Consider the following 107,646-nt stretch of genomic DNA (forward strand, 5'->3'; position numbering starts at 1 on the left):
GGGGTCACCCCCACTCGCACGATCCCACCGGCGCTGCCCTCCCGGTCGTGCGCCAGCCCGCGGATCGACTGGGTCTGCCGCACGATCGAGGTGGCCAGGGCGAATACGTCCCGGCCGGCATCGGTGAGTTCGAAGGGGCGCGTGGCCCGGTCGATCAGCCGCACACCCAGATCGGCCTCGAGCCTGCGGATCTGCTGACTGACGGCCGACTGCGTTAAGAACAGGCGCCGCGCGGCCTTTTCGAAACTCTGTTCCTCGGCCAGCACGACGAAGTACTCGAGGTTCCTCAACTCCATGGAATGTTCCTATCACGTCCGGCCAGCACCTCCGTGCAATGCAGTGTGCCCCGGCTCGTGCAGGACCCCTACGCCCGCAGCAGCTTGCGCTCCTTCTGCACCGCGGGATCGGGCACCGGCGAGGACGCGATGAGCCGGGCCGCGTAGTCCGTGCTGGGAGCGGACACGATGGCCGTGGTCGGCCCCGCCTCTTGAATCGCTCCGCGCTGTAACACGATGACGTCCTGCGCGACCTGTTCGACCACCGCCAGGTCGTGGCTGATGAACAGGCAGGCGAAGCCGTAGTCGTGCTGCAACTCCTGGAATAGCTCGAGCACCGCGGCCTGCACGGAGACGTCCAGGGCCGAAGTCGGCTCATCGGCCACCAGCAGGTCCGGGTCGTTGGTCAGCCCTCGGGCGATCCCCACGCGCTGCCGCTGCCCGCCGGAGAGTTCGTGCGGATAGCGACCCGCCCAGCTCGCCGGCAGGTGCACCCGTTCGAGCAGCACGCCGGCCCGGCGCAGGGCCTCGGCGCGTCCGACGGTCTTCGACCAGATCAGCGGTGCCGCGATCGACTCCCCGATCGAGCGCCGGGGGTCCAGCGAGGACGCGGGATCCTGGAACACCATCGACCGGGTGAAGGCCTGGCCCGGCCCTGCCGTGCCACCGGGCGCACTGCCCGCCCCCGCCGAGGCCCGGTCCCGCTTCGCCGCCCCCGTCGTGATCGTGCCGGCGCCGGGGGTGAGCAGGCCGACGGCCAGTTTGCCGATCGTCGACTTGCCCGAACCGGATTCGCCCACCAGGCCCACGGTGCGTCCGGGCGCCACGGTCAGCGAGATCTGGTCCAGGGCCTTGGCACCGGCCCGCTTGAGCGCCCGGCTGTAGTAGTAGTCGACCTCGGAGAAGGTCAGGGCGGCGGCCGGCGCGGCCGCAGTCTCAGGCGCGGCCTCGGCGGCCGCATCCACACCACTTCCGGCACCGGCGACAGCCCGCGCTTCTTCCGGGGCCCCCACTGTCATTCGCGGCACCGCGGCGAACAGATCGCGCGTATACGCATCCTGCGGGCGGTTGAACACATCGTCCACGCTGCCCGATTCGACGATCCGCCCGCCCTTCATGACGTACATCCGGTCGGCGGAATTCGCCACCACGCCCATATCGTGGGTGATGAGCAGGACGCTCATCTGCAGCTCGTCCTTCAGCCCGTCGAGCAGGTCGAGGATATCGGCCTGCACGGTGACGTCGAGCGCTGTGGTCGGCTCGTCGGCGATGAGCAGCTTGGGGGTCGCGGCGATCGCCATCGCGATCATCACGCGCTGTCGCTGCCCACCGGAGAGCTGGTGCGGGTACTTCTTCAGCGTGCCGGCCGGATCGGGCATATTCACCATCTCCAGCAGTTCCAGCGCCCGCGCCCGCTGGTTCGCCGTCCCCTCCACCCGGTGCTTCATCGACATGTGCATGAGCGTGCCGATCGTGTACACGGGGTTCAGCGAGGTCAGTGGGTCCTGGAAGATCACGCCGATCTCGCGGCGCAGCAGGTTCCGCCTAGCCGCCTCGGGCAGCTTCCCCAGGTCCTGCCCGTCGAACAGGATGGAGCCGGTCGACCAACTGTTGCGCGGGTTGAGCCCGGCGACCTCCATCGCGGTGACCGACTTGCCCGAACCGGATTCGCCCACCAGGGCGACGATCTCACTGGGCGCGATCGAGAACGAGACATCGCTGGTGATGGGGGCGTCGGCCTTGCCGAAGCCCACACTCAGGTCCTTCGTCTGCAGCAGCATCGCTTACCTCCTGGGATCCAGCACGTCGCGCAGGAAATCGCCCACCAACCCGAAACTGAGGATGATGAGGCTGACCGCGACGGCGGGGATGATCAATTGGACGGGGTAGTCGGTCATGAAGCGCTGGGCGCCGGCGACCATGGAGCCCAGCGACGGCTCCGGCGCCTGGACGCCCAGGCCCAGGAAGCTCAGGCCGGATTCCAGCAGGATGGCAGCCGCCATCACCGTGGTGAACTGGACTATGATCGGCGTCAGGCAGTTGGGCAGGACGACGGTGAAGATGCGCCGCCAGGTACCCGCACCGAATACCTGCGCCGCTGCCACGAACTCCAACCCGGCCACGCTCATCACCTGGCCGTGGACCACACGGGCAAACGACGGGATGAACAGGATCCCCATGACCAGCACCAGGGTGGCCTTGTTCGTTCCGTACAGGGTGGTGGCCATGAGCGCGATGATGATCGGCGGGAACGCCAGGATCACATCGACCACGCGCATCAGGAGCAGATCGCCCAGTCTCTGATACCAGCCGGCCAACAGGCCCAGCACGGTGCCCAGCACCATCGCGATGAGGGTGGCCGTGACCGTGATGAGCAGTTCGACGCGCACGCCCTGGAGCAGCCGGGCCCAGGTGTCGCGGCCCAGTTCGTCCGTGCCCAGGAAGTGCCCGTTGCCCGGTCCTGCGAAGCGGTTGACCACATCCTGTTTGAGCGGGTCGGCGACGGGGAACAGCACGGACCCCACGGAGACCACGATGACCAGGATCAGGAAGATCGCGGCGATGGTGCGCGCAGGCGTCAGCGAGCGCCGGATCTTGGCCCGTTTGGAGTTGTCGGTGACGCGGCCGGCCAGGGTGGCCACGGCCTCGGCGCCGGTACCGCCGGATGCGCCCGGGGTGCCGCTTGGACCGCTGCTCTGGCCGCCGGTAGTAGGAGTGTTGTCCGTGGTCATAGCGCGGCCCTCCGGATCCTGGGGTCGAGGAGCCCGTAGACGATTTCGACGACGAGGCTTAAGACGATGAAGCAGATGCACAGCACGACGACGATCGACTGGACGACCGGGTAGTCGCGCGCGGTGACCGAATCGATGAGCAGGGAGCCCACGCCGGGCAGGTTGAATATGCGTTCGACCAGGACAGTCGAGCCGATCAGCGATCCCGCCTCCAGGCCGACGATCGCGGCGACAGAGGTCAGCGAATTGCGCAGCACGTGCTTGTTGAACACGCCGGCGCGGGTCTGGCCCCAGGACCGGGCGGTGCGCACCCAGTCCTGTTCGAGGTTCTCCATCACCTGCGAGCGCGTCATCCGCCCGACCACCGCGGCGATCGGCAGGGACAGGGCCACGACCGGCAGGATCAGCCGGGCGAAGTGTGTACCGGGGGCCGAGGCGATGGAGGTGAAGCCGCCCGAGGGCAGCAGGTGCCAGGTCAGGGCGAACAGCAGGACGAACAGGGCGCCGACGACGTAGACCGGCACGCTGGTGAGCACCGACAGGAAGCCGGAGACGACTGTGTCGATGGCGCCCTTGGAGCGCGCGGCCCAGGCCCCCAGAGCCACGCCCACCACGGTGCCCAGGATGAGTGCGAAGATCGCGATCTCCAGGGTGACCTGCAGGCGCGGGCCGATCAGGTCGACCACCGGTTGGGCGTAGACATAGGATTCGCCGAAGTTCCCGGTGAATACGGAGCCCAGGAAGGCGAAGTACTGGACCCACACCGGGCGGTCCAGGCCCAGGGATTCGCGTACGGCGGCCAGGGCCTCTGGACTGATCTCGGTATTGCCCCCGCCCAGGATCTGTACCGCGGGGTCGCCGGGCACCGCCTGGAGCATGAGGAAGATGAGCGTCATCGTCACCCACACCAGCACGATGCCGGTGACGATGCGTATGCCGATGTACCTGATCATCACTGTCCTCCCTTGATATAGGCCAGCGAGTAGCCGGAGTAGAACGACAGGAAGCCGGGCAGGGTTTTGAAGCCCTTGACCTCATTGGTGTAGGCGTGGGCCTGTCCGCGGGTGTTGACCATGACGAAGGGGGTGTCGGCTTGGACCTGCCCGCGCATCTTGTCGTAGATCCTCTTCTTGGCGGCACCGTCCTTCGCGGCGGCGCCCTCCTTGACCAACTGCTGGAGTTCGGGGTTCTGGTAGTGGGCCGACCGGACATTCGACAGGGGTCCGCCGAAGAACGTGCCCATATAACTGGGATCGGTCACCACGCCCACGTTGCCGTTGATCAACAGGTCGTAGTCACCCTTGTTCGACAGTTCCGTGCGGGTCGCCCAGTCAGGGGAGTTCAGTTTGATCTTGAGCCCCACGGCCTCCAGGTCCGCCTGGATGGACAGTGCCACATCGCGGTGGAAGACGTACTGCGAGTTCGTCAGGAAGTTGATCTCCTTGGACGTGTCGAATCCGGATTCCTTGATCAGCTGCCTGGCCTTGTCCGGGTCGTAGGAGTACAGCTTGTCCCATTTCGGATCGTAGGCCGGATCGGATTTGTCCATCGGCACCCCGTACTGGGATTCGCCGTGTCCGAAGAACGCCGCGGACACCGAGTTGTCGCGGTTGATCGCATAGGCCACCGCCTGGCGCATCTTGGGATCGTCGAAGATGCCGGTCTTGACATTGAACAGCGTGTACATGAACGGCCCGTTCTGCGAATCGAGCGTCATGTTCTTATCGCTCTCGAGCCGGGAGAAGTCCTCCCAGGGCACATAGTCGATGAAGTCGACATCGCCGGAGAGCAGGGCCGAGGTCCGGGCGTTGCCGTCGGGGTAGAACTTCAGGTTGATGGTCTTGAGGTCCACCTGGTCGGCGCCGTAGTAGGCGTCGTTCTTCACCAGCCGCAGGCTCTGTCCCGGACTGTAGGTGTCGACCTTGAAGGGACCGGCGCCGTCCCAGCCGTCCTTCTTGTCCTTAATCGAGTCCTTCGAGTAGATCGCTGCTGCCGGGATCGCCAGGTACTGGGCGAAGGCGTTGTTCGGCGAGTCCAGTACCAGTTTCATCCGCGTATCGGACTCGACCTCCATGGATGTGAGGCCCTTGAGCCCGTCGAACACGTAGCCGGGCGATTTCGGGTCCGACATGTATTCGAAGTTCCGCTTCACATCCGCGGTGGTCAGCGGATCGCCATTCGCGAATGTCAGGCCGGGCCGCAGTTTCACGGTCCAGGTCCTGTTGTCCTTGCTGGTGACGGATTCGGCCAGCCCGGGGATCAGCTTCCCGTCCGGGTCATATGCCATCAGCCCGCGTTGGACCAGGGCGTCGATCGTATAGCCGACGACCGAGGAGTCCACCGCGGGCGGGTTCGATTTCGGTTCGGCGGACAGGCCGATGTCGAGCACGCCCTGGTCCAGGCCGCCCTCGGATTCGCTGCCCGCGGGCCCGCAGGCCGTGACGGTGACCGCGGTCAGCAGACCGACCACGCTCAGCGCCACGGCCCGCAGGCCCGTTCGCATCTTCCTAGTCACGTGTCCCTCCCGTTTTCTCATCTCCGCCGGGCTTCCCCGCCGCCGAGGTCGCGGCGGGCACATACCCGTAGGCGGCCTCGGCTGTGGCCGGGCTGATCCTGCCCTCCCGCAGGTCGCGTTCGACCAGTTCGGCCGGCCGCTTGGCAGGCATCCCGAATCCGCCGCCGCCGGCGGTTTCGATCCCGATCGTCTCGCCCGTGTTCATCGCGAACTCGGTCTGGTCCAGGTACTCCTCGTCACCCACCTCGACGTGCAGGGAACGGCCGGGGCCGCCGCCTTCGAGGCCCCAGGGCTGGGTCCGCTGGCGGGAGATCGACACGTGGCACACGCAGTCGTCGTGGTTGACGGTGACGAGCCGGTGGATGCCCATGCCGCCGGGGTGTTCGCCCACGCCGGCGGAGTCGTCGACCAGTTCGTAGCGGTCGACGGTCAGCGGGTACTCGATCTCCAGGGATTCCACCGGCAGGTTCGAGGTGTTCGTGATGTGGGCCTGTACGCCGTTGAGCCCGGAGGCGCAGTGGCTGGCACCCAGGCCACCGCCGATCGTCTCGAGGTAGACGTAGTACTCACCTGTGCGCGGGTCGATTCCGGAGAACTGGGTCGCCGGCACCGCGCCGTAGCTGGCGGCGGTGACCAGGGTCGGGTCGGCCTTGGACAGGGCGCCGTGGACCAGGTCGACCACCCGCTGGCACAGCTGGGTGCGCCCGTTGACCGCTGCGGGTGCCACACAGCTGAGCACGGAACCGCGCGGGGCGGTGACCGAGATGGCCCGGTACAGGCCCGCATTCGTCGGGATGTCGGAGCCGACCACGGTCTTGACCGCGTAGTACACGGTGGCCAGCAGGGCGGTGGGCACCAGGTTGATCGAGGCGCGGACCTGCGGCGGGGCGTCGAAGACGAACTCGAGTTCCTCGTCCTTGACCGTCAGCTCCAGTGAGATGTCGAGGATGTCCGGGATCTCCTCGCTGTCGAACTTGTCCGCGAAGGTGTAGACGCCGTTCTTGATCTCGCGGATCCCGGCGCGGACCTTGCGCTCGGTGTAGTCCATCAGCGCATGCCCCGCCGCCCGCATGGTCGCGGTCCCGTACTTCTCGAACAGGTCGGCGGTGCGCGCCACACCCAGCCGGTTCGAGGCCAGCTGGGCCCGGAAGTCCGCGATGCGTTCGGCCGGCACCTGCATGTTGATCAGGATCAGGTGCATGACGTCGTCGATGTACGCCCAGTCGCGCACCGCGCGCACCGCCGGGATCCGGATGCCCTCTTGGAAGATCGTCGCGTGGGTCCGATCCGCGTAGTCGGAGTGGTGGGCCAGGTTCGTCGCCCAGCCGACCAGTTCCTCTGCGAAGAAGATCGGGGTGACCAGCACGATGTCCGGGAGGTGGGTGCCGCCGCCGGTGTGCGGGTCGTTGCCCAGGAAGCCATCGCCGGGGCGGATATCGGACACCGGGTAGCGGTCCAGCACGGCCTTGACGATGCCCATGAGGGAACCCAGGTGCATCGGAATGTGTTCGGCCTGTGCCAGGGCATTGCCCTCGGCGTCGAACAGGGCGGTGGTGCAGTCGCGGCGCTCCTTGATGTTCGGCGAGTACGAGGCCTTGACCAGGGCCTCGCCCATCTCCTCGCTCACGGAGGCCAGGGCGGATCCGATCACCTCGACCTTGATCGGGTCGATGTCCGCCGGTTGCGCGGTCGAGTTCGTCGTCATTGTGTTCTTCCTTCGAAGTCTGTGGCTGTGCTGGTGTCTGGGATGTCTGGGGTGGCTGGGCGACCTGCGCCGGGCCCGCAGGAGCGGGCCCGGTTCGCCGGGCCGGCTCAGTCGTCGGCGATGATGAGCATGTCCGAGGGGTCGATGTGGGCGGTCTGCCCCGGCAGCACGAAGGAGGTCGTGTCGTACTGCTCGATCACAACGGGACCCGCGATCGACTCACCGGTCGGAATGCTCGTGCGCTCCAGGACCGGGACCTCGGCCCGCTCGCCGTATTCGGAGATGTAGACCTGTCGGGTCATCGGCTCCCCCGCCGCCCGGGCTGCGGGGCGCTGGGTTACCTCGATCGTGTCCACCGTGCCCACCGCCTGGATCCTGAAGTTGACGATCTCGATGACCGAATCGGCGTTGATGTAGCCGTAGAGCTCCCGATGGCGGGCCTCGAAATCGGCCTGCAGATCGGCCAGCAGCCGCGCGGTGTCCTCCAGATGATCCACTCCGACCGTGATCTCGTAGTTCTGGCCCCGGTAGCGGACGTCCGCGAAGTGCTTGAGGACCACCCGCTCGTCCGGCAGCGCCTCGGCCGTCTGCCAGGTCGCGGCCTCGGTGGCCAGGGTTTCGAAGACCCGCAGGGTCTTCTCGCCGGCGGCCTCGTCCAGGGGGGTGCGCGCAGTGGCGATGAAATCGGACTTGAGGTCCGTCATCAGCATGCCGATCGCGCTCATCGCGCCCGGGGACTGCGGCACCAGGGTCGTCGACATCCGCAGTTCGCGCGCCAGCCGGCCCGAATGCAGGGGGCCGGCACCACCGAAGGCCACCAGCGCATAGTCGGAGGGGTCGTAGCCCTTCTGCACGGAGATCACGCGGATCGCCTTGGCCATGTTCGCCGTGACCACGGAGATGATGCCCTGCGCGGTCTCCTCGGTGCTCAGTCCCAGCTGATCGCCCAGGGACTTCACCGCGGCGAACGACAGCGAGGCGTCGATCGGCATCGCCCCGGCCAGCAGCGCATCGTTGTTCAGGATCCCCAGCACCACGTTCGCATCCGTGACGGTGGGACGCATATTGCCGTTGCCGTAGCAGGCCGGGCCCGGATAGGCTCCCGCGGATTCGGGGCCCACCTTGAGCAGTCCGCCGTCGTCGATCCAGGCGATCGACCCGCCGCCGGCGCCCACCGTGGAGATGTCGAGCATCGGCGCCTGGATCGGCCGGCCGTCCAACTCCATTCCGTTCGACGAGGTGGGCGTGCCGTCGTTGACCAGCGCGATATCGGAGGACGTCCCGCCCACGTCCAGTGTGATGACGTGTTCGAAGCCGGAGTTGCGCGCCACCTCGGCGGCCCCCACCACCCCGGTCGACGGGCCGGACAGCACGGTGCGCACCGGCATCTGCTCAGCCGTCTGGAAGGAGATGACGCCGCCGTTGGACTGCGTGACCTTGGGAGCGTCCGACAGCCCGCGTTCGCCCAGGCGACGGCGCAGCGAACCCAGGTAGCCCTGCATGATCGGGCCGATGTAGGCGTTGACCGAGGTCGTCGAAAGGCGTTCGAACTCGCGGAACTGCGGCAGCACATCCGATGACAGGGTGACGAACTTCCCCGGCAGGGCGCGGGCCAGGATCTCACCCACGGCCCGTTCGTGTGCGCTGTTCTCGAAGCTGTAGAGGAAGCACACGGCGAGGGCGTCCACCTCGTCGAGCGCGGCCCGGTTGTCCTCGACCAGCTGCGCGACTGCGGCCTCGTCCAGCTCCTGCATCACGGTGCCGTCGTATTTCAGCCGCTCGCCGACTTCGAAGATGAGGTCGCGGCCGGTCAGCAGTTCCGGCTTCTGCGCGTAGAGGTCGTAGAGCTTGGGGCGGCGCTGGCGTCCCAATTCCAGCAGATCGCGGAAGCCCTCGGTGACGAAGATGGCGATCTTCGCGCCCTTGCCCTCCAGCAGGGTGTTGGTCGCGACCGTCGTGCCGTGGGCGAAGTATTCGACGGTCTCGCCCGCTGTGGCGTAGCGCTCCAGCGCGGATTCTGCGCCTGTGAGCACCGCGTTGCCGGGATCGGACGGGGTGCTGGGGGTCTTGAGGACCTTGAGTTCACCGGATCCGGTGTCGAACAGGGCGACGTCGGTGAAGGTGCCGCCGGTGTCGATTCCAAGGCGCAGGGCCATATCTGTGCTTCCTCTCAATGGTATGACGTCCCCGCCCGGCTCCCCTCCTCTGAGTTCCACTACTTGACAAAATGTCGATTTTCAGCCGTTTCGGGCCTTTTTTCAACATTTCGGTAAGTAGTGGAACTTTGGGAGAGAGAGGGGGTGGGGCTGGGTGGGTGGTCAGTGGATGATGATGGGTTGGGTGGGTCGGATGGTGATGTCTTCGAAGGTGGCCTGGGGTGGGGCGGCCGCGATGAGGGCCACCGCATCGGCCAGGGTCTCCACCGGGACCATCCGGGCAAAGGGCACCTCGGCCGTATCCGCCCGGTCCTGGACGCTGGGCATAGTGCGGACCATGTCGGTGTCCATATAGCCGGGGAAGATCGAGGTGACCCGCACCCCGGCGCCGCGCTCCTCAGCGCGCAGCGAGTTCGTGTACGCCTTGAGCGCGTGCTTGGACGCCGAGTAGAGGCTGTTGCCGGGGCTGGAGAATTGGCCGGCGCCCGAGTTGATCATGACGACGTCCCCGCGGACCGCCCGCAGTGCCGGAGTCAGTGCCGCGGTGAGTCCGGCGACGGCCACGACGTTGACGCCCAGCACGTGTTCCCAGTCCGCGCGGGTCAGTTCCGCCTGCGGTTTGCGCAGGCTGACCCCGGCGGAGTTGACCAGCATGGCGCAGCCGGGCACGGCCGCCGCGACGGCGGCCTGGTAGGCGGGCTCCGTGACGTCGCCGGCCAGGCAGGTGACGTGCGACCGGGCTTTCCCCGGGGCCGAGGCCGCACCGGGCCGGGTGCCCACGTCCGGCCCTGCGGTACTTCCGTCCGGTTCCGTTGCAGACGGGTCCGCCGCCGACGGGTCCAGCTCGGCGGCGAGCGCCCGCAGTTTGGCCTCATTGCGGCCCAGCAGGACCAGGTCGAAATCCGGGGCCAGGCGGCGGGCGATCGCCGCTCCCACTCCCCCGGAGGCTCCGGAGATCACGGCGACCCTCCGGTCCTGCGCGGGTCCCGCCTGCGCTGTACTTGCCCGGGCGGCACCCGTCTGTGCTGCGCTCATCGCGTACCGTCCCGGCCCGCGGGGGCGCCGGCGAGGTTCCGGGTTCCGGCGGGGTCGAAGACACTGCCCTTTTCGAAGACGGTCTCCAGGAGTTGGTCCGTGAACCCCGGCAGCCGCTCCGCATCCCAGATCCCCGGCTCCACGGTCCGCGCCTCGCCGAGCACGGTCTGGGCCAGGTACTCCCCGATCGCCGCGGCGTGTTTGAAACCGTGTCCGTGACAGGTGCCGGCCACGTACACACCGGTGTCCCGGCCCACCTGTCCGATGGTGAACTGGTCGTCCGGTGAGGTGGTGATCATGCAGACCCGCGATGCCGCCGGCACCGGGTCCAGGGTCGGGAAGGCGCGGCGGGCCACCCTGGCCACATTGCGCCAATCGCGTGTCGGTTCGATATCCCGGTCGAAGTTCGCGGGGTCGATCGGGTGGAGTTCCTTGGAGTTCAGGCTCAGTCCGATCTTCATCCCGTGGCCGTCCACATCACCGTGGCCCCAGATGCTCATATCGTCGAAGCGACGGATGAAGCCAGGTAATTGCGGAGCCCGGTAGGCCTCGGCTGGACGGCGCCGATAGCCGGGGACCTCGCGGGCCCGTGCCGCGGCCGGCTCCTCGTCGATCCGCCACCAGTTCATCGGGCTGAACAGCGCCTCCAGACCGGGGATGTCCACCGCGTTGGCCAGCCAGGGGCCCAGGGCCAGCACGATCTTCTTCGCCCGCACGGTGTTGCCGGTGGACAGGCCCAGTTCGAAGGTACTACCGGCCGTGCGCCGGATCGACTCGACCCGGCCGCCGCCCAGCACGTCCGCACCGAGCTCCCGGGCCCGCCCCAGCGCCGAGGCGATGGAGGCCTCGGCGCCCACCGTCCCACCGCTGGTGTCGAGCACACCGATCTCGTCCGGGTCGATGTTCTCGAAGGCCGGGAAGCGGGAGGCGAGTTCGTCGGCCGAGTAGGTTTCGATCGGGACCTCGTGGTGGGCGGCTGTGGCGATCGCGCCCTTGACGTAATCGGAGTCCGGCCGGCCGATGGTCACCGCACCCACCTGGTTGAGGATCGGGGTGCCGCTGTGGTCTTCGAGTCCGTGCCAGAGTTCGGCGGCGCGGCGGGCCACCGTGCCCAGTTCGATGTGTTCCATGCAGGCGATGCGGAACAGGCGGGTGTGCCCGTGGGACGATCCGAAGGGGTGGACCACGGGGTACTGGTCCAGTCCCACCGCCTTGACTCCGCGTTCGGCCAGTTGCCACAGGGTGTGGGAGCCGAAGGCCCCCAATCCGATGACCGCTACGTCGTACATCTGTGCATCCCCCAAAGGTCGTGTCCTGGTGTCCATCGGCGCTGTCCCTGCTGGGGCCCGGAAGCCGGGCCGTGGAACGCCGATGGACACCAGTGTGGTACACAGCACACTTGGAGTAAAGATGATACGCGCCTACACATTTGTCATGCAGGCATTCAGATTTCTTAAGTTATAGTGCAAGGCCCGCTGACCACGCACACAGAAGCGACTACCGGAAGTTCGGCATCACCGCATCGATGAACACCTGGAACGAGGCCTTCTTCTCCTCGACGGATATGGAGTTACCTGCCCAGAAGCTGTACTCGTCATTGCCTATAACCGCATGTTCGCCGATCCGGGCGGTGGCCTCGGCCGGGATGCCGATCATCGCGGACCAGAGCAAGGCCTCGGGCGCGCATTCAGGACGATCGGCCGCAGCCTCCAGGGGTGCGGACTCCAGGAACCCGTCTGCCGGATCGGCCTTATCTAAGGACCAGGACTGAAGCGGCCGATAGTACCAGCCGACGGCTTCAGCCGGCGCGACCGCACAGGCGGCGGCGACACAGGCGACCCCGGAAGAAGCCAGGCTGGCCCAACCCCGGTCCGGATGCATCCCCAGCATCGCAAGCGCGGATTCACATTGTGTGCGGAGATAACCGCACACAATGTGAATCCGCGCTTGCGATATCGTACGGCTCAGCCCGGGACGGGGAAGAGCTTGCGGCTCAGAGGACGCGATCGGCCCGCATGAAGTCGCGGTCGATCGCCGAGTCCACCCCCAGGCACATATCGGCCACGAGTTCGCCGATCCCGGTGGCGTGTTTGAACCCCTGACCGGATTCCCCTCCGGCCACCAGCACCCTCTCGTCGTCGATCGGGCCCAGGGTGAACTGTTCGTCCGGGGATTCGCACAGCAGGCACACGATCGCACGCGCCGGCACGGGGTCCAGCGTCGGGAAGCCCCGGCGCATCATCTCCTCCAAGTAGTCCAAATCCTCCTGGTGGACTTCCCGATCGATATTGTCGACGTCCACCGTGCGGTCGCGGTACGGATGGCCGTGGGTGCCGACCTTGGCCGGTCCCCCGGCGTCCACCGCTCCCAGGCCCCACAGGCCCTGGTCGTCATCAGTCAGGTCGTACTGGAAAGGTGGCAGTTCGGACACGGTGGGGGCGGGCCCGCCGGCCGAGGTGAACCAGGTCTGCGGAATCCGCAGCGGCGTCAACTGCAGCTGCGGGAAGCGCCCGGCCAGCCAGGAGCCGGTCGCGTAGACAACTTTGCGAGCAGCCACGACACCGGCCGAGGTCTCGACGCGCACCGTGCCGTCGGCGGCGAAGGAGTGTCCGACGACTTCGGTGTTCTCCAACAGGACGGCCCCCAGGTCGCGGGCCGCCGTGGCCGCAGCCTGCACGCAGTTCTCCGGGAACAGTGCTCCGGCGCCGGCATCCCAGATCGCGACCGCGTCATCGGGCACGGATGCGAAGATTGGGAATTCGGCGCGCAGTTCTGCGGCGCTCAGCCGCCGGGGTGCCAGACCGAAGGCGGCGGCGACCGCATCGGTCTGGGCGATCCGGCCCAGGCCCGCCCTGCCCACGGCCAATCCACCGGTGGGCTGGAACAGGAGTTCCGATCCCGCCTCCTGCAGTTCGATCCACAGCCTGCGCGAAAGCTGCGCCAGCGGATAGAGCCCCGTGTGGTTCTGGGTCACGACCCGCAGAATCCGCGATTCCCCGTGGGATGAGCCCAGGGTATTGGGCACGGTGTGCCGTTCGATCCCGACGACACTGGCGCCCCGGGCCTTCAGGCGCCAGGCTATCGAGGTTCCGAAGGCCCCCAGACCGACGACCGCCACATCGACGGTCTCCTGGGGCGGAGTCACAGTGTTCGGCGCTGCAGCGGATGGCATGGGCACACGGCCTTTCGTGGGTTCGACTTCTCAGAATGGGCGTGAGGCGGCGAACTGGCGGTGGCGCAGGCTGTGCCCGCCGATCACCATATCCACCAGCAGCCCCGCGGTGAAGGGCGCGAACATCAGGCCCAGCATATTGTGGCCCGAGGCCATCCAGGTGTTCTCCAGTCCCGGTACGCGGTCGATCACCGGCAGGCCATCGGGCGTCAGCGGACGCGATCCCACCCATTCGTCACGGCGCACCGCCAGGGTGTCCGGGTCCAGATAGGGTGAGACACCCGCGACGATCTGGTCGATCCGCCGCGCGTTGAACCGTTCGGTGTCCCCATCGAATTCCATGGTCCCGGCGATCCGGGTGGCGCCGTCCAGGGGAACCGAGACGACATGGGCGGACTCGAAGATCATCACGTGTTCCGTGGCGGGCTGCGCGTCGACGGTGAAGCTGTAGCCCTTGCCCGCGCGCATCGGCATCCGATAGCCCGAGGCCGCGCCCACTTGGGCGCTGCCGATTCCGGCGGCGATCACCACGGCATCGGCTGCGAAATCCCCGCGCGAGGTGTGTACCCGGCGTACATCGCCCTCGTCCGTGACCGCGGTGACCGTCGTGCCCTCGTGGATCGTCGCCCCGCCGGCCCGCAGCTCGCGTTCCAGCGCGTCGACGTAGTGGTTCGGGTTCGTGAAGTAGCTGCCTGCGTCGAGGAATCCGAAGCCGGTCCCCCGCAGGGCCGGTTCGATCGCCTGCAGGCCGGCGGCGTCGACGACCTCGGACACCTCGTGGGGCAGGGTGCTGGCGGCCATCCGCTCCAGTTCGTGGGCGCGCCCCGCCTGTGCAGCCGCGGCCGTGTCGTAGACGTGCAGATAGCCGGCATCGGACACCTCGACCCCGATGTCGGCGGCCAGATCGAGGAAGGCATGCGTGGCCAGCGTCTCGATGTCTTTCAGCCCCGCCTGATTGCGCGCATATCTGCCGGGCAGGGAATTGCGCGCGATGCGCATGAGGAACGGCGCATAGCCCGGCAGAGTTCCCGGGTCCACGTGCAGGGCGCTGTCCTGGCGGTACAACTGGGTCAGGGCCGAGAGGATGAGCGAGCTCTTGGCCACCGGAGTCGCCTGATCGGGGCAGATCTGCCCGGCGTTGCCGCGTGCGGCACCCGAGCCGACGACCCCGCGTTCCAGCAGGGTCACCTCGGCCCCGGCTCGGTACAGCCGCAGGGCTGTGGTCAGGCCGATCAGGCCAGCACCCACGATCGTCACACGCACCTCAGACCTCCACCTGGACGGCTTCAAGGAACTTCTGCGTCCGCGGGTCCTGCGGATTGTCCAGGACCTCGGCTGGACTGCCCTGTTCAACGATGCAACCCTTGTCGAAGAAGACGACGCGGTCGGCGACCTTCTGCGCGAACTCCAGCTGGTGGGTCACGACCAGCATGGTGTAGCCCTGCCCCGCCAGTTCGCGGATCGTCTTGAGCACCTCGCCCACCAGTTCCGGATCCAGGGCCGACGTCGGCTCGTCGAACAGCAGCACCTCGGGATCCATCGCCAGCGACCGGGCAATGGCCACGCGCTGCTGCTGACCACCGGAGATGTCGCCCGGACAGGAATCGGCCCGGTCGGACAGACCGACCTTCTCCAGGCGCTCCAGGGCCCGCTGCTTCACCTGCGCGCGGGCCTGCCCCTTGACCCGGACGGGCGCCAGCATGATGTTCTCGAGCACCGTCATATTCGGGAACAGTTGGAAGTTCTGAAAGACGAAACCGAAGCGCTGCTTCTGCGCTGCGGCGACCTTGCCCTTGAGTTTGGCGAAGCCGTCCTTATAGGGCTCGATGCCGATGAGTTCGCCGCCCAGGTGGATCCGGCCGCCGTCGATCGCCTCGAGGTTGTTCACACAGCGCAGCAGGGACGATTTGCCGGAACCCGACGGGCCGATGATGCAGATGACCTCGCCCTGTTCGACTGCCAGGCTGACGTCGTCGAGGACGTGGAAGTCACCGTACCACTTGTCCAGGTGGTCGATGGTCAGGAAGCTCATGGGGTCTCCTTGTGCAGATCCTTGTGCGGAAGGGTGCGGGGGCCGCTCATGCGCCACGGCTGTAGCGTCGCTCCAGCAGGCCGGAAAGCCAGCTGAAGATGAGGACCAGCACCAGATACCAAATAGCGGCGACGAACAGCAGTTCCATGGTCAGGAAGTTGTTCGAATAGAGCTCCTTGGTCACCGTCAACAGATCGTTGCCCGCGATGACCACGACCAGGGACGTGTTCTTGAGCATCGAGATGAACTGATTGGCCGTGGGAGGGACGATCAGCCTGATGGCTTGCGGCATGATCACCCAGCGCATCGCCTGGCCACGGGTCATGCCCATGGATTCCGCGGCCTGGGCCTGACCGCGGCCACGCCGTTGATCCCGGAGCGCACGATTTCAGCCATGTACGCGGCCTCGTGCAGCGCCAGGCCCAGCACGGCGGCGGCGAACGGAGTGACGACCTTGTTGACATCGATGGACGCGGGCCCGATCCCCAGATGCGGAATGAAGATGGCGATGTTGTAGAAGATGAGCAGCAGGATCAGCAGGGGCAGAGCGCGGAACAGCGCGACATAGCCCTTGGACAGGTTCTTCCACACCGGGTTGTCCGAGAGCATCCCGACCGCCAGCAGACCACCGCCGATCACACCCAGCACCATGGCCAGCACGGAGTAGATCAGCGTATAGCCCACACCCGTCAGGATCCGGTAGTTGAACAGATACGCCAGGGTCTTCGACCACTGCAGATTGCCGGTGGCGAACAGGTAGACGATGAAGAGGACCAGCACCACGCCGATCGCACCCGTGATGACCTTACGGGGGTTGAACTTGTGGTGGTACTTGATCTTCCAGTCGGCCGCTATTTCCGTCGTCGCGGTGCTCATGGTCACTTCTTCGCCGGTCCGTCGTTGATCCCGGCCTTGTCGATCATGCCCTCATCGAGGCCGTAGGCCTTGAAGATGGTGCCGTACTCACCGTTGTCCATGAGCGACTGCACGGTGGCCTTGAGCGTCTCCTGCAGTTCGGTATCGTCCTTGCGAGTCACGATGCCGTGGTAGTAATCGGAGGAGATCCGGCCCTCGCTGACCTCCAATGCATTGCCACCGCCCACGCTCTTGGCCTCATGGACCGCCGCAGGGTAGTCATTGCCCGTGGCGTCGGCACGACCGTTGACCACGGCCAGGGTGGCGTCATTGCTGGACTCGTAGAGCTTGACGTCGATCGGTTTCTTCCCGTCTGTCTCACACTTCTTACTCTCGCTCTTAGCCGTTTCCACGGACTCTATGCCTGTCTGCAGCGCGAGGCTGTGACCGCACATATCCGACAGGCTCTTCACACCCAGCGGATTACCCTTCTTCACCTCGAGGGCGGTGGCGGAACGGTAGTAGTCCACAAAGGACACTTCCTTGCGGCGATCGGGAAGATCGGCGTACGAGGCCACCGCAAAGTCCACCCGGTTCGCCTTGAGCGCGGGAATGACCCCGTCGAAGGCGACTTCCTGGACCTTCATCTCAATGCCCAGCTTCTTCGTCACCGCGCGGGCCAGTTCGTATTCCGCACCGAGTTCTTTGTCGCCCTCGCGGTAGCGCATCGGCGGGAAGGTGAAGGTCATCTAGACATTCATCGACTCCTTGTACTTCTCCGGCAGTTTGTCGGCCAGGGCGTCGTCCTTTTGAATGTCGTCGACGGCCTTCTGCGCGGCCTCGATGGTGTCGGCACCCTGCGCGGCATCGCCGTCGCCGGCCGTTGCCTCGTCGGCATTGCAGGCCGACAGCGAAGCCACCAGGCCGAGTGCTGCGATCCCCGCCCACAACTTCGTGAAACGGGCGCGCTGCTTGACGGATTTCATGTGTCCTCCAGGGGGCTGGAACCGGGGGCGTGGAATTCGGCGCAACGGTGCTCCGCCGAACTTCTTTCATGTGATCTAGACCATAGCAATAAAGATGTCGTGAATCACAGCTGTCCACCAGGTGGAGGATCGACGAATGGTAAACGAACCGTTCAACTCTGCTTAAGCTAGTCGGATCATCCGGTCAGCGAAGCAATACGGACCATCCCGTCACCCCTCCAGCTCCGCCAACCGGCATTACACACGGTATATACGTATGCACTGTCAGTCAGCACCTGTGATGCCTGGCTGCTCCTCAATAACCCATGGACCCGCCCATCCTGGAGCACTACGCCTTCGGCACCCGCCGCGGCGCGCAGGTCTCCCCCGCCACTCTGGCGTTCATGGACTTGGCACGGGAGATCCTCGAGGGGCTTTAGAGCTCAGGAAGGATCCGTGCGCGGTTCGGCGACGATCCGACTACCACGCGGCAAGGGGAGGTCCTTCATCCGCTCAATAGCCTCGGGTAGCGACAACCGCCCGGCAACGTAGTCGCGGACGACGCTCATCCCGACCTCATCAGGCACTGCGCCGTCCAGATCCCAGCTGGCAAGGATGTCGATCATGGCCTCGCGCCGCTGCTCGACTGGGTCATTGTCAATCTGCATCGCGTGCCCCGCTTCCCCACGTTCATGGACCGCCACTACCAACGTCCATTCCCATTGTCCGCTGAACTTCAGCCGACCGCATGCTCCACTCCAGCCCCCGCGCCAGATCATGCCATCGCAGCCGGCCTATAGGCAGCAAGCACCATTCCAACCAGGTGAAATATCATTTTTCGGTCCACCAACCCCCTGGTGTTCCCCAGTTTATCAGTTAGCACGAATTCCGGAGGCTACGCAGCAACTTACAACCAAATAATTACAATTCAGCCACACCTCTCGACGAGGCTTGACTGAATAAACTCTTCGCGTAACGTTTCCGGAACAACATAACCAAGATAAGGAGTGATTCACATCAGCCGCAGTTACAGTCATTGTGCTCATCTTGGGTACAGGAGGGGTAGTGTCAGCCGTCGCTAATTCGATCTCAGCCATCCCGGGAAGCGGTACAATCAAAGAAGCCAGATGCTATGACAAATATCGAAGCAGAATCCGGAAACAACTCGAACCTTAGGCGAAAGTACATAAGCAAATTCCTACTCATGCAAATCCCATGTGTGCTTGTCGCTCTTTTGGGATGATGGCTGGGATGGAACGGCCCTCTGGGAAATTTCACTCCCCTCATCGTCCTAGGGCTCGCTGAACTTCTTTCAGCCACTAACTGTTGGTTCGCATTCAAAGCGCAGAAGCGCCGGTCCCACCGATGAATCACCATCATCTTTGCGCGTGAACCGTGGGATAGTTGAGGGCATGACTCAGCCTCCGTCAGACTCCACACCCGTGAATCGCTACGAATCGACTACTGTCTGGAACGCAGTCGACGCCTACTTCACAACTCGTCTGACCCCGGAGGACGCCGCCCTCGTGGCTGCGCGAGAATCCGGGTCGGAGACGACTATGCCCAACGCCGAGGTCGCCCCGAACCAAGGCGCTTTCCTCGGTCTGCTCGCCCAGATCGCAGGTGCGCGCCGGGTGTTGGAGTTCGGGACCCTGGCCGGATACTCGACCATCTGGTTCGCCCGAGCGGTCGGTGCAGATGGACAGGTCGTGACCTTGGAACTCGAAGACCAGAATGCCGAAATCGCGCGAGCGAACTTCGTCCGAGCGGGCCTGGAGGATCGCATCGACGTCCGTGTGGGGCCGGCAGCTCAATCCGCACAGCAGCTCATCGCAGACCAGGTCGCGCCCTTCGATCTGGTCTTCATCGACGCCGACAAGCCGAACAATCCCGTCTACCTCGATGCGGCACTGGCTTTGACGAAGCCGGGCGCTGTCATCATCATCGACAATGTCGTTCGCAACGGCGCGGTGACCGACGAGGACAGCGACGACTCGCGAGTGCAAGGAGTGCGGACCGTGACACGCGACATCGCCATCCGCCCCGACCTCGATGCCACTGCGCTCCAAACCGTCGGCGTCAAGGGCTGGGACGGACTCATCATTGCAAGGCGACGCTGATCCTAAGCCGAACGCCCGTCCCCGGTTCACCTTCTACACTTGTTCCGATGTCTAAGAACAAACGCACCAAGAAGTCAGCGAAGTCCGCCAAGCGCAAACCGCAGGGCAATCCGGCCCTGCGCAACCGCAATGTGCAGCCTTCGGCCGCGACCGAACGTTCCCTGCAGCAGCGCTTCACCTCCTGGTACCTGGACCAGCCCGGATCCGAGGACTCGGCCGGGGTGACCGCCCTGCTCGAGGGCCTGTTCCAGGTCGCCCCAGATTTCCGCAACTCCTTCGGCTCCCCCGCCAGCCTGGCCCTGCCCACCGCGGACCTGGTCGTCGAGATGGCCACGAGCGATCTGACCGGCTCGGGCCATCCCGAGGTGGAGATCGCCGTCGCACTGCACAGCTATCTGCAGTTCCTCCAGCTCGCGCGCGAGCCCCTGGTCAACGCCGCCGAGGTCGCCCAGGGCATCGCCGCACTCGACGCGATCATCACCGACGCCGAGGCCACACAGTCCCTGTCCGCCTTCGCACCGGCCACCGCGCAGGCCGGCTCACAGGCCGCCGCCGAGGTTGCCGCGCCGGGCCAGTCCCTCGGAGCCTTCGCCCCGGCCGAAGCCTCGGCCGCAGCAGCAGACGCTGTCGCCCCGACTGCACCCCAGCACACCGCCCCGGCCCTGAGCCGCACGGACGTCCGCGAGCTGCCAGGCGAGTTCGCAGACACCCCGGCCGAAGTTTTGCTGCGCGATCTGAATGCCACCGCGCCGGTGGCCGCCGTCGCGGGACTGCTGGACTGGCTGGGCAAGGGCAAACCGGTGACCTCGACCGGGGCGCTGCGCCGGGCCGATATCGAACCGGTCGCGGCCCTGCTGGGTATTGCGGCGGCCGGTGTCGCCAAGGTTCCGGACGGGGCAGCCGGAGATGGCACAGCCGAGCACCCGTTCCAGGTCAAGACCATGTGGGAGCTCGAACCGCTGGCCGCGTTCTGGGTCGCACTCCAGGAACTCGAGCTGCTGGAGCTGACCTCGACCAAGGCCCTGCCCGGTGCCGGGGTGGCGCAGTGGAACGAGGCCGATCCGGACCGTGCCGCGGCGATCCGCACGGATCTGCTGGCCACCTACGTCGGAACGCTGCTCGAATGCGAGGACGAGAAGCTCAGTGCCGAGGACCGGCGGCTGGCCGAGGACGCCTCGCGCGAGGTCCGCGCCATCCTCGTCCAGGCCCTGCGCGCAGGTGCAGCCCCTGCACAAGCTCAGACACAGCGCGGCGCCCAGCTGCTGGAACGCCTGCACGCGGACGGACTGCTCAGCGGCAATGGGGCGCAGGCCACCGAGATCCCCGCTGGAGTGAAGTTCGCCGCTGCGATCGCGGTCGCCAACCTCGCTGCTTGATATTCCAGAGGCCCGCACGAACCAGAACGTGACCGTTCTGGTTCGTGCGGGCCTCTGTGCATCCGCTAGGCGGAATACACGACTTCCCCTCCGATCACCGTGGACACGACCTTCGTCTCCTCGATGCCGGCCGGATCGATCGTGAACACATCATTATCCAAGGTCGTGAAGTCGGCCAGCATGCCCGGCGCCAACACGCCCACCGCGTCCTCCCGGCCCACCGCATAGGCGGAGCCGTAGGTGTAGGCGCGCACCGCCTCGGCCACGGTGACGCGTTCGGCCGGTCCGAAATCCGCGCCGGCGGAGGTTTTGCGGTTGACCAGGTCGTGAATCGACTTGAGCGGATTCGCATCGGAGACCGGGCTGTCGGTGGAGCCGGGGACCACGATGCCCGCATCCAACAGCGAGCGCATCCGGTAGGTGCCCGCCGCCCGCTGCGCGCCGATCGCTGCGATGATCCCGTCGCCGAACTCGGAGACGAACACGCCCTGGGGCACCGGCACAACGCCGAGTTCGGCGGACCGGGCGACCTGTGCATCAGTGGTGATGGCGAAGTGTTCGATCCGGTGGCGCACGGTGCGCGGGAACTCCCGCTGGGCGTACGCGAAGGAGTCCAGTGCATGGTCGACCGCACGGTCGCCGATCGCGTGGATCGCCACCGACCAGCCGGCCCGGTGGTAGGACAGCACCAGGTCCGGCATCTGGGCGGGGTCAACGACCATCACCCCCGTGTTCTCCGGCTCCCCGCAGTAGCACTCGTGCACGGCGGCCGACCGGCCGATCAGCGAGCCGTCGGAGACCATTTTGACCGGGCCCAGCCGCAGTCGGTCGTCGCCGAAGCCGGTGCGGATCCCCAGGTCCAGGGTCCGCATCCCCTCTGCGTTGATCTCCAGGCCGTGCAGCACCTGGTGGAAGGGCATGAGGGTCTGGCGGGGACGCAGCACATCGGTGGCCACCGCATCCTGGTAGATGTCGAGGATCGGTGCATTGAGGCCCAGCGCGCCGCCGAGCACCACCCCGGGTTCGGTCAGGCTGGTCAGCCCGTAGGCCACGGCCTGATCCGAGGCCCGGCCCAGGTTGGCCAGCGCCTCGGCCTTGCTCACCTGGGCGGATACGAACTGGATCGGGTCCTTCGCCGATTCCTGTAGCAGGCCCTCCGCCAGGCCGGCGGTGTCGCGGAACACGCGGCCGCCGGCGATGTCGGGGAAGCCCAGCCGATCCGGGTAGCCCGCCAGTTCGAATGCCCGGGTGTTGGCCACGAGCATGTGCTTGGAGACGTGTTCGAGGATGACGGGGTGGCCGGCGGACACCCGGTCGATGTCCTCGGCGGTGGGGTGGTCGCCCAGCCGGTTCTGGTCGTAGCCGACCCCGCGCACCCACTGCCCGGCCGGGAGTTCGGCGGCGCGCGCGGCGACGGCGGCGTACACATCGTCCAGGCTCGTCACATTCGGGTAGCGCAGGTCGATGCTGCCCAGGTGTTCGCCGGTGCCCATGGTGTGGTGGTGGGCGTCGTGCAGGCCGGGCACCGTCACGGCCCCGCCCAGGTCGCAGGTGGTCCGGGCGCTGAACCCGGTGAGGTCGGCGGCACTGGCGCCGAGGGCCAGGATCCGGCCGCGGTCCACGGCCAGGGCGCCGGCCCTGGGCGCTGCGGCATCGCCGGTGACGAAATCGCCGGTGAAGATGGCGTCGATTCTCATTTCCGTTTCTCCTTACCCGGCACTACGCCGGCTTGGGTTTGGGTCGGCGGGTGACCAGTGCGTAGAGCACCAGCGCCAGCAGGGTGACGACGATACCGCCGGCGAAGATCGACCGGGTGCCCCCGGCCTGGGCCAGGCTGCCCAGCAGCAGCGGCCCGAAGCCGGTGCCCAGGTCCATCACCAGGAAGTACGTGGACACGGCCACGCCCATCCTGGCCGGGGTGGAGCGGTTGACCACGATCGTCTGGATCGCGGGCATGAGCGTTCCGAAGCCCACGCCCAGGAAGCCCCCGGCGACCAGCACTGCGGCGGGTCCCTGTCCCACCGCCAACAGCAGCAGGCCGCCCATCGCCAGGACCAGCATGGGGTAGACGACCAGGTCGTCGCCCCTGCGGTCCTGCACCCGGCCCAGCACCAGGCGGGCGGCCAGGGTCGTGGCGGCGTAAACGACGAAGAACCAGCCGGCCAGCCCCGGCAGCCCCAGTTCCGTGGTGTGGGTGTCGAGGAAGGCCAGGACGGAGGCGAAGGCGATGCCGCCGATGAACATGACCCCGGAGATCGCCACTGCGCCCGGTTCGATCACGCTGCGCAGCGAAAGCCGCCATTTATCGGCCACCTCCTCGCGCGATGGGGTGCGTTCGGGGACCTTGAGGAAGATGACGAAGACCCCCGCGATGAGCGAGGACGCGGCGGCCGCGGTGAACAACCAGTCGTAGCCGACCGAGTGCACCAGGGCCACCGCCACCGCGGGTCCCGCTGCCGAGGCCAGTGACCCCGCCACGCCGAAGTACCCGGTGCCCTCGGCACGGCGGGCAGCCGGGATGAGTGATTGGGCCGCGACCATGAGCACACTATGGCTGAAGCCGTAGACGGCCCCGTGCAGGAAGCGCAGGGCGATCAGCAACCAGATCCCTCCCACGGCCTGGTGCACCAGGGCCACGCCGATCGAGGCGACCAGGGTGATGAGCAGCGCCCGTTTGCGGCCCACCAGGTCGATGTACTTCCCGGCGAAGATCCGGCCCAGTACGGAACCGGTGATGAAGGCGCTCGATGCGAGCCCCGCCAGCGCCTGGCCGGTGTGGAACCGGGTCAGGGCGTAGCCCGCCATGGAGGTGACCAACAGGTAGAAGACCATGCACAGGAAGAGGTTGACGAAGATGGCGAGGACGAAGTTCCCGGTCCACAGGCGGTGCGGTTTCACAGATATCCGGTTTCAACGGGTGGAGGATGGTTGATTGTGATCTGTTACATATTCATACCATAACTTGAGAAAACATTCACACAACAGATGCGTTAAGAATCCCCCGGTCAGCGGCCATATGTACCGATTCGAACCCGTCCTGAAAATCTGTTGACTCCGTGTTGCGCATCACATAGCGTTATTGCGCAACAGCCCACCGCAGTCTTCCACCGACACCCTCAAGGATGCCCATGGATTCCAAGCGCCCCACGATCCGCGACGTCGCAACCGCGGCCGGAGTCGCGGGCTCCACCGTGTCGCGCTACCTCAACGGCACCCTCGACCTCAAGCTGGAGACCGCCGGTCGGATCGACGCCGCGGTAACCGCCACCGGTTACCAGCGACCGGCGGGCCCGGCGAACCCGGCAGCGCCCACCGCGGACGCCGCACCCACGATGTCGGCCGAGCCCACAGCACCCACCGGCCGTGAGCCGCAGCACTCCTCCCCCGTCCTCGGCCTCATCGTCCCCGAGGCCCTCAACCAGTACTTCGCCCAACTGGTCCACGAACTCTCCCAGGCCGCCCATCGGGCCGGCTGCGAACTCATCGTCAGCATCGCCTTCGACCAGCCGGCACGCCAGGAGGCCCTGGTGGACCTCTTCTCAGGGCTCGACCTGGCAGGGCTGTTCTACATCGGCACCCACCATGCGAACCCTGCGCTCACCCGCGCCCTGGCGGCAGGCCTTCCCGTGGTCGTGCTCGATGACGAGCAGGCAGGGTTGACCCGGGCCGCGCAGACTCCCGCCACCGACCTGGTCGTCCACGACGACTACGCCGGCGCATTCCAAGCCACCAGCCACCTGCTGCGCCTGGGCCACCGCAAGATCGCCTGCGTCATCGGACCGGACTCTCTGAACTCCCAGGCCGAGCGCTTGCGCGGATACTCCGCGGCTCTACTGACCGCCGGCGTCGACCCACACGCACAGCTGATCATCCGGGGTCCCTTCACACAGAACTTCGGGGCCTCGGCCCTGCCGCACATTCTGGCCCACGAACCCACCCCCACCGCGGTTTTCGTCACCAGCGACATCAGCGCGCTGGGCCTGCTCGACGTGGCCCGATCCATGTCGGTCGATGTCCCAGGACAGCTGTCGGTGGTGGGGTTCGACGATGCCCCGCTCTCACGACATCTGCAGCCCGCGCTGAGCTCTGTGCACGTGAGCTTGCGGGAGATGGCCAGGACCGCGCTCGACCTCATGACCGCGCGCCTGGCCGAACCGGCTACCCCGCCGACGCACGTCGTCGTCCCCGTCACCCTGGCCACCCGCGCCTCGAGTGCGGCATTCGCAGAACCCATCACCGACCCGAAGGGGCAACCGTGAGCATCAGAGTGTTCAGACCACGGCCGGACGGCCACCGACCCCGGCACCGCACCCGTCGGCTGGCAGCCGCCCTGGCCGCTGGAACCTCGGCCCTGGCGCTGGTGCTGACCGGCTGTTCGCTGGGCGCCCAGCCCGAGGGAGATACGGTCAGGGCCAGGTTCTCCGCCGACCCGACCACCTTCGACCCCGCTCTGCTGACCGCCGGCGACGACTACTACGCCGCGCGCATGCTTTACGACACGCTGCTGCGCTACGACGACAAGGGCAAGATCGTCGGCGGGCTGGCCCAGGACTGGAAGATCGGTTCGAAGGGCGGGACCGTCACCCTGCGCGATGGCGCCACCTGTTCCGATGGCACGCCCATCGACGCGGACGTGGTCGTGAAATCCCTGCAGCGCTTCGTCGACCCGAAGACCAAGTCGGCCATGAAGTCACTGTCCTTCGGGTCCGGCGACGTCACGGTGTCGAAGAAGGACGCGAAAACCGTCGACATCAAGGTCAGCGAACCCTTCGGCGAGATCGAACCGGGCCTGACCGTGATCGGCTCCGGTATCGTGTGTCCGGCCGGCCTGGCCGATCTCAAGGGCCTCAAGGCCGGCACGGTGAACGGCGCCTTCTCCGGCCCCTATTCCGTGACCGAGGCCAAACCCGGCATCAACTACCGGTTCAAACTCAACGCGGACTACGCCGCCTGGCCGAAGTTCGCAGCGGATCTGCCCGGCAGGGTGCCCGGCACCCTGGACTTCTCCGTGGGCGCGGACACCTCGACGAACGCCAATGAGATCCTGGGCGGGTCGCTTGATCTGGGCGTCGTCAGCCCCACCGACACGGATCGGTTCCAGAACGTCGCGACCATCATCATCGGCGAACAGTATGTGGTGTTCAACCAGGCCGACACCAGTCCGTTCAAGGACGAGAAGCTGCGTAAGGCCGTGGGCCAGGTGCTGCTGAACAAGAACTACAACCAGATCGCCTACGCGGGCAAGAGCGACGATCAGCTGACTGTGGGCGATAAGAACATGCAGTGCGCCAATACCGACGCCTCGCTGCTGCAGAAGTACGATCCGCAGGCGGTCAAGGACTCTGGAGTGCTCAAAGGCGTGAAGATGAAGTACGCGGCCTCGAACTCCTTCGGACCCGGCGGCATCGGTGCGGAGTACATCTACCAGGAGCTGGAAAACGCCGGCGCCGACGTGGACTACGCCCTGACAGACAACGCCACGTGGGCCTCCCTGGTACTGGGACCGGAATCGGACACATGGGACATCACCCTGTTCGGCACCGTCAACCAGACCGTCACGCTGTGGACCTCGGTCAGCCGGCTGATGGGCGTGCCGATCGAGGACGGCGGCCGATCGATGACACGGGCGAAGAACCCCGAGGGCGAGAAACTCGTCACCGAGGTCATGACCTCCGACGACGTCGAATCCAAGTGCCAGGCATATCAGAAGCTGCAGGCGAACTTCCTGGGCCGCGCCGATGTGGTCCCGCTGTCCGGTTCGGCGACCTTCTACGCATCGCGGGCCGGAGTGGAGTACCTGACGCCGAACAACCGCCAGGACTTCACGACCATCCGCATCACCGACTGATCCATCGACGAAGCGCAAGGTTGACCACTATGAAAACAGACACCCTTCAAGCCGACAGCCGGCTGTTCTCCGTCATCCCACCCTCTCTCATACCCAGTTGGTCGACGACCCCGTGGGCCAGATTCGCCTTCCGCAAGGTCGGCACTCTGCTGTTGTCCTTCATCATCCTGATCTTCGTCACCTTCCTCATCGTCCAGCTGATCCCGGGTGATCCGGCCCGGCTGGTGGCTGGACTCGAGGCCGATCAGGCCCAGGTCGAACAGGTCAGACGGGACCTGGGCCTCGACGCACCCTGGTGGGTGCAGTTCGGCCACTACGTGCAGAACATCTTCAACGGCTCCCTGGGCTACTCCTACCGGATCGGAACCGTGGGCACGCAGATCCTGCTACGCGCGCCCTACACGCTGATCGTCGCCTTCTCCGCGATCGTCATCACGCTCCTCGTGGCCATCCTGGCCGGTATCGGCGTGGCCGTGCTGACCAGGGCCGGACGCCGCCGCTGGCTGGACGTGGCGTTCAGCTGGGTCACCGCCTTCATCGATGCGATCCCGGTCTACGTCCGCGGCACCGTGCTCATCATCGTCTTCGCACTGAGCCTGAGTGTCCTGCCGGCAGGCGGGGCCCAGAGCGCGTCCTCGTTCGTCCTACCGATCATCGCCCTGTCGATCGGCCCGGTCTGCTCGCTGTCGCGGGTGGTCCGCCGCGAGGCCGAAAGCGCCTTCGAATCCGACTTCATCCGCACCGCCGAGGGCTGGCGCCTGTCGCGCAACCGCATCAACTTCAAGTATCTGCTGCCCAATGTGGCGACCTCGGCACTGACCATGTCCGGCCTCATGCTCTCGGGCATGATCGGCGGGGCGCTCATCATGGAGCAGGTGTTCTCCTGGCCGGGTCTGGGCACCAGTGTCGTCAACGCCATCATCAACCGCGACTACCCGGTGGTCCAGGGCACCATTCTGGTCCTCGGCATGGTCGCGGTGATCATCAACATCATCATCGACATGGTGCTCGCACTGATCGATCCGCGCACTCTGACCCCCGGGAGCAACTCATGAGCCAGTCCATCTCCCCCGTCCCGGCCAAGGCGCCCGCAGCCCCGGACGGTCCTACGCCCGCACCGGGCAGGGCCACCGGCGCGCGCCGCCGCGGCAACGCCGTCTTCTACGCCGGCGGCATCATCCTGCTGGTCTTCATCGTGCTGGCCATCATCGGCCCCATGATCTTCCGCGGGCCGGCCACCACGATCGATGCGCTCAACACGCGCAGCGGAGCCGGTGGCGACCATCCCTTCGGCACGGACGGGTTCGGCCGCGATATCTTCGCCCGCGTCATGGTCGCAGCCCGCCTGACCCTGCTGTTGACCTTCGGCGCCAGCCTCATGGCACTCATCATCGGCACGCTGATCGGCGTATTGGTGTGGCTGGTGGGCTCCAAACTGCGCGCGGTGATCTTCCAGATCAACGCCGTGGCCGTGGCCTTCCCGTCGATGATCCTGGCGCTCATCGTCGCCGCCATCATGGGTCCGGGCTCGCTGTCGGCCATGGTCGCCGTCGGCATCGCCGGGATCCCGGCCTACATCCGCCTGACCGCGAACCTCTCGGCCAAGGTCGTCGGCGAGGACTTCGTGAACATGGCCGACCTGCAGGGTGTCAGCCGGCTGCGCATGGCGGTGCGCCACATCCTGCCGAACATCGCGATCCCGCTGTCCGTGGCCGCGGCGAACTCCACCGCGTTCACCCTGGTCGAGCTCTCCGGCCTGTCCTTCATCGGCCTGGGAGTGCAGGCGCCGGACTACGACTTCGGCCGGATGCTCTCCGACGGCCTGGGCGAGATGTCCGGCCAGCCCTGGGGCGTGCTGGGTCCTGCCATCGCGATCACCCTGTTGGGCCTGGGCATCATGCTCTTCGGCGATGGTCTGGCCGCCATGATCGATCCACGCGTGGCCGCCCGTTTGGCCGCTGCCAAGGCCGCCGGACGGGCCCGCCGCCTGGGCGCGGCCTCGACCGGTGCCAAGGCCTCTGCCGCCGGGGCACAGGCCGACGGATCCGAGCCGGCGGGAGTCACGGTCCGCGACCTGACCGTGGCCAAACCCGAGGCCGACGGCACCACGACCCCGCTGGTCGACGGGGTGTCGTTTAACATCGCGCCCGGCGAGATCCTGGGCATCGTGGGCGAGTCCGGATCCGGTAAGTCGCTGACCGCGATGACCCTGGCAGGACTGCCTGCCTCCGGCTTGACGGTGCGCGCCGAAACCCTGCGAGTGGGACGGATGGACATGCTGGGGGACAACTCCTCCGCCGAACTGGCAGGCGCCGTCAGCCTCGTCTACCAGGATCCGATGAGCACTTTCAGTCCTTCCCTGAAAATGGGCACGCAGCTGACGGATGTGTTCTGCCGCCACCTTGGCTGGAGCAGGGCGAAGGCCCACTCCGAACTGGTCAAGGCGCTGCAGGCGCTGAGCACCCCGGACCCGGAGCGAATCCTCAGCCTGTATCCGCATCAGCTCTCCGGAGGACTGCTGCAACGCTGTTTGATCGCCCAGGCCGTGCTACTGAACCCGCGGTTGCTCATCGCCGATGAGCCGACCACGGCACTCGACGTGTCCGTGCAGGCCGAGGTGCTGCGCCGAATCTACCAGTTCCGGCGCGACTCCGGGGCCTCCGTGCTCTTCATCTCCCACGATCTGGGCGTCGTCGAAGCGCTGTGCGACCGCGTCCTGGTGATGTACAAGGGGCAGGTCGTCGAGGAGTTGGCACCCGAACAGATCAGGACCAGGCGGGTGGAGCACCCGTACACGCAGCAGCTGCTCGACGCCGCCCTGTACCTGACCGAGGTGGACGGTGCGCACGGGCAGGCGAGCGCACCGGCCGACGGACAGGTCCAGCAGCGGGAAGGGAACAGGTGAACGCCATGACGGAGAACATCCTGGAAATCCACGAGGTGACCAAGCGGTTCGGCCACGGCATCTTCGCCAAGACCGTGCTCGACAGGGTCTCCCTGCTCATCCCCCGCGGCACCGCGGTGGGGCTGGTGGGCGAGTCCGGCTCGGGCAAGTCCACGATCGGCAAGATCGCCTGCGGCGTCTACGGCTTCGACGGTGGTTCGGTGCAATTGGCGGGGCAGACCTTCGAAAAGGGCGATCCGTACAAGAAGGCCGCTCGCGGGACGATCGCCTACATCCCGCAGAATCCCTTCTCCTCGTTCAATCCGCGCCGCACCGTGGGCCAGTCCCTGGTCGAGGCTCTGGACCCGCGAGCTCCCAGACCGGGTTCGCGCCGCGCCGAGCTGGTCCGGTGGCTGGATCGAGTGGCCCTGCCGGCTGACAGTCTGGAACGCTACCCACACGAGTTCTCCGGCGGGCAGCGACAGCGCCTGGCGGTGGCCCGCGGGCTCCTGCGCGATCCCGAGTTGGTGGTCGCCGATGAGATCACCTCGGCCCTCGACGTCTCCGTGCAGGCCCAGGTGCTCCAGCTGCTGGACGAGCTGCGGGCCGAGCGTGATTTCTCCCTCCTGTTCATCTCCCACAATCTGGCGGTGATCCAGAACGTCTGCGATGAGGTGCTGGTGATGAAGGGCGGGGCGATCGTCGAGTCGGGACCGACCGACCGCATTCTGTCGACCCCGGAGAACCCCTATACTCGGCACCTTCTGGACTCGATCCCGGGCTCGCCCGGGTTCAGCCTGGAATCCGCCTGAAGCCGGATGCCCATGCGGGGAACGCCGCCTAGACATCCGACCACGACCACACAGACACGACAGCAAAGGAGCACCCATGACTGACCCCGCTTTCGACTACTCCGCCTATGGCCCCGGCGCGGGCCCGGACTCGGGAACCGACGCCGCGGTACCCTCGGCTCCGGCCGTCCAGGTCTTCGCCAACGCCCGCGTGTTCACCGGCGAGGGGTTCTCCGCACCCCAGGACGTCATCGTCGACCACGGCAGGGTGGCGGGCTTCGCCCCTGCCGGCCAGGGAGCCCGCGACGCCGCAGCGGCTGCCACCGCCGGCGCCGAACTGGCCCAGACGATCGACGTGGGCGGGGCCCATTTGCTGCCCGGGTTCACCGAATCCCACGGCCATCCCGTGGGCTGGGGCCTGAACAAGCTGACCCTGGACCTGCGCCCGGGCTCCGTGGGCAGCATCGCCGACGTCCTCGCCCTGGTGGCCGAGGCCGTGGCCGCCCGGGCGGCCGGGACGGGTGCCGGTGACGATGGGGCCGGCGCCGGGAAGTGGATCGTGGGCACCGGCTGGGATGAGACCTACTTCGCCGAGGCCCGGATGCCGACCCGCGCGGACCTGGACTCGGTGGCCCCGGATGTCCCCGTCTACATCGAGCGGACCTGCGGGCACATGGCGGTGGTGAACTCGGCGGCCCTGGCGGCCTCGGGCATCGACGATGACACGGCCGATCCGGACGGCGGCAAGCTGGTCCGCGATCCCGCAGGACACCTGACCGGACTGGTGCAGGAGGATGCGAAGGGCCTGCTGGCACTGCCGGCGGACACCGTGGCGGATATGGAGCACGGTTTCGCGCTGGCGCAGCAGGATTTCAACGCCTGGGGCGTGACCACGGTCAACGACTGCCTGGCGAATCCGGACACCATGCGCCTCTACCAGCGCTTCCACGACGCCGGCCGGCTGAGCGTGCGGATGCGACCGTGGCTCTACGCGATTCCCCTGTCGGGCAATGTCGGGATGATGGACGCCGCTATCGGCGCCGGTGTGCAGTCAGGGTTCGGCGATGACATGCTGCGCATCCAGGGCGTGAAGTTCCAGCTCGACGGCTCGCTGGGCGGCAAAACCGCTGCCACCTGCACCCCGTACGAGCACACTCACGACACCGGCATCCTGACCCACCCGACCAGCAGGCTGACCGAGGCGTTCGGACGTGCGGCCCGCGGGGGCCTGCGGATGGCGATCCACGCGATCGGCGATGCGGCGATCGGCCAGGCGCTCGAAGCCCTGGAGGCGTCGGGCGAACTCGACTGGGTCAAGGCCAACCGGGTGCGCATCGAGCACTGTTCCCTGCCCACCGATGCACAGCTGGACACGATGGTCGATTGGGGGCTCATCGCCTCGTCGTCGATCAGCTTCGTCTACCACCTGGGCGATTCCTATCCCGAGGCGATCGGCCAGGACCGCCTCAACCGCCTACTGCCCCACCGCACCTATATCGACCGCGGGATCGTGGCGCCTGGCAATTCGGACCTGCCGGTGACCAATGGCAATCCGTGGGAGGGCATCTACGGCGCGGTCACCCGCACCACCCGGTCCGGGCGCGTGCTCGACGAAGCCCAGAACATCACCCTGGCCGAGGCCCTGGCCATGTACACGAGCAATGCCGCCTACGGGAACTTCGAGGAGGACCGTGCCGGGGCGGTGGCCCCGGGCAGGTTCGCGGACTTCCAGATCCTGCAGGACAATCCCTTCGACCTGGCCCCCGAGGCCTGGCTGGACCTGGCGCCCTCGCACGTCTTCCTCGGCGGTCGCCAGGTGCTGTAGCGGGCGCCTGCGGCGCGCCGGCTCATCCACGTAACCGGCTCATCCACGTAAACACCATCTGAGCGCGGGAACTACCTGCTACAACAGGTAGTTCCCGCGCTCAGATGGTGTCTGCGCACCGGGATGGTGTCTGAGCATCCTGCGATACGTGCAGCTTGCACGCGTGCATTATGCATGTATATGCTCGGGGTATGAGAACACATGGTGAACAGGTAGCCGAAGCGCTCGGAGTCATCCTGCAGCGCGATGTCCGGCGGAGGATGTACACCCAGCTGACCGAAGGGCTGGGTGAAGGAGTAAACGAATCCACCTATCCGGTTCTCAGCGGCTTGGCCCGCTCGGGCCCCGCAACAGCGAAAGAACTGGCGGGCACCGTCGGCTTGGACCGCTCAGTGGTCTCCCGTCACGCGACTGCGCTGGAGACGGCGGGACTCATCACCCGGGGCACCGATCCGCGTGATGTGCGGTGGACTCAGCTGTCACTGTCGACAGCGGGAGAGGAAGCCGTGGCAGTAATGCGCTCCCGCCTCACTCGTTTGATGGACGAATTCCTCGAGCACTGGCCGGCCGATGCCCAGGAACAGTTTGCCACGATGATGAGCGCATTCACGCAAATCGGCCCGTTCGCATGAGTACAGATGATCGGCTCAGCCCGCAAACCCGCAAAGTGGTGCTCGCACTGGTCTTCGGTGCAGTACTCCCCTTGCTGGACACGAGCATTGTCAACATCGCCGTCCATTCCCTCAGCGGGGTATTCGGGGCCCCTGTTGTACGAACCCAATGGGTGATCACCGGTTACGGACTCGCCTCGGCGCTCGCGATCCCGCTGAGCGGTTGGGCAACGCGCAGATTCGGAGCCGCCCGGGTCTGGATAACGGCGCTGGCCGCATTCACGATCACCTCAATCCTGTGCGCGAGCGCATGGAGTATCGAATCACTCATCGCCTTCCGCCTCGTACAGGGCCTCGCGGCGGGTTTCTCGATTCCTCTTATGCAGACCCTGATGGTCACCAGTGCGGACAAGGCCCAGGCCACGCGCGCCATGACCGCCGTCGGACTACCCGCCATCATCGCTCCGGCGATCGCACCTCTGCTCGGCGGAGTACTGCTCGATGTGTTCGGGTGGCGCTCGATCTTCCTGATCAATGTGCCCATCGGCATCGCCGCGGTCCTCCTGGCGCTGCGCCATCTGCGCCGCGGACCAGCCGATCATGCGACACGCTTCGACTCCATCGGCTACCTGCTCCTCGCTCCCGGACTGCTGGCCGCCGTCTATGGACTGACAACCGTCGGCCCGCAGGCGTCACGGATCGGCTCCGTGTTGCTTTTCGCCGGGGCACTGCTCATCGCAGGCTATGTACTCCACACCCGACGCGTTCCCTCACCGCTGGTGGACATCACCCTGTTCATCCGGAGATCATTCACCTCGGCTTGGCTGACGCTTGTGATCGCCAGCATCGTCTTCTACGGAGGGCTTTTCCTCATCCCCCTGCACTACCAGCAGAACTTCGCCTATACCGCGTTCGCCGCCGGCCTGCTCCTGGCACTGCAGAGCGTCGGAGCCTACTTCAGCAGGATGATGATCAATCGGCTCACCGGACGGTGGGGAGCCTGCGCCACCGCCTATCTCTTCATTGCCTGTGCCGTTGTCGGCACTCTGCCCTTCGCCGTTCCGGTCGGACAGACCGCCGGGTGGCCGATAGTCCAGGGCGTCGGACTACTGGTCCGCGGTGGCGGCATCGGGGCGTTGACGGTCCTGACCATGTCGGCGACCTATCACCAGCTCACCCCGGGCGAGGTCGTCCACGCCAGCACTGTGAGCCGACTGGCGACCCAGCTCGGTAGCGCCCTAGGAGTGGTCGTCTGCACGATCCTCATCGCCATCACCGGTGGAGTACAATCCACGACTTTCCTGTACCTCACTGCATTCACCGCGCTCATGGCCATAACAGCAGTCTGGTTGCCGCGTGGCCCGATCGTGCGGAAGTAACTCCGACGACCTCTAACGCATCAAAGCAGCCGAGACACCAGGTGAGCGCGGGAACTACCTGTTGCAACAGGTAGTTCCCGCGCTCATCTGGTGTCCGCGCGCCAGGATGGTGTCCGCGCGCCACGATGGCCCCAGCATGCCGTCACCACCACAGGTAAACACCCAACACCTGACTTATTCATCGGGGTTCAGCCACCGGCAACCCTGCCGCCACCTTCCCGGGCGAGGATGGGCCGGTAACCACCCCCATCCACAAAGGAAACTCTGTGACGCCCGAAAACCGCACCTTCCGTCCTGCACGGCATTCGCACCCGCACCGCTGCCGCCGGCATTCACCCCTGGCGCCCCGTCCCCTACTGGCCGCCGCTGTCAGCCTCGGCCTGGTGCTCAGCCCCGCCATGGCCAGTGCCGCGGCCCTCCCACAGGACGCAGCCCACGACCAGCAGAGCACTCCGGCCACCGCCGCCCCGGAATCCGACCGGCAGGGCGAAACGGACAAGAAGTCGAACGAGTCCACCGGCATCGATGCTCCCGCCGCAGAACGCAAGGGAGACGACCCGACCGACGAGTCCACGGAAAACGACACGACCACACAGCCCGAAGACAACGCCCCGGCCGATCCACCAACCGAAGACGACTCCGCGGACCACCAGACCGACGACGCGGACCCGGCGACCCCGGGACTGGGGAAGTCGAAGCCGGGAGCCCCTGTGTTCAACCCCGGCCCCAAGGGCAAGCAGGCGCCGGCGCCGGAGGACGCCCGCGACCAGTTCGCCGAAAGAGACGCCGCAGGCGGTCCACGCACGGCGGCCCAGTTGAAGAAGACGACGAAGACTCACAAGGCGCGGTCCATCGCCAAGCTCGACTCCCCCAAGGCCGCTGCGAAGCAGACGATCAGCCCCCTGGACGGACTCCTGCAGATCACCGAACTGCTGCCCGACTCCACCAATGTCAACGGCTCCGACGGCTATGAGTACGTGGAAGTCCACAATCCGACGGATCAGTCGGTGAGCATGGCGGACTTCGACCTGCGCTACCTCTACCCGGCGGCCGACTTCACGATTGACTCTGCGGCCGTCTGGCGGCTGAGCGACCCCGCCGCCCAGATCCCCGCCGGCCAGTCGCTCATCGTGTGGATCAAGAACGGCGCCAACGACGATAAGACGACCAAGGACTTCACCGACTTCTTCAACTCCCGCAAGCCCGAACCCACCGAGGGTGAGGACCCGATCCCGGATCTGGACCCCGATTCGATCAATCTGGTGACGACGTCCACCGGCGGCATGGCCAACGGTTCCCCGCGCGGCATGGAGATCCGCACCAAATCGGGCACCACCGTCAACCGGGTCTTCTACAACATGAACGGCGCGAACGACGTCGCGGCCAATCAGGGCATCCAATACGCCTACGATCCGGACAAGCCCGCCACCGGTGTGCTGATCGGCCACACCGAAGCCACCCCCACCCGGGTCGCACCCGAGCAGGTGCCGACCGCGCCCCTGCACTGGCCGGCCGACGCCTCGGCCCCGGTGATCGACGATCGGACCCCGAAGGAATTCGCCGCGGATGAGGACGCCGTCTTCCGCTTCACCGTGACCGACGATGTGCTCACGCGCAAGGTGACCCTGCGGCTGAAGTCGAACGCCGATCAGGACTTCACCGCATACAACCTGGTCGCCGAGGCCGCCGGCGGCCAGGAGTCCGGCGGCCAGGACGGCGGCCCGGCGGCGGGCGGATCGGCCACGACCTACACCTTCACAGTGCCCAAGGCGGATCTGCTGGGCAAGCGGTCCTTCGACTACGAGCTCACGGCCGGCGATGGCGCCCACGAGGCGAAGAAGGCCGGTACCGCGAAGGTCGCCGGCGCAAATGATGCCCCACTGCGGCTGAACCTGGAGGACGGGCAGTTCGTCTCCGGACCGACCCGGGTAGCGGCCGCCGGCGACGGTTTCCCCGGCACGGCCAAGCTCAGGGTCACCGCCCCCGATGGCAAGGTCACGGATCTGCAGACGGAATCGGAGCTCGAACGCGAGCCCATGTTCGTCTTCGAGGCCAGCCAGACCGACGATTACTTCCGCAACGGCGTCGTGGTCGACGGCAAGGTCGTCAACGTCTTCGACCGCGGCCTGTACTCCGACTGGGGCACGATCGAAACCGCCATACCCTTGGAGGCGATCAAGGACGGCAAACTATCGGCGGCGATCTACGCGGGAACCAAGGCGAAGACCGATATCGACCCGGATGAGAACAACGACGACTTCGTCGTGCGCAATGTCCGCCTGCTGCTGCCCGACGGCCGGACCCTGCGCCCGGCCGGTTACGACGATCCCTCGGTCGAACTGCAGATGGGCGATTCGGCGGGCAAGATGGACTTCTTCGATGCGCAGTTCGAACTGCCCGAGGACGCCGAGCACGCCCAAGCCGCGGTCTGGGACACCACGGGCACCGGCGACGGGGACTACACGGTGACCGCCACGGACGATTCCGGCAATGAGGTCGGCCGGAAGGTCACCGTGGACAACACCGCCCCGCAGATCTCCACCGAGCAGGCCGAGGGCAAGCTCTACCAGGGGAAGTTCGACCTGGACGCCGAGGTGACCGATGCGGGTTCCGGCCTGGCGCAGGACGGGGTGCACGCAACCCTCGACGGCCAGGACATCGAACTGCCGCACAGCACCAGCAGCCTGGACCTGGCGCCCGGTAAGCACACCTTCACGGTGCACGCCCGCGATGAGCTGGGCAATTCCAGCAGCAGGGAGATCGAGTTCTCAACCCCGGAGGAGAACCCCTTCGCCGAGCTCCTGACCCCCGACGGCTCCACCGCCCGGACCAAGGACGCGCGCTTGTCCGCGAAGGTCACCGACCCGACCAAGGACGAGCTGCGCGTGGAGTTCCTGCGCGGCGAGCGCCTGCGCTTCGATCGGGACAACGACGGCGCGGGCAAGATCGCGGCCGCCTCCGGCAGTGTGCGCGACGCCGACCAGGCCGAGCGCGAGGACGGGCAGGAGCTCACGGCCGGCCAGGCGACTGTCAGCGACGACTCCCTGCCCTACAACTCCTTCGACGTCGAGGTCCCCCAGGGCGCCGACGCCGCTGCCAAGGTGCGCGTGGCCTGGGCCGGCCGCGCCAACCCCGGCGCCCGGGTCCGACTCCTGGTCTGGGACGCCGAGGCGGCCAAGGGCAAGGGTGCCTATGTCGAGGTGGCGGCCCAGCTGGCCGCAGCCGAGGACGGTGAGGGCGACGCAGGCGACGCGGCCAAGGACGGCACGACCTCGGCCGGGGACGGCACGACCTCGGCTGGGCGGGTGCACCTGGAGGCCCTGGTCCCCGTCAAGGGCCATGCGATCGAACGGGACGGCAAACAGGTGGTCCGCGCCCTGGTGCAGCACTCAGTCGGTTTCTCGGGCGAGAACCTCTCGGATCGCGACACCAAGGTGAAACCCGCGCACAAGGAGGACACCCCGCGCGATCAGTACGACTTCACGCTGGGCTGGGAGACCGATACGCAGTACTACAACGCGAGCTATCCCGCCCGGCAGAAGGACATCCACACGTACTTCCTGGACCGGCGCGCACCGCTGAACCTGCAGTACATGTTCCACACCGGCGATATCGTGGACAAGTCCAAGCAGGAATACCAGTGGGAGAACGCGGATCCGGAGTACAAGCGCCTCGACGACGCCAAGCTGCCCTACGGCGTATTGGCAGGCAACCACGACGTGGACCAGCAAGCCAGTGACTACACGGACTATGCACGCTATTTCGGCGCGGACCGCTATCAGGGCAATCCCTGGTACGGCGAGTCCTTCCAGGACAACCGCGGTCACTACGATCTGATCTCCGCCGGCGGCAACGACTTCCTCATGCTCTATATGGGCTGGGATCCCACCGATGAGGGCATCGCGTGGATGAACGAGGTGCTCAAGAAGTATCCGGAGCGCACCGCGATCATCAATATGCACGAGTTCATGATGACCACCGGGGGCCTGGGCCCCGTCCCGCAGCGGGTGATGGACGAGGTCGTGGCGAAGAACAAGAACGTGCGGATGGTCCAGTCGGGGCACTACCACGACGCCTTCACCCGCAAGGACCAGTTCGACGACAACGGGGACGGCACACCCGACCGGACGGTCAACACCGTCCTGTTCGACTTCCAGGCCCTGCCGGAGGGCGGCCAGTCGTATCTGCGCCTGCAGCACTACGACAACCAGAACCGGACGATGACCTCGCGCACCTTCTCGCCGTATCTGGCCGACTACGACTCGGATGATCCGGCGCTGGAGGAACAGCACCAGGAGTTCACGATCTCCTATGACGAATTGGGCCTGCACCCGCAGGACAAGACGCTGACGACCGATTCCTTCACCGCCGATGTGCTCGGCGGCAATATCGCCGGGGCCGGGCTCGACTCCGGGCGCACCTTGCGCACCGGTATGCCAGGGGACCCCGGGGAGAAGGCCGGTGCGACAGGACGGAAGAAGAAGGCACTGGCGCAGACGAAGGAATCCGATCCCTCTTTGCTGGCACAGTTCGACAAGGTGGAGTCCGGTTCCACGGTCACCGCGAAGCTCGAGGACGTCGAGGCCGGACCGCTGAGCTGGTATGTGCGGGTGACCGATGACAACGGCGGGGAGTTCCTCTCCGATATCCGCACGCTCGAGGTCCGCGCTGACGAGGGTTCGGACGAGGACGGCTCCGGCGGGGATTCCGGGGACGCGGACGGCAATGGCTCCGCAGAGCCGAGCGAGCCGAACGAACCGGGGACGCCCACGTCCGGGCCCGAAGAGCCGGGCGACGAGGGTTCGGGGTCGGATGGGCCCGGGGCCTCCGGGAACGCGGACGGTGCTAACGAGGCCTCTGCCGGGGATGCGGCGCGCCCCGGCGGCAGCCTGCCTGTCACCGGCCCCGCCGCCCTGGGCCTGGCCGGTCTGCTGGGTGCGACGCTGCTGGGCCTCGGCGCCTGGTTGGTCGCGCGGGCTCGTAGAAGGCGCTGAGCCGGAGCCCAGACACCACCCTGGCGCGGGAATCACCTGTTATAGCAGGTAGTTCCCGCGCCACGGTGGTGTTTATGCGCCAGGGTGGTGTCTGTGCGCGAAGACACTAACCCGCCAGCCGGGGTGCCAACACGCCCCCGCCGGTCAGCCCCGCGGCGGCCCGGTGCAGGCAGTCGATGAAGGCGCGGTCGGCGGCGGGCTGGCGCGGGTTCTTCAGGGTCGCGGCCAGCAGTCGGGTGGTCGGATCCCCCTCCAAGGGCACGACCGCGATCGAGGCCGGGACCAGATGGCGGATCGACTCCGGCAGGATGCTGGTCCCCACCCCGGCCGCTACGAAGCCCAGCGCGGTCTCCTGGTGGACGACCTCCTGGACGGTGTTCGCCTGGCCGGCGCAAGGTCCCAGCGCCAGGGCCACGCGGTCGACGAAGCCGGTCATCTTCTCCCGTGGATAGGAGATCATCGGCACCCGGGAGATGTCCCTGGCCGACACCCGCTTCCGCTGCGCCAGCGGATGGGTGATCGGCAGGCAGGCGACCAGGCGCTCGGCGTAGACGACCTCGGTGACGATCTCGCTCGAATCGTCCTCGACCTCATCGCGGATGATCGCCACATCCAGTTTGCCCCGCAGCAGCTCCGTCCGCTGTTCCCCACTGGTCAGCGGCGCCAGGTTCAGAGCGACCTTGGGCCGGGATTCCCTGAACAGGGGAACCACGCCCGGCAGCACGGTGTAGTTCGCCGAGGAAACGAATCCGACGGCCAGCGTTCCCGCATAGCCGTCGGCGAATTCGCTCAGCTCATCCACGCTGTCGTCCAGATCTTCGAGGATGGAGGCCACCCTGTCCTGGAAGCGCTTGCCCGCGGCGGTCAGTTGGACGTGGCGGGTGGTGCGTTCGAAGAGTTTGACCCCCAGTTCGCGCTCCAGCCGGCTGATCTGCAGGCTCAGCGGGGGCTGGGACATGTGCAGCGACGCGGCGGCCCGGCCGAAGTGGAGTTCCTGGGCGACGGCCATGAAATAGCGCAGCTGACGAAGTTCCATGCGAGGAATATTAGGTGTCACAGATCACGGGAGTGTTACAGGCATATTAAGACGCAAACGCTATCAATCGGCATCCAAATCGGTATTTGACCACAGTCGGATTCCGGGGGTTTGCTTGACATCGACACACGTCAACGAGACCCGGATCACCCAGACGGATCACTCGACCGGATACCCGAGGAGACCACCATGACGGCAGAACCCACCACCTCCACCCAGGCCCCCACCGAGATCGGCTCCGCGCCCTCCACCGACCCAGCACAGATCCAGGCCCTGGAAACCGCCCCGCAGGGCACCAGGATCGACCTGCTCTACCTGGACGAGCCCCAGGTCATCGCAGCCGGCATGAAGGACATGGCCACGTGCATCGACGTGATGGAGGAGGTCATGGTCCTCGTCGCCCAGGGCGACTACCGGATGGCGGGCAACTCCGCGAACTCGCACGGCGCCCAGATCTCCTTCCCCGCCTCCAGCCCCTTCCCCACCATGCCCGTGGATGCCCCCGACCGCCGCTTCATGGCCATGGCCGCCTACCTGGGCGGACGCTTCGACACCGCCGGGGTGAAGTGGTACGGCTCGAACGTCGACAACCGGGAGAAGGGCCTGCCCCGGTCCATCCACATGATCGTGCTCAACGACAAGGAGACCGGCGCCCCCTTCGCCATCATGTCCGGCAATCTGGAGAGTGCCTACCGCACCGCGGCCGTCCCCGGCGCCGCCGCCCGCAAACTGGCCCCGGAGAACGCGAAGGTGCTGGGCATCATCGGCCCCGGCGCCATGAACAAGTCCGCCCTGCACTCCATGACGGTGGCCCGCCCCAGCCTCGACACCGTCAAGATCTACGGCCGCCGCCGCATCACCAGCGAGACCTTCGCCGAATACGTCAGGGAGAACTACCCGCAGTTCACCACCATCGAGATCGTCGATTCCGTTGAGGGCGCGGTGCGCGACTGCGATATCGTCTCCGAGGCCGTCACCGGCCTGGTCGGCTCCGAGAACTACCCCTACATCGACGGGGAGTGGATCAAGCCCGGCGCCTTCCTCAGCCTGCCGGCGAACCTCAAGATGGACAAGGAGTACACCCTCTCCGGCAAGGCGCGCCTGCTGTGCGACGCCAAGAAGATCTACGAGGCCTGGGCGGAGGAATACCCCGCACCCAGCCACGAGACCGCCTTCGGGATGATCGGCCTGTATTGGCAGGACCTGATCGATGCGGGCGAATTGGACCCCGAGCGCGTCGTCAACGTCGGCGATGTGTTCGCCGGCCTGGCACCGGGCCGCGAATTCCCCGAACAGCCCGTGCTGTTCTCCGTGGGCGGGATGGGCGTCGAGGACGTGGCCTGGGGCAAGACCGTCTACGAGTCCGCGGTGAAAATGGGCATCGGCACCAAGCTCAACGTCTGGAACACCCCCGATCTGGCCTGAGAGGACGACGCACAGTGGCAACCCCCGCAAGCACTTCCGACAGCACCACCTACGCGATCATCGGCGCCGGCCTGGCCGGGGCCTCGGCCGCCTGGCATCTGGCCCGCACCGGGGCCGAGGTCGTCCTGCTCGAACGCGACCGCCCGGCCAGCGTGCTCGGCAGCTCGCACGGCTCGGCGCGCATCTTCCGCTACGCCTACCCCGACCCGTTCTACGCGGACCTGGTCGTCCAGGCGCGCACCGCATGGGACAAGCTCGAGGCCGAATCCGGCCGGCGGCTCATCACCCCGTCGGGCTCCCTTGACTTCGGAGCCGTGCGCGATCCGCACGCCCTGGCCAGGACCCTGGAGTCCGTGGGCGTCGAGCACGAACTCCTGTCCGCTGCGGCGGCGCAGGAGCGCTGGCCCATGCTCGACTTCGACACCGATGTGCTCTGGCACCCCGGCGCGGGCGTGATCGACGCGGAGTCGACCGTCAACGCGATGGTCGAGCTGGCCTGCGCCGCCGGCGCGACGCTCAAGACCGATTGGGAGGTCGCCTCGGTGACCCGCGGCCCGCGCGCCGGCTACACGCTGACCTCGGCCACCGGTGAGACGATCTCCGCCGCCGAGGTCATGGTCGCCGCCGGCGGCTGGCTGCCCCGGCTGCTCGGCGGGCTGGACCTGCCTGCCGGGTTCGCCGACCGGCTGCCGGAGTTCGAGGTCAAGCAGGAGAACGCCTACCACTTCCCCTATGCCGACCCCGCGGCCACGGGCGAGACCCCGGCCGGCGGCTCCACCAGCTGGCCCACGTTCATCTACAAGGGCGAGTCATTCCAGGCCTACAGTCTGCCGGGCGGGCGCGATGCCGACTTCCGCGGGCAGAAGATCGCGGAGTACAACGGCGGCAAGGCCATCGACTCCGCGGCCGACCAGGACCGGCTGATCGATCCGGTCAACCGCGAGCGCGTCACCGGTTTCGTCCGCGAGTTCGTGCCGGGCCTGGAGACGACGCCCTATGCGGAGACCACGTGCCTGTTCACGAATGTGCCGCGCGACGATATGATCATCGACCGGGCCGAGGGCATCACGATCATCAGCCCGTGCTCGGGACAGGGCGCGAAGTTCGCACCGCTGTTCGGCGAATTGGTCGCCGACCTGGTGGCCTCGGGAGTGACCCATGAGCGGTTCAGGGCCGATCACCAGCGATTCGCGGTGGCCTGAGATGAGTACATCCGAGATGAGTGCATCCGAGATGGGCACGCCTGGGATGAGTGCGCAGAACGTGGCGCCGGCCGATGTCCGCGATGCCAATGCGCTGCTGGCCGAGATCGCGGGCATCGGGTGCGATGAGGTCCGCGGCGGGTACTCCCGGCCGGTATTCGGCCCGGCCGAACTGCGCTTGCGCGACTGGTTCGCCGGCCATGCCAGGGCCCTGGGCCTGGATGTGCACACCGATTCCAATGGCGTGATCTGGGCCTGGTGGGACACCGGCGACCGGGCCGACGCCGTGGTGACCGGCAGCCATCTGGACTCGGTGCCGGGCGGCGGCAACTTCGACGGGCCGCTGGGCGTGGCCTCGGGACTGGCGGCCGTGGCGCGGCTGCAGGAGGCGGGATTCCGCCCGGCCCGGCCGATCGCAGTGACCGTCTGGCCCGAGGAGGAGGGTTCCCGCTTCGGACTGGCCTGCCTGGGCTCGCGCCTGGCCACCGGGAGTGCCGACCCTGACACCGTGCGCGCCCTGTCCGACGACTCCGGCGCCTCCTTCGCCAGGGCCGCCACCGAGTCCGGGGTCCTCGACCCCGCCACGATCGGCCCCGACCCGGCTGCCCTGGCCCGCATCGGCGCATTCGTCGAGCTCCACGTGGAGCAGGGCCGGGGGCTCGCCGACCTGGACCAGCCGGTGGCCCTGGGCGGGGCGATCCTGGCCCACGGGCGCTGGCACGTCACGCTCACCGGCACCGGCGACCACGCCGGCTCGACCCGGATGGCCGACCGGCACGACCCCGTGTTCGTCGCCGCCGGGCTGATCCGCGCGGTGCGCTGCCAGGCCGCTGCCGTCCCCGAGGCGCGCGCCACCGTGGGGCGCCTGCAGGTGACCCCCGGCGGCACGAACGTCATCGCCTCCCGGGTCGACGCCTGGCTCGACGTGCGCCACCGCGATGACGCCACGGTCCGCGGGATCGTCTCCGCGATCGAGGCCGCGGCCGGGCAGGCGGCCCGCGCCGAGGGCTGCACGGTGACCGTCGCAGAGGAGTCCTTCAGCCCCGCTGTGGACTTCGACGCCGGCCTGCGCGCCCGGCTGCAGTCGGTTCTGCCCGATGCCCCGGTGCTCGACACCGGGGCCGGCCACGATGCCGGCGTCCTGGCGGCCGCCGTGCCCACCGCGATGCTGTTCGTGCGCAACCCGACGGGGACCTCGCACGCCCCGGCGGAATCCGCCCGCCCGGTCGACGTCGAAGCCGGCGTCGCAGCCCTGACCAGGGTGCTCGCGGCCCTGGCCGGCTGACCCCGAAACGCTCCACCCCGCCCCGCTGTCCCCTTCGAAGGACCGCCCTGTTGGAAGACAAGGAACGAGCATGGATACAGAATCGATGATCAACTCCGGCTGGATGCTCACGGCGACCGTCGCGGTCACCCTGATGCTGCCCGGCCTGGCCCTGTACTACGGGGGCCTGTCCCGCACCAAGAACATCCTCAACACCGTCATGATCGTGTTCGGCGGATTCGCCGTCACCGCCGTCCTATGGGTCCTCTACGGCTACGGGCTGACCCTGGGCGATTCCGCCGGCGGGCTGGGCCTGATCGGCAATCCCGCCGGGCTGTTCGGCATCGGCTCTCTGCTGGGCGAGGAGACCGCGCCGGGGGCTGTGCCCGCGATCCTCATCGCGGTCTTCCAGCTGATCTTCGCCGGGCTGACAGTCGGCATCATCGGCGGGGCCGTCGAGGGCCGGATGAAGTTCTCCAGCTGGCTGGTCTTCGCCGGAGTCTGGGCCACCCTGGTCTACTTCCCGGTGGCCCACTGGGTCTTCGCCTTCGACTCCGAGGACGGATCGGTCACCGGCGGCTGGATCGCCAATAAGATCCAGTCCTTGGACTTCGCCGGCGGCACCGCTGTGCACATGAACGCGGGCGTCGCGGCCCTGGTGCTGGCGATCTTCCTGGGCAAGCGCAAGAACTTCCCCGCGGTGGGCCGGCCGGGCAATCTGCCGGTGGCGGTCATCGGCGCGGGGCTGCTCATGGTGGGCTGGTACGGCTTCAACGGCGGCTCCTCGGGCGGGATCAACGAAAGCGCCGGGGTGGCCCTGGCCAATACGCTCATCGCCGCCTGCGCCGGACTGTTGGGCTGGCTGTTCGTCGAGCGGCTGCGCCGGAAGTTCGCCACCTCCCTGGGCGCCATCTCCGGCATCCTGGCCGGCCTGGTGGGCATCACGCCGGCGGCGAACTCGGTGTCGCCGCTGGGCGCGGTGCTCATCGGCCTGGTCGCCGGAATGATCGCCTTCGCCACGCTGGGGCTCAAGGAGCGGCTGGGCTACGACGATGCCCTGGACGCGGTGGCGATCCACATGTTCCCCGGCATCTTCGGCACCCTGGCCATCGGCTTCCTGGCCGCCCCCGATTCCCCCGCGGGCGAGGCCGGTCTGCTCTACGGCGGCGGCCTCACCCTGTTGGGGCGCGAGGCCATCGCGGTCGTCGCGGTGTTCGCCTACACCTTCATCGTCACCAGCCTGATCGCCTGGGTGATCAAGAAGACGATGGGCCTGCGAGTTGACGGGGCCGCGGAGGCCGCGGGCCTGGACACCACCCTGCACGCGGAGACCGCGTACGATCTGGACGATATCCGCGCCTGATCGGCCGGGCCGCACCGCGGCCGAGAACTACCACGAAGGAAGCACCATGCAACTCATCACCGCAATCCTCCAGCCCAGCGCACTGGGACCGGTCAAAACGGCCTTGGACGAGGTCGGCATCACCGGCATGACCGTCTACGAGGCCAAGGGCCACGGCACTCAGGCCGGCAAGGTCGAGGTCTACCGCTCCCAGAAGGTGCGGGTGGAATTCCTGCCGAAGATCTCCCTGGAGATCGTCGTGGCCGACGAGTCCGTGGACGCCGCGATCCAGGCGATCGCCGAGGCCGCCCACACCGGTCAGATCGGCGACGGGAAGATCTGGGCCACCCCGGTGTCCAGGGTGGTCCGCGTGCGCACCGGCGAAACCGGCACCGACGCCATCTGACCTTCCAGTTCCACTACGTGACGAAATGTCGATTTCTGGGCGAATCAGCCCGGATTTCGACATTTCGTCACGTAGTGGACGGCCAGAGGTGCGGTCAGCGGTCCTCCCAGAGGGCCTCGGTGGCGTCCGAGACCACATCGGCGACGGCGTGCGCGATGCCGGCCGGGACCTCGTAGGGGCGTTCGGGGGTGTCGGGATGGGCCACCAGCACGCCGTCGGAGACGAACCGGGCCAGCACCTCGCGGGCCACGGCCGGCAGCTGTGCCGCGGCCGGCGCCGCCGCCTCGATGCCGGCGTCCGGCTCGCCGTAGAGCAGCGCGGCCGTGAGCGTCCCCAGCAGCAGTGGCAGGGCGCGGCCGGCTCCGGCGGGGTCGGCCTCGGCGGCGTCGTAGGTGTAATAGGACAACACGTCCTCGACGTAGTTGGCGACGATCGCGGCCCGCAGGCCGGCCCGCTCCACCTCGCGCGTCGCGCCGAAGGACTCCGCCCGGGGCCCCGGCAGCACGCGCTCGTCCGTGTATTCCAGCACCCCGCTGGTCTCCAGGGTGTGCAGCCACACCGCCAGGTGCGGCACCTCCCAGGCCGACTGCACGCCGCGCACGTCCGCGGTGATCCCCAGCAGGCCGGCCAGCGGCTCGATGTCGGCGGTCTGCACTGACCCGGCGCCCGAGAGCGGGCGGCCATCGCCCAGCCAGTCCAGCAGTCGTTCGATCGCGGCCACCGGTTTGATGGCCGAGGTCGCGGCCAGGACCGTGTCCGCGGGCGGTTCTTCGAAGGCATCGGCCAGGCGGGGCGTGTGGCCCCCGGTGCCCAGTCCATCCGCGCCGGCGCCGCCCGGTGTGTCGAGCAGCAGTTGATCGCCGATGTCGACCATGCTGAACAGCCGGAACTGGATGAGGTCGTGGGCCTGGGACAGTTCGGCCGATGGCACATCCGGGCGGTCGAGTTCGAGGAGGTACTGCAGGTAGTCGTCCAGGGCCAGGGCGACGACGGTGGGGAACTGCGCCTGCGCCTGTGTGACCTCCTCCAGGTAGTCGGGGTTCTCGGCCAGCAGCGCTTCGAGCTGCTCGGCGTCCACCGCATCCTCCAGCGGTTCGCTCGCCAGCGATTCGGCGTCGGACAGCAGGGCCTCGACCAGCTCCTCGTCGGGCCGGGCCAGGGTGTAGGAATCGTCCAGGGTGGGCGCCAGACGGAACAGGTGCTCGACCAATTCCACCGTCTGGCGCGCATCCTCGGCGGCCATTTCGGGCGATAGCGTGGAATCCACGGCGAACGGTGCGGTGGAGTCCGGGCCGTCGGCGGGCTCGTCGCCGGCGGCGTCCTCGGTGGCCGAGGCGACCTCGGCCACCGCACGGACCAGCAGCCAGTCGCGGAAGCCGTCGAGCAGGGCCCGCTCGGGGCTGCCGAGTTCGGAGATGTCCTGGGTGCCAGGTGTGCTGCTGTCCATCGCGTCCTCCCAATCGCCGCGGACGGTCGGTCCGGGTGCGTCCGGTCTTTTCGACGACTCTACGCGGTCATGGGCCCCACCGCAGCAGCCCACACCCGGCGGGGTGAGGCTCAGGCGGCGCTGGGTTGGAGGCCCAGCCCGGCAGCCATCGCGCCGACAGTCATAGCCGTGGTCAGATCGGGGAAACTGCCGATGCAGCGGCCGACCTGGTCGGTATAGGTGTACCGGCCATCGGCCTTAAAGATGTAGCCCGCGTAGTCTCCGCCGCGATTGCCGGCGAAGGTATGGTGATCTACCCTGCGCCACGTCGTCGTCGGCGCGGCGGTGGGGGATCCGATGGGCGGTGCCAGGAATGATGACTCGGGGCCGCTCTGGCGACGGTCCTGGGGGACTCTGTTGTGCCGATGCTTGGGTGAAGCGGGCAGGGACGATGATTGAAATGGTTGAGCTGTGGTGAAGATATGCTTCGATTCGTCGCCGCGCTGAAAAAGGGATTGCGCGGAAAAGTGGAAGGACTGCTAACGGTATCCGCCGTTGTTCTGGCAGCCACTGGCCGGCACAGTATCGCCCGGCATCCCAATTAGTCTACCAGCCACAGGTTCCACTACGCCCCGGATTGTCGATATATCGGCATTTCGGGCTGAATTTCGACAAACCAGGATGTAGTGGAACTCAGCTGCCTGGATGAAGCTCAGGCCTTCGGGTTGGGCACGACGACGGCGCGGGCGGACAGCTTGCCGTCGACCAGCTTCCGGTAGGCCACCAGTGCGTCGTCCATCGAATAGGTTTCGATCTCCGGCTTGATCTGGCCCGCACGGTACATGCCGGCGACCTCGTGCAGTTCGGAGATGGAGCCCCAGTAGACGCCCAGCAGTTCCTGCTCATAGGGGCGGGTATACCAGTCGAATTCGGCCTTGCCGCCGGCGATGCCGACGACGGTCACGCGCGAACCGACCCCGGCAGCGGCCTGGGCTGTGGCGATCGTCGGGGCGATGCCGACGAAGTCGAAGGCGGCGTCGACACCGCGGCCCCCGGTGAGCTTCAGGATCTTCTCGACCTGGCCCTCGCCGCCGGGCACGGTGACGGCACCGGCGGCCTCGGCCTTGGCCATCGCCTCGGGCTTCATATCGGTGGCGATGATGGTGGCGCCGGTCAGGGCTTTGAGGATCTGGATGGCGATCTGGCCCAGCCCGCCCAGGCCGATGACCAGTGCGTACTTGCCGCCGCCGGCCAGCTTGGGCAGCGCGGCCTTGACCGCGTGGTAGGGGGTCAGGGCGGCGTCGGCCAGGGGTGCGGCGGCGACCGGGTCGGCATCGCCCAGCGGCACGAGGTTGCGGGCGGGTACCTTCATGTACTCGGCCATGCCGCCGTCGCGGCCCAGGCCGATGGCCAGGGCCTCGATTCCCTCCGCGTTCTCGCAGTAGTTCTCCTGGCCGGCCACGCAGCGCGGGCAGTGGCCGCAGCCGGTGGGCCCGTAGACCAGGTAGGCATCGCCCTTGGCGAAGCCGGTCACGCCGGTGCCGACCTCTTCGACCCAGCCCGCGGTCTCGTGGCCGAGGATGAACGGCGGCTTCGTGTGGCTGCCGGTTTCCGGCGTGTAGTCCTGGAACACGGAGACGTCGGAGTGGCAGCAGCCGGCGCCAGCGACCTTGAGAAGGACCTCGCCGGGTCCGGGGGTGGGCTTGTCCACGTCCTTGAGGACGGGGAATGTCTGGAATTCTTCGAAGACGACGGCCTTCATCGCATGTCCTTTCATAGGCGAATGTTTATATAAGGCCAGCCTACGCCGGATGGGCCCTGCCGGACCAGGGTGGGATGTTCCAAGAATCCGCGACCGTTCACGGAATGGAAGACCGGGAGCTCTGCCCTTTGGTTCCGATAGCCTCAAGACATGCGTGGTCAAGTTACCGAGGTCTACAAGATCTATGATTCCCGAGACAAAGAGCTGGTCATCCCCGTCTACCAGCGCAATTACGACTGGAAGATCGACAACTGTCGACAACTCCTCGACGACCTCGCAGAGCTCATTGCAACGGGTCGCCGCAAGCACTTCTTCGGGGCGGTGGTGGGTAAGCCCGACAGTTCATGGGAATGGGTCGTGATCGACGGCCAACAGCGTCTGACCACAGTCAGTCTGCTGATGTTGGCCCTGTCCCGCCTGGTCGACGATGGCGCTATCGAGGCGCCCGACCCGGGCTTGGGAGAACGGCTGCGCCGGAATTACCTACTCAAGGATCAGGCCACAGGCGACACCCGTTTCAAGCTCAAACCGGTCAAGAACGATGCGCGGGCGTACCGACGGCTCTTCGGACCGGAATCCGAATTCATCGAGCGGTCCAATGTCACCGCGAACTACCGTTACTTCCTCACCGAGCTCCCCAAACTGGGCCTCGATGCCGACCAGATCTGGGACGCCATCTGCCGTCTGGAGGTCATGCACTTGGACCTCGAACCCGAGGACGATCCCCAGCGCATCTTCGAAAGCCTGAACTCAACAGGTTTGGCTCTATCCGAAGCCGATAAGATCCGCAACCTGGTGCTGATGGGCCTATCCGCGAAGGACCAGGAAGTCGTCTACGAAGACTTCTGGAACCGCATCGAGGTCAATGTCGGCTACGAGACCGATGACTTCCTGCGCTGGTACCTCACCGCCAAGACCTCGAAGACCCCACGCTTCGACCGGGTATACGAATCCTTCAAGAAATTCGCCGCCGACACCGGCTTGCGTGGCGCCGCTCTCCTGGCCGAGGTCCGGGACTATTCGGATTGTTACCGCCGGGTCCGCGCCGCGGACACAGGGTCGAAGGCGGCAGACGCCAAACTGCGCAAGTTGAACATCCTGCGCCAGGATGTGGCCCTGCCGTTCTTCATGCCGGTGATCGCCGACTTCCGTGCCGGTGCACTGTCCGAAGGCGAATTCGTCCGGGTCATCGACATCATTGAGTCCTATATGTTCCGCCGCTTCGCCTGCGATATCCCGACTAACGGCCTCAACAAGGTCTTTGCGACTTTGTACGCGGAACTGCGCCGCATCCAGACGCCCGACAGCAGGTTCTCAGACGTCTTGGCTTACTCCCTGCGCCGCCGCGAGGGCAGCGGAATCTTCCCAGACGATCAATGGTTCGCCGAGGACTTCGCCACCCACAACCTCTACAAGATCCGGTCCGAACGCCGCCAGTACATGTTCGAGTGCTTGGAGAACGGGGACTCCAACGATGTGCGCGATATCGCCGGACGCCTGGCCGAGGGGACGTTGAGCGTCGAACACATCATGCCGCAGACACTCACGGAAGCGTGGCGGGCCGAGCTCGGCCAGGATGCTACGGAAATCCATGAAACCTGGCTGCACCGGATCGGCAACCTGACGGTCACCGGCTATAACTCCTCGTACTCCAATTCCCCCTATGAGCAGAAGCGCACAACGGAGAACGGCTTCGCCCACTCCCCCTACCGCCTCAACCAGGAGATGAAGGAATCCCCCGTGTGGACCGTGGAGCAGCTCCGCGCCCGATCCGAACGTCTGGTGCGCGAGGCCCTGGCCTACTGGGACTACCCACAGACTTCCTTCGTCCCGCCCAAGCCCCAGCTACCGGTCGAACCGCTGGGAACCGACACGGAGTTCACCAACCGCATAGCGATACGGTTCGAGTATCAGGACGCCACCGCGACCGTGCGCAATTAGCGCGACCTGTTCATCCGCGTCTTGACGATCCTGGCGGAGGGACACCGCGATCGGGTATTCGAGTTCACCGCCACTTTGGGCACCGGACAGGAATGGCTTGTCGCATCTGACAACCAACCCGAACGCATGCACAAAATGTGGCCTGTGGTCCCGGGCCTGTGGGCATCCGCGAACACATCGACATGGACAAAGGTCGCTCAACTACGCCGCATCTTCGGGTACTTGAACCTCGACCCGGACGAACTCCTCATCACTCTGCGCCCCGACCCCAATGCCGCTACACCCCTGGATCAGAATAGGCCCGATGATCCCGAAGACTCCCCCTATGCGAACCTGACGAAGTTCGTCAACGTTCTGGAGCCTTTGGAAGGTACTGCCGCCCAGCCGGTCGAGACCTTGGCTACGGTGGCCGAACTGCGTACCACTCTGGCGGAATTCCACGTGGACGACGCCTTCATGAAACTCGCACAGGCGGGCACCCCGTGGATGACCTTCGATCGCTCGCGGCTGGCGCAGGCCGATGCAGACACCCTGCTGACCTTCATTTCCGCCACCTACGAGGCGCAGGACCTGGGCATCGATCCGCAGGCCGTCCACCGGACGATCCTCGACGGCAGCCTGCTCACCACGCTGCACGGGCTGGCATCCGTGGAGTCCACGGTCTCCGCATAGGAACGGAGGCACTACCCACCAGACGATAAAATGGACTCATCACCCCTGTTCCCCGTGGAAGGACTGCATCTCTTTTGAGCCCCTCGGCCCCGTCATCGCCCACTCCCGACCAGCCGAGGGGGAAGACCGGCAGGACCGCAGCATTCGCCCGCGAATTCGCGCGGATCTCGCCGCTCAACGGTGATGTCCAGGTCTCCATCAAAGCGATGCTGTGCCTGATCGTCCCCCTGCTCATCCTCACCGGATTCGAGCGCCCCGATCTGTTCGGCGCCGCCGCCTTCGGCGCATTCTCCGCCCTGTTCGCCCGCAATGTCCCGCCGCGGCATGCTATGCGGGCCCAAGCCGAAGGCGGGCTGGCCGTGATCGCGGCCATCATGATCGGCGTGGCCTGCGCGGCATGGTCGCCCAGTCCACTGGTCTCCGTACTGGTCGTCGCGGTCTACGCCGTGTGCATCGACGCGGTCAACCGGTCCAGGGTCTGGCGCGCCCCCGCCGGTCTGTTCGTCGCCTTCGCAGCCGGCGCGTTCTCCAATACCGCCGAGGTCGACGGGCCCAAAGCGCTGTCGATCTTCTTGGCTGCGGCCGGCACAGGGGCCTTCGCTCTGATCCTGACACTCCTGCAGTCCTTCCACCACAATCCGACTCTGACACAGGATTTCCCGCCGAAGACCCACCGTCTGCGGGGCACGTTCTTCTCCCAAACCACCCTGGTCGTACTCATCGCAGCTCTTGCGGGCAGCCTCTTCGGCTGGCTGGCCACCCCGGAACACGCTTACTGGGGCACGGTCACCGCAATCGCGATGGCCTCGCGGCCCCACGGTGCCAACTGGCAGATCCGGGCTCTGCACCGATTCACCGGCACCCTGCTCGGCGCGATCATCGCCGCACCCCTCCTGTTGTGGGACATGCCCGTGTGGGCCATGATCGCAGCCCTGGTCCTGGCCCAGGGCCTGACCGAACTGTTCGTCCTGCGCAACTACGCGATCGGCATCGTCTTCATCACCATCCAGGCCCTGACCATGACCTCGGTCAGCCATCCCGGGGTGGGCCTGGACATCGCGGGTGAGCGCCTCCTGGCCACCGCCATCGGTCTGGTCTGCGGTGTTGCGACGATCGTGTTGGAGCAGATCCTCGAGGGCCGCGAGCGCCGCGCCGCCGAGGCCGCGCAGGCAGAAGGGAACTAGGCCGGCTGGTCTCGGGCCTGCCAGACCTTGCAGCACCGTCTCAACTCCCTCACACTCAAGTTGCATGCAACATGCAACAAGGTGCTAAAGTTCACACGGAGCTCAACACGGATGCCCGCGAACCGGGCCCAGAGCAGAGCGCCCAAGCACAACAACCCCCAGCAGACCTCGAGGACGCAGTCATGCCGCACGCCGCCAGCGCACCCCAGCGCGTGCCCGCGACACCCTGCTGCCTCCGTGCCGGGCATGCGTCCGGCGCGGTGCTAATCCACCAACCAACTCAGCGCCGCGAGGGTGTCGACAGTGCCGAATTCGGGTCTCTTCCCCGCCTCCTGGCGCATCAGGATCTGCGCGGTGTTGACGATGTGCCGGCCCATCGCCCGTGCCAGCGCGTCCTGGTCCCCGGCTTTGAAGGCCGCATAGACATCCGCGTGGTCCGCGAAGCACTCGGCGGCGCTGCGCGAGGCCGGCACCGTTCCCACCCCCGTGTCCAGCACCAGATCGCGCTGCTGGCGCAGCATGTCCAGGGCCCGTCGGTTATCCGCACCCCGCAGCAGCGCATCATGGAAGTCCCTGTCGGCGCGCAGCAGGGCCGCGGTGTCCCCTGCGTCGGCGGCACGGGAGAAACTCGCATAGGCGGCATCGACCTCGGCGACGGATTCCGCGGTTGCCAGGGCCACCGCCCGGCGCGCCAGTGGGACCTCCAACATCAGCCGCAGCTGGTAGATCTCGATGAAGGTCGACGGGCTGGAACTGAGAATCCGCACCCCGCGGTTCTTCTCGATCTCGACCAGGCCCAGCCGGGAGAGTTCGAGCAGGGCCTCGCGCACCGGAGTGCGCGATACGCCGAGCGTCTGCGCCAACTGCCCGGCCGTATACCGTTCGTCCGGCACCAGCGCTCCGCCCATGATCTGGCTCTTGAGTTCGGCGGTCACGGTTTCCGTGAGGGTGGCGGGTTTGGGCAATGCGGGCATGCTGGCATTATCTCAGCCCGCCCGCACTACCCGGCGCCGAGGCCACGGGCCGGACCGTGCCCGCCCGCACCTCGGCGCCCTGCCGGTCGCCGATCGACCGCCACCTTCAGCACACCTACCAGGATGGAACACAGACATGACTGACAAGACCGCATCGTTCGCGGTGATCGGCGCCGGGATCATCGGCATCGCCACCGCCCGCGAACTGCTGCTGCGCTACCCCGGCGCGGACGTCACCGTATTCGAGAAGGCCGCTGACGTGGCCGCCCACCAGACCGGCCACAATTCGGGCGTCGTGCACGCGGGACTGTACTACCAGCCCGGCGGCCTCAAGGCGCGCCTGTGCCGGCGCGGCGTTGGCCTGCTGCACGACTTCGCCCTGGAGCACGAGGTCCCCTACGACGAGTGCGGCAAGATCGTCGTCGCCCTCGACGCCGAGGAGGAGCCCCGCCTGCAGGCGATCTATGAGAAGGCGACCGCCAACGGCGTGCCCGACGTCGCGATGATCGGCCCCGAACAGATCCGCGAAATCGAACCGAACGCCGTGGGCCGGACCGCCCTGCACTCCCCGCACACCGCGATCGTGGACTACCGGGCGCTGACCGAGGCCCTGGCCGAGGACTTCGTCGCCCGCGGCGGCGCCATCCACTTCGCGACCGAGGTCGTCGGCATGACGCCCAACGCCTCCGGGGTGAAGGTGCGCACCCCCTACGGCGAACACTCCTTCACCTATGTCGTTGCGTGTGCCGGCCTGCAGTCCGACCGTGTGGCCAAGCTGGCCGGCGGGGACAAGAACCCGGCGATCGTGCCGTTCTTCGGCCAGTACTCACAGGTCGAATCGTCCCACCGCGATGTGGTGCGCGGCCTGGTCTACCCCGTGCCGGACCCCGCCTACCCGTTCTTGGGCGTGCACGTGACCAAGCGCGTCGACGGCGAACTGCTGGTGGGCCCCAACGCCTTCCTGTCGTTCGGCCGGGAGAACTACGCCGGCTACAAGCTGGGCGTCAAGGACAGCCTCGACGTGGCGCTGAACCCAGGGTTCTGGAAGTTCGCCGGCCAGAACGCGAAGGCCGCGGTGCGCGAGATCAAGTCGGTGGTATCGCGCAAGAGCTTCCTGCGCGGGGCCGCCGAATACGTTCCGGCTCTGGCCGATGTGGAGACCACGCCGATCACCCGCGGCATCCGCGCCCAGGCGATGGCGGCCGACGGCGGCCTGGTCGACGACTTCGCGATCGAGAACCTGGGCAATGTCACGCTGATCCGCAACGCCCCCTCGCCGGGCGCCACGTCCTCGATGGCCATCGCCGAATACATCGTCGACGGCCTGGCCGACCGCCACGGGATCTGATCTCCCAGATCTGAACCGCGGGAGTAGACACTCCCCTCGTAATACCACCCTCAATAAATCAATAAATATGGAGCATCAATGACGAACTCTGTCATCACCGGTGAGACCCCGGAACAGGAGAAGAAGCGCCTGTCCCGGGTCCGCACTGCCACCCTGGTCGGAACCACTGTCGAATGGTACGACTTCTACCTCTACGCGACGATGGCCTCAATCGTGTTCGGCCACGTCTTCTTTCCGAAGTCCGATCCCCAAGTCGCAACCCTTTCGGCCTTCGCGACCTTCGCCGTCGGTTTCATCGCACGTCCACTGGGCGGATTCCTGTTCGGCCACTTGGGCGATCGGATCGGGCGGAAGAAGAACCTGGTCATCACCTTCACGCTGATGGGCATCGCCAGCTTCCTCATCGGCTGCCTGCCCAGCTACGACACCGCCGGCGTCTGGGCTCCAATCCTGCTCGTCGTACTGCGCATCCTGCAGGGTCTGGGCGCCGGTGCGGAATACACGTCCTCGGCCGTCAACGCCTATGAGCATGCCAGGGCGGACAAGCGCGGGGCACAGGGATCGTGGCCCGCACTGGGCCTGAACATTGGTCTGCTCATCAGCTCCGCGGCCGTCTACCTGCTCAGCCTCAAAGGCGATGAATTCCTGATCAACGGTGGCTGGCGCATCGGCTTCCTCGTCAGCATCGTGCTGGTGGCGATCGGCCTGTGGGTTCGCTCCGCCGTCCCGGAATCCCCCGAGTTCGAAAAGCGTGTGAAGAACAACGAGCAGGCCGACACCCGCTTGCGCACTCTGTTCGCCAAGCACTGGCCCAGCCTGCTGGTCGTCCTGCTGGTGGCCCTGGGCTACAACGCGGTCAGCTATATCTTCAAGACGTTCTCGATTGCCTATGTCAAACAGTTCCAGGGGTTCTCGGCCTCGACCGCTTCGGCCTCCGTGACAGTGGCCGCAGCGATAGCGATCATCGTCGTGCCGATCTTCGGCTGGCTGTGTGACCAAATCGGCTCGAAGAAGGTCATCGGCTACGGTGGCGTCATCTCCGCGGTCTTCGCCTTCATCTTCCTCTGGCTGCTGTCCAACGGCACCACCTGGGGCGTGTTCGTGGCGCTGGGCATCGGCACCGGGATCATCGCGCCGATGATGTTCTCCGCCCAGGGCGCATTCCTGTCGCGGCAGTTCCCCGCCGATGTGCGCAGCAGCGGTGTGGGCATCGGACGCGAGGTCGGTACCGCGATCTCCGGCGCGCTGGCACCCTTGGGCGCACTCAGCCTGGTCGTGGCATCACCCACCAACTCGACGTTCTGGGTCGGTGTGGTCCTGGTGTTCGCAGGCTTGCTGGTCATCGCAGGCGCCCTGGCCGACCGGGGCGGGAAGTTCTCAAGAAGCCAGAAGAACTAACCGACGGACTCATCCGGGATCCCGCGATCCCGGTCGGTCGGCAACGCAAGCGCAGATTCACATCGCGTGCGGACATACCCGCACGCGATGTGAATCTGCGCTTGTCATGCGTCAGGGTTCCTCTTGCGCTGCACTGGTGTGGAACTCAGTCCGCCCCACCCCGCACAGGCCCCGAGGTTCACACCGTTCGGGTGACGAAGCGGGCGGCGAATTCCGTTGCGGGGGCCGCCTGGAAGTCCTGCAGCGGAGCGTCTTGGACGATTCGGCCCGCATCCATCACCAGCACCCGGTCGGCCAAGTCCAGATCCCGTTGGTCGTGGGTGACCAGCACTGTGCTCGTCCCCGCCAGGAGTTCACGCAACAGGACGCGGATCGTCTCCTGCGATTCCGTATCCAGCGCGGCCAGGGGCTCATCCAGCAGCACCAGCTCCGGGCGCACGGCCAGGGCCCGGGCAATGGCCACCCGCTGGGCCTGTCCACCGGACAACTGCATGGGCCGGCGGCCCGCCAGTTCGGCCGCTCCCACACGGTCCAACAGGTCGAACGCCCTGTTCCTGGCCTCCCGTTTGCCCAGCCCCCTGGCGCGCAGCCCGAAAGCCGCATTGTCCAACACGTTCAGGTGCGGGAACAACCAGGGCTTCTGGCTCAGCTGCACGATGAGTCGTTTCCACGGCGCCGCCGTCACCCCACGTCCGGCACTGACGTCGGTCAGCAGCTCCGAGCCCAATCGAATCCGCACGGCTCGCGGGCGCACCAGGCCCGAGAGCACATCCAGGGTGGTGGACTTGCCCGAACCATTGGGCCCGATCAGGGCACAGGTCACCCCAGCGGGAACGATGAACGACACGTCCAGGCTCCGGCTGGGCAGGTCGAAGTCGCATTCCAGGCCGGCACCGGCAGAACCCGACTCCTCGCCTGCACCGGCAGCAACGGGTTCCCCGCCAGTGCCCCGGCCGGATTTCCCGGATGCCCCACTCGTTCCAGGCCCACCCGCTCGGGCGCTACCACCGCTGGCCCTACCACCGACGGCCCCGCTGCCGGCGGTCTCACCGCGCCTCCGATGATCCGCCCATCCGTAGGTCCCCACGACAATGACCATCGCGATGACGACCAGCATCATCGACATGGCCACCGCCGCATCCGAATCCGTCTCCCGGGTCAGGTAGATCTCCAGGGGCAGGGTCCTGGTGGTGCCCTGCAGGGACCCGGCGAAGGTCACGGTAGCGCCGAACTCCCCCAGCGCCCGGGCGAAGCACAGCACCGTCCCCGACACCAGCGCCGGCCCCAGCACGGGCAGGGTGACGCGGCGCAGCACGTATCCCGGCTTGGCACCCAGGGCCAGGGCCGCCAGTTCGAACCGGCTGTCCAGACTGTTGAGCGCCCCCTCGACGGTCATCACCATGAAGGGCAGGGCGACGAATGCCTGCGCCAGGATCACCGCCACGGTCGAGAATGCGATGTGGATGCCCACGGCTTCCAGCTGCCGTCCGACCAGGCCCATCCGCCCGAAGGTGAAGAGCAGGGCGATACCGCCGACCACGGGCGGCAGTACCAGCGGCAGCAGCGTCAGCGAGCGCAGGACGGACCGTCCGGGAAACCTCGTCCGGGCGAAGACCAGTGCCAAGGGCACCCCCAGCAGCAGGCAGATGAGGGTCGCGACCGTGGCGGTGAGCAGTGACAGGCGCAGCGCGGTGAGCGCCGACTCGCTGGTCACCAGCGACCAGAAGTGGGTGTAGTCGACTCGGCTGAGCAGGCCGGCCAGGGGCAGGAGCACGAGCAGGGCGGCGAGCCCGGCCGGCACCCACAGCCAGCGCGGCAGGGGAACCCCCGCCGGTCCACGTCCGCCTGCCCCCGGCTCAGACCTCACGGCTTGCCGAAGCCCGCTTCGCCGAGGACCTTCTGGCCCTGTTCGCCGGTGACCATGTCCTGGAATTCGCGGGCCAGGTCGGCCTGCTTGGCGTCTTTCACGACGCCGATCGGGTAGGTGTTGACGGCCTGGTCGGATTCGGGGAAGTCCACGGCGGTGACCTTGTCCCCTGCGCCCTTGGCGTCGGTCACGTAGACCAGCCCGGCATCGGCCTGACCGGACTGGACCTTGCCCAGCACATCGGTGACCTTGGATTCCTCACTCACGGGCTTGAGCTTCACCCCGGTCTTGTCCTCCACCGTCTTGGTGGCGTTGCCGCACGGCACTCCCTCGGCGCACACCACGACGCTCGTGCCGTCCTTCGTCAGGTCCTTGAACCCCGTGATCTTCTTCGGGTTGTCAGGTGCGGTGGCGATCGTCAGCACATTCGTGGCGAAAGGCACCGGGGTACCGTCCATCAGCTTGGCATCGGTGGCCTTCTGCATGTTCTTCTCGTCCGCGGAGGCGAACACATCGGCCGGCGCGCCCTCCTGGATCTGGGTGACCAGTTCGGAGGAGCCCGCATAGCTGAAGCGGACCTTCACGCCGGGGTGCTCGCCCTCGAAGGTCTTGCCCAGTTCGTCGAAGGTCTGGGTCAGGCTGGCGGCGGCGAAGACCGTCAGGGTCTTCTCCTCACCATTTCCGTCCTTGGCGTCCGAGGTCCCCTGCCCGCAGGCGCTCAGCAACAGTCCCGCTGCCGCGAGTCCCGCCAGCAGGCCCGCAGTCCGCTTGCCGTTGAATCGCATGTCCGTCTTCCTTACGTTCGTCCCGGGTGGGGACCGATCGAGTGTTCCCGCCGGTGGCCGAAGGACGCCGCACTGGCGGCGTTCATCTGGCACAGCGATGGGAGAAGTCGGAATCAAGTTTCGCACATACGTCTTCGATCACGGCTCCAGGAACGCACCTGCGGCGACAGTTCTGGGATTCTATGAGCACTTGCCGAATCGGGGCCTTAACTTTCAGGACTCTCCACGATGACATTCGTCGCCTTCACGGTGGCGACTGCCAAAGATCCCAGCTGTAGGCCCAGATCGTCCAGGGCCTCGCGGGAGATCAGGGAGACCACCCGGTGTGGGCCCGCCTGGATGTCCACCTGGGCCATCACGGTGTCCTTCTTGATCCCCGTCACCAGGCCCACGAAACGGTTCCTGGCCGAACTCGCGGACTGGTGCACGCCCTCGGGAGCGGTGCTCAGCTCCTGGGCCAGCTGGGCCAGACCGGCACCGTCGACCACGGTCCGCCCCGATTCGTCACTGCCGTCCGGCAGGCGTCCCGCGGCGATCCAGCGCCGCACGGTATCGGGGCTGACGCCCAGCAGGTCTGCCGCCTGTGCGATCCGATAACAGGGCCCGTCAGTTCCGCTCATCGCGCACCCACTCCCCCGACTTGCCGCCGGACTTGTGCTCGACGCGGATGTCGGTGAGCACCGCGGCCTTGTCCACCGCCTTGATCATGTCGAACACGGTCAGGGCCGCCACGCTGACGGCGGTCAGCGCCTCCATCTCCACCCCGGTCTGCCCGGAGGTCTTGACGCGCGCGCTGATGTGGACGGCGGATTCCGCCAGCTCGAATTCGACCTCGACTCCGGAGAGCAGCAGGGTGTGGCACAGCGGGATGAGTTCGGGGGTCCGCTTGGCCCCCATGATGCCCGCGACCCTGGCCACCTGCAGTGCTTCGCCCTTGGGCAGGCCGCACGAGGAGATCAGCTCGATGACCTCCCGCGTGGTCCGCACGGTTCCCGTGGCCAGCGCCACCCGCTTGGTCTGTGCCTTCGCGGACACGTCGACCATCTGCGCCCTGCCCTGTTCGTCGATATGCGACAGGTTCACTGCCCCGTCCTCACTCATCCGATCCTCCACACGTCCAGTTCCTCTCCGGGCTCCACCCGGTCGACGCCCACCGGGATGATGGCCAGCGCATCGGCCCGCGCATAGGCCGCCAGCAGGTGCGAGGACGGCCCGCCCTGCAGGGTGACGGTGCCGTCCTCGCACAGCAGCGCCCTGCGCACCTGGGTATTCGCCACAGGCGAGGCCTCACCCGACTCCGCATTCAATCGCGCCCGCATGTGCGGCCGGGGCGCGATTCCGGGGGCGATGCCCAGGAGTGCGGGTCGGATGAACATCTCGATGGTGATGAGGGTGGACACGGGGTTGCCGGGGGCTGCGATCCACGGCAGTCCGGCCAGTCGGCCACAGCCCTGGGGTCCGCCCGGCTGCATGGCGACCGAGGCGAATGTCAGCTCGCCGCACTCGGCAGGTTCCGCACCCGCCGGCTCCGCGCCCGCGGCCTGCTCACCCGCTCGCTCGGCCTCGAGGTCCGCGGCCAGTCGGAGCACTTCCTTGGCTCCCTTGGAGATCCCGCCCATCGAGACCACCAGGTCGACGTCTGCCCGGATGGCGGCGATCCGGTCCAAGAGCAGGCGCGGGTCGTCTGGCACCCGCAGCACGTGGACGACCGTGGCGCCCGCGGCGTTCAGTGCGGCGGTCGCGGCGAAGGAGTTCGCATCGTAGATCTGGGCCGGGCCCCGCTCCTGCCCGGGCGCCACGACCTCGTCGCCGGTGGAGACCAGGGCGATGCGCACAGGCGCCAGGACGGGCACCTCGGCCAGGCCCACGCTGGCCAGCACGCCCAGCAGGGCGGGCGTGAGGACCGTTCCCGCGGTGGCGATCAACGCGCCCGGGGCCGTGTCGCTGCCCGCCGTGCGCACGAATCGCCCCGGGCTCAGCTGCGCATCGGCCCGCAGGCGCACGCTCTCCCGGTGTGCGAAGCCTGCTTCCGTCTCCTCCACCGGCACCACACAGTCCGCCCCGGCGGGGATGCGCCCGCCCGTCATCACGGGCATCGCATATCCGGGTTCCAGGGCCGGGGGCGGGCTGCCCGCGGTGACCATCGGCATGAGCGGCAACTCCGCCACCCCGCCGGCGGGCCCTGCGCCCGACTGGGCCCCGCCGGCGAAGGAGCTGTCCACCGCGAAACCGTCCATCTGGGAATTGTCGAACGGCGGGACAGCCAGCGGACTGTGCACATCATGGGCCAGCACCACGGGGGTGGGAGCGGCGGCCAGATCGGCGATCGACACGGTTTCGACCCGGCGCAGGACGTGCACCAGATCCCAGATCCGGGCTCGGTACTCCTCGACGCGCAGGGCGGGGGCAGGGGTCTGTGGCATGGCTCGATTCTATGCGGCCGGCCCGCCGCCGGGCAGCCTGTGCGCCGACGGGCCGGGTAGCGGCCCTGGCCGGCGCATCCCGTAGCCGGTCGCGACTTCGAAGGCGTGGGCGATCTGCAGGACGCCCGCGTCATCCCCCGGCGCGCCGATGATCTGCAGGCCCACCGGCAGACCGGAGGCGCTGAACCCGGCGGGCACACTCACCGCGGGACAGCCCGTGGCCGAGATCAACGTGGTCGCGTCCATCCAGGACAGATAGTCCCGCACCGGATGCCCGGCCAGTTCGGCTGGGAATTCCAGTTCCGCGTCGAAGGGCAGCACCTGGCTGGTCACGGTCACCAGCGCGGCATGGTCGGCGAAGTAATCCTGCACGGCCGCCCAGAGGCGGCCCCTGGCGTGGACCGCCGCGAAGATCCGTTCGGGGCCCAATTCGAGCCCGGCCCTGATGTTCCCCCGCAGCGCCGGCTTCATCTGATCGGCGTGCTCGGCCAGCAGGTGCCCGTAATTGAGGCCGAACTCGAAGGCGCGGGCCACAGCGAACACCTCGCCGGCGCACGACAGGTCGGGGACCGTCCCGTCCAGGTCAGCGCCCAGCCCGGCGAACACCTCGGCAGCGGTTCCCACAACGGCGGCGACCTCGGCGTCGACCTCCAGCAGGCCGCCCAGATCGGGGGCGAACCCGATCCGCCGTCCCCCAAGATCCGGTTGGAAGTCCGGCTGGGTGTACTCGGGCAGGTCGAATCGGCCCGGTTCGTGGCGGTCCGTCGCCGCCCGCGGGTCCGGTCCGGACACCAGGTCCATCAGCCAGGCGACGTCGCCGACCGTGCGCGCCATGAAGCCCGCCTGACTCAGCCACTCCCAGGGATTGCCGGGCAGGGTGTGCGGGATCCAGCCGTTGGACGGCCGCAGCCCCACCAGATTGTTGAACGAGGCGGGCATCCGCAGGGAGCCGCCGGTATCGGAACCGTCGCCCGCGGCCTGCACGCCCGCGGCGATCGCGGCCGCCGCGCCGCCGGAGGAGCCGGCCGCTGACCGGCTCGGGTCATAGGGGTTGACGGTGGTGCCGAAGAGCGGATTGAAGGTGTGGGCCCCGCAGGCGAATTCCGGGACATTCGACTTGCCCGTGCCGATCACTCCGGCCGCGTGCAGGCGCGCGACGATCAGCGCATCGCGCCGGGGCACGTTCTCCGCGAAGATCGGCGAGCCGTAGGTGGTGCGCATTCCCGCGGTATCGTGCGTGTCCTTGTGCGTCATCGGCACGCCCAGCAGGGACGGCAGCCCGGTGGTGTCGCCGCGCCGCCGCGCGATGTTCAGGCGGGCCTCGGCCGCCCTGGCCGAGGCCATCGACCCTTCGGCGTCCACGGTCACCACCGCGCCCAGCACGGGGTTGACCTCGGCGATCCGGTCCAGGTGGGCCTCCATCGCCTCACCGGCGCGCACGTCGCCGGAGCGCAATCCGCACGCCAGTTCGCGCAGGGACAGGTAGTCCAGTTCGGACGTCACTTCCGGCCGGCCAGGATGCCGATGCACGTGCCCAGCAGTGCGGCGCCGGCGCCCACCACGGCGCCCGCGAAGAACTCGTTCATTCCGCCGCGCGCGGGTGCCGCGGCAACGGGATAGGCGCCGAGCGGGGCGGGCACGGCTCCCGCGGGCGCTGCGGGTTGTCCCGCGGCGACACCGGCCTCGCCGCCGGAGGCGGCTGCGGCGGTTGCGGCACCGTCCGCGCCGGCGGCCTCGGCTCCGGGCGCGGCTTTGCCGGCATCGGGGCCGTCCTTGATCGCCTGGTCGATGTCCTTGAAGAACTTGGCCGCGATCCGCTTGGCCACCCCGGTGAGCATTCGCTGGCCCACTCCGCCGATCGCCCCGCCCAGGACCGCGTCGGCGCTCCAGGTGATGTCGGTGCCGCCCTGTGCGCCGGGGGCCATCTGCACGGTGACGTCCGCGCCGATCGTGCCGGGGCCGCCCTGGCCCTTGGCGGACATCACGAAGGACTCCGGCTCCTTCTCCTGGGAGAAGCCGACCGAGCCCTTGTAGGTGCCCTTGATCGCCGCGACCCCCATGGTCATGACAACGTCATAGGCTCCGGGGCCGGCGGGGGTCAGCGACTCCACGCCGGGGATCGTGCGCGCCAGCACCCACTCCGCGTGGAACGCATCCCAGGCGGTCTGCGGATCGGCTTCCATATGGGCAGTGGCGGTGATCTCCATGGTGTGATTTCCTTCTGTGCTCTAAGCGGTGATCGATACGGTGATGGTGCGGTGAGGACTGCGGGAGCCGGGCTGTGGGAGCCGCGCCGGAGCGCCGCAGCCGGAGCGCGTGGCCCCGGCGCTCAGGCCCGATGCAGACTGGGAACGGCGCCGGCCGCGTGCTTCCGGCGCAGCTCCCACAGGGTCGACGGGTCGATGGGCATGCTGCGGATCTCGAAGCCCTCGGCGTCCTCGATGGCCGAGGCGATGACGGAGACCACGGGGATCGCCCCCGCTTCGCCCGCGCCCTTGATCCCCAGGGGGTTGAGCGGGCTCGGGGTCTCCAGATGGTCCGTCTCGACCTTCGGGACCTCCGATGCGAAGGGCATGAGGAAGTCCATGAACGATGCGTTGAGCAGCTGGCCGTCGGCGTCGTAGGCCATCTTCTCGTACAGCGCCCCGCCCACTCCCTGGGCCACTCCGCCGTGCACCTGGCCCTCGACGACCATCGGGTTGATCATCGGGCCGCAGTCGTGGACCACGCAGTACTTGAGGATCGTGATGTCGGCCGTCTCCGGATCCGTCTCCACGATCGCGGCGTGCATGCCGTTGGCCACGGTCGAGCGCAGGGGCGAGAAGTAGTCCTGTTCCTCCAGGCCCGGCTCCTCCCCCGGCTTGATCGGCGGGGTGTTCGGATCGGCGGGCTTGGCGAACTGGGTCGCCTGTTTGGCGCTCTCGTCGAAGGCGTAGCGCAGCGGATTGGACAGCACCGCCACGGAGGCCAGCGGCATCGAGGCCGACGGGTCCCCCTTGACCTGGACCGTGCCGTCGACGATCTCCAGGTCCTCCGGGGACACCTCCAACAGGTCCCCGGCGATCTTCAGCGCCTTGGCCTTGACCTTCTTCGCCGTCACGTGCAGGGCGTTGCCCGCCATCACCCCGCCGCGCGAACCCCAGGTGCCCACGGAGTAGGGCATCTTCCTGGTGTCGCCCGTGGTGACGTGGACGGTGTCGATCGGCACGCCCAGTTCATCGGCGACGATCTGGGCGAACACGGTGGCGTGCGCCTGTCCCTGGGTGGTCAGGCCGGTCCACACATTGACCCGGCCGGAGGATTCGATCTCGATATGGCCGCCCTCATAGGGCCCGGCGCCCGTGCTCTCCACATAGGCGCCCATTCCGATGCCCACGTGGCGGCCCTCGGCCCTGGCCCGGTTCCGGTAGTCCTCGAATTCGTCCCAGCCGACCAGTGCCTTGAGCTTGTCCAGCGAGGTCAGGAAGTCCCCGGAGTCCAGGCATCCCTCGGCGCCGTCCTGCATCACCACGCCCATGGGGTGCGGGAATTCGCGCACGAAGTTGTTCAACCGCACCTGTGCCCGGTCCAGGCCCAGCTCATCGGCGATCGCGTCCATCGTGCGCTCCATCATGAAGGTCGCGTGCACGCGCCCGGCCCCGCGATAGGGGGTGACGATCACGCAGTTGGTGTAGAGCGACCACCATTCGACGTTGAAGTTCGCGATGTCGTAGGGACCCATGATGTGGGTGGAGGTGTTGAGCGGGACGATCACGCCATAGGGCAGATAGGCGCCGTTGTCGTGCCAGAACTTCACGTCCAGGCCCAGGATCCGGCCCTCGTCGTCGAAGCCCACGTGGACTTCCTGGATCTGGCCGCGCTCATGGGCCGATGATACGAAGTGCTCGCGCCTGTCCTCGGTCCATTTCACGGTCGTGCCCAGGGCGCGCGCGGCGCAGGCACAGGCCAGCTCCTCCGGCCACGGGTGGTTGATCTTCACGCCGAAGCCGCCGCCGATGTCGGGGGCGACGACCTCGACCTTGGTCAGCGGCAGGCCCAGCTTCGCGGCGATCGCCGCGCGCAGGCCCGATGCCGTCTGGGTCGAGGAGTGCAGCAGCAGGGTGCCGTCCTCGGTGTTCCATTTGGCGACCACGCCCTTGCCCTCCATCGGCATGCAGGCCGAACGGGACACCTCCAGTTCCAGCTCCAGGCTGTGCGGGGCCGAGGCGATGGCACCGGGTGCATCGCCGACGGTCTGCTGGTAGTGGGCCGCGACATTGTCCTCGATGCCCTCGTGCACAGCGGTCTGCGCCGCACGGGCCTGGTCGACTCCCACCACCGGGGGCAGGAATTCGTAGTCGACCGAGATCCGCCCGGCCGCGTCCTCGGCGATATAGCGGTTCTCCGCCACGACCATCGCCACCGGCTCGCCCACGAAGTTCACGTGATCGCGGGCCAGGGCGTACCCGGTCATGGGATTGACGATGGAGGGGTGGGGCAGCAGCATGGGCAGGCGTTCCGCAGCATCGCCCGGCAGGTCCTCGTGGGTCCAGATCGCCACGACCCCGTCGACGTCGATGGCGTCGGTGACATCGATGTCGACGATATTCGCGTGCGCGTGGGGGCTGCGGACGAAGGCCGCGACCAGGGCGCCGGCGCCCAAATCGTCGACGTAGCGGCCGTTCCCGGTGACCAGGCGCGGGTCCTCGCGGCGCTTGATCTTCTGCCCGAACATCCTGGTGGTCATTCGGCGCTTCCCTCCCCGCAGCAGCCCCCGCCGCAACAGCCGCCGCTCCCGGACGGCGCGCTGGAACCCGCGGCCAGGGCCTTGTCCTGTTCCTGCAGTTCGGCGGCGCGCTGCACCGCCTTGACGATGTTCTGGTAGCCGGTGCACCGGCACAGATTGCCGGAGACGACCTCGCGGGACTCCTCCTCCGTTGGGTGGGGGTTGTCCTTGATGAAGGCGTCGATGGTGGTGATGAAGCCCGGCGTGCAGAATCCGCACTGCAGGCCGTGGCAGTCGATGAAGGCCTGCTGCACGGGCGAGGGGTGCTCAGGATCGTTGCCGATGCCCTCGACCGTGGTCACCTCGTGGCCCTGTGCGCTGGCCGCGAAGACCAGGCACGAGCGCACGGGAACCCCGTCGAATTGGACCGTGCAGGCCCCGCACACCCCGTGTTCGCACCCCACATGGGTGCCGGTCAGCTCCAGGTCCTGGCGCAGCACATCGGAGAGCAGTTTGCGGTCGGGGACGTCCAGATCGTGATCGACGCCGTTGACGGTCAGTCGGATCCTGTTCAGCGTTTCGGCGCTCATGCCGCCTCCTCCGTTTCCCTTCCGGGGACGGCCCCGGAGATCAGTCCTGTGAAAACCCGACCGGCCATCACCCCGGCCAGGTGGCGCCGATAGTCCGCAGTGGCATGGATGTCGCCCACCGGATCGACGAACTCCTCGACCGCCTGTGCGATCGCGGGCACCAGGGCGGCGGCCTCGGCCCGCTGGGTCCCGGCCACGACACCGCCCAGGTCCAGGATGTCGGGCAGGTCGGTCACGGACACGAAGCCCGCCCGCAGCCCGGTCAACTCGCCGGTGTCCGGATCGGCGCTCAGGACCATGCCGACCCCGGCCAGGGCGTAGTCGCCGGTGCGCCTGGTGAGTTCGGCGAAGTCCGCCGACTGGCCGGGGGCCAGACCGCCGAACACCGCCTTGACGATGAGCTCATCGGATTCCAAACAGGTCTCCAACGGGCCCACATTGAGTTCGGCGGCCTCCAGGCTGCGCGTCCCCCTGCTGCTCACCACGTCGACGTGCCCGCCGGTCAGCGCCAGGATCATCGGCATCTCCCCGTTGGGGTCGGCGTGGGCCAGGGAGCCCACCGTGGTCCCCCGGTTGCGAATCGCGGGGTGGGCCACGCACTTCAGAGCCGCCCGCAGCACGGGCTGTGCGGCGTGGGCGCGCTCATCGTGTTCCAGCCGGGCATGGCTGACCAGGGCTCCCACCTCGACGTCGCCATCGTGCACGACGATGTCGGACAGTCCGCTGACCGCGGTGATGTCGATGAGGTGTTCGGGTGCCGCGAGCCGCATATTGAGCACGGGGACCAGGCTCTGGCCGCCGGCGATGATCTTGCCGTGGGCGCCGAACTCGCTCAGCAGTTCCAGGGTCTGTTCCACGCTCGTGGGCCGATGGATGGTAAATGGGGACGGCTTCATTCCTTATATCACTTGCCTCGTCGACTTCTTCCTTCAGTGTTTCCGATCCTGCCGGAGTTCCTCGGAAACCCGTTCCTCCAGGCCCTTCGAGCCGACGCTGATGGCGGTTCCACCGACATCGGACTCGGCCGCCTCCCTGATGTCCTTGGGCGCCAGCCAGCGCGCCACATGGTACATGACCAGCATCACAAGGGTGCCAAGGGCGATGCCCGAGAGCGTGAACGATTCGCTGAACTTCAGGCTGACGTCGCCGATTGCGATGATGATGCCGGCGGCCACTGGGACCATGTTGAGCGGGCTGGAGAAGTCGACCTTGTTCTCGATCCAGATCTTCGCGCCCAGCATGCCGATCATGCCGTAGAGCACGACGGTGATCCCGCCCAGCACACCGCCGGGCACGGACGCGATGAGCGCGCCGAACTTCGGGGAGAGCCCGAAGACGATCGCCACGATCGCGGCCACCCAGTAGGCGGCGGTGGAGTAGACCTTGGTCGCGGCCATCACGCCGATGTTCTCCGCGTAGGTGGTGGTGGGCGAACCGCCGACGCCGGTGGCCACCATGGTGGCCACGCCGTCGCCCATCACCGCTCGGCCGGTGTACTTGTCCAGCTTCTCGCCGGTCATCTCCTCGACCGCCTTGACGTGGCCGACGTTCTCCGCGACCAGGGCGATGATCGCCGGCAGCATGACGACGATGGCGGCGGCGTTGAATTCGGGGAGGTGGAGGCCCACCACGCCGGCCGCCTCATCCGATACCGGGGGCAGGCCGATCCAGGGCGCGGACTGCACGCCGGACCAGTCGATGCGGAAGTGCTCGGTGACCTCGCCGGCGCCCGCGTCGAAGGAGGTGATCTTGCCGAACACCGTGTCGAACAGCCAGGAGAGCAGGTAGCCGAAGATCAGGCCGAGGAACACCGCGACCCTGCCGATGAATCCCTTGATGCACACGGAGAACAGGATGATGAACGCCATCACCAGCAGGGCGACCCACTGGTCCTGGGGCCAGTAGGTGTTGGCCACCACGGGCGCGAGGTTGAAGCCGATGAGCATGACCACGCCGCCGGTGACGACCGCGGGCAGGACCCGGGTCAGGGCGCTGGCGCCGATCCAGTGGATGAAGGCGCCCACCAGGGTCAGGACGGCGCCGGAGACCAGGATCGCGCCGGTCACCTGTGCCGGGCTGCCACCCTGGGCGGTGACCGTGGCGGTGCCGCCCACGAAGGCGGCCGAGGTGCCGACGTAGCTGGGGACCTTCCCGGAGACGATGAGCAGGAAGATGATCGTGCCGAAGCCGGACATCATCACGGCCAGCTGTGGGTTCAGCCCCATGATGACCGGGAACACGAAGGTCGCGCCGAACATCGCGAACACGTGCTGGAAGCCCAGTCCGATCGTGCGCGGCCACGTCAGTCGCTCACTGGGGGCGACCGCGTCGCCGGGGGCGATCGTCTTGCCGTCGCCGTGTAGTTTCCAACCGAATATCGCCATGCTGTGCTCCTTAGCCGGTGGCGCCGAGGTGGGGGTTCCGTTATTGACAGGCCGCGCCGTATCCCACACTCTAGGACAGCCGTGAGGCGCAGGTCACAGATAGATATGCCAAAGACGAATGGTGTCCGCAGGCAAGGTTTGCTCATACGAGCGCGGTCATTTACTCGCGCTTAACATTGCGGGCGCCGGGGTCGGCGGCCGCACCGGCCCTGCCGGCCGACCGGTCCGTCAGCCAGCGGCCCAGGTGGTACATCACCAGCACGACGATGGTGCCCAGGGTGATCCCGGACAGGGTGAATGTCTCCGAGAACTTCAGGCTGACATCGCCAATGGCGATGATGACGCCCGCGGCGATCGGCACCATATTGACCGGCCGCGCGAAGTCGACCTTGTTCTCGATCCAGATCTTGGCCCCCAGCAGCCCGATCATGCCGTACAGGACGACCATGATCCCGCCCAGCACGCCGCCGGGCACCGATGAGATGAGCGCGCCGAACTTCGGGGAGAACCCGAAGAGGATCGCGATACCGGCCGCCGCCCAGTAGGCGGCGGTTGAGTAGACCCTGGTCACGGCCATCACGCCGATGTTCTCCGCATGGGTCGTCGTCGGGGAACCGCCGACCATGGTGACGACGGCCGTCGCCACCCCGTCGCCGACGACCGCCCGCCCGACGTACTTGTCCAGCGGCTCCCCCATCATCTCCTCGACCGCTTTGACGTGTCCGACGTTCTCCGCCACCAGGGCGATCACCCCCGGCAGCATGACGATGATCGCCGCCGCGTTGAAGACCGGCAGGTGGAAGCCCACGACCCCGGCCGCGGCATCCGTCATCGGGGGCAGCCCCAACCAGTCGGCCGCGTACACGGAGGACCAATCGACCCGCCAGTGCGTCGTCGCCTCTCCTGCGGAGGAGCTGAAGGAGGTGATCTGGCCGAACGCACGGTCGAACACCCACGACAGCAGGTATCCGAAGACCAGGCCCAGGAGGACCGCCATCCGGCCCAGGAATCCCTTGGCCACGACGGCGATGACGATGGTGAAGAGCATGACGATGAGGGCGATCCACTGGTCCTGGGGCCAGTAGGTCCTGGCCACCACGGGCGCCAGGTTGAAACCGATGAGCATGACGACCCCGCCCACCACCACAGGCGGCAGGACCTTGGTCAGGAACTGCGCGCCGACCAGGTGGATGAAGACGCCGGCAAGGGCCAGGACGATGCCGGCGACCATGATCGCACCGGTCACCTCCTGCGGCATCCCGCCCTGGGCGTGGACCGCCGCGACGCCTCCGACGAAGGCCGCGGACGTTCCCAGATAGCTGGGGATCCGGCCCTTGACGATGAGCAGGAAGATGATGGTGGCGACCCCGCTCATCATCACCGCCAGCTGCGGGTTGAGCCCCATGACGATGGGGAAGATGAACGTGGAGCCGAACATCGCCACCACGTGCTGCGCTCCGAAGCCGATGGTCCGCGGCCAGGTGAGGCGCTCATAGGTCTTGACGACCTCACCCTGTTTCACATGCTTGCCATCGCCATGGACGGTCCAACCGAATATCGCCACGAATGCTCCCGGGTTCTTCATCACCATTGATCGAACGAAGGTCTCACACCCCAGGCTATGTGGTGTGAACCACTGCCGAACCCACAGATTCTGCCAAAGACGGCCCGGTCGGCCCTATGGAAGTTTGACGATCTGCAGGGCGAGTTCGACGGCGAGCCGCAGGTGCGGATCACGGGTGAATGGACCGATCATGCGTTCGAGTTTGGTGATCCGATAGCGCAGCGTGTTGTAGTGGAAGAACAGCGCCCTTGCCGTCTCCGCGACGTTGAGATTGTGGTCGAGCAGGGCCTGCAGGGTCTCCCGCAGGTCCGCGTATTCCGGTTTGTCATCGCCGGCCAGCACGCCCAGGGTCTCCTGGGCGAAGGCGCGCAGTTCCTCCTTCTGCCCCACGTGCAGCAGCAACCGGTAGACGCCCAGTCCGTCGAAGTGGCTGAAGTTGTGGCCGGCCCCCAGCTGACGCCCCACGTCCAGGGCCCTGGTCGCCTGCTGATAGGCATCGGCCAGGTCGACGACGTCCGCGGTGGGTCGTGAGATCCCCACGGAGAACTCCCTCCGGCCACCGCCGCCGCGCCCCCGCACCGCGGTGGCGTAGGCGCGCACCCGCTCGACGATCTCGTCGCGGTCGGCCGCCGCCAGCAGCAGGATCACCTGATCGCCTGACCCGACGACCGCCGCATGGGGATCGTCGGCGGAGACCACAGAGGACCAGGCGCGGGCGAACAGCGTCTGCAACTGGGACAGATCGTCGGCGGCCACGCTGTCATCGCTGGGATCGGCCTCGGCGACGACCACGTTGAGTTCACGGTCCAGGTCCCATCCCAGGGACTTCGCATGTGACACCGTGCGCTCCGGGGACGCGATGTGCCCGCGCAGCACTTCGAGCACGAAGTCGCTGCGGTACTTGCTCTCCACCGCCGCCACCGACTGCTCGCGGGCCAGCACCAGGGCGGCGGCCGCGGCCGCCTGCTCCAGCACCCGGAATTCGACGTCCCCCGGGGTCCGGTCGGAGAACGCCACGATCCGGCCCAGCGTCCGCTCGTCATCGAGGATCTGACAGTTGCCCCAGAACACCTGCCCCTGGGACCTGGCCGCCCTGGCCGGCTCGTCCTCGACGATGAACCTGCCGGATTCGTCGAAGCAGCTCAGGCCCAGCAGGCGTTCGCGTTCGGCATCTGATTCGGCCACCATCGCCTTGAGGCGGCCGTCCAGGGTGGTGACGGCCGCGGCGAAGCCGATGCGCTCGATGAGCATCCGGCACACGTCCGTCAGGTCGCCACCGCCGACGACCACGTTGACCAGTTCCCGCATGGTGTGTTCGGCCAGCCGGATCATGGCCACGCCCCGGCTCAGGCTCGAGGAGAGCACCTCGTGCATGATCTCGTCGAATCCCACGCCCTCGCCCAGCTCCAGAATGGGCAGGGACAGGCGTTCGGCCTCGGCCAGCGCCTGCGGCGGGATCCGGTCGATATAGCGGCCCGGTTTGATGCACAGGGCAGAGACCCCCGCCGCTTCGACGCGGCCCAGCAACTCCACCAGGGCGTCGGGGGCCTCCCGCAGCGGATATCCGGTGGTCAGCAGGAGTTCGCGCGGTTTGACCCAGGGGAGGATGTCGGGGACCTCCATGACATTGGTCTTCTCGACCAGCCGGTCCAGCCCCGCGCGACCGGCGACCACGGTGCAGCCCCGCATGCTGGGCAGCTGAAGCACTTCGCGGACCGTCAGCGCCACCGTTTCGACACCCTCGAGCTCGAGTAGCATTTCTTGCTGCAAATCGGGCCTCTTCTTGGCATCGTTTGACATGCTTGGACCCTAGCAGCCCGCGATAACCTGGGAAAGTGAGGTCCAGATCACTTATCATCCCGGCGGCGGCCTCCCCCCTGCCCTTTTCGACCCCGCCGACCCCGAGTCCGGTGGCCGGGGCCCCAGTTGCCGGCCGGCCCCGCACGGTCCGGTCGGAAGCCGTGCTGCCGGGTGCCGTTCTGCAGATCTTCGGCACCGGCTTCTACGTCTGCACCACCGGACCGTGCCCGCGCGTGCTGCCCGTCCTGGGCCCCGGCGCCCTCGAGCTGCCAACCGGACTGCGCTGCCCCGGACTGGACCACCGGCACCTGGCCGGAATCTCCACCGGCGATCCGGTCCTGGTCCACACCGACCGGACAGGGCTCGTGCGGGCGTTGGAGACCGACGGCCTGCAGCTGCGCGCGGCCCGCACCTGGCGGCCCACCAGGATCGCCCGTCGGCGGGTACAGCCGGTGGCCGCCCGCCCTTCGCCCGCCGCGGCGCCACGGGCCGCAGCCGGCGGGGCCGCCGAAGTGCTCGCGACGATCGCCGCACACACCGGGCACTCCGACCTGGCCCGCCGGGGCCGGGAACTGCTGGCCGCCCTGACCGAGCGGTCCCCTGCCCTGACCTCCGCCGTGCACCACCTGCTGGGCTTCGGCCCCGGCAGCACGCCCTCGGGCGACGATCTGCTCTGCGGCGTCGCCCTGGCCCTGCGCGCCGGCGGGCAGGACAGCGCGCTGGCGCTCCTGCGCGAACACCTGCCTGGCCCCCTGCTCTACGCGCGCACCCCGGCGCTGTCGGCCTCGCTGATCGAAGCCGCCCTGGCCGGCTACTGCCTGCCGCAGACGGCCCGCGCGATCGCCTCGCTCGCGGATCTCACCGACCCGGAACCGGCCCTGCAACTGGTCTCCGGGATCGGCCACAGTTCCGGATACGACCTGCTGCTGGGAGCGGCCCTGGCCCACCGGGCCCGCGGCGCACCGGAGGCTCCGGCGGACCCGGCCACCGCGACCGCGCGCGCCGCCCCGTGAACCGCACCAGCGCATCCTGCACTACCAAACGTCCACGTCCATCCACCCCGATCGAAAGGGACAAGCCCGTGCCCGAACTCCTCGACGTCAAAGCCGGCCTCTACTTCGACTCCGTCGCCCTCATGCAAGTCTCGACCCGGGTCAAGCAGACCACGGAGGGAATCACCGATGCCCTGATCGGCATGGGCACCGAACTCAACCTGGAACTGATGCGCGGGGTGGGCTTCACGGTACCCGCCGACGTCACCCCGAACGACCTTGTCATCGCCCTGCGCGCCACCGACGAGGACACCCTGGCCGCCGGGCGCACCGCCGTCGACTCGGCCTTCGCGGAACTGACCGCCGCGGCGAAGTCCGCCGGCGGTCTCGGCGCGGGCGTCCAGCCCCCGTTGACGGTCGAGTCCGCGGTGGACCGGGCCGGCGCCAACCTCACCGTGGTATCCGTGCCGGGCGCCTACGCCGGGATCGAGGCCAGGGCCGCCCTGGACGCCGGCAGTTCCGTCCTGCTGTTCAGCGACAATGTCGACGTCGCCACCGAGGTCGAACTCAAGCGCTACGCCGGCGAGCGCGATCTGCTGCTGATGGGCCCCGATTGCGGCACCGCGATCATCGGCGGCGCGGGTCTGGGCTTCGCCAACCGGGTCGCCGCCGGCTCCTTCGGCATCGTCGGGGCCTCTGGCACCGGGTCCCAGCAGGTCTCGACGCTGCTCGACGCGGCCGGTGTGGGTGTGAGCCATCTGATCGGCACAGGCGGACGCGATCTGAGCGCGCAGGTCGGCGGTCTGACGACCAAGCAGGCGCTGCGCGCCCTGGCCGCCGATCCCGCCACCGAGCACGTCGTCGTCGTGTCCAAACCGGCCGATCCGCAGGTCGTGGCCGAGGTCGAATCCCTGGCCGCCGAGCTGGGCCTGGCGGTCAGCTGGGCCGTCTTGGGCCCGGACTCCCCCGATCTGACGGCCGGCGTCGAGCACGCCCTGGCCGCGGCCGGACACCCCGCACCCCGGTGGCCGCGCTGGCTGCCGGAGAGCACCACTGCGGCCGGAGACGTCGCCGGCCCGCTGCGCGGTCTGTTCTGCGGCGGCACCCTGGCCGATGAGGCCATGCTGATCGCCGCGGCCGGGCTGGGCCCCATTCCCTCGAACATCCCGCTGGCCGGCGCCCCGCGCATCGACGGCGCGCGGATTCCGGCCACCGGTCATGCCGTGGTGGACTTCGGCGACGACGCCATGACCCAGGGGCGCGCCCACCCGATGATCGATCCGGGCCTGCGCCTCGAGGCGATCCGCGCCCAGGCCGAACACGCCGGCGTCCTGGTGCTGGATCTGGTGCTGGGCCATGGCGCCCATCAGGACCCGGCGGCTGATCTGGCCGCGGCGATCTCGGACGCCAGGGCCGCCGCGGCGGACTCCGGCCGGAACCTGCCGGTGGTCGTGAGCCTGTTGGGCACGCCCGCCGATCCGCAGGACCTCGCCGCCACGGCGCAGACGCTGGTGGCCGCCGGGGCCGAGGTCTACGCCTCCAATGCACAGGCCGTGCGTCGGGCGCTGGAACTGCTGGGCGTCGCGTCCGCGCAGCCGGCCGCAGCCGCGCCGGCCGGGTCTGCGCCGGCTGCCGCCGGTGCGGAGTCCGCCCTGACCGCCGCGGCCGAGGCCGCCGGCCCGGCGCTGCACGGCCTGCTCGACGGGGAGCCCACGGTCGCCACCGTGGGCGTGGCGCTGTTCGCCGATGCCCTGCGCGCCCAGGCCGTCGACGTCACCGAGGTCCCCTGGCAGCCGCCGCTGGGCGATGCCGCCGCGATCTACCGGGTGATGTCCGATCCCCGGAGACTGGCGGCGAACCAGGAGGCGCTCGAGCGGATCCTGAATGCCGGAGCGGAACTGGTGGGTCTACGGCCCGCCCGCGAATGCCTGGGCCTGGCGGACAACGAGTTCCTGCACTCGGGCCCGCCGCTGCAGTGGGAGAACGCCTCGGGCCCGATGCGCGGCGCGCTGGCCGGCGCAGTGGTCTTCGAGGGCCTGGCCGATACCCTCGAGGAGGCCGAGGCCGGCCTGGCCGACGGCCGCTTCACCATGGCCCCGTGCCATTCGCGCGATGCGGTGGGCCCGATGGCCGGCGTGGTCAGCCCCTCGATGTGGATGTTCGAGCTGCGCGACCCGGTCTACGGCGGCCGCGCCTACTGTTCGCTCAACGAGGGCCTGGGCAAAGTGCTGCGCTACGGCGCGAACAACGACGAGGTGCTCACCCGGCTGCGCTGGATGCGCGATGTGCTGGGCCCTGTGTTGGGCGCGGCGGTGGCCGCGCACGGTCCGATCGACACGAAATACTATGTCTCCCAGATGCTGCAGTCCGGCGATGAGGGGCACAACCGCAACCGCACGGCGACCCTGCTGTTCCTGCGCGATCTGATGCCCGATCTGCTGAACCTGGACGGCTGGGAGTCCTCCGATCTGGCCGAGGTCTGCCGCTTCCTGGGCGCCAACGACTACTTCGCGCTCAACCTGGTGATGCCCACCTGCAAGCTCGCGATGCACGCGGCCAAGGGCGTGGCCGGTTCGTCCATGGTCGTGACCATGGCGCGCAACGGCACGGAGTTCGGCGTGCAGCTGGCCGGCACCGGTGACACCTGGTACACCGGTCCCGCGCAGATCGCCGAGGGCCTGTTCCTGGGCTCCTACGGACCCGAGGACGCGAACCCGGACATCGGCGACTCCGCCATCACGGAGACCGCCGGGATCGGCGGCCTGGCCATGGCCGCGGCACCGGCCGTAGTGCGCCTGGTGGGCGGGGACGTGCCCTTCGCCGTGGAGACCACGCAGCGGATGTACGAGATCACCCTGGGCGAGCACCCGGTCCACCAGATCCCGATCCTGGAGTTCCGCGGCGTGCCCTCCGGCATCGACATCGTCAAGGTGCTGCGCACGAACGTGCTGCCGCAGATCAACACGGGCATGGCCGGCCGGGTCGCAGGTGTGGGCCAGGTGGGCGCCGGGCTGGTCAATCCCCCGCGCGAGTGCTTCACCACCGGCATCGAGACCCTGGCCCAGCGGGCCTGAGCCAGCGCCCGGGGTCGGGTTTCCGGCCCGGCCCCGGGGTCGCCGGCCCGGTCAGTGGATCGGGCCGACGGAATCCTTCAGGCTCCCACCGGTGTGGCCGGCTGCCGCGCCGATCACCTCGGCGAAGATCGACACGGCCGTGGCCTGCGGGGTGCGCGCACCCAGGTCCAGGCCGATCGGCGCGTGGATCCGGGCGATGTCCTCGGCGGCCACCCCGGCCTCGGCCAGGGCCTGAACGCGCAGGGCGTGCGTGCGCCGGCTGCCCAGCGCGCCGATGTACGCCGCGGGCGATGCCAGGGCCTGGGCCAGCACGGGCACATCGAACTTCAGGTCGTGGGTGAGCACCGCCACCACGGTCGAGGCCGCGACCCGCCCGGCGTCCACCTCGGCTGCCAGATAGCGGTGCGGCCAGGCCACGACGACCTCGTGGGCGGCGGGGAAGCGCGCGGCGGTGGCGAACACCGCGCGGGCGTCGCAGACGGTCACCCGGTAGCCCAGGAACCGGCCCAGTTCGGCCAGGGCGGCGGCGTAGTCGATCGCGCCGAAGACGATGAGCCGCGGCTGTGCCGCCGAGGCCGTGACCAGCACCCGCGGTCCGTCCGCGGGCTGCAGGACCCGGGTGGCGCCGGTGCCGATCAGGTCGGTGGCCAGAGTCCCGATCCGGGCGTCGAGCCCCGAGTCCCCCAGGGTCCCTGCGGCGGCGCCTGGACTCGCGGAACTGTCCGCGGCCCCGGGCGCACCACCGGGCCCGATCCGCATGAGGTGCGGTCCCGCCGGATCGGGCTCACCGGGCCCGGCCGGCAGCCGCACCGCCAGGGCGCTCGGGCCGCCCGCCCGGCCTGCCGCCAGATGGGCTGCCAGGGCCTCCCGGTCGCCGGGGCCCAGCGCGGTGACGAGCACGTCGAGCTTGCCGCCGCAGGCCAGGCCCACCGCGAAGGCATCGTCGTCGCTGACCCCGTAATGGGCCAGGGCAGCGCCTCCTGTGCGCTGGACGTCGAGCGCCAGCTCGTGCACCGCGCCCTCCACGCAGCCGCCCGACAGGCTGCCGACCACCTGCCCGTCGGCGGCCACGGCCATCAGCGCCCCGGCCGGCCGCGGTGCCGAGGACCAGGTCTGCACGACCAGGGCCAGGGCGAAGGGCCGGTCCGTGTGCAGCCAGTCGAGCAGGGTGCCGGCGAGTTCGGCTGTGCTCGGATCCGTGCTCGGACCCGCTTCGCCGCCCGGGGCAGCCCCCGGAGCAGTCCCCGGTGTGTTCGCAGTGCTCATCGCATCTCCCTCTCCATCGCGATATGGGTGCAGGCCCGCTGCCAATCGGCCACCGTGGTCGCGGGTATCAGCGCATCGCTGTAGCGCTGGGCGATCCGCATCCCGCGGATCTCGGGGGCGAAGCCGGTGCGCCCGGCCCGCGGGTTGATCCACACGAAGTGCCGCGCCAGCCGGCCGATCCGGCCCGCCGCCGCCTCCAGCCCGGCGCAGTCCCCGCGCTCCCAGCCGTCGCTGATGAGGACGAACACGCTGCCGCGCACGGCCTCGCGCCACCGGGAGTCCACCAGCTCGTGCAGCCCGTCGCCCAGCCGGGTGCCCGAGGCCAGATCCGGGATGGCGCGCTGAGCCGCCGCCACCCCGCCCGGCCCGGTCAGCCGCGGGCTCAGGTGCGTCAGCCGGGTGCCAAGGGCGAAGGCGCGCGCGTCGATCTCCACCACTGCCCGCTGCATGAAGCGCAACAGCGCCGGCAGCCATTCGTCCATCGAAGCGGAGACATCGGCGACCACGATCACCGGGCGGCGCCGGACCCGGGGCCGGGCGGTGGGCAGTCGGTCCAGTTCGCGTCCGCGGGCCAGCAGCCGCAGGGTCCGCCGCTCATCCGGCGTGCCCCGCGGCGCAGGGCGGACGCGGTGCGAGCGCCGCCGGGGACTGCGCAGCTCCAGCCGCTCCATCAGGGCCAGCGCCTCGCCGGCCAGTTCGGAGGCGCCCAGGTCGACGTGGCGCAGCAGTTCGGTGCGCGCCGCCCTGGCCTGCGGCACGATGGGCCCCGCGCCCTCCTCCCCGTCCTGCCCGCCGGCGCCCTCCTGTGCCGTGGGGACCCGGACCTCGTCCGGGGTCGAACGCGGCAGCCGGCGGCCGGCCAGGCCGAAGTAGCGGTCGAAGACGCGGTCGTGTACGGCCGGGTGCTCCCGCTGTGAGCACATGATCGTCCGGGACGCGGCGCGCACCTGCGCCACGTCCAGCGGGTCCACCAATGCCACAGCGCGCAGCAACAGGCCCACTCTGGTGGGGTCGGCGGCGAGCCCCTGGGCGCGCAGCGCTGCGGCGAAGTCCGTGAGCACCCGGGCCAGTTCAGGCACCGCCGGTCACGCCCAGGACCTCGCGCGCCACGGGGATGTCTGCGGCGTCCTTGACCACCGCGGACAGACTCGCCCGCAGCGCCGGCTCGTCCAGTTCGTCCACCCGCAGGGCGTGCAGGGCGCGCAACCAGTCGATCGTCTCCGAGGTCCCCGGCGGTTTGAGCAGATCGGCCGCCCGCAGGCGCCCGGCGGCGGCGACCACGGCACCGCGCAGCCCGCTCGCGGCATGTGGGACGTGCAGGGCCAGCACCTCGCGTTCCCGCTCGGGGCCCGGCTGGTCGAACCAGTGGTAGAGGCAGCGGCGCTTGAGCGCATCGTGGACGTCCCTGGTCCGGTTCGAGGTCAGGATCACCACCGGCGGCACCGCGGCGCGCACGGTGCCCAGTTCCGGGATCGTCAGGGACCAGTCGGAGAGCACTTCGAGCAGCAGGGCGTCGAATTCGTCGTCCGCCCGGTCCAGTTCGTCGATCAGCAGCACCGCCCGCCCGCCCGCGGCGCCGGCAGCCACGGGCGCGCCGGCCTGCAGGGCCTTGAGGATGGGCCGGGCGACCAGGAAGCGCTCGCGGTGCAGTTCGTCTTCGATGCCGGCGGCCGCCAGTGCGGTCCCCGTGCTCGTGGCCTGGGCCTCCAGGGTGCGCACGTGCAGGATCTGCGCGGCGAAGTCCCAATCGTAGAGGGCGTGGGTGGAGTCGAGGCCCTCGTAGCACTGCAGGCGGATCAGCGGTCCGCCCAGAACCTGGGCCAGGGCCCGGGCCAGGCTGGTCTTGCCCACCCCCGGCACGCCCTCGCACAGCAGGGGCCGGTCCAGTTCCAGCGCCAGGAAGCAGGCGGTGGCCACCGCGTCGTCGGCGATGTAGCCGGCGGCCGCCAGCGCCCGGCGGCAGGATTCGGGACCGTCGAGCGGGGTGTGTTCTGATCGTTCCGTCATGCGCGCTCTCCTCTGGCCCGTCCGGCATCCTCGCGCGGGTCGGCCCCCTGTCCCCGGGCGGGTAGCGCTGCGGGCAGCCGCAACCCTGCGGCAGCCGCCTGCTCCGGTGTGTCGATATCGGCGTCCCCGTGCACGCCGGGCGCCAGCAGATCGGCGCATTCGACCAGGTTCACGGCGGCGGGTGCCACGGCGGCGAACAGTCCGCGCGCGCCGGCATCGCCGTGGCAGGCGGTGATGGCCGCCGGGATGTGCGCTGCGCCGATGGCCACGGGGTGTCCGGGCACGCCGTTCCACAGCGCCCGGGCCAGCTGCCCGGGGTCCGTCTGTGCGGCCAGGCGGGCCAGGGCCTCGGCCGGGACGTGGGGCAGGTCGAGCAACATCACCAGGGCCCCTGGCGCATCCGCCGGCACGGCGCGCAGGCCCGCGGCCAGCGAGCCGCCCATCCCGGAGGCCCAGTCGGGGTTGTGGACGATCCGCGCACCGGCGGGCACCAGGTGCTCCACCCGCTGCGCGGCGGCGCCGAGCACCACGATCGGATCTGGATCCAGGTTCGGTTCCAGGGCGGCGGCCCGGCGGATCGACTCCACCTGGCAGGCCACCAGGGACCGGCCCCTATCGTCGCGCAACAGGCCCTTGGGCCCACCCATGCGGCGGCCCCGGCCCGCGGCCAACAGGACCACGGGGATCTGTGGATTCTTCGGTGTGACCATCGCCTCCATCCTAAGCGGCGCAGCTGGTGGAGGGGGTCGAGCGCCACCGACCGGGCCCGGCGTCCGCCGCTACGCCGTCACCACCGTGCCCGCGGTGCCGGCCACGGCCTCGGGCAGGGCGTCCAAGGAGGCGATCACGCCCATCGGCCCGCCGCCCTCGACGAAGCGCAGGACCGCCTCGACCTTGGGGCCCATGGACCCGGAGGCGAAGGTGCCCTGGGCTGCGATCGCGCGCAGTCCGGCCACGTCCACCTGTTCGATATCGCGTGCCTCCGGCGTGCCGAAGCCCGCGACCGCATAGGGCACATCGGTGGCGATGACCAGCCGGTCCGCGCCCACGGACAGCGCCAGCCTGGCCGCGCTGAGGTCCTTGTCGATCACGGCCGAGGCCCCGTTGTAGCCGGTGCCGTCGGGCACCACGGGGATGCCGCCGCCACCGGCGGCCACGACGATCCAGCCGGCGTCCACCAGATGGGTCACGGTGGGCGTCTCCAGGATCTCCTGCGGATCCGGCGAGGGCACGACGCGCCGCCAGCCCTTGGCCCCGAAGTCCTTCCAGACCTGGCCCAGCGCGCTCATCCGCGCGGCGTGGGCCGCGTCCTGGTAGGACCCGATCGGCTTGACCGGATCGTCGAAGGCCGGATCGTCCGGGTCCACCACGGTGCGGGTGACGAGCGCGGTGACGTGCTTGTCGATCCCGCGGGCACCCAGTTCCTTCTCGATCCGGTTGACGATCGTGAAGCCCAGGGTGCCCTGGGTCTGCGCCCCGCACCAGTCCAGGCTGACCGGTGGGAGCTCGACCGATGCCAGCTCGTTCTTGCGCATGATGTTGCCGACCTGCGGGCCGTTGCCGTGGGTGACGACCACCTCGTGGCCGGCCGCCACCAGATCGGCCAGGTGCACGGCGGCCCGGGCGATCGCGCGCCGCTGGGCGTCCGGTGAGGCGTCCCCGTCCGGCCCGGTCATGGCGTTGCCGCCCAGGGCCACCAGTACCCTCATCGCGTCACAGCCAGTCCACGGACGGCGCCTGGGACCCGTCGCCGGCCAGGGCCGCGAAGCCGGGCCCGCGGTCGAAGAACGGCTCCTCGCCGGTGCGTCCGGCTCGCATTTCGGCGCGCAGCGCGTCCGAGGCCGCGACGTCCACCGCGACATCGTCGCCGGTGCCGGTGATCACGACGCCGTAGGAGTCGTGCGCCCCGGCCACGGACACCTTGGCCCAGCGGACATCGCGCAGCACCTCGTCATAGGGCCGCTCCAGCGGGTCGCCCCAGCCGCCGCCGCCGGTGGTGCGGATGCGCACCACCTGGCCGGCCCTGATCGGCTCGTCGTCGGCCAGCGCCTCAACTTCGCGCTCCTCCGGGCCGCCCGGGTCGATGGTGACCTGGAAGGGCTTGCCCGCCAGACCGCCCTTGACACCCCAGCAGGCCAGGATGGACCTGTCGGCGATCGACATGAAGTGTCCGTCCTTGAGCATCCGGATGTGCTTCTCATAGCCCAGCCCGCCGCGGTAGCGGCCGGCACCGCCGGAATCCTGGGCCAGGCCCAGGCGCTCCACCAGGAAGGGGAAGCGGGACTCGGTGAACTCGGTGGGCAGGTTGCGGGAGTCGGGCACCACGTGGATGGTGTCCTCGCCGTCGGAGTAGTAGCGCCCGCCGGAGCCGCCGCCGAGCACTTCGCGCATCAGATAGTCGTTGCCGTCGCGGTCCTTGCCGTAGACGCCGGTGTAGCGGATCGTCTCCTGGTCCGCCGGCATCTGTCCGTCCACGGCCTTGGCGACCACGCCGGCCAGCACGCCCAGCAGGCGCAGGATGACGAAGGTGCGGGCGTTCGTGGGCCCGGGGAACACGGGGGTGAGCAGCGTGCCCTTCTCGGGGAAGCGCATCTCGATGAGCGGCACGATGCCCTCGTTGACGTCCAGTTCGGCCATCCGCTCCGGGGTGTCTGCCAGGTTGCGCAGGATCGGCGCCAGCCACTTCTTCAGGAAGTTCCCGCCCACGTAGTCGCCGCAGTGGTTGATCGGGCCCACAGCCTGGGCCGCAGTGCCGGTGAAGTCGATGATGAGGCGCGGGCCATCGCCCGGGCCGCCCGTCGAGGTCTTCGTCAGGGTGATCCGCTGGGTGTGCAGCATCGGATCGGAGACCCCGTCGTGTTCTGCGTAGTCCTCCCACACGTACTGTCCGTCGGGGATCTTCGAGAGGATCTCGCGCCGGTAGATCTCCGTCGTATTGTCCAGGATCGTGTCGAAGGCGGCCTCCACGGTGTCCACGCCGTAGCGGGTGAACAGCTCGGACAGCCGGCGGGCGCCCATCAGGCAGGCGGAGCACTCCGCGTCCAGGTCCGCCGCGATGGAGTCGGGCATCCGGGAGTTGCGCGTCATGATGCGCTGGGCGGACTTGTTCGGCACGCCCTGGTCCCACAGCTTGATCGGGGGGATCATCAGGCCCTCCTCGAACACGCTGGTCGCGGCCGAGGGCATGGAGCCCGGTGTCGCGCCGCCGATGTCGTCGTGGTGGCCGAAGGCCTGCACGAAGCACACGACCTTGCCGTCGGCGAACACGGGGACGGTCACGCACATGTCCGGCAGGTGGCCGATGCCGCCTTCGGATTCGTAGACGTCGTTGTGGAAGAAGACGTCGCCTTCCTTCATCTGGTCGATGGGGTAGTCACGCACCACGGGGTGGACCAGGGCGGAGTACGATCGGCCGGTCAGCTTGCGCAGCTGCCGGTCGTGGATGCCGGCGCGGAAGTCGTGGGCGTCGCGGATCATCGGCGAGCGCGAGGTCCTGGCGATGGCGGTCTCCACCTCCATCTCCACGCTGGCCAGGGTGCCCTCGACGATTTCGACGACGATCGGGTCGACCGAGGTCCCCTCCGGGGTCAGCCGTTCGCCGTGTTCGTACGGCGTCGGCAGGCCGGCGGGGTTGATCGGTTGGGCCTCGATGTAGTCCTGCAGGGCCTGGCCGGTCAGTGGTTCAAGGCCCAGCATGGATCCGGAGTCGGTGGGGGTCTGCACGGTGTTCTGCGCTGCCTGCATCACTTGGCTGCCTCCTGGTTTGCGCTGCGGGTGATGATGATGTTCGCCGCCTGGTCGATCCGGGCGGTGAAGCCCGGGTGCAGGGGCACGGTCGAGCCGAATTCCTCGATGATGGCGGGGCCGGTGATGACATCGCCGGCCAGCAGTTCGGGGCGCCAGTAGATGGGCGCTTCCACGAAGCCGGCCTCCGCGTCGAAGCACACGCCGCGTTCTCCGGTGCGGGCCCGCTCGTCGAGGGCCGCGGCCCCGGTCGCCGAGGCGATCTGCTTGATCTGCGGGCGGGTGATCGGGCCGATGCCGGAGACCCGGACGTTGACCCATTCGACTTGCTGATCGGCATTGCCCTCGAAGTCGTAGCCGTAGAGCCGGCGGTGTTCGGCGTGGAAGGCGTGGGTCACCTCGTCTGCCCAGTCGCGGGTGATCGCGCCGGAGGGGGCCGGCACCCTGACCTCGAAGGCCTGGCCGAAGTAGCGCAGGTCGACCGAGCGGTCGAAGCGGTGGTCGGCGGCGGCGAAGCCCTCGTTGTCCAGCGCTGCGGTGGCCTTGGTCTGCAGTTCGTCGAAGATCCCGGCGATCGTGTCGATGTCCAGGCCGATGTCCTTGGCCACATGGGTCTGCACGTAGTCGTTCTTCACGTCCACGGTCAGCAGGCCGAAGGCGGAGACGTTGCCGGGGTTCAACGGCACGACCACGCCGGCCAGGTTGAGGATGTCGACCAGGCGGCAGGCCAGCAGCGAGCCGGAGCCGCCGAAGGTCGCGAGCATGAAGTCGCGCACGTCCAGGCCGCGCTTGACGGAGATCTGGCTCAGGGCGTTCGCCTGGTTCCAGGCGCTGATCTCCAGGATGCCGGTGGCGGCCTTCTCCGTGGACAGGCCCAGCTTCGCGGCGATCTGCGCGATGCCGGAGCGGGCGGCGTCCGCGTCCAGCGGGATCTCCCCGCCGAGCAGGTGTGCGGGGATCCGGCCCAGGTACACGTGGGCGTCGGTGATGGTGGGCTCGGTCCCGCCGTTGCCGTAGCAGATGGGGCCGGGGTCGGCGCCGGCCGACTGCGGGCCGACCTTGAGCTGGCCCTCCGGGGTGGTCCAGGCGATCGAGCCGCCGCCGGCGCCCACCGTGACCACGTCGATCATCGGGATCTTCGAGGGGTAGACGCCGACGGAGCCCTCGGTGGTCAGTGCCGGGTCGCCGTCGAGCACCACGGTCACATCGGTCGAGGTGCCGCCGCCGTCGCAGGTCAGGACCTTGTCGAAGCCGGCTTCGCGGGCGATCAGCCCGGCTCCCAGGGCGCCGGCGGCGGGTCCCGAGAGCACGGTGGTGATGGGCTGGTTGACGACCTCGTCGGCGGAGAGCACGCCGCCGTTGGACTTCATGATGTAGAAGGGGATCGCGGCGCGCTTGCCGGCTGCGGTGCCGGTGTACTGGTCGAGGCGATCGTGGATGTTCGCCACGTACTTCGACACCTTGGGCTTGACGGCCGCATCGACCAGGGTGGTCATGGAGCGTTCGTATTCGCGGTATTCGCGCAGCACCTCGGAGCTCAGGGAGACGATGGCCCCGGGGTGCTCCTCGTGCAGGATCTGCCGCATCCGCTGTTCGTGCGCGGGGTTGGCGTAGGCGTGCAGGAAGTTCACGCCCAGGGTGGTGATGCCCTTGTCCTTGAACCAGCGCGCCACCGTGCGGGCGGCGTCCTCGTCGAAGGGGCGGACCTCATTGCCCTCGAAGTCCATCCGGCCGCCCACGGTCTTGACCAGGTCGGCCGGCACGATGCGGTCGGGCTTGACCCAGAAGTAGGAGTTGCCGTAGCCGTCGGGCACGGCCTGGCGGGCGATCTCGAGGACGAACTCGTAGCCCTCGGTGGTGATGAAGCCCAGGTCGCCGACCTTGCCCTCGAGCAACTGGTTGGTGGCCACCGTGGTGCCGTGGCTGACCGCCACGATGTCCTCGCCGTCCGCGCCCAACATGCCCAGCACCTTGTCGATGCCGTTGATGAAACCGTCGGCGGGGTTCGACGGGGTCGACGGAGTCTTGGTGGTGGTCAATTCCCCGGTCGCCTCGTTGAATGCGACGACATCGGTGAACGTACCGCCGGTGTCGATACCGATACGGATACGCGAACTGTGATTCGACATCTGAGTCCCTTCAGGCTGCTTTGTCTGCTGAGACTATTTTTCCAAGTGACGGGCATCACTCCATCGGCATATTCCGCCAACCGAAAACACAGTCACCGGCAAAACCTGACAAAGGGTTACCGGGGTGTTTCCACCGGCGGCCTGCTCAGCCCCCGGCGAAGGGCGGGAGCACATCGACCACCGCGCCTGCGGGGACCTCGTCGCCGGGTTCGAGCACCAGGCCCTCGCACAGCAGGCTCGACAGTTCCAGCACCTCGTGCAGGGCGGGTTCGCCGACGGGCGGCTGCGGATGCCGCCGTCCCAGCTCCCGGCGCAGCCCGGCGGCGTCCAGCGCCCCGGCCCGCAGCCCCACCGTCTCCTCGGCCAGGCCGGCGGCCGCCCTGGCCGCGGCGAAGTACCGCACCCGGACAGGGGCCTCGGCCCCGCCGGGGGCATCCCGTGTCATCTCATCCAGTCTCACCGGACCATCATCCCCCGATCGCGCTCATACTGCGCTCCGGCTGGACGTAGTCCGCATCGCCCAGACCCGCATGGTCCATTCCATGGGCGCGGGGCTTGAGCCACATGGCGCGCTGCCAGGTGTCGGCGATGAGGGCGTCGCCCGCCCCGGAGCGCAGCAGCCCGGCCAGATCGAACTCCTCCCGGGAGAACAGGCAGGAGCGGACCCGCCCGTCCGCGGTGATCCGGGTCCGCGTGCAGGCAGCGCAGAACGGCTCCGTGACCGAGGCGATCATCCCGACCCGGCCCAGCACGGCGGCCCTCCCGGGCGCCACAGGGTCCGCCGCGCGGACCTCGTAGAGTTCGGCCGGAGCGCCCCCGCGCGGTTCGGCCACCGGTTCCAGCACGTATTTCCGGGCCAGGGTGGTGCGCAGCCAGGCGGCGTCGACCATCCGCTCGCGCGTCCACCCGTGGTCGGCGTCCAGGGGCATCTGCTCGATGAAGCGCAGTTGCAGGCCGTGGGCCAGGCAGTAGTCCAGGAGTTCGAGCACGGTGTGGTCGTTCTGTCCGTGCAGCACCACGGCGTTGACCTTGATCGGGTCGAGCCCGGCGGCCCGCGCCGCGGCGATCCCGGCGAGCACCCGCGGCAGCCGGTCGCGGCGGGTCATCCGGGCGAACACCTGCGGGTCGACGGTGTCGAGGGACACGTTGATCCGCCGCAGGCCGGCGCGCACCAGGCCGGCGGCGCGCTTGTCCAGGCCTATCCCGTTGGTCGTCAGGGAGATCGGCAGCTCGGGGTGTGCGCTGTGCACCCCGGCGATGATCTCCTCCAGATCGGGGCGCACCAGTGGTTCGCCCCCGGTCAGGCGCAGTTCCCGCACGCCCAGCCGGACCCCGATGCGCACGATCCGCACGATCTCGGCGGCACTGAGCAGGTCCTCGCGCGGGAGCCATTGCATCCCCTCCGCGGGCATGCAGTAGCCACAGCGCAGATTGCACTTGTCGATCACCGATATCCGCAGGTCCTCGCCGATCCGGCCGAACCGGTCGGCCAGCCCCGGCCCTCCGGGGAAGTCCTCCGTGCGCTCCACGAGTCGCCTGCGCGCCACCGTGACCGTATCCTCGCCGCGGACCATCGGCATTCCCAACGCCACAGACATGTGACCGATGTTACCAACCGCGTCGGCGGAGTCCATTCATCGGCCGCGCCCGCTTGGGCGGACGGCGTTGTCCGCCCGGGCGCCCGGTTGGATAGTCTTGGCCCCATGACCGACGTCACCCTCGACCCACAGCCCCGCGCCACCGTCATCGTCGCCTCCACCTCGGCGGCCCATGGCAGGGCCCAGGACCGGTCGGGCCCCGTGTTGGTCGACTGGCTCGCACAGGCCGGCTTCGCCGTCACCGGCCCCCTGGTGGTCGCCGACGGCGCCCCCGTGGGCCACCTGCTGGGCGAACGACTGTCCGCACCGGCGGGCGCGCGGCCCGATCTGATCCTGACCTCCGGCGGCACCGGCGCCACCCCGGACGATCTGACACCCGAACAGACGGCCCGCTACATCGACCGCGAGCTGCCGGGGATCGTGCACGCACTGCTGGCCGGAGGGCGGGAATCCACTCCGCTGGCGGCGCTGTCCCGCGGGCGTGCGGGGATCGCCGGGAGCACCGTGCTCATCAACCTGCCTGGTTCCCTCGGCGCGGCGCGCGATGCGATCGCGGTCCTCTCCCCGCTGCTCGGGCACCTGCTGGCCCAGGTCCGCGACATCCGCACCCACACTCCCGAGGCCCCGGCGGAGTCCGCCGTGGGCGCGGCGACACCCGATGCGACCGGTGCACCCGGCACAGCCGAAGCAGCCGGCACAGCCGAAGCGGTCCCGGCCGTTGTCACCGGGCTCAGCGAGCTCCCACTGGACCCGGCCTCGGCCCGCCGCGCGGTGTCTCATGCCGGAGCGGGGGCCACCGTCGACTTCGTCGGCACCGTGCGCAATACGGATTCCGGGCGCTCCGATGTCACCGGGCTGGAGTATTCGGCCCACCCGGATGCAGCCGCGATCATGCAGCGCACCGTGGCCCGGATCGCCGCGGACTTCCCGGAGGCCCGGATCCACTGCACGCACCGGACCGGCCGGCTGGCCGTCGGCGATGACGCGATCGTCGTCGCGGTCTCGGCCCCGCACCGCGGCGAGGCCTTCGCCTGCTGCGCTGCGGTCGTCGATGCCGTCAAGGCCACGGTGCCGATCTGGAAGCGCCAGAGCTATGCCACCGGCGAGCACACCTGGGTGGGCGTCGATGGGCACTGAGCCCGATGGCCGCTATGCCAGGCAGATCAGCCTGCCCGGCTTCGGCTCCCGCGGCCAGGAAGCTCTGGCGCGGGCCCGGGTGCTGTGCATCGGCGCCGGCGGCCTGGGCTCCCCCGCCGCGATCTACCTGGCCACCGCCGGCGTCGGCACGCTGGGGTTGATCGACGACGATCGGGTCGAACTGTCGAATCTGCACCGTCAGCCCCTGCACACCACCGCGGATGTGGGGCTGAAGAAGGTCGATTCGGCCGCCCGCACGCTGCGCGCCCTGAACCCGGATGTCCGGATCGTGCCGATCGACCGCAGACTGGACGCCGCCGACGCGGTGGAACTCGTGGACGGCTGGGACCTGGTGATCGACGGCAGCGACTCCTTCGCCACCCGCTATATCGTCTCCGATGCCACGACCCTGCTGGGCATCCCCCACCTGTGGGCGGCGGTCCTGGGCTACGGCGGACAGCTCAGCGTCTTCGATCCGGTCACGGGTCCCACCTACCGTGATCTCTTCCCGCGGATTCCAGCGCCAGGGTCGGTGCCCAGCTGCGTGCAGGCCGGGGTCCTCGGCGTACTCCCCGGCATCATGGGCACCGCCCTGGCCGCCGAGGCGATCAAGCTGATCACCGGGATCGGCACTGTGCTGCGCGGCCGGGTGGGCGTCTACGATATGCGCACCGCGCAGTGGGAGTTCATCGACCTCGCGGCCCGGGAATCGACGCTCCGACCGGCCGGCCCCGACCAGATCGGCCAGGGCCTGGCCCCCGCGGTGAGCGCGGGCGAACTGCACCGGCTCCTGGCAGGGACGGGGCACGCTGCGCCCGAGGCTGCTACCGGGACCGGCACCACGGGGACGGCAGTGCCGGTGGTCGACGTCCGCACCCCGGCCGAACACGCCGCCGACGCCATCCCGGGATCGGTCAACCTGCCGGTCGAGGACATCGCCGCGGACCCCGTCGGGGCCGTGGCCCGCCTGATGGAACTCGGCGGGGAACCCGGCGCGGGCGCACCGCGCCGGTGCTATGTCTACTGCGAGTCGGGCACCAGGTCGGCCCACGCCGTGCGCCTCCTGGGAGGGACACCCGGCCTGCAACCCATCGATGTGACCGGCGGGATGCGCGCCTGGCGCGCCCTGGAATCCCGGTCCACCTAGGAATCCCGTTCCCGCCGGCCTCCCTGGTCCGCCGCCTCGGCCTCGGGCACCAGGGCACGGCGCAGCAGCCGCTCCATGGACTCGGGGCGACGTCCCAGGAGCATCTGCGCGACCCTGCCTCCGACGGGTAGGCCGTGGGCGTCGTAATAGGCGAACATGGCCGCCAGCCAGTCCCGCTCCCTGGCCTCGAGTCCGGCGCCGGGGCCGGCTGCCCAGTCGTCGACCGACTCCACCCGCAGATCGACCGGTCTGCCCAGTGCCGCCTCGGCGATCCGCGCCACCTGGCGCACCGTCACCAGCTCCGGGCCGCCCAGTTCGTAGCTCGCGCCGGTGTGCCCGGACTCCAGGAGCACCCGGGCCGCGATCGCGCCCACATCGTCCAGGCCGATCAGCCCGAAGGGTGTGTCCGGACTGTAGGCGATCCGGATCTGCGGCTGGGGTTCGCGCAGGCCCGGCAGCAGGTTCTCCGCATAGGCGCACGGCTGCAGGATCGTCCAGTCCAGGCCGCTGCGGCGCACCAGGTCCTCGCTCATCGCCTTGTGCAGATGGTGCGGCATCTGTGGGGCGTAGGGGGCTGCCACGGAATGGTAGACCACCCGCTCGACCCCGGCCTCGGCCGCGGCGGATAGCCAGGTGTCGACGAATCCCGGTTCGTCGGCGCACATATTCGGGGCGATGAGGTAGATGGCCGCGGCCTCTGACAGCGCTGTGCCCGGGTCCGCCAGCTGGGCCCTGCCCACGGCCACGGACTCCTGATCCAGCCGTTTCAGGCCGCCGATCACCGCACGACCCGTCTTGCCGTGCCCGCCGATCACCGCGATCGTCCCTCGGTCCCTACCCATGCTCCACTCCTCTTCCGCTTCTGTGCTGTGCGTTCCCGCGCTGCGCCGTTCCCGCGCTGTGCCGGGGCTCCTTTGCCCCGCCTCGCCGCCGCCAATCCGTCTCGCCGCGATCCTATCCGCCAAGTGACCCAGCCCTCAAAACTATGCACACCAACCTTTACGTGCTTACACTGCACAATGGCGGACTCCGGCCCCGAAGAGCCGTCATCGAGCCGTCGTGAAGGAAGCTATGAAATCCTCGGATTCCGGTGCCCCAGCGGGCGCCACCCCCGATTCCCCCGCCACTGACGAGGTCGTCGTACGCGACCGCGGCAAACTGGCCAACCGCCACGTCACCATGATCACGCTGGGCGGCATCATCGGCGCCAGCCTGTTCGTGGGCTCCGGCGACGTCATCCGCTCGGTGGGCCCCGCCGCCATCATCTCCTATCTGATCGGCGGCCTGCTGGTCTGGCTGACCATGCAGATGCTCGGCGAAATGGCCGCCCGCCGGCCCGCCGTCGGCTCCTTCATGGAGTACGCCGACGAATCACTGGGCGGCTGGGCCGCCTATCTGTCCGGCTGGCTGTACTGGTACTTCTGGGTCGGCATCATCGCCTATGAGTCCGTGGTCGGCGGCAACACCCTCTTCGGCTGGTTCCCCGCAGTGCCCAGCTGGGCCTGGACCTCGCTGCTGGTCGTCATCTTCCTGCTGACCAACCTGTTCTCGGTCCGCATCTTCGGCGAGATCGAATTCTGGCTGGCCAGCATCAAGGTCATCACCATCATCGTCTTCCTCGTCGCCGGCGCCCTGTTCGTCCTGCACCTGTGGCCCACCTCGGGCGCCCACGATCCGGCCATCTCCAATCTGTGGAGCCACGGCGGCTTCATGCCCGAGGGGGCCGGCACCGCAATCGTCGCGGTCGCCACCGTCATCTTCAGCTACTTCGGCACCGAAATCGCCGTCATGGCGGCAGCGGAGTCCGTCGACCCCGCCCGCGGCATCAAACTGGCCACCCGCACCGTCGTCTGGCGCATCCTGCTGTTCTTCGTCGGCGGCGTGCTCATCATCGTCATGGCCGTGCCGTGGAACGAACTGCCGCCCACCGATGTCGCCGCACCCTTCGCCTACGTCTTCGAGATGCTGGGCCTGCCCCAGGCCAAACTCATCATGAACCTGGTGCTGTTCACCGCGGCGATCTCCGTGCTCAACTCCGGGCTGTATTCGGCCCCGCGCATGCTGGCCAGCCTGTCGGACAAGGGCTTCGCCTTCAAGTGGATCGGCCGCCGCACCAAGTCCGGCGCCCCGATCGGCGCACTTCTGCTGTCGTGCGTGGGCGCGCTGGCCGCGATCGTGGCGAACTTCGCGGGAGCGGAGAACATCTACACGTTCATCATGAACTCCGGCGGCCTGGTCGCCCTGTTCGTCTACGTCTGCATCGCCTGGGCCCAGCTGCGCATGCGCATGAAGCTCTCCCCCGCCGAACGCGCCGAGCTGCCCCTGAAGGTCACGTTCGTCCCCTGGCTCAACCTCGTGGTCTTCGCCGCCGTCATCGCCGTCATCATCATCATGCTGCTCACCCCGGGCGGCCGCGCCCAGGTGTTCACCAGTCTGCTGGCCACCGCCGTGCTGGTCGTGCTGTGGCCACTGGTGTCACGGACCCTGCACCGGCGCGGGGTCGACACCCGCCCGGCGATGGACATCCGTGCCGAAACCGAGGCGGCCGGCAAGTAGCCGAGCGCCCTCTGACCGCCGCGCGCGGGTCGGGGCGAACCGGCCGCCGCACCCCTGGCCGAGGCCACACCCGAGTGGGTGTGGCCTCGGCCACTTCCGTGTCCGGCGACTCTTTCTGAAACAAACATTCAGTAGACTGACCTGTGCTTTGGAACACTCCATATGCCTGGAGCCACTTCTGCCGCACGACACACACGTGCGCGACCGCACGACGCAGTATCCCCCGACAGAAAGACCGATACAGGAAACTCTTGATGAAATCTGAAAACAGACCCCAGCACGGCGATGCCCGCAACCAGGGCACCGGTAAGGACGGCGGTGCCGAACTCGGCGAGCGCATCGACGATATCGTCGTGCGCGACAAGGGAAAACTGGCCAACCGCCACATCACCATGATCACCCTGGGCGGCATCATCGGCGCCAGCCTGTTCGTGGGTTCTGGCAATGTGGTGCGCGCAGTGGGCCCGGCGGCCATCATCGCCTATCTGATCGGCGGCCTCCTGGTCTTCCTGGCCATGCGGATGCTCGGCGAGATGGCCGCCCGCAAGCCCGCCGTCGGCTCCTTCATGGAGTACGCGAATGAGTCCATGGGCGGCTACGCCTCCTACCTGACCGGTTGGCTGTACTGGTATTACTGGGCCGGCATCATCGCCTACGAGGCGGTGATCGGCGGCGGGCTGCTCAACGGCTGGTTCCCCGCGGTCCCCACCTGGGCGTGGTCGATCCTGCTGGTGGCCGTGTTCATCATGACCAATCTGTTCTCGGTGCGGATCTTCGGCGAGATCGAGTTCTGGCTGGCCAGCATCAAGGTCGTCACGATCATCGTATTCTTGGTCGTCGGCGCCCTGTTCGTCCTGCACCTGTGGCCCACCGCCGCAGACCACGATCCCGGCATCTCCAATCTGTGGGCCCATGACGGTTTCGCCCCGATGGGCGTGCCCGCGATCTTCATCGCGATCGCCACCGTCATCTTCAGCTACTTCGGCACCGAGATCGCCGTGATGGCCTCGGCCGAATCCGTCGACCCCGCCCGCGGTATCAACCAGGCGACGAAGACCGTCATCTGGCGTATCCTGCTGTTCTTCGTCGGCGGCGTGCTCATCATCGTCATGGCCGTGCCGTGGAACGAACTGCCCGATCCCTCCATCACCGCGCCGTTCGCCTACATCTTCGGCATGTTCGGCCTGCCGGGGGCCTCGACGATTATGGAGATCGTCCTGTTCACGGCCGTCATCTCCGTGTTGAACTCGGGTCTGTATTCGGCCCCGCGGATGATGGCCGCTCTGGCCGACAAGGGCTTCGCCCCGAGGTTCGTGGCCAAGCGCTCGCGCTACGGCACCCCGGTGGTGGCCCTGTTCGCCTCCTGTGTGGCGGCGCTCATCGCGATCATCGCGAACTACGCCGGCGACAAGGGTACCGTGATCTTCGACTTCATCATGAACTCCGGCGGTCTGGTCGCCCTGTTCATCTACGTGTTCATCGCCCTGGCGCAGTGGCGGATGCGCCTGAAGCTCACACCCGAACAGCGCAAGGGCTTGAAGATCCGCTCCTGGCTCACCCCGTACCTGAACATCCTGGTGATCGCGCTGGTGCTGGTCATCGTCGTCATCATGATCATCGATCCGAATGACGGCGGCACCCGCGTCCAGGTGTGGACCAGCCTGATCCTGACCGCAGCACTGTTCGCCCTGTGGCCTGCGGTCAAGTCCACCCTGGCCAAGCGCGGAGTCGACACCCGTCCGGCGATGGACGTGCGCCGGGAGCAGGGCCTGCCGGACTGAGCCGGCCCGCCCCGGCCTGCGCATCACCTCAGGCGGTGACGACCTCCACGAAGCGCAGGCCGGGGACGGTGGCCAATTCGGCCAGCGCCGCGTCGAACTCCTCGGGCGTGCCCACCCTGGCGGTGCGCGCGCCGAAGGACCCGGCATAGGCGATGAAGTCCGGGTTGACCAGATCCGTGCCGGACACCCGGCCCGGATACCGCCCGTCCTGGTGCCGGCGGATCGTGCCGAAGCGCGAGTTGTTCACCAGCACCACCAGCACGTTGAGCCCGTAGCGCGCGATCGTCGCCAGTTCCTGCCCGTTCATCAGCAGGCAGCCATCGCCGGCGAAGCACACCACCTGCCGCCCTGGCAGGGCCAGTGCCGCCGCGGTGGCGGCCGGCACGCCGAAGCCCATGGACCCCGACTGACTGGCCACCTGGCTGGGATAGGCACGGTACCGGTGGTAGCGCTGGGGGAAGGCGGCGTAGTCACCGGCCCCCACGGTCATCACAGTGTCGGCGTCGAAGTGCCGATTGAACACGTCCATGTAGACCGCTGCGGCCGGCGTCTCCGGGGCCGCCGGGTCCGGGCGGGAGACCGCCAGGTAGTTCGCGCGCAGTTCGGCCAGCCATGCAGCCCGCTCCGCCGCCGAGGCCGCGGCCTCGGGCACTGCGCCACCCGGCGTCTGCTCACCGGGCGCCTGCCCGCCGGCGGCCTCGGGCACTGCCGCCGCCGGATCCGCTGCCAGGTTCGCCAGGCCCTCGAGGAACGCGCCCGGCTTCGCCACAACACCAACATGTGCAGGGTAGATCCGGCCGATCACATCGGATGACGGGTAGACGTGGATGAACCGCCTGCCCGGGTCGGAGGCGAACAGCAGATCAGCATTCGCCATCGACAGGCCATCGGGCCTGGCGCCCAGCAGCAACACCACGTCCGCCCGCTGGATCAGGGCGTCCAGGCCCGCCGTGGTGTTCAGGCCCAGGGTGCCCACATAGGCTTCCGAGTCGTTGTCGAGCGCGTGCTGACGGCGCACCACGGTGGCCACCGGGATGCCGGAGGACTCGCCGAACTCGGCCAGCAGGCGCGCCGTCCCGACATCCCAATGGTCCGAACCGGCGATCACCAGGGGCCGGTGGGCCTGTGCCAACAGGGCCGCTGCGCGCTCCAACTCGTGGATGGCCGGCTGCGGATCGGGGCGCGGCAGGCGGGGCACCACGGGCGCGCTGGTCGGTTCGACCAGGGTGTCCTCTGGCAGCACGACCACCACCGGGCCCGGCTCCCCCGAAACCGCCAGGGTCAGGGCGTAGGCGGTGAGCTCCGGGGCCCGCTCCGGGCGGTCGATGACCACGACCTCCTTGGCCAGCCCTGCGAACATGAGCCGGTAGTCAACCTCCTGGAAGGCCCGCCGGCCGTTGACGGCCGTGGGCACCTGGCCGATGAACAGCACCATGGGGCTGGCGTCCTGACCCGCCACATGCACCCCGATCGAGGCGTTCGTGGCGCCGGGCCCGCGCGTGACCATGCAGATCCCCGGGCTTCCCGTGAGCTGCCCGTGGGCCGCCGCCATCATCGCAGCGCCCCCTTCCTGGCGGGTGATCACCAGGTCGATGGACTCGCGGTGCTCGTACAGCCCGTCGAGCACGTCCAGATAGCTCTCGCCGGGCACGGCGAACACGCGCTCGATGCCGAAGGCCAGCAGCTGCTCGACGATCGCGTGCCCGGCCGAGCGCTCGGCAGCGGTGGGGGAAGCCGAACCGGGTGCAGCCGGGTCGGGTGCGACCGCAGCGTCGACGGCCGAGGCCTCGGCCGCCGTGGGCGCACCCGCCCCGGTCGGGGCCTCGCTCACCCAGGCCTCACCGTGCGTCACAGGAACTCGACTCCCTGGGCCAGCGGCAGCTCATCGGAGTAGTTGACGGTGTTCGTCGCCTGCCGCATGTATGCGTGCCAGGAGTCCGTGCCGGATTCGCGACCCCAACCGGTCTCCTTGTTCCCGCCGAAGGCCCCGCCGATCTCCGCGCCCGAGGTCCCGATGTTGACGTTGGCGATCCCGGCGTCACTGCGCGCGATGAAGCGCTCGGCCTCCTTGAGCTCGGTGGTGAACACCGCCGAGGACAGGCCCTGCGGCACCGCGTTGTTCATCGCGATCGCGGCATCGAAGTCCTCGTACTCCATCACGTAAAGGATCGGGGCGAAGGTCTCCTCCGTGACGATCTGCGTCTGAGCCGGCATCTTCACCACGGCGGGCTTCACGTAGTAGGCGTCGGGGGCCTGCTCGACCAGCACCCGCTCACCCCCGGTGAGCACCTGGCCGCCCTGCTCGACGGCGGCGGCCAGGGCCGCCTGCATCGCCTCATAGGCAGGCTTCGAGATCAGCGGGCCCACCAGCACACCGGGAGTCGTGGGCGATCCGATCGCCAGGGTGTCATAGGCCGCGACCAGAGCAGCCGTGAAGTCCTCGGCGATCGACGAGTGCACGATCAACCGGCGCAGCGTGGTGCAGCGCTGGCCGGCGGTGCCGGCGGCGGCGAACACCGAACCGCGGATCGCCAGGTCCTGATCCGCGCTGGGAGCCACGATCGCGGCGTTGTTACCGCCGAGTTCCAGCAGGGACTGGCCGAACCGGCGCGCCACGGCCGGACCGATCTCCCTGCCCATCCGGACCGAACCGGTGGCCGACACCAGGTCCACCCTGGCGTCGTCGACCAGCACCTGGCCGACAGTGCGGTCGCCCACGAGCACCTGTGCCAGGTCCGCGGGCGCCCCGAGTTCCGCAGCGGCACGCGTCAGCAGAGCCGTGGCGGCCACCGCGGACAGCGTCGCAACCTCCGAGGGCTTCCAGACGACGGGATCTCCGCACACGATGGCCAGGGCCGTGTTCCATGCATAGGGTGCCACCGGGAAGTTGAACGCCGAGATGATGCCGACCACGCCCAGCGGATGCCAGGTCTCCATCAGCCGGTGGCCGGGGCGCTCGCTGGCCAGGGTCTTGCCGAAGAGCTGGCGCGACTGGCCCAGGGCCAACTCGCAGATGTCGATCATCTCCTGGACCTCACCCTCGGCCTCCGAGGGGGTCTTGCCGGCCTCCACGGTGACCAGCTTGCCCAGATCCACCTTGTGCTCGCGCAACAGCTCGCCCCAGCGCTGCACCACCTTGCCGCGCACGGGGGCCGGCACATCGCGCCAGGTCTCGAAGGCCGCGCGGGCCCGGTCCAGTTTCGCCGAGGCCGTGTCCGGGGTGTCGGCGGCCAGCCGGCCGAGCACATCGCCGGTCAGCGGCGAGCGCGCGGGGATGGTGGGGGCCGTGCCGGAATCCGCAGAAGCGGAAGCGCCGGCAGCGGTGCCGGAATCCGCGCCCAGCAGGGCCTCGAAGTCGAGCCCGCAGCCGGTCAGCCCGGCCTGTGCCAGGGCGAGCACGTCCTCGCGTGTGGGAAGGGATGACGTCATGGTGTTTCCTTTCTCTCCTCCCCGTCCACTACTTGGCGAAATGTTGATATATCGGGATTTTCGCCCGGAATTCGACATTTCGGTAAGTAGTGGACGGGGTTGACGATGGGTTAGACGAAGTTCAGTTCGGTTCGGGTGGATTGGGTTGCGAAGCGCTGCACGGACATGCCGGAGACATCGACGAAGGGGGTGGTGCCCAGGTACAGGTCGCGCACCACCTCGCCCACCGCCGGGCCCTGCAGGAAGCCGTGGCCGGAGAAGCCGCAGGCGTAGATGAAACCGGCGACCTCCTCGGCCACGCCGATGAGCGCATTGTGGTCGGGCGTGCACTCGTAGAGGCCGGCCCAGCCGCGCCCCAGTCCAACATCGGTCAGGGCCGGCGCGCGCCGTTCCATGAGTTCGCCCAGGTGGTCCAGCCAAGCGGGGTCGCGGCGGGTGTCGAAGGCATTGACGTCCCCGGCCTCTGGCGCACCGAACAGCAGGCCCGAGCCCTCCGAGTGGAAGTAGAACGAGGTGGAGAAGTCGATGGTGAAGGGCAGCCTGCGCGCATCGAAGGCGCTGATCGGCTCGCTCACCACGATCTGGCGGCGCAGCGGGGTGACCGGCAGGTCCACTCCGGCCAGCGCGCCCACCTGCTGCGACCAGGCGCCGGCGGCGCACACCACGGTGCCGGTGGCGATCGGCCCGGCGGACGTGTCCACTCCGGTGACGGCCCCGGATTCCACCGTGATCCCCGTGACCGAGGTCCCCGTCAGGATCGTCACGCCCAGTCGGCGGGCGGCGCGGGCATAGCCGGCCACTGCGGACTCGGGGGTGCAGTGGGCGTCATCGGGGTTGAAGGCCGCCCCGACCAGGCCGGTGGTGGAGATGACGGGGCACAGTTCGGCGGCCTGGGCGACGGTCAGCATCCGTGAGTTCTGTCCCATGCCCCGCTGCACGGCGACATTGTCCTCGAAGGCCGCCGCGTCCTCGGCGCCGTCGAGCAGGAACAGGTAGCCGCTGCCCACGAAGTCGATGTCCTGGTCGAACAGGTCCTTGAACCGGCGGAAGGTCTCCAGACTGCGGGCGCCCAGGGCGATGTTGACGGCGTCGGAGAACTGGCTGCGCAGACCGCCGGCGGCGCGGCAAGTGGAGCCCGAGCCCAGTTCGTTGCGCTCGATCACGACGATGTCGGTGACCCCTGCGCGGGCCAGCTCATAGGCGCTGGCCACGCCCATGATGCCGCCGCCGACGATGACGACGGTCGCATTCGCCGGTGCAGGGCGGGCAGCCGGAGTGGGTCGGGCGGGTGCTGTGGGAGTGGACATGACACCACCTTTCTGTGGCGTGACTCAGTGTTTTGGATCTGTGTTGCGTATCACTTTCCAACAGTCTCACCGGTAGAAACCATTAGGTCTATCGATAGGATTTGAATGTTCCGTTTAGGTCTACTGGATAATGAGCCCCATATGAACTGGACCCTGACACAGCTGCGCGCCTTCGTCGCAATCGCCGACCACGGCACTATGACCCGTGCCGCCCGCGAACTGGGCTATACCACCGGGGCGGTCAGCCAGCACATCTCCGCCCTCCAACGGGCCACCCGCGCCACCCTGCTGCGCCCGGCCGGCCGCACGGTCGAACTGACCCCGGCCGGACGCGCCCTGCTGCCGCGGGCCAGGCGGATCCTGGCCGCAGAGGCCCAGGCCGCCGAAGCGCTGCGCGGGGCCCAGGCCGAGTTCGTCCAGACGCTGACGCTGGGCGTGTTCGGCTCCGCCTCGCTCGTGGCGATCGGACCGGTGCTCGAACGCCTGGCCGACACCGGGGTACAGGTGCGCGCGCACGAGGTCGACGTCGAACACATGCAGCAGGCCGTGATCGAGGGGCGCATCGACGTGGGCATCGGCATCGACTACCCCGCCGCGCCCCTGGCACCACTGCGCGGAGCGCGGATGGTGCCCCTGCGCCACGAGACCTTCATGGTCTACGGCATGCGCGGCGGGCTGCCCGCCGATCTGCACACGGCCCCGTGGATCCTGCCGCCGAACGACTCGTCCTTCGGCCGAGCCCTGCGCTTCGCCTGCGCGGACCTGGGTTTCGCCCCGGTGGAGCGGCACATCGTCACGGACACCGCGGTATCCCTGGCCATGGCCGGCGCCGGGGTGGGCCTGACCCTGGCCACCCCCACGATGCTGGCCCTGGCGCCGGGCGTGGCCACCGTGGTGCCGGGCACCGAGTGCGGTGCGCGCACGATCGTGGCGATGGTCCGCGCCGAGGTCGAGGACGGGGCGGCGACCGAGGTCCTACTCGAGGCCCTGCAGGAGACCTTCGGGTAGGGGATAGGCGGCGGGCCGACTGTGCGCGTCGGGGTATCGGCCGGATCGCGGCACGGGCCCCGCAGTCCGGGATGTCGGACGCTTTCACCTCCCGACACGCTTGTGTCACCGGTCACGTTTGAGAACATGGCTAGCGCCCCACTCGGACAAGACCAGGAGAACCCCTATGGCGACCGAACCCGAACACCCGCACAAGAGACTGGACCCGGATCCCCGGGATCTGCACTATGCCGTCGAAGAAGGCGCTCAGAGCCTGGTGGAGGCCCGCACCATCGACTGGGTCCCGGAACGCGAACGACATGGCAGGCCGTTCTCCCAATTCACCCTGTGGTTCGGATCGAACACGCAGATCACCGCCATCGTCGACGGGGCGCTCGCCGTCACCGCCTTCAAGTCCGGCGCCCTCTGGGCGATCATCGCCCTGCTCATCGGCAATATCATCGGCGGGGTGATCATGGCACTGCACTCCGCGCAGGGCCCCAAACTCGGCTTGCCGCAGATGATCTCCTCCCGCGCACAGTTCGGTGTGATCGGCGCGGTCGTCCCCTTGGTCCTCGTCGTCCTCATGTATATCGGGTTCGCCTCCACCGGCGCAGTGCTCTCCGGACAGGCGGTCAACGGGATCCTGCGAGTGGAGACGCCGTGGGTCGGCATCGTGATATTCGGCGTCCTCACCGCGGCGGTCGCGCTCCTGGGGTACCGGTACATCCATGTGCTGGGCCGGATCAGCACGATTACCGGCTTCATCGGGTTCGTCTACCTGTCCATCTGCGTGATCACCCAGGTGGACCTGGGCGCCGTCTTCGGTGACACCACCTTCTCATTCCCGACCTTCCTTTCGGTGGTGGGACTGGCGGCCGGGTGGCAGATGACCTACGGACCCTATGTCGCCGACTATTCGCGCTACCTCCCCAGTTCCACCAAGCAGTCCACAACATTCGGCTGGACGTTCCTCGGATCGGTCGTCGGCTCGCAGTGGTCGATGATCCTGGGCGTCATCATCGCCACCGCCGCGGGCGAACTGTTCCTGTCCAACCAGGTCGGGTTCATCGGCGAGCTGGCCGGCGGCGGAGTGCTCGCCCTGCTCATGTTCATCGTCATCCTGATGAGCAAGCTGACGGTCAACACCCTCAACGCCTACGGCGCCTTCATGTGCACTCTGACAATCGCCACCTCGTGGAACCACCGCGCCGCGGTCACCAAGGCGACCCGAGCGGTTTTCGTCTGCACCATCGTCGCACTCACCGTGATCGTGGCCCTGGCCGCATCCGCAGAGTTCCTGGGCTTCTTCAAGAACTTCGTCCTGCTCCTGCTCATGGTGTTCACCCCGTGGTCGATCATCAACCTCGCGGACTACTACCTGGTGTCCAAGGACCGTTTCGACATCCCCGCGCTCTATACACGGAAGGGACGCTACGGCAGCTGGAACGCGGCGGCGCTGACCAGCTACGTCATCGGCGTCGCCATTCAGATTCCATTCCTGGACCAGACCCTGTACACGGGTCCGATGGTCGAGCTGATCGGCGGCGCAGACGTTTCCTGGATCCTCGGGCTGGTCGTCACGGCCCTCATCTACATTCCTTGGGCCCGCAGGATCAATGTCGCACCGCCCGCGACGATCTTCCCGGAGCACGATGAGGGGCGAGCGGTCTCCCTTTGAGCGCTCGTCCGGGTGCTCGGCCCACGGCCTGTGGGGATGAGACACCGGTGTGGTCTCCCCATTCCTCATCCCCCGGGAGTACCCGGACGGCCTCCTCCCGGACGACGCCCGGCACTGATTCCGCCGCGTAGACTCGGCCCATGCACGGGGATCGGGACGGGGATCGACACACCGGCGGGCCGGAGGGCCCCACCCGTCATCTGCCCGCGTTCCTCGTGGCCGCAGCCGCCATCGCCCTGCTCGTGCAGACCCCGCCCACCATCGCCCTGGGCGTGCTGCACGGCCAGTCCACGGCCTGGATCGTCCTCAAGGTCGTGCTCGCCGCGGCTTCCGCCCTGACCCTGCTCGCCGCGGCCCGCCGGCCGGGTCCCACCGTCGCGGTGGTCGCCGGGCTGTCCCTGGCCATGCTGTTCATCCCGCCCCAGCTCGGTCCGCCCCCGCTCGCGCTCGGTTTCGCCCTGATCGCTGCCCTCGTGTGGGCCGCGCCCGTCTGGGCTGTGGCCTCGGCCGGGGCGGCCTGGCTGGCCGGCGTCACACTGGTAGAATTCCTCGCACCACAGCACGCGGGCCCGCGCATCATCGCGGGCACCGTGGCCCTGGCCGTGTGCACCGGCATCGGTGTGACGATCCGGACCAAGACGGCCCGCGCCGCCCGCCGCACACAGGAACTCGCCGAGCGCGCCAGGGCCGCGGAGCAGGCCGAACGCGCGGCCATCGCCCGCGAACTCCACGACGTGCTGTCCCATTCGCTCAGCCAGATCTCCGTGCAGTCGGGCATGGGGCTGCACCTGTTCGACCGCGACCCTGCACAGGCGCGCGAGGCCCTGAGCAATATCCGACGACTCGCCGGCTCTGGCCTGGCCGAGGCCCGTGGCGTGTTGGCTGCACTGCGCGGCGAGGATGCCCCGCTGAGCCCCGCGCCCCAGCTCGCCGAGCTGCCCGAACTCATTTCCGCGCACCGCTCCCTGGGCCTGGACATCGTCTTCGACGACCGGATTGCGATTCCGGACCGGACGAGCGGGGCCGGACGGATGAACGGGGAGGTCCGGACGAGCGGGGCGGGCCGGACCCCGCCCGCCGGCCCCATTCAGGCGACGGCCGTGCGGATCGTGCGCGAGGCCCTGACGAACGTCCTGCGGCACTCAGCCGCGGACCGCGCACTGGTCCGTCTGGAGCGAGACGGGGACCGACTCGTCGTGCTGATCGAGGACGACGGCGTCGGGCCCGGCGTGCCTGCGGAACAGGGCGGGCCGGTGGAACAGGGCGGGACTGCAAGCCAGGGTGGCTCCGCGAGTGGCGGGCCGACCAGCGCCCGGCACGCTCCCTCCGGCGGCGGCCTGCGCAGTATGCGCGAGCGCGCCGAACTGGCAGGCGGCACCCTGGACATCGCCTCGGGCGCCGCGGGTCGCGGCACCCGCATCACAGCGCGCCTGCCCTGGACGCAGGACCCGACTGCAGGCCGGGCTGCGAATCCGGCTGCAGACCGAATGGATGAGGAGAAGCCGATATGATCCGCGTGGCCCTGGCCGATGACCACCAGTTGGTGCGCGCGGGCTTCCGCGCCCTGCTCGACGCCGAAGAGGACATCGAGGTGGTCGCCGAGGCCGCCGGCGGGCATGAGCTCCTGGCCGCCCTGCGGGATGCCGCGGACCGGGGCGCACCCGTAGACGTGGTCCTCGTCGACATCCGGATGCCCGAGGGCGACGGCCTGTGGGCCACTGAGCAGATCGCCGCAGATCCCGCCTTGGACGGACTGCACGTGGTGATCGTGACGACCTTCGAACTCGACGAGTACGTGGTCCGCGCGATCCGGGCCGGTGCCGCGGGCTTCCTGGTCAAGGACACGGAACCGGCCGATCTCATCCGGGCCGTCCGCGCCGCCTGCGCCGGGGACGCTGTACTCTCGCCGGGTGTGACGCGCCGGCTGCTGGACCGGGCCGCCACCGGCCTGCGCGCCACGCCCGATACCGCTCTGCTGGCCGGGCTGACCGAGCGCGAACGCGAGGTGCTGCGGCTGGTGGGCCACGGCCTGACGAACGACGAGATCGCCGGGCGGCTGGTCCTCTCCCCGCTGACCGCAAAGACCCATGTCTCCCGCATCATGCAGAAACTGCGCGCTCGCGACCGCGCCCAGCTGGTGGTCACGGCCTACGAGGCCGGCCTGGTGGCGCCCGGCTGGCAGTAGCCTCGGCCGGAGTAATCCTCTGGGAGCAGGGAGGAACACTCCCCCGGCCGGATGTGCGATGGCCGGGTCCGGGCTTGGATGGAGGTACGAATCGGTCCCGCGCTCATTGCCGGGGTCTCCACCGCAGAGGAGATCATCATGTTCAGCGCACTCGCCACCTCCGGAACGGGCGGCTTCGGGCCGACTGGCTACGGGCGCGGAGGTTTCGGCCCGCACATTCCGCCGTTCGTCCCGTTCATCGGCATGTTCATCACCGCCTTGTTCATCGCCGCCATCGTCGTGCTCGTGGTGCTGCTCATCAGGCGCACCGCGGCGCTGCGCAGGCTGCGCTCCCAGCAAGCCGGCCCCTTGTTCCAGGCCCAGCGCACCCTGGCCGAGCGCTTCGCCCGCGGCGACATCGACGAAGTCGAGTACCGCGAGCGCCTCGAAGTCCTGCGGGCCAACACCGCCTCCGGAGCCGAGGCCGCACCCGGGAAACCGTGACCGGCTCCGGCTGGGCGAACTCCGATACCGCAGAACCGCGGCGGAACTCGCCTGGAATAGGTGAGTGTCAGCATGGACGCTACCGACTTGTGGCCGGCATTTGCGCAATGCTGGCCCCGGCTCGCCTGATAACCGGTATCACGTCGACGGTCGCATCCGTCGTCTTCTCCTCGGAAAGTGCTGCAAGGAGTTTTTCCGCGGCCCGGGCACCCATTTCGACCCCATCCAGTTGAATCGTCGTCAGAGGGACCCTGGTGAATTCGACCCAATCGTCATCGCTGAACACGACGATCGACAGGTCTTCCGGCACACACATACCGAGCTCGCCTACCGCACGATAAAGACTGCGCGCCTGGTACGAGTCCACTGCCGCAATGGCAGTGAGGTCCCGGCGCCCCCGTAGCCAAGCGGTCAGCCGGTCTTGCGCATCCGGACTTCGATGCGGGCTCAGCAGTAAGTCGTCCTCCTCGACCCGCACGCCTTTTTCCTGCAGTGTCTTGACGAATCCCCTGACACGTAGGACAGAAGGTCGATCGGCTCCATGGACGCTCAGCTCCGCACCCCCGCCCCGGTGGACTTCACCTGGAGTGACGACGATCGGTTCTTCCGTCTGGACAGCAGCCGTCATGCCGATTCTGCGGTGTCCAGCATTCACCAGTAGCTGCGCGGCCAGACTTCCTGCTCCGACATTGTCGGATACCACCCCCGACACGTCCTCTGGGGCACGGTCGAGATAGACAACCGGCACAGTGGCATCGGCCAAATGCGATCGCTCTTCAACGATCACCGGCGACACGATCAAGCCTTCCACTCCATGGGACAGCAGTGCCGATACCCCATCACGTTCCACTCCGAGCTGATCCGAACTGGTGAAGACCACCACCTGGTAACCTGCGGGCTCGGCAACACGGCAGATTCCGGCAAGGGCTTGGGAGAAGAGCCCATCGGAAATATCTGCGCAAATGAATCCCAAGAGCTGGGTGCGTCCGTTGCGCATCGCTCTGGCCAACTTCGAAGGCGCATACTCGAGTTCTTCCGCAGCCCGTAGCACAGCATTTCTCACCGTGTCGCTGGCATATCCGTAGTCGCCCAGTACACGCGCGGCACTGGCACGCGAGACTCCGGCGGCGGCGGCAACGTCCTTGAGCGTCACATTCTTCATCCGACGGCCTCCATCCACCCCGCTGTTTGAAAACGGCTACGACTGCTGTCAGTCGGCTCCGGCCCGATCGCAGGCGTCCCCGGCAAGGCGGGACACCGCCTCGATGACTGCGGCTTCACCGTCTACGATAGCCCAGGCCATCAGGGCGTCCTGGGTCCCTGCACCGCCGATCAGTACCGTCTTCGGTCCGGTCATTCGCCCGAAATCCTCTGTGTACTCACCAAGCACGTCCGTGCCCAGACGGAGGAATTGTGGATTTCCTGCTAGGCTTCCGGCACCGTGGACCGGGCCGAAGGAATCCACTTCGTCGATGTCGGTGATCACCAACCGGGATGCCGCCACAATATCCGGAGCGATCTCGCTGTGATCGGGGGCGAAGGAGTTTATTGAGGCAATTATCGTGCTTTCCCCCGCTCCTGAGGCTTCGAGCTCCCCCAATTCGACCACTGGGCTGCGACTCGAGGTGCAGCAGGCAACGACATCCGCTCCCTGCAACGCCGCAGCCTTGCTTTCAGCCAAGACTTCCCCATCGTTGACAGACGGCCTTGACGGTGCCCAGATCCGAACTTCTGAAGCCCCCAGCACGCTACCGGCTAGCCGCGCCACTTGCCTGCCCTGTGCACCGTAGCCGATCACAGCCACCACGGGGTCTGCAATGGTCAGCACGCTCCGCACCCCGGCGATTAATGCCCCGGCTGTTCGCAGTACCGTTACCGCACCGCCGTCGAGGACCGCCCGAGGTTCTCCCGTCTGTGCGGAGAAGAGCGTTACGGATGCTTGCACCCGGTCGAGCCCCATGCGTGCATTGTCGTTTACCTGCATACCCGATTTCACACAGGTTCCCAGGCCGGGGACGAAGCCCATGTGCCCGAAGAGGAGAGCTTCTGGCTGATCTAGTGCCCTCTCCACTCGACCGCCGAACTGCGATTGCAGGACACCCACATGTTTCGTGATGCACCCCGCCAACCCCATCAGCTCGACCCCGGTGGAATCGGGAACCGCTTTCATGCACTCCGCAGCGGAATACAGGCGGAACGAGCTCGACGTACTCACAACACCCTAGCCAAGAACTCAGTGGTGCGCGGATGTGTGCTGTCCTTGAAAATCTCCCTGGGAGTGCCGGCTTCCACGATGATTCCCCCGTCCATGAAGACGACCTTGTCTGCAACGTCGGCCGCGAAGCCCATTTCGTGGGTGACGATGACCATCGTCATCCCTTGCTCGGCCAGATTCTTCATGACCTCCAGAACATCGCCGACCAATTCCGGATCGAGCGCCGAGGTCGGCTCGTCGAAAAGCATGACTTCCGGATGCATCGCCAAAGCTCTGGCAATGGCGACGCGCTGTTGCTGACCACCGGAAAGCTGTGCGGGTTTGAACCCCGCTTTATCGGCTAAACCGACTGAGGCCAGCAGTTCCGTGGCTTCTGTGTTGATCGCGGTTCCTCTGGAGCCATTGATCAGACGAGGTGCCAGAGTTACGTTCTCCAGCACGCTCAAATGTCCGAATAAGTTGAAACTCTGGAACACCATTCCCATGCGTTCTCGTTGACGTGCCAACTGAGCCGATTTCATCTCACTCAGATCATCGCCTCGCCATGAGTATCCCACCGGTTCGCCGTCTAGGTAGACGTAGCCAGCGTCGGGTCTTTCCAACAGGTTGAGGCACCGTAACAGGGTGCTCTTGCCTGATCCGGACGGTCCAATCACACATTGCACTTCGCCTTTGTGCACATCGAGCGACACCCCGCGCAGAACATGGTTGCTCCCGAATCTCTTATGGATCCCGTCGGCCTTGAGCAGCGGCCATTCCATATCTGCCGAGTTGACGGCACCGGCCGCAGTGATTTTTTCATTCATTACGCCATCACCTTCTTCGGGCCCTTCGAAGCAAACGGGTTAAACCTCAGTCTCCGAACATTGAGCATCGGCTGATCATGTATGCGACGTTCTATCAGCTGTTGCGCGATGGTGAAGATCGTTGTAAGCACCAGATACCAGACTGTGGCTACGAGGAGAAGGGGAATAGTCTGATACGTGCGAGAGTAAATCATCTGCGCGCTGTAGAGCAAATCGGGCGTCGCTAGCCTGGGTTTTTCATGGTGTGGGGTGTCCGGGGTGTGGATGAATAGGTGAAGGTGACCTCTGACCTGGGAAAATAGGACTTGTCTAGAGTTCAATTCCCGCAGAAGAAAGATCACCTTCGAAGTGAAG

General features: G+C 68.0%; 85 protein-coding genes (1 of these 85 cut by a window edge). 32 read left to right on the plus strand and 53 right to left on the minus strand.

Going from position 1 to position 107,646, the window contains the following annotated elements; genetic code table 11:
• The 18 genes from NQ038_RS07545 to NQ038_RS07630 form a co-directional block, all read right to left on the minus strand.
• On the minus strand, nucleotides 1-296 hold the beginning of the coding sequence (locus tag NQ038_RS07545; RefSeq protein ID WP_257062272.1) for a LysR family transcriptional regulator. Its footprint begins 628 nt before the window's first position; the window shows 296 of its 924 coding nt (coding positions 1-296); it begins with the start codon at nucleotides 294-296; its stop codon lies off the left edge, out of view.
• Between the two features lie 68 nt (nucleotides 297-364).
• Complete coding sequence (locus tag NQ038_RS07550; RefSeq protein WP_257059788.1) at nucleotides 365-2,056, minus strand: ABC transporter ATP-binding protein; 1,692 nt, start codon at nucleotides 2,054-2,056, stop codon at nucleotides 365-367.
• Between the two features lie 3 nt (nucleotides 2,057-2,059).
• The gene (locus NQ038_RS07555) at nucleotides 2,060-3,007 is read right to left on the minus strand and encodes an ABC transporter permease (RefSeq protein ID WP_257059787.1); all 948 of its coding nucleotides are present in this window, start codon (nucleotides 3,005-3,007) and stop codon (nucleotides 2,060-2,062) included.
• Nucleotides 3,004-3,960: an ABC transporter permease gene (locus tag NQ038_RS07560; protein WP_257059785.1), complete on the minus strand. Its 957-nt coding sequence runs from the start codon at nucleotides 3,958-3,960 to the stop codon at nucleotides 3,004-3,006. The genes NQ038_RS07555 and NQ038_RS07560 overlap by 4 nt, the downstream gene beginning before the upstream one ends.
• Nucleotides 3,960-5,522, minus strand: coding sequence for an ABC transporter substrate-binding protein (locus NQ038_RS07565; protein WP_257059783.1), 1,563 nt, complete (start codon nucleotides 5,520-5,522; stop codon nucleotides 3,960-3,962). Before NQ038_RS07565 ends, NQ038_RS07560 begins: the two co-directional genes overlap by 1 nt.
• Nucleotides 5,515-7,227, minus strand: coding sequence for a hydantoinase B/oxoprolinase family protein (locus NQ038_RS07570; RefSeq protein WP_257062273.1), 1,713 nt, complete (start codon nucleotides 7,225-7,227; stop codon nucleotides 5,515-5,517). The genes NQ038_RS07565 and NQ038_RS07570 overlap by 8 nt, the downstream gene beginning before the upstream one ends.
• A gap of 107 nt (nucleotides 7,228-7,334) precedes the next feature.
• Nucleotides 7,335-9,383, minus strand: coding sequence for a hydantoinase/oxoprolinase family protein (locus NQ038_RS07575; protein ID WP_257059779.1), 2,049 nt, complete (start codon nucleotides 9,381-9,383; stop codon nucleotides 7,335-7,337).
• Between the two features lie 162 nt (nucleotides 9,384-9,545).
• Complete coding sequence (locus NQ038_RS07580; RefSeq protein ID WP_257062274.1) at nucleotides 9,546-10,418, minus strand: SDR family NAD(P)-dependent oxidoreductase; 873 nt, start codon at nucleotides 10,416-10,418, stop codon at nucleotides 9,546-9,548.
• A complete protein-coding gene (locus NQ038_RS07585) occupies nucleotides 10,415-11,707 on the minus strand; it encodes an FAD-dependent oxidoreductase (RefSeq protein ID WP_257062275.1) in 1,293 nt (430 codons plus the stop codon). Before NQ038_RS07585 ends, NQ038_RS07580 begins: the two co-directional genes overlap by 4 nt.
• Nucleotides 11,708-11,915: 208 nt before the next feature.
• On the minus strand, nucleotides 11,916-12,308 hold the full coding sequence (locus NQ038_RS07590) for a hypothetical protein (protein ID WP_257062276.1): 393 nt from the start codon (nucleotides 12,306-12,308) through the stop codon (nucleotides 11,916-11,918).
• 103 nt (nucleotides 12,309-12,411) lie between these two features.
• Nucleotides 12,412-13,590, minus strand: a complete 1,179-nt coding sequence (locus NQ038_RS07595) for an FAD-dependent oxidoreductase (RefSeq protein WP_257062277.1) — start codon at nucleotides 13,588-13,590, stop codon at nucleotides 12,412-12,414.
• A 30-nt stretch (nucleotides 13,591-13,620) separates the two neighbouring features.
• Nucleotides 13,621-14,853 (minus strand): FAD-dependent oxidoreductase, encoded by a 1,233-nt coding sequence (locus tag NQ038_RS07600; RefSeq protein WP_257062278.1) that lies wholly within the window; start codon nucleotides 14,851-14,853, stop codon nucleotides 13,621-13,623.
• A gap of 1 nt (nucleotide 14,854) precedes the next feature.
• Nucleotides 14,855-15,622 (minus strand): amino acid ABC transporter ATP-binding protein, encoded by a 768-nt coding sequence (locus NQ038_RS07605; RefSeq protein ID WP_257062280.1) that lies wholly within the window; start codon nucleotides 15,620-15,622, stop codon nucleotides 14,855-14,857.
• 46 nt (nucleotides 15,623-15,668) lie between these two features.
• Nucleotides 15,669-15,953 (minus strand): ABC transporter permease subunit, encoded by a 285-nt coding sequence (locus NQ038_RS07610; RefSeq protein WP_257062281.1) that lies wholly within the window; start codon nucleotides 15,951-15,953, stop codon nucleotides 15,669-15,671.
• The gene (locus tag NQ038_RS07615; RefSeq protein WP_257062283.1) at nucleotides 15,944-16,498 is read right to left on the minus strand and encodes an ABC transporter permease subunit; all 555 of its coding nucleotides are present in this window, start codon (nucleotides 16,496-16,498) and stop codon (nucleotides 15,944-15,946) included. Before NQ038_RS07615 ends, NQ038_RS07610 begins: the two co-directional genes overlap by 10 nt.
• Before the next feature lie 2 nt (nucleotides 16,499-16,500).
• A complete protein-coding gene (locus NQ038_RS07620; protein WP_257062284.1) occupies nucleotides 16,501-17,226 on the minus strand; it encodes an ABC transporter substrate-binding protein in 726 nt (241 codons plus the stop codon).
• Nucleotides 17,227-17,463, minus strand: coding sequence for a hypothetical protein (locus tag NQ038_RS07625; protein ID WP_257062285.1), 237 nt, complete (start codon nucleotides 17,461-17,463; stop codon nucleotides 17,227-17,229).
• Nucleotides 17,464-17,885: 422 nt separating this feature from the next.
• Nucleotides 17,886-18,110, minus strand: coding sequence for an antitoxin VbhA family protein (locus NQ038_RS07630; RefSeq protein ID WP_257062286.1), 225 nt, complete (start codon nucleotides 18,108-18,110; stop codon nucleotides 17,886-17,888).
• Between the two features lie 774 nt (nucleotides 18,111-18,884).
• Here NQ038_RS07630 and NQ038_RS07635 point away from each other — a divergent pair.
• Together NQ038_RS07635 and NQ038_RS07640 are read left to right on the plus strand one after the other, a co-directional pair.
• Nucleotides 18,885-19,562: an O-methyltransferase gene (locus NQ038_RS07635; protein WP_257062287.1), complete on the plus strand. Its 678-nt coding sequence runs from the start codon at nucleotides 18,885-18,887 to the stop codon at nucleotides 19,560-19,562.
• A 47-nt stretch (nucleotides 19,563-19,609) separates the two neighbouring features.
• On the plus strand, nucleotides 19,610-20,938 hold the full coding sequence (locus tag NQ038_RS07640) for a hypothetical protein (RefSeq protein ID WP_257062288.1): 1,329 nt from the start codon (nucleotides 19,610-19,612) through the stop codon (nucleotides 20,936-20,938).
• A gap of 65 nt (nucleotides 20,939-21,003) precedes the next feature.
• On the opposite strand, the gene NQ038_RS07645 is transcribed toward NQ038_RS07640, so the two are convergent.
• Together NQ038_RS07645 and NQ038_RS07650 are read right to left on the minus strand one after the other, a co-directional pair.
• Nucleotides 21,004-22,635: an amidohydrolase gene (locus NQ038_RS07645; RefSeq protein WP_257062289.1), complete on the minus strand. Its 1,632-nt coding sequence runs from the start codon at nucleotides 22,633-22,635 to the stop codon at nucleotides 21,004-21,006.
• Nucleotides 22,636-22,657: 22 nt separating this feature from the next.
• Entirely contained in the window at nucleotides 22,658-23,836 is a 1,179-nt protein-coding gene (locus NQ038_RS07650) for an MFS transporter (protein ID WP_257062290.1), read from the minus strand.
• Between the two features lie 230 nt (nucleotides 23,837-24,066).
• Between NQ038_RS07650 and NQ038_RS07655 the strand changes: the two genes are divergently transcribed.
• The 9 genes from NQ038_RS07655 (at nucleotide 24,067) to NQ038_RS15620 (ending at nucleotide 39,270) form a co-directional block, all read left to right on the plus strand.
• The gene (locus NQ038_RS07655; RefSeq protein ID WP_257062291.1) at nucleotides 24,067-25,197 is read left to right on the plus strand and encodes a LacI family DNA-binding transcriptional regulator; all 1,131 of its coding nucleotides are present in this window, start codon (nucleotides 24,067-24,069) and stop codon (nucleotides 25,195-25,197) included.
• Nucleotides 25,194-26,786, plus strand: a complete 1,593-nt coding sequence (locus tag NQ038_RS07660) for an ABC transporter substrate-binding protein (RefSeq protein ID WP_257062292.1) — start codon at nucleotides 25,194-25,196, stop codon at nucleotides 26,784-26,786. Before NQ038_RS07655 ends, NQ038_RS07660 begins: the two co-directional genes overlap by 4 nt.
• Before the next feature lie 29 nt (nucleotides 26,787-26,815).
• Nucleotides 26,816-27,841, plus strand: coding sequence for an ABC transporter permease (locus tag NQ038_RS07665; protein WP_257062293.1), 1,026 nt, complete (start codon nucleotides 26,816-26,818; stop codon nucleotides 27,839-27,841).
• Complete coding sequence (locus NQ038_RS07670) at nucleotides 27,838-29,691, plus strand: dipeptide/oligopeptide/nickel ABC transporter permease/ATP-binding protein (protein ID WP_257062298.1); 1,854 nt, start codon at nucleotides 27,838-27,840, stop codon at nucleotides 29,689-29,691. Before NQ038_RS07665 ends, NQ038_RS07670 begins: the two co-directional genes overlap by 4 nt.
• A 5-nt stretch (nucleotides 29,692-29,696) precedes the next feature.
• A complete protein-coding gene (locus NQ038_RS07675) occupies nucleotides 29,697-30,482 on the plus strand; it encodes an ABC transporter ATP-binding protein (protein WP_257062300.1) in 786 nt (261 codons plus the stop codon).
• A 76-nt stretch (nucleotides 30,483-30,558) separates the two neighbouring features.
• Nucleotides 30,559-32,286, plus strand: coding sequence for an amidohydrolase (locus NQ038_RS07680; protein WP_257062301.1), 1,728 nt, complete (start codon nucleotides 30,559-30,561; stop codon nucleotides 32,284-32,286).
• Between the two features lie 191 nt (nucleotides 32,287-32,477).
• Nucleotides 32,478-32,918 carry a MarR family winged helix-turn-helix transcriptional regulator gene (locus tag NQ038_RS07685; RefSeq protein ID WP_257062302.1) on the plus strand — a complete coding sequence of 147 codons (441 nt, stop codon included), beginning with the start codon at nucleotides 32,478-32,480 and terminating at the stop codon, nucleotides 32,916-32,918.
• The gene (locus NQ038_RS07690) at nucleotides 32,915-34,276 is read left to right on the plus strand and encodes a DHA2 family efflux MFS transporter permease subunit (protein ID WP_257062303.1); all 1,362 of its coding nucleotides are present in this window, start codon (nucleotides 32,915-32,917) and stop codon (nucleotides 34,274-34,276) included. The genes NQ038_RS07685 and NQ038_RS07690 overlap by 4 nt, the downstream gene beginning before the upstream one ends.
• Nucleotides 34,277-34,542: 266 nt before the next feature.
• Complete coding sequence (locus NQ038_RS15620; RefSeq protein ID WP_257062305.1) at nucleotides 34,543-39,270, plus strand: metallophosphoesterase; 4,728 nt, start codon at nucleotides 34,543-34,545, stop codon at nucleotides 39,268-39,270.
• A gap of 106 nt (nucleotides 39,271-39,376) precedes the next feature.
• Here NQ038_RS15620 and NQ038_RS07700 read toward each other — a convergent pair whose 3' ends face one another.
• Nucleotides 39,377-40,306: a LysR family transcriptional regulator gene (locus NQ038_RS07700; protein ID WP_257049031.1), complete on the minus strand. Its 930-nt coding sequence runs from the start codon at nucleotides 40,304-40,306 to the stop codon at nucleotides 39,377-39,379.
• Nucleotides 40,307-40,495: 189 nt separating this feature from the next.
• On the opposite strand from NQ038_RS07700, the gene NQ038_RS07705 reads away from it, so the two are divergent.
• From NQ038_RS07705 to NQ038_RS07725, 5 genes are all read left to right on the plus strand, one after another.
• Complete coding sequence (locus NQ038_RS07705; RefSeq protein ID WP_257059055.1) at nucleotides 40,496-41,731, plus strand: tyramine oxidase subunit B; 1,236 nt, start codon at nucleotides 40,496-40,498, stop codon at nucleotides 41,729-41,731.
• A 14-nt stretch (nucleotides 41,732-41,745) separates the two neighbouring features.
• Nucleotides 41,746-42,933, plus strand: a complete 1,188-nt coding sequence (locus tag NQ038_RS07710; RefSeq protein ID WP_257059053.1) for an FAD-dependent oxidoreductase — start codon at nucleotides 41,746-41,748, stop codon at nucleotides 42,931-42,933.
• A 16-nt stretch (nucleotides 42,934-42,949) separates the two neighbouring features.
• The gene (locus tag NQ038_RS07715; RefSeq protein ID WP_257062306.1) at nucleotides 42,950-44,218 is read left to right on the plus strand and encodes an allantoate amidohydrolase; all 1,269 of its coding nucleotides are present in this window, start codon (nucleotides 42,950-42,952) and stop codon (nucleotides 44,216-44,218) included.
• A gap of 70 nt (nucleotides 44,219-44,288) precedes the next feature.
• A complete protein-coding gene (locus NQ038_RS07720; protein WP_257062307.1) occupies nucleotides 44,289-45,560 on the plus strand; it encodes an ammonium transporter in 1,272 nt (423 codons plus the stop codon).
• A gap of 46 nt (nucleotides 45,561-45,606) precedes the next feature.
• On the plus strand, nucleotides 45,607-45,945 hold the full coding sequence (locus NQ038_RS07725) for a P-II family nitrogen regulator (RefSeq protein ID WP_257049027.1): 339 nt from the start codon (nucleotides 45,607-45,609) through the stop codon (nucleotides 45,943-45,945).
• Between the two features lie 94 nt (nucleotides 45,946-46,039).
• Here NQ038_RS07725 and NQ038_RS07730 read toward each other — a convergent pair whose 3' ends face one another.
• The gene (locus NQ038_RS07730; RefSeq protein WP_257062308.1) at nucleotides 46,040-47,392 is read right to left on the minus strand and encodes a hypothetical protein; all 1,353 of its coding nucleotides are present in this window, start codon (nucleotides 47,390-47,392) and stop codon (nucleotides 46,040-46,042) included.
• Between the two features lie 691 nt (nucleotides 47,393-48,083).
• The gene (locus NQ038_RS07735) at nucleotides 48,084-49,133 is read right to left on the minus strand and encodes an NAD(P)-dependent alcohol dehydrogenase (RefSeq protein ID WP_257062328.1); all 1,050 of its coding nucleotides are present in this window, start codon (nucleotides 49,131-49,133) and stop codon (nucleotides 48,084-48,086) included.
• A 150-nt stretch (nucleotides 49,134-49,283) separates the two neighbouring features.
• On the opposite strand from NQ038_RS07735, the gene NQ038_RS07740 reads away from it, so the two are divergent.
• From NQ038_RS07740 to NQ038_RS07750, 3 genes are all read left to right on the plus strand, one after another.
• On the plus strand, nucleotides 49,284-51,074 hold the full coding sequence (locus tag NQ038_RS07740) for a DUF262 domain-containing protein (RefSeq protein ID WP_257062309.1): 1,791 nt from the start codon (nucleotides 49,284-49,286) through the stop codon (nucleotides 51,072-51,074).
• A 222-nt stretch (nucleotides 51,075-51,296) separates the two neighbouring features.
• Nucleotides 51,297-51,746: a hypothetical protein gene (locus NQ038_RS07745; protein ID WP_257062310.1), complete on the plus strand. Its 450-nt coding sequence runs from the start codon at nucleotides 51,297-51,299 to the stop codon at nucleotides 51,744-51,746.
• A 74-nt stretch (nucleotides 51,747-51,820) separates the two neighbouring features.
• Nucleotides 51,821-52,930, plus strand: coding sequence for an FUSC family protein (locus NQ038_RS07750; protein ID WP_257062311.1), 1,110 nt, complete (start codon nucleotides 51,821-51,823; stop codon nucleotides 52,928-52,930).
• A 263-nt stretch (nucleotides 52,931-53,193) separates the two neighbouring features.
• On the opposite strand, the gene NQ038_RS07755 is transcribed toward NQ038_RS07750, so the two are convergent.
• Nucleotides 53,194-53,904 carry a GntR family transcriptional regulator gene (locus NQ038_RS07755; protein ID WP_257062313.1) on the minus strand — a complete coding sequence of 237 codons (711 nt, stop codon included), beginning with the start codon at nucleotides 53,902-53,904 and terminating at the stop codon, nucleotides 53,194-53,196.
• 136 nt (nucleotides 53,905-54,040) lie between these two features.
• On the opposite strand from NQ038_RS07755, the gene lhgO reads away from it, so the two are divergent.
• Nucleotides 54,041-55,252 carry an L-2-hydroxyglutarate oxidase gene (gene lhgO / locus NQ038_RS07760; protein ID WP_257049020.1) on the plus strand — a complete coding sequence of 404 codons (1,212 nt, stop codon included), beginning with the start codon at nucleotides 54,041-54,043 and terminating at the stop codon, nucleotides 55,250-55,252.
• 78 nt (nucleotides 55,253-55,330) lie between these two features.
• Nucleotides 55,331-56,650 (plus strand): MFS transporter, encoded by a 1,320-nt coding sequence (locus NQ038_RS07765; protein WP_257059043.1) that lies wholly within the window; start codon nucleotides 55,331-55,333, stop codon nucleotides 56,648-56,650.
• A gap of 178 nt (nucleotides 56,651-56,828) precedes the next feature.
• On the opposite strand, the gene NQ038_RS15415 is transcribed toward NQ038_RS07765, so the two are convergent.
• From NQ038_RS15415 to NQ038_RS07835, 13 genes are all read right to left on the minus strand, one after another.
• Nucleotides 56,829-58,517, minus strand: a complete 1,689-nt coding sequence (locus NQ038_RS15415; RefSeq protein WP_373456792.1) for an ABC transporter permease — start codon at nucleotides 58,515-58,517, stop codon at nucleotides 56,829-56,831.
• Nucleotides 58,514-59,302: a molybdate ABC transporter substrate-binding protein gene (gene modA, locus NQ038_RS07780; RefSeq protein ID WP_257049018.1), complete on the minus strand. Its 789-nt coding sequence runs from the start codon at nucleotides 59,300-59,302 to the stop codon at nucleotides 58,514-58,516. The genes NQ038_RS15415 and modA overlap by 4 nt, the downstream gene beginning before the upstream one ends.
• A gap of 206 nt (nucleotides 59,303-59,508) precedes the next feature.
• A complete protein-coding gene (locus NQ038_RS07785) occupies nucleotides 59,509-59,922 on the minus strand; it encodes a molybdopterin-binding protein (RefSeq protein WP_257049017.1) in 414 nt (137 codons plus the stop codon).
• On the minus strand, nucleotides 59,909-60,403 hold the full coding sequence (gene moaC / locus NQ038_RS07790; RefSeq protein ID WP_257049016.1) for a cyclic pyranopterin monophosphate synthase MoaC: 495 nt from the start codon (nucleotides 60,401-60,403) through the stop codon (nucleotides 59,909-59,911). The genes NQ038_RS07785 and moaC overlap by 14 nt, the downstream gene beginning before the upstream one ends.
• Nucleotides 60,400-61,725: a gephyrin-like molybdotransferase Glp gene (gene glp, locus NQ038_RS07795; protein WP_257049015.1), complete on the minus strand. Its 1,326-nt coding sequence runs from the start codon at nucleotides 61,723-61,725 to the stop codon at nucleotides 60,400-60,402. The genes moaC and glp overlap by 4 nt, the downstream gene beginning before the upstream one ends.
• A gap of 9 nt (nucleotides 61,726-61,734) precedes the next feature.
• Nucleotides 61,735-63,228, minus strand: coding sequence for an amidase family protein (locus tag NQ038_RS07800; protein ID WP_257062315.1), 1,494 nt, complete (start codon nucleotides 63,226-63,228; stop codon nucleotides 61,735-61,737).
• Nucleotides 63,225-63,932: a carbon monoxide dehydrogenase subunit G gene (locus NQ038_RS07805; RefSeq protein ID WP_257059035.1), complete on the minus strand. Its 708-nt coding sequence runs from the start codon at nucleotides 63,930-63,932 to the stop codon at nucleotides 63,225-63,227. The genes NQ038_RS07800 and NQ038_RS07805 overlap by 4 nt, the downstream gene beginning before the upstream one ends.
• A gap of 122 nt (nucleotides 63,933-64,054) precedes the next feature.
• The gene (cutA, locus tag NQ038_RS07810; protein WP_257059033.1) at nucleotides 64,055-66,451 is read right to left on the minus strand and encodes an aerobic carbon-monoxide dehydrogenase large subunit; all 2,397 of its coding nucleotides are present in this window, start codon (nucleotides 66,449-66,451) and stop codon (nucleotides 64,055-64,057) included.
• Nucleotides 66,448-67,020 (minus strand): (2Fe-2S)-binding protein, encoded by a 573-nt coding sequence (locus NQ038_RS07815; RefSeq protein ID WP_257049011.1) that lies wholly within the window; start codon nucleotides 67,018-67,020, stop codon nucleotides 66,448-66,450. Before NQ038_RS07815 ends, cutA begins: the two co-directional genes overlap by 4 nt.
• Nucleotides 67,017-67,916: a xanthine dehydrogenase family protein subunit M gene (locus tag NQ038_RS07820; protein ID WP_257059031.1), complete on the minus strand. Its 900-nt coding sequence runs from the start codon at nucleotides 67,914-67,916 to the stop codon at nucleotides 67,017-67,019. The genes NQ038_RS07815 and NQ038_RS07820 overlap by 4 nt, the downstream gene beginning before the upstream one ends.
• Before the next feature lie 33 nt (nucleotides 67,917-67,949).
• Nucleotides 67,950-69,404 carry a uracil-xanthine permease family protein gene (locus NQ038_RS07825; RefSeq protein ID WP_257049009.1) on the minus strand — a complete coding sequence of 485 codons (1,455 nt, stop codon included), beginning with the start codon at nucleotides 69,402-69,404 and terminating at the stop codon, nucleotides 67,950-67,952.
• A gap of 160 nt (nucleotides 69,405-69,564) precedes the next feature.
• On the minus strand, nucleotides 69,565-70,968 hold the full coding sequence (locus NQ038_RS07830) for a solute carrier family 23 protein (protein ID WP_257062317.1): 1,404 nt from the start codon (nucleotides 70,966-70,968) through the stop codon (nucleotides 69,565-69,567).
• A gap of 114 nt (nucleotides 70,969-71,082) precedes the next feature.
• Complete coding sequence (locus NQ038_RS07835) at nucleotides 71,083-72,768, minus strand: PucR family transcriptional regulator (RefSeq protein ID WP_257049007.1); 1,686 nt, start codon at nucleotides 72,766-72,768, stop codon at nucleotides 71,083-71,085.
• A 35-nt stretch (nucleotides 72,769-72,803) separates the two neighbouring features.
• Here NQ038_RS07835 and NQ038_RS07840 point away from each other — a divergent pair, with 35 nt between their 5' ends.
• Together NQ038_RS07840 and NQ038_RS07845 are read left to right on the plus strand one after the other, a co-directional pair.
• Nucleotides 72,804-73,781: a DUF2877 domain-containing protein gene (locus tag NQ038_RS07840; RefSeq protein ID WP_257049006.1), complete on the plus strand. Its 978-nt coding sequence runs from the start codon at nucleotides 72,804-72,806 to the stop codon at nucleotides 73,779-73,781.
• 68 nt (nucleotides 73,782-73,849) lie between these two features.
• Nucleotides 73,850-76,834: a DUF1116 domain-containing protein gene (locus NQ038_RS07845; RefSeq protein ID WP_257059026.1), complete on the plus strand. Its 2,985-nt coding sequence runs from the start codon at nucleotides 73,850-73,852 to the stop codon at nucleotides 76,832-76,834.
• A 51-nt stretch (nucleotides 76,835-76,885) separates the two neighbouring features.
• On the opposite strand, the gene NQ038_RS07850 is transcribed toward NQ038_RS07845, so the two are convergent.
• The 9 genes from NQ038_RS07850 to moaA form a co-directional block, all read right to left on the minus strand.
• Entirely contained in the window at nucleotides 76,886-78,100 is a 1,215-nt protein-coding gene (locus tag NQ038_RS07850) for an XdhC family protein (protein ID WP_257062318.1), read from the minus strand.
• Complete coding sequence (locus NQ038_RS07855; protein ID WP_257049003.1) at nucleotides 78,097-79,179, minus strand: VWA domain-containing protein; 1,083 nt, start codon at nucleotides 79,177-79,179, stop codon at nucleotides 78,097-78,099. Before NQ038_RS07855 ends, NQ038_RS07850 begins: the two co-directional genes overlap by 4 nt.
• On the minus strand, nucleotides 79,172-80,107 hold the full coding sequence (locus NQ038_RS07860) for a MoxR family ATPase (protein WP_257062319.1): 936 nt from the start codon (nucleotides 80,105-80,107) through the stop codon (nucleotides 79,172-79,174). The genes NQ038_RS07855 and NQ038_RS07860 overlap by 8 nt, the downstream gene beginning before the upstream one ends.
• On the minus strand, nucleotides 80,104-80,817 hold the full coding sequence (locus NQ038_RS07865; RefSeq protein WP_257059018.1) for an NTP transferase domain-containing protein: 714 nt from the start codon (nucleotides 80,815-80,817) through the stop codon (nucleotides 80,104-80,106). Before NQ038_RS07865 ends, NQ038_RS07860 begins: the two co-directional genes overlap by 4 nt.
• Nucleotides 80,818-80,886: 69 nt before the next feature.
• Nucleotides 80,887-81,816, minus strand: a complete 930-nt coding sequence (locus NQ038_RS07870) for a carbamate kinase (RefSeq protein ID WP_257048999.1) — start codon at nucleotides 81,814-81,816, stop codon at nucleotides 80,887-80,889.
• Between the two features lie 4 nt (nucleotides 81,817-81,820).
• On the minus strand, nucleotides 81,821-83,851 hold the full coding sequence (locus NQ038_RS07875) for a hydantoinase B/oxoprolinase family protein (protein ID WP_257062320.1): 2,031 nt from the start codon (nucleotides 83,849-83,851) through the stop codon (nucleotides 81,821-81,823).
• Nucleotides 83,851-85,980, minus strand: a complete 2,130-nt coding sequence (locus NQ038_RS07880) for a hydantoinase/oxoprolinase family protein (protein WP_257059012.1) — start codon at nucleotides 85,978-85,980, stop codon at nucleotides 83,851-83,853. The genes NQ038_RS07875 and NQ038_RS07880 overlap by 1 nt, the downstream gene beginning before the upstream one ends.
• Nucleotides 85,981-86,125: 145 nt before the next feature.
• Complete coding sequence (locus NQ038_RS07885; protein ID WP_257048995.1) at nucleotides 86,126-86,425, minus strand: MoaD/ThiS family protein; 300 nt, start codon at nucleotides 86,423-86,425, stop codon at nucleotides 86,126-86,128.
• A gap of 22 nt (nucleotides 86,426-86,447) precedes the next feature.
• On the minus strand, nucleotides 86,448-87,578 hold the full coding sequence (moaA, locus tag NQ038_RS07890; protein ID WP_257048994.1) for a GTP 3',8-cyclase MoaA: 1,131 nt from the start codon (nucleotides 87,576-87,578) through the stop codon (nucleotides 86,448-86,450).
• A gap of 105 nt (nucleotides 87,579-87,683) precedes the next feature.
• Here moaA and NQ038_RS07895 point away from each other — a divergent pair, with 105 nt between their 5' ends.
• The gene (locus NQ038_RS07895) at nucleotides 87,684-88,715 is read left to right on the plus strand and encodes a molybdenum cofactor biosynthesis protein MoaE (RefSeq protein ID WP_257062321.1); all 1,032 of its coding nucleotides are present in this window, start codon (nucleotides 87,684-87,686) and stop codon (nucleotides 88,713-88,715) included.
• The gene (locus NQ038_RS07900) at nucleotides 88,705-89,862 is read left to right on the plus strand and encodes a ThiF family adenylyltransferase (protein WP_257062322.1); all 1,158 of its coding nucleotides are present in this window, start codon (nucleotides 88,705-88,707) and stop codon (nucleotides 89,860-89,862) included. Before NQ038_RS07895 ends, NQ038_RS07900 begins: the two co-directional genes overlap by 11 nt.
• Here NQ038_RS07900 and NQ038_RS07905 read toward each other — a convergent pair.
• Nucleotides 89,859-90,704: an NmrA family NAD(P)-binding protein gene (locus NQ038_RS07905; RefSeq protein ID WP_257062323.1), complete on the minus strand. Its 846-nt coding sequence runs from the start codon at nucleotides 90,702-90,704 to the stop codon at nucleotides 89,859-89,861. The two genes, NQ038_RS07900 and NQ038_RS07905, sit on opposite strands and share 4 nt — an antisense overlap.
• Nucleotides 90,705-90,933: 229 nt before the next feature.
• Here NQ038_RS07905 and NQ038_RS07910 point away from each other — a divergent pair, with 229 nt between their 5' ends.
• Both NQ038_RS07910 and NQ038_RS07915 read left to right on the plus strand, forming a co-directional pair.
• Nucleotides 90,934-92,418 carry an amino acid permease gene (locus NQ038_RS07910; RefSeq protein ID WP_257058990.1) on the plus strand — a complete coding sequence of 495 codons (1,485 nt, stop codon included), beginning with the start codon at nucleotides 90,934-90,936 and terminating at the stop codon, nucleotides 92,416-92,418.
• A 254-nt stretch (nucleotides 92,419-92,672) separates the two neighbouring features.
• Nucleotides 92,673-94,199: an amino acid permease gene (locus NQ038_RS07915; protein WP_257058987.1), complete on the plus strand. Its 1,527-nt coding sequence runs from the start codon at nucleotides 92,673-92,675 to the stop codon at nucleotides 94,197-94,199.
• A 28-nt stretch (nucleotides 94,200-94,227) separates the two neighbouring features.
• Here NQ038_RS07915 and NQ038_RS15625 read toward each other — a convergent pair whose 3' ends face one another.
• From NQ038_RS15625 to NQ038_RS07930, 3 genes are all read right to left on the minus strand, one after another.
• Nucleotides 94,228-96,051 carry a thiamine pyrophosphate-dependent enzyme gene (locus tag NQ038_RS15625; RefSeq protein ID WP_257058984.1) on the minus strand — a complete coding sequence of 608 codons (1,824 nt, stop codon included), beginning with the start codon at nucleotides 96,049-96,051 and terminating at the stop codon, nucleotides 94,228-94,230.
• Nucleotides 96,048-97,628 (minus strand): aldehyde dehydrogenase family protein, encoded by a 1,581-nt coding sequence (locus tag NQ038_RS07925; RefSeq protein ID WP_257058982.1) that lies wholly within the window; start codon nucleotides 97,626-97,628, stop codon nucleotides 96,048-96,050. The genes NQ038_RS15625 and NQ038_RS07925 overlap by 4 nt, the downstream gene beginning before the upstream one ends.
• Before the next feature lie 110 nt (nucleotides 97,629-97,738).
• Nucleotides 97,739-98,935, minus strand: a complete 1,197-nt coding sequence (locus NQ038_RS07930; protein ID WP_257058979.1) for an FAD-binding oxidoreductase — start codon at nucleotides 98,933-98,935, stop codon at nucleotides 97,739-97,741.
• A gap of 141 nt (nucleotides 98,936-99,076) precedes the next feature.
• Here NQ038_RS07930 and NQ038_RS07935 point away from each other — a divergent pair, with 141 nt between their 5' ends.
• The 5 genes from NQ038_RS07935 to NQ038_RS07955 all read left to right on the plus strand — a co-directional run bounded on the left by NQ038_RS07935 (nucleotide 99,077) and on the right by NQ038_RS07955 (nucleotide 104,271).
• Nucleotides 99,077-99,943: a LysR family transcriptional regulator gene (locus NQ038_RS07935; protein WP_257058976.1), complete on the plus strand. Its 867-nt coding sequence runs from the start codon at nucleotides 99,077-99,079 to the stop codon at nucleotides 99,941-99,943.
• Between the two features lie 166 nt (nucleotides 99,944-100,109).
• Complete coding sequence (locus NQ038_RS07940) at nucleotides 100,110-101,603, plus strand: cytosine permease (protein WP_257058973.1); 1,494 nt, start codon at nucleotides 100,110-100,112, stop codon at nucleotides 101,601-101,603.
• Nucleotides 101,604-101,743: 140 nt separating this feature from the next.
• A complete protein-coding gene (locus NQ038_RS07945) occupies nucleotides 101,744-103,114 on the plus strand; it encodes a sensor histidine kinase (protein WP_257058970.1) in 1,371 nt (456 codons plus the stop codon).
• Nucleotides 103,111-103,788: a response regulator transcription factor gene (locus NQ038_RS07950; protein WP_257058967.1), complete on the plus strand. Its 678-nt coding sequence runs from the start codon at nucleotides 103,111-103,113 to the stop codon at nucleotides 103,786-103,788. The genes NQ038_RS07945 and NQ038_RS07950 overlap by 4 nt, the downstream gene beginning before the upstream one ends.
• A 138-nt stretch (nucleotides 103,789-103,926) precedes the next feature.
• Complete coding sequence (locus tag NQ038_RS07955) at nucleotides 103,927-104,271, plus strand: SHOCT domain-containing protein (RefSeq protein WP_257058965.1); 345 nt, start codon at nucleotides 103,927-103,929, stop codon at nucleotides 104,269-104,271.
• Between the two features lie 79 nt (nucleotides 104,272-104,350).
• Here the strand turns inward: NQ038_RS07955 and NQ038_RS07960 are convergent, their stop codons facing one another.
• The 3 genes from NQ038_RS07960 to NQ038_RS07970 are packed head-to-tail and all read right to left on the minus strand — an operon-like array spanning nucleotide 104,351 to nucleotide 107,292.
• Nucleotides 104,351-105,433, minus strand: coding sequence for a LacI family DNA-binding transcriptional regulator (locus tag NQ038_RS07960; protein WP_257058962.1), 1,083 nt, complete (start codon nucleotides 105,431-105,433; stop codon nucleotides 104,351-104,353).
• A 48-nt stretch (nucleotides 105,434-105,481) separates the two neighbouring features.
• Complete coding sequence (locus NQ038_RS07965; protein WP_257062325.1) at nucleotides 105,482-106,441, minus strand: hypothetical protein; 960 nt, start codon at nucleotides 106,439-106,441, stop codon at nucleotides 105,482-105,484.
• Nucleotides 106,442-106,482: 41 nt separating this feature from the next.
• Nucleotides 106,483-107,292: an amino acid ABC transporter ATP-binding protein gene (locus tag NQ038_RS07970; RefSeq protein ID WP_306427835.1), complete on the minus strand. Its 810-nt coding sequence runs from the start codon at nucleotides 107,290-107,292 to the stop codon at nucleotides 106,483-106,485.
• Nucleotides 107,293-107,646 lie beyond the last annotated feature (354 nt).

The sequence above is a fragment of the Brevibacterium sp. 50QC2O2 genome (assembly GCF_024580675.1).
Classification (GTDB): domain Bacteria; phylum Actinomycetota; class Actinomycetes; order Actinomycetales; family Brevibacteriaceae; genus Brevibacterium; species Brevibacterium moorei.

Excerpts from the sequence above, each read along its gene's own strand:
- NQ038_RS07900 (WP_257062322.1), top strand. The coding sequence starts at position 88,705 with ATGGGCACTGAGCCCGATGGCCGCTATGCCAGGCAGATCAGCCTGCCC.
- NQ038_RS07815 (WP_257049011.1), bottom strand. The coding sequence starts at position 67,020 with ATGAGCGCCGAAACGCTGAACAGGATCCGACTGACCGTCAACGGCGTC.
- NQ038_RS07575 (WP_257059779.1), bottom strand. The coding sequence starts at position 9,383 with ATGGCCCTGCGCCTTGGAATCGACACCGGCGGCACCTTCACCGACGTC.
- NQ038_RS07730 (WP_257062308.1), bottom strand. The coding sequence starts at position 47,392 with ATGGACAGCAGCACACCTGGCACCCAGGACATCTCCGAACTCGGCAGC.
- NQ038_RS07945 (WP_257058970.1), top strand. The coding sequence starts at position 101,744 with ATGCACGGGGATCGGGACGGGGATCGACACACCGGCGGGCCGGAGGGC.
- NQ038_RS07895 (WP_257062321.1), top strand. The coding sequence starts at position 87,684 with ATGACCGACGTCACCCTCGACCCACAGCCCCGCGCCACCGTCATCGTC.
- NQ038_RS07690 (WP_257062303.1), top strand. The coding sequence starts at position 32,915 with ATGAGTACAGATGATCGGCTCAGCCCGCAAACCCGCAAAGTGGTGCTC.
- NQ038_RS07955 (WP_257058965.1), top strand. The coding sequence starts at position 103,927 with ATGTTCAGCGCACTCGCCACCTCCGGAACGGGCGGCTTCGGGCCGACT.
- NQ038_RS07615 (WP_257062283.1), bottom strand. The coding sequence starts at position 16,498 with ATGAGCACCGCGACGACGGAAATAGCGGCCGACTGGAAGATCAAGTAC.
- NQ038_RS07595 (WP_257062277.1), bottom strand. The coding sequence starts at position 13,590 with ATGCCATCCGCTGCAGCGCCGAACACTGTGACTCCGCCCCAGGAGACC.
- NQ038_RS07725 (WP_257049027.1), top strand. The coding sequence starts at position 45,607 with ATGCAACTCATCACCGCAATCCTCCAGCCCAGCGCACTGGGACCGGTC.
- NQ038_RS07930 (WP_257058979.1), bottom strand. The coding sequence starts at position 98,935 with ATGTCCACTCCCACAGCACCCGCCCGACCCACTCCGGCTGCCCGCCCT.
- modA (WP_257049018.1), bottom strand. The coding sequence starts at position 59,302 with ATGCGATTCAACGGCAAGCGGACTGCGGGCCTGCTGGCGGGACTCGCG.
- NQ038_RS07670 (WP_257062298.1), top strand. The coding sequence starts at position 27,838 with ATGAGCCAGTCCATCTCCCCCGTCCCGGCCAAGGCGCCCGCAGCCCCG.
- NQ038_RS07870 (WP_257048999.1), bottom strand. The coding sequence starts at position 81,816 with ATGAGGGTACTGGTGGCCCTGGGCGGCAACGCCATGACCGGGCCGGAC.
- NQ038_RS07885 (WP_257048995.1), bottom strand. The coding sequence starts at position 86,425 with ATGACACGGGATGCCCCCGGCGGGGCCGAGGCCCCTGTCCGGGTGCGG.
- NQ038_RS07630 (WP_257062286.1), bottom strand. The coding sequence starts at position 18,110 with ATGCAGATTGACAATGACCCAGTCGAGCAGCGGCGCGAGGCCATGATC.
- NQ038_RS07640 (WP_257062288.1), top strand. The coding sequence starts at position 19,610 with ATGTCTAAGAACAAACGCACCAAGAAGTCAGCGAAGTCCGCCAAGCGC.
- moaA (WP_257048994.1), bottom strand. The coding sequence starts at position 87,578 with ATGTCTGTGGCGTTGGGAATGCCGATGGTCCGCGGCGAGGATACGGTC.
- NQ038_RS07705 (WP_257059055.1), top strand. The coding sequence starts at position 40,496 with ATGACGGCAGAACCCACCACCTCCACCCAGGCCCCCACCGAGATCGGC.
- NQ038_RS07960 (WP_257058962.1), bottom strand. The coding sequence starts at position 105,433 with ATGAAGAATGTGACGCTCAAGGACGTTGCCGCCGCCGCCGGAGTCTCG.
- NQ038_RS07835 (WP_257049007.1), bottom strand. The coding sequence starts at position 72,768 with ATGTCAAACGATGCCAAGAAGAGGCCCGATTTGCAGCAAGAAATGCTA.
- NQ038_RS07965 (WP_257062325.1), bottom strand. The coding sequence starts at position 106,441 with ATGAAAGCGGTTCCCGATTCCACCGGGGTCGAGCTGATGGGGTTGGCG.
- NQ038_RS07625 (WP_257062285.1), bottom strand. The coding sequence starts at position 17,463 with ATGAAATCCGTCAAGCAGCGCGCCCGTTTCACGAAGTTGTGGGCGGGG.
- NQ038_RS07850 (WP_257062318.1), bottom strand. The coding sequence starts at position 78,100 with ATGAGCACTGCGAACACACCGGGGACTGCTCCGGGGGCTGCCCCGGGC.
- NQ038_RS07735 (WP_257062328.1), bottom strand. The coding sequence starts at position 49,133 with ATGAAGGCCGTCGTCTTCGAAGAATTCCAGACATTCCCCGTCCTCAAG.
- NQ038_RS07755 (WP_257062313.1), bottom strand. The coding sequence starts at position 53,904 with ATGCCCGCATTGCCCAAACCCGCCACCCTCACGGAAACCGTGACCGCC.
- lhgO (WP_257049020.1), top strand. The coding sequence starts at position 54,041 with ATGACTGACAAGACCGCATCGTTCGCGGTGATCGGCGCCGGGATCATC.
- NQ038_RS07550 (WP_257059788.1), bottom strand. The coding sequence starts at position 2,056 with ATGCTGCTGCAGACGAAGGACCTGAGTGTGGGCTTCGGCAAGGCCGAC.
- NQ038_RS07970 (WP_306427835.1), bottom strand. The coding sequence starts at position 107,292 with ATGAATGAAAAAATCACTGCGGCCGGTGCCGTCAACTCGGCAGATATG.
- NQ038_RS07665 (WP_257062293.1), top strand. The coding sequence starts at position 26,816 with ATGAAAACAGACACCCTTCAAGCCGACAGCCGGCTGTTCTCCGTCATC.
- NQ038_RS07675 (WP_257062300.1), top strand. The coding sequence starts at position 29,697 with ATGACGGAGAACATCCTGGAAATCCACGAGGTGACCAAGCGGTTCGGC.
- NQ038_RS07655 (WP_257062291.1), top strand. The coding sequence starts at position 24,067 with ATGGATTCCAAGCGCCCCACGATCCGCGACGTCGCAACCGCGGCCGGA.
- NQ038_RS07805 (WP_257059035.1), bottom strand. The coding sequence starts at position 63,932 with ATGGAGATCACCGCCACTGCCCATATGGAAGCCGATCCGCAGACCGCC.
- NQ038_RS07910 (WP_257058990.1), top strand. The coding sequence starts at position 90,934 with ATGAAATCCTCGGATTCCGGTGCCCCAGCGGGCGCCACCCCCGATTCC.
- NQ038_RS07740 (WP_257062309.1), top strand. The coding sequence starts at position 49,284 with ATGCGTGGTCAAGTTACCGAGGTCTACAAGATCTATGATTCCCGAGAC.
- NQ038_RS07620 (WP_257062284.1), bottom strand. The coding sequence starts at position 17,226 with ATGACCTTCACCTTCCCGCCGATGCGCTACCGCGAGGGCGACAAAGAA.
- NQ038_RS07715 (WP_257062306.1), top strand. The coding sequence starts at position 42,950 with ATGAGTGCATCCGAGATGGGCACGCCTGGGATGAGTGCGCAGAACGTG.
- moaC (WP_257049016.1), bottom strand. The coding sequence starts at position 60,403 with ATGAGTGAGGACGGGGCAGTGAACCTGTCGCATATCGACGAACAGGGC.
- NQ038_RS07590 (WP_257062276.1), bottom strand. The coding sequence starts at position 12,308 with ATGCTGGGGATGCATCCGGACCGGGGTTGGGCCAGCCTGGCTTCTTCC.
- NQ038_RS07645 (WP_257062289.1), bottom strand. The coding sequence starts at position 22,635 with ATGAGAATCGACGCCATCTTCACCGGCGATTTCGTCACCGGCGATGCC.
- NQ038_RS07925 (WP_257058982.1), bottom strand. The coding sequence starts at position 97,628 with ATGACGTCATCCCTTCCCACACGCGAGGACGTGCTCGCCCTGGCACAG.
- NQ038_RS07580 (WP_257062274.1), bottom strand. The coding sequence starts at position 10,418 with ATGAGCGCAGCACAGACGGGTGCCGCCCGGGCAAGTACAGCGCAGGCG.
- NQ038_RS07720 (WP_257062307.1), top strand. The coding sequence starts at position 44,289 with ATGGATACAGAATCGATGATCAACTCCGGCTGGATGCTCACGGCGACC.
- glp (WP_257049015.1), bottom strand. The coding sequence starts at position 61,725 with ATGCCACAGACCCCTGCCCCCGCCCTGCGCGTCGAGGAGTACCGAGCC.
- NQ038_RS07905 (WP_257062323.1), bottom strand. The coding sequence starts at position 90,704 with ATGGGTAGGGACCGAGGGACGATCGCGGTGATCGGCGGGCACGGCAAG.
- NQ038_RS07700 (WP_257049031.1), bottom strand. The coding sequence starts at position 40,306 with ATGGAACTTCGTCAGCTGCGCTATTTCATGGCCGTCGCCCAGGAACTC.
- NQ038_RS07915 (WP_257058987.1), top strand. The coding sequence starts at position 92,673 with ATGAAATCTGAAAACAGACCCCAGCACGGCGATGCCCGCAACCAGGGC.
- NQ038_RS07605 (WP_257062280.1), bottom strand. The coding sequence starts at position 15,622 with ATGAGCTTCCTGACCATCGACCACCTGGACAAGTGGTACGGTGACTTC.
- NQ038_RS07875 (WP_257062320.1), bottom strand. The coding sequence starts at position 83,851 with ATGCAGGCAGCGCAGAACACCGTGCAGACCCCCACCGACTCCGGATCC.
- NQ038_RS07950 (WP_257058967.1), top strand. The coding sequence starts at position 103,111 with ATGATCCGCGTGGCCCTGGCCGATGACCACCAGTTGGTGCGCGCGGGC.
- NQ038_RS07865 (WP_257059018.1), bottom strand. The coding sequence starts at position 80,817 with ATGGTCACACCGAAGAATCCACAGATCCCCGTGGTCCTGTTGGCCGCG.
- NQ038_RS07935 (WP_257058976.1), top strand. The coding sequence starts at position 99,077 with ATGAACTGGACCCTGACACAGCTGCGCGCCTTCGTCGCAATCGCCGAC.
- NQ038_RS07560 (WP_257059785.1), bottom strand. The coding sequence starts at position 3,960 with ATGATCAGGTACATCGGCATACGCATCGTCACCGGCATCGTGCTGGTG.
- NQ038_RS07555 (WP_257059787.1), bottom strand. The coding sequence starts at position 3,007 with ATGACCACGGACAACACTCCTACTACCGGCGGCCAGAGCAGCGGTCCA.
- NQ038_RS07940 (WP_257058973.1), top strand. The coding sequence starts at position 100,110 with ATGGCGACCGAACCCGAACACCCGCACAAGAGACTGGACCCGGATCCC.
- cutA (WP_257059033.1), bottom strand. The coding sequence starts at position 66,451 with ATGACCACCAGGATGTTCGGGCAGAAGATCAAGCGCCGCGAGGACCCG.
- NQ038_RS07585 (WP_257062275.1), bottom strand. The coding sequence starts at position 11,707 with ATGTACGACGTAGCGGTCATCGGATTGGGGGCCTTCGGCTCCCACACC.
- NQ038_RS07825 (WP_257049009.1), bottom strand. The coding sequence starts at position 69,404 with ATGGCGATATTCGGTTGGAAACTACACGGCGACGGCAAGACGATCGCC.
- NQ038_RS07685 (WP_257062302.1), top strand. The coding sequence starts at position 32,478 with ATGAGAACACATGGTGAACAGGTAGCCGAAGCGCTCGGAGTCATCCTG.
- NQ038_RS07880 (WP_257059012.1), bottom strand. The coding sequence starts at position 85,980 with ATGTCGAATCACAGTTCGCGTATCCGTATCGGTATCGACACCGGCGGT.
- NQ038_RS07860 (WP_257062319.1), bottom strand. The coding sequence starts at position 80,107 with ATGACGGAACGATCAGAACACACCCCGCTCGACGGTCCCGAATCCTGC.
- NQ038_RS07570 (WP_257062273.1), bottom strand. The coding sequence starts at position 7,227 with ATGACGACGAACTCGACCGCGCAACCGGCGGACATCGACCCGATCAAG.
- NQ038_RS07765 (WP_257059043.1), top strand. The coding sequence starts at position 55,331 with ATGACGAACTCTGTCATCACCGGTGAGACCCCGGAACAGGAGAAGAAG.
- NQ038_RS07610 (WP_257062281.1), bottom strand. The coding sequence starts at position 15,953 with ATGGGCATGACCCGTGGCCAGGCGATGCGCTGGGTGATCATGCCGCAA.
- NQ038_RS07785 (WP_257049017.1), bottom strand. The coding sequence starts at position 59,922 with ATGAGCGGAACTGACGGGCCCTGTTATCGGATCGCACAGGCGGCAGAC.
- NQ038_RS07820 (WP_257059031.1), bottom strand. The coding sequence starts at position 67,916 with ATGAAGCCGTCCCCATTTACCATCCATCGGCCCACGAGCGTGGAACAG.
- NQ038_RS07680 (WP_257062301.1), top strand. The coding sequence starts at position 30,559 with ATGACTGACCCCGCTTTCGACTACTCCGCCTATGGCCCCGGCGCGGGC.